The sequence below is a fragment of the Thermohahella caldifontis genome, assembly GCF_041153465.1.
In the GTDB taxonomy this organism is placed as follows: Bacteria; Pseudomonadota; Gammaproteobacteria; order Pseudomonadales; family Oleiphilaceae; genus Thermohahella; species Thermohahella caldifontis.
In genome coordinates, this window is the sequence record NZ_CP154858.1 from 58,958 (window position 1) to 173,108 (window position 114,151).

The 114,151-nt window shown below is 60.4% G+C and carries 102 protein-coding genes, 3 tRNA genes, 1 pseudogene and 1 riboswitch (2 of these 107 cut by a window edge); of the genes and pseudogenes, 64 read left to right on the forward strand and 42 right to left on the reverse strand.

The genetic code is table 11. The features are described 5' to 3' along the window. The 3 genes in view from lgt to folA are tightly spaced (at most 9 nt apart) and all read left to right on the forward strand, a layout consistent with a single transcriptional unit that may run on beyond the window. Positions 1-30, forward strand: the 3' portion of a protein-coding gene (gene lgt, locus AAIA72_RS00290) for a prolipoprotein diacylglyceryl transferase (protein WP_369601469.1). 774 nt of this gene lie to the left of the window's left edge; the window shows 30 of its 804 coding nt (coding positions 775-804); the start codon falls outside the window, past its left edge; it ends in the stop codon at positions 28-30. Beyond that, a complete protein-coding gene (thyA, locus tag AAIA72_RS00295; RefSeq protein ID WP_369601470.1) occupies positions 27-821 on the forward strand; it encodes a thymidylate synthase in 795 nt (264 codons plus the stop codon). Before lgt ends, thyA begins: the two co-directional genes overlap by 4 nt. A 9-nt stretch (positions 822-830) precedes the next feature. Beyond that, the gene (gene folA, locus AAIA72_RS00300) at positions 831-1,340 is read left to right on the forward strand and encodes a type 3 dihydrofolate reductase (RefSeq protein ID WP_369601471.1); all 510 of its coding nucleotides are present in this window, start codon (positions 831-833) and stop codon (positions 1,338-1,340) included. Positions 1,341-1,358: 18 nt separating this feature from the next. Here folA and AAIA72_RS00305 read toward each other — a convergent pair whose 3' ends face one another. Together AAIA72_RS00305 and ilvD are read right to left on the reverse strand one after the other, a co-directional pair. Continuing rightward, positions 1,359-2,123: a PEP-CTERM sorting domain-containing protein gene (locus tag AAIA72_RS00305; protein WP_369601472.1), complete on the reverse strand. Its 765-nt coding sequence runs from the start codon at positions 2,121-2,123 to the stop codon at positions 1,359-1,361. A 260-nt stretch (positions 2,124-2,383) separates the two neighbouring features. Further along, positions 2,384-4,231, reverse strand: coding sequence for a dihydroxy-acid dehydratase (gene ilvD / locus AAIA72_RS00310; RefSeq protein ID WP_369601473.1), 1,848 nt, complete (start codon positions 4,229-4,231; stop codon positions 2,384-2,386). Between the two features lie 112 nt (positions 4,232-4,343). After that, a riboswitch (cobalamin riboswitch) is annotated at positions 4,344-4,546 on the forward strand. Between the two features lie 108 nt (positions 4,547-4,654). Here ilvD and AAIA72_RS00315 point away from each other — a divergent pair. From AAIA72_RS00315 to AAIA72_RS00340, 6 genes are read left to right on the forward strand one after another with little or no spacing between them, the layout of a single operon-like run. Then, positions 4,655-6,472, forward strand: coding sequence for a TonB-dependent receptor (locus tag AAIA72_RS00315; protein ID WP_369601474.1), 1,818 nt, complete (start codon positions 4,655-4,657; stop codon positions 6,470-6,472). 8 nt (positions 6,473-6,480) lie between these two features. Next, on the forward strand, positions 6,481-7,014 hold the full coding sequence (cobU, locus tag AAIA72_RS00320) for a bifunctional adenosylcobinamide kinase/adenosylcobinamide-phosphate guanylyltransferase (protein ID WP_369601475.1): 534 nt from the start codon (positions 6,481-6,483) through the stop codon (positions 7,012-7,014). Then, positions 7,011-8,060, forward strand: a complete 1,050-nt coding sequence (gene cobT / locus AAIA72_RS00325; RefSeq protein WP_369601476.1) for a nicotinate-nucleotide--dimethylbenzimidazole phosphoribosyltransferase — start codon at positions 7,011-7,013, stop codon at positions 8,058-8,060. Before cobU ends, cobT begins: the two co-directional genes overlap by 4 nt. Beyond that, positions 8,057-8,821 carry an adenosylcobinamide-GDP ribazoletransferase gene (locus AAIA72_RS00330; RefSeq protein ID WP_369601477.1) on the forward strand — a complete coding sequence of 255 codons (765 nt, stop codon included), beginning with the start codon at positions 8,057-8,059 and terminating at the stop codon, positions 8,819-8,821. Before cobT ends, AAIA72_RS00330 begins: the two co-directional genes overlap by 4 nt. Beyond that, positions 8,806-9,354: a histidine phosphatase family protein gene (locus tag AAIA72_RS00335; RefSeq protein ID WP_369601478.1), complete on the forward strand. Its 549-nt coding sequence runs from the start codon at positions 8,806-8,808 to the stop codon at positions 9,352-9,354. Before AAIA72_RS00330 ends, AAIA72_RS00335 begins: the two co-directional genes overlap by 16 nt. A 36-nt stretch (positions 9,355-9,390) precedes the next feature. Then, positions 9,391-10,269 (forward strand): HD domain-containing phosphohydrolase, encoded by an 879-nt coding sequence (locus AAIA72_RS00340; protein ID WP_369601479.1) that lies wholly within the window; start codon positions 9,391-9,393, stop codon positions 10,267-10,269. Between the two features lie 5 nt (positions 10,270-10,274). Here the strand turns inward: AAIA72_RS00340 and AAIA72_RS00345 are convergent, their stop codons facing one another. Both AAIA72_RS00345 and AAIA72_RS00350 read right to left on the reverse strand, forming a co-directional pair. Further along, on the reverse strand, positions 10,275-11,645 hold the full coding sequence (locus AAIA72_RS00345; RefSeq protein ID WP_369601480.1) for a TrpB-like pyridoxal phosphate-dependent enzyme: 1,371 nt from the start codon (positions 11,643-11,645) through the stop codon (positions 10,275-10,277). 102 nt (positions 11,646-11,747) lie between these two features. Next, entirely contained in the window at positions 11,748-12,908 is a 1,161-nt protein-coding gene (locus AAIA72_RS00350) for a hypothetical protein (protein WP_369601481.1), read from the reverse strand. Between the two features lie 243 nt (positions 12,909-13,151). Here AAIA72_RS00350 and AAIA72_RS00355 point away from each other — a divergent pair, with 243 nt between their 5' ends. After that, the gene (locus AAIA72_RS00355) at positions 13,152-13,757 is read left to right on the forward strand and encodes a DUF2238 domain-containing protein (RefSeq protein ID WP_369601482.1); all 606 of its coding nucleotides are present in this window, start codon (positions 13,152-13,154) and stop codon (positions 13,755-13,757) included. 54 nt (positions 13,758-13,811) lie between these two features. Then, entirely contained in the window at positions 13,812-14,624 is an 813-nt protein-coding gene (locus tag AAIA72_RS00360) for a crotonase/enoyl-CoA hydratase family protein (RefSeq protein WP_369601483.1), read from the forward strand. Between the two features lie 88 nt (positions 14,625-14,712). On the opposite strand, the gene AAIA72_RS00365 is transcribed toward AAIA72_RS00360, so the two are convergent. Both AAIA72_RS00365 and AAIA72_RS00370 read right to left on the reverse strand, forming a co-directional pair. Then, positions 14,713-15,417, reverse strand: a complete 705-nt coding sequence (locus AAIA72_RS00365) for an alanyl-tRNA editing protein (protein ID WP_369601484.1) — start codon at positions 15,415-15,417, stop codon at positions 14,713-14,715. 33 nt (positions 15,418-15,450) lie between these two features. Continuing rightward, positions 15,451-15,636, reverse strand: a complete 186-nt coding sequence (locus AAIA72_RS00370; RefSeq protein WP_369601485.1) for a hypothetical protein — start codon at positions 15,634-15,636, stop codon at positions 15,451-15,453. 142 nt (positions 15,637-15,778) lie between these two features. Between AAIA72_RS00370 and AAIA72_RS00375 the strand changes: the two genes are divergently transcribed. After that, complete coding sequence (locus tag AAIA72_RS00375) at positions 15,779-16,465, forward strand: class I SAM-dependent methyltransferase (RefSeq protein ID WP_369601486.1); 687 nt, start codon at positions 15,779-15,781, stop codon at positions 16,463-16,465. Between the two features lie 34 nt (positions 16,466-16,499). Here AAIA72_RS00375 and AAIA72_RS00380 read toward each other — a convergent pair whose 3' ends face one another. From AAIA72_RS00380 to AAIA72_RS00390, 3 genes are all read right to left on the reverse strand, one after another. Beyond that, complete coding sequence (locus AAIA72_RS00380; protein ID WP_369601487.1) at positions 16,500-16,988, reverse strand: DUF4112 domain-containing protein; 489 nt, start codon at positions 16,986-16,988, stop codon at positions 16,500-16,502. A 225-nt stretch (positions 16,989-17,213) separates the two neighbouring features. Next, a tRNA-Leu gene (locus AAIA72_RS00385) sits at positions 17,214-17,300 on the reverse strand. A gap of 45 nt (positions 17,301-17,345) precedes the next feature. Next, a tRNA-Leu gene (locus AAIA72_RS00390) sits at positions 17,346-17,432 on the reverse strand. A 220-nt stretch (positions 17,433-17,652) separates the two neighbouring features. Here AAIA72_RS00390 and AAIA72_RS00395 point away from each other — a divergent pair. Next, on the forward strand, positions 17,653-18,822 hold the full coding sequence (locus AAIA72_RS00395) for an ISNCY family transposase (protein ID WP_369600308.1): 1,170 nt from the start codon (positions 17,653-17,655) through the stop codon (positions 18,820-18,822). A 104-nt stretch (positions 18,823-18,926) separates the two neighbouring features. Here AAIA72_RS00395 and ychF read toward each other — a convergent pair whose 3' ends face one another. The 8 genes from ychF to AAIA72_RS00435 all read right to left on the reverse strand — a co-directional run bounded on the left by ychF (position 18,927) and on the right by AAIA72_RS00435 (position 25,609). After that, on the reverse strand, positions 18,927-20,021 hold the full coding sequence (gene ychF / locus AAIA72_RS00400) for a redox-regulated ATPase YchF (RefSeq protein ID WP_369601488.1): 1,095 nt from the start codon (positions 20,019-20,021) through the stop codon (positions 18,927-18,929). A 17-nt stretch (positions 20,022-20,038) separates the two neighbouring features. Continuing rightward, complete coding sequence (gene pth / locus AAIA72_RS00405; RefSeq protein WP_369601489.1) at positions 20,039-20,623, reverse strand: aminoacyl-tRNA hydrolase; 585 nt, start codon at positions 20,621-20,623, stop codon at positions 20,039-20,041. A gap of 3 nt (positions 20,624-20,626) precedes the next feature. Beyond that, positions 20,627-21,253, reverse strand: a complete 627-nt coding sequence (locus AAIA72_RS00410) for a 50S ribosomal protein L25/general stress protein Ctc (protein ID WP_369601490.1) — start codon at positions 21,251-21,253, stop codon at positions 20,627-20,629. 78 nt (positions 21,254-21,331) lie between these two features. Continuing rightward, complete coding sequence (locus AAIA72_RS00415) at positions 21,332-22,276, reverse strand: ribose-phosphate pyrophosphokinase (protein ID WP_369601491.1); 945 nt, start codon at positions 22,274-22,276, stop codon at positions 21,332-21,334. Between the two features lie 61 nt (positions 22,277-22,337). Beyond that, a tRNA-Gln gene (locus AAIA72_RS00420) sits at positions 22,338-22,412 on the reverse strand. 4 nt (positions 22,413-22,416) lie between these two features. Next, entirely contained in the window at positions 22,417-23,295 is an 879-nt protein-coding gene (gene ispE / locus AAIA72_RS00425) for a 4-(cytidine 5'-diphospho)-2-C-methyl-D-erythritol kinase (protein WP_369601492.1), read from the reverse strand. Next, entirely contained in the window at positions 23,280-23,861 is a 582-nt protein-coding gene (gene lolB / locus AAIA72_RS00430; protein ID WP_369601493.1) for a lipoprotein insertase outer membrane protein LolB, read from the reverse strand. Before lolB ends, ispE begins: the two co-directional genes overlap by 16 nt. Continuing rightward, the gene (locus tag AAIA72_RS00435; RefSeq protein WP_369601494.1) at positions 23,861-25,609 is read right to left on the reverse strand and encodes a tetratricopeptide repeat protein; all 1,749 of its coding nucleotides are present in this window, start codon (positions 25,607-25,609) and stop codon (positions 23,861-23,863) included. The genes lolB and AAIA72_RS00435 overlap by 1 nt, the downstream gene beginning before the upstream one ends. A 184-nt stretch (positions 25,610-25,793) precedes the next feature. Between AAIA72_RS00435 and AAIA72_RS00440 the strand changes: the two genes are divergently transcribed. From AAIA72_RS00440 to AAIA72_RS00460, 5 genes are read left to right on the forward strand one after another with little or no spacing between them, the layout of a single operon-like run. Further along, positions 25,794-26,339 carry a hypothetical protein gene (locus tag AAIA72_RS00440; protein ID WP_369601495.1) on the forward strand — a complete coding sequence of 182 codons (546 nt, stop codon included), beginning with the start codon at positions 25,794-25,796 and terminating at the stop codon, positions 26,337-26,339. Beyond that, entirely contained in the window at positions 26,231-27,112 is an 882-nt protein-coding gene (gene hemA, locus AAIA72_RS00445; RefSeq protein ID WP_369601496.1) for a glutamyl-tRNA reductase, read from the forward strand. The genes AAIA72_RS00440 and hemA overlap by 109 nt, the downstream gene beginning before the upstream one ends. Next, positions 27,075-28,160, forward strand: coding sequence for a peptide chain release factor 1 (gene prfA / locus AAIA72_RS00450; protein ID WP_369601497.1), 1,086 nt, complete (start codon positions 27,075-27,077; stop codon positions 28,158-28,160). Before hemA ends, prfA begins: the two co-directional genes overlap by 38 nt. Then, on the forward strand, positions 28,157-29,020 hold the full coding sequence (gene prmC / locus AAIA72_RS00455) for a peptide chain release factor N(5)-glutamine methyltransferase (protein ID WP_369601498.1): 864 nt from the start codon (positions 28,157-28,159) through the stop codon (positions 29,018-29,020). Before prfA ends, prmC begins: the two co-directional genes overlap by 4 nt. Further along, positions 29,007-29,786 carry a ThiF family adenylyltransferase gene (locus AAIA72_RS00460; RefSeq protein WP_369601499.1) on the forward strand — a complete coding sequence of 260 codons (780 nt, stop codon included), beginning with the start codon at positions 29,007-29,009 and terminating at the stop codon, positions 29,784-29,786. The genes prmC and AAIA72_RS00460 overlap by 14 nt, the downstream gene beginning before the upstream one ends. Positions 29,787-29,838: 52 nt before the next feature. Here AAIA72_RS00460 and AAIA72_RS00465 read toward each other — a convergent pair whose 3' ends face one another. The 3 genes from AAIA72_RS00465 to AAIA72_RS00475 form a co-directional block, all read right to left on the reverse strand. After that, a complete protein-coding gene (locus AAIA72_RS00465) occupies positions 29,839-31,257 on the reverse strand; it encodes a PhoH family protein (protein ID WP_369601500.1) in 1,419 nt (472 codons plus the stop codon). An 83-nt stretch (positions 31,258-31,340) separates the two neighbouring features. Beyond that, positions 31,341-32,153 carry a hypothetical protein gene (locus tag AAIA72_RS00470; RefSeq protein WP_369601501.1) on the reverse strand — a complete coding sequence of 271 codons (813 nt, stop codon included), beginning with the start codon at positions 32,151-32,153 and terminating at the stop codon, positions 31,341-31,343. Next, positions 32,114-32,719 carry a hypothetical protein gene (locus AAIA72_RS00475; protein WP_369601502.1) on the reverse strand — a complete coding sequence of 202 codons (606 nt, stop codon included), beginning with the start codon at positions 32,717-32,719 and terminating at the stop codon, positions 32,114-32,116. Before AAIA72_RS00475 ends, AAIA72_RS00470 begins: the two co-directional genes overlap by 40 nt. A 310-nt stretch (positions 32,720-33,029) precedes the next feature. On the opposite strand from AAIA72_RS00475, the gene AAIA72_RS00480 reads away from it, so the two are divergent. Genes AAIA72_RS00480 through AAIA72_RS00505 form a run of 6 tightly spaced genes read left to right on the forward strand, consistent with a single transcriptional unit; the run spans position 33,030 to position 39,748 of the window. Then, the gene (locus tag AAIA72_RS00480) at positions 33,030-33,956 is read left to right on the forward strand and encodes an esterase/lipase family protein (RefSeq protein WP_369601503.1); all 927 of its coding nucleotides are present in this window, start codon (positions 33,030-33,032) and stop codon (positions 33,954-33,956) included. A 2-nt stretch (positions 33,957-33,958) separates the two neighbouring features. Further along, complete coding sequence (locus AAIA72_RS00485) at positions 33,959-35,041, forward strand: lipase secretion chaperone (protein WP_369601504.1); 1,083 nt, start codon at positions 33,959-33,961, stop codon at positions 35,039-35,041. Then, positions 35,041-36,432: a sensor histidine kinase gene (locus AAIA72_RS00490; protein WP_369601505.1), complete on the forward strand. Its 1,392-nt coding sequence runs from the start codon at positions 35,041-35,043 to the stop codon at positions 36,430-36,432. The genes AAIA72_RS00485 and AAIA72_RS00490 overlap by 1 nt, the downstream gene beginning before the upstream one ends. Positions 36,433-36,465: 33 nt before the next feature. After that, on the forward strand, positions 36,466-37,782 hold the full coding sequence (locus tag AAIA72_RS00495) for an HD domain-containing phosphohydrolase (protein ID WP_369601506.1): 1,317 nt from the start codon (positions 36,466-36,468) through the stop codon (positions 37,780-37,782). Continuing rightward, on the forward strand, positions 37,779-38,075 hold the full coding sequence (locus AAIA72_RS00500; protein WP_369601507.1) for an STAS domain-containing protein: 297 nt from the start codon (positions 37,779-37,781) through the stop codon (positions 38,073-38,075). Before AAIA72_RS00495 ends, AAIA72_RS00500 begins: the two co-directional genes overlap by 4 nt. Beyond that, the gene (locus AAIA72_RS00505; protein ID WP_369601508.1) at positions 38,075-39,748 is read left to right on the forward strand and encodes a SpoIIE family protein phosphatase; all 1,674 of its coding nucleotides are present in this window, start codon (positions 38,075-38,077) and stop codon (positions 39,746-39,748) included. Before AAIA72_RS00500 ends, AAIA72_RS00505 begins: the two co-directional genes overlap by 1 nt. On the opposite strand, the gene AAIA72_RS00510 is transcribed toward AAIA72_RS00505, so the two are convergent. From AAIA72_RS00510 to AAIA72_RS00520, 3 genes are all read right to left on the reverse strand, one after another. Further along, complete coding sequence (locus tag AAIA72_RS00510) at positions 39,723-40,400, reverse strand: response regulator (RefSeq protein WP_369601509.1); 678 nt, start codon at positions 40,398-40,400, stop codon at positions 39,723-39,725. The two genes, AAIA72_RS00505 and AAIA72_RS00510, sit on opposite strands and share 26 nt — an antisense overlap. 119 nt (positions 40,401-40,519) lie before the next feature. Continuing rightward, positions 40,520-42,556, reverse strand: coding sequence for a glycerol-3-phosphate 1-O-acyltransferase PlsB (gene plsB, locus AAIA72_RS00515; RefSeq protein WP_369602952.1), 2,037 nt, complete (start codon positions 42,554-42,556; stop codon positions 40,520-40,522). Next, the gene (locus AAIA72_RS00520; RefSeq protein WP_369603029.1) at positions 42,442-42,984 is read right to left on the reverse strand and encodes a hypothetical protein; all 543 of its coding nucleotides are present in this window, start codon (positions 42,982-42,984) and stop codon (positions 42,442-42,444) included. The genes plsB and AAIA72_RS00520 overlap by 115 nt, the downstream gene beginning before the upstream one ends. Positions 42,985-43,127: 143 nt before the next feature. On the opposite strand from AAIA72_RS00520, the gene nudC reads away from it, so the two are divergent. Further along, positions 43,128-43,934: an NAD(+) diphosphatase gene (gene nudC / locus AAIA72_RS00525; protein WP_369601510.1), complete on the forward strand. Its 807-nt coding sequence runs from the start codon at positions 43,128-43,130 to the stop codon at positions 43,932-43,934. After that, complete coding sequence (gene murI, locus AAIA72_RS00530; protein WP_369601511.1) at positions 43,931-44,794, forward strand: glutamate racemase; 864 nt, start codon at positions 43,931-43,933, stop codon at positions 44,792-44,794. Before nudC ends, murI begins: the two co-directional genes overlap by 4 nt. A gap of 7 nt (positions 44,795-44,801) precedes the next feature. Here murI and AAIA72_RS00535 read toward each other — a convergent pair whose 3' ends face one another. Together AAIA72_RS00535 and AAIA72_RS00540 are read right to left on the reverse strand one after the other, a co-directional pair. Next, a complete protein-coding gene (locus AAIA72_RS00535; RefSeq protein ID WP_369601512.1) occupies positions 44,802-45,809 on the reverse strand; it encodes a DUF2156 domain-containing protein in 1,008 nt (335 codons plus the stop codon). Between the two features lie 53 nt (positions 45,810-45,862). Next, a complete protein-coding gene (locus AAIA72_RS00540; protein ID WP_369601513.1) occupies positions 45,863-46,540 on the reverse strand; it encodes a class I SAM-dependent methyltransferase in 678 nt (225 codons plus the stop codon). 483 nt (positions 46,541-47,023) lie between these two features. On the opposite strand from AAIA72_RS00540, the gene AAIA72_RS00545 reads away from it, so the two are divergent. The 6 genes from AAIA72_RS00545 (at position 47,024) to AAIA72_RS00570 (ending at position 54,304) form a co-directional block, all read left to right on the forward strand. Then, entirely contained in the window at positions 47,024-48,184 is a 1,161-nt protein-coding gene (locus tag AAIA72_RS00545) for a hypothetical protein (protein ID WP_369601514.1), read from the forward strand. 91 nt (positions 48,185-48,275) lie between these two features. Further along, a complete protein-coding gene (locus tag AAIA72_RS00550) occupies positions 48,276-49,181 on the forward strand; it encodes an alpha/beta hydrolase (RefSeq protein ID WP_369601515.1) in 906 nt (301 codons plus the stop codon). 148 nt (positions 49,182-49,329) lie between these two features. Continuing rightward, a complete protein-coding gene (locus AAIA72_RS00555) occupies positions 49,330-50,898 on the forward strand; it encodes a fatty acyl-CoA reductase (protein WP_369601516.1) in 1,569 nt (522 codons plus the stop codon). A gap of 122 nt (positions 50,899-51,020) precedes the next feature. Beyond that, positions 51,021-52,961, forward strand: coding sequence for an acetate--CoA ligase (acs, locus tag AAIA72_RS00560; RefSeq protein ID WP_369601517.1), 1,941 nt, complete (start codon positions 51,021-51,023; stop codon positions 52,959-52,961). Between the two features lie 51 nt (positions 52,962-53,012). Beyond that, positions 53,013-53,678, forward strand: coding sequence for a response regulator (locus tag AAIA72_RS00565; protein WP_369602953.1), 666 nt, complete (start codon positions 53,013-53,015; stop codon positions 53,676-53,678). Between the two features lie 191 nt (positions 53,679-53,869). After that, entirely contained in the window at positions 53,870-54,304 is a 435-nt protein-coding gene (locus AAIA72_RS00570) for a hypothetical protein (protein ID WP_369601518.1), read from the forward strand. Positions 54,305-54,367: 63 nt separating this feature from the next. On the opposite strand, the gene AAIA72_RS00575 is transcribed toward AAIA72_RS00570, so the two are convergent. Then, positions 54,368-57,916 (reverse strand): NahK/ErcS family hybrid sensor histidine kinase/response regulator, encoded by a 3,549-nt coding sequence (locus tag AAIA72_RS00575; protein ID WP_369601519.1) that lies wholly within the window; start codon positions 57,914-57,916, stop codon positions 54,368-54,370. 296 nt (positions 57,917-58,212) lie between these two features. Between AAIA72_RS00575 and AAIA72_RS00580 the strand changes: the two genes are divergently transcribed. Both AAIA72_RS00580 and AAIA72_RS00585 read left to right on the forward strand, forming a co-directional pair. Next, positions 58,213-58,476, forward strand: a complete 264-nt coding sequence (locus AAIA72_RS00580; protein ID WP_369601520.1) for a DUF4212 domain-containing protein — start codon at positions 58,213-58,215, stop codon at positions 58,474-58,476. A gap of 11 nt (positions 58,477-58,487) precedes the next feature. Next, on the forward strand, positions 58,488-60,260 hold the full coding sequence (locus AAIA72_RS00585) for a sodium:solute symporter family protein (protein WP_369601521.1): 1,773 nt from the start codon (positions 58,488-58,490) through the stop codon (positions 60,258-60,260). Positions 60,261-60,362: 102 nt separating this feature from the next. Here AAIA72_RS00585 and AAIA72_RS00590 read toward each other — a convergent pair whose 3' ends face one another. Next, positions 60,363-60,782: a hypothetical protein gene (locus tag AAIA72_RS00590; protein WP_369601522.1), complete on the reverse strand. Its 420-nt coding sequence runs from the start codon at positions 60,780-60,782 to the stop codon at positions 60,363-60,365. Between the two features lie 150 nt (positions 60,783-60,932). Here AAIA72_RS00590 and AAIA72_RS00595 point away from each other — a divergent pair, with 150 nt between their 5' ends. Both AAIA72_RS00595 and AAIA72_RS00600 read left to right on the forward strand, forming a co-directional pair. After that, the gene (locus AAIA72_RS00595) at positions 60,933-62,699 is read left to right on the forward strand and encodes a thiamine pyrophosphate-binding protein (protein ID WP_369601523.1); all 1,767 of its coding nucleotides are present in this window, start codon (positions 60,933-60,935) and stop codon (positions 62,697-62,699) included. Between the two features lie 275 nt (positions 62,700-62,974). Next, complete coding sequence (locus AAIA72_RS00600) at positions 62,975-63,310, forward strand: hypothetical protein (protein ID WP_369601524.1); 336 nt, start codon at positions 62,975-62,977, stop codon at positions 63,308-63,310. On the opposite strand, the gene AAIA72_RS00605 is transcribed toward AAIA72_RS00600, so the two are convergent. Beyond that, entirely contained in the window at positions 63,302-63,532 is a 231-nt protein-coding gene (locus tag AAIA72_RS00605) for a hypothetical protein (RefSeq protein ID WP_369601525.1), read from the reverse strand. The genes AAIA72_RS00600 and AAIA72_RS00605 overlap by 9 nt on opposite strands. 211 nt (positions 63,533-63,743) lie before the next feature. Next, complete coding sequence (locus AAIA72_RS00610) at positions 63,744-64,328, reverse strand: 2-hydroxychromene-2-carboxylate isomerase (protein ID WP_369601526.1); 585 nt, start codon at positions 64,326-64,328, stop codon at positions 63,744-63,746. Between the two features lie 111 nt (positions 64,329-64,439). On the opposite strand from AAIA72_RS00610, the gene AAIA72_RS00615 reads away from it, so the two are divergent. From AAIA72_RS00615 to AAIA72_RS00635, 5 genes are all read left to right on the forward strand, one after another. Further along, the gene (locus AAIA72_RS00615; RefSeq protein ID WP_369601527.1) at positions 64,440-65,180 is read left to right on the forward strand and encodes a helix-turn-helix domain-containing protein; all 741 of its coding nucleotides are present in this window, start codon (positions 64,440-64,442) and stop codon (positions 65,178-65,180) included. A 117-nt stretch (positions 65,181-65,297) separates the two neighbouring features. Continuing rightward, entirely contained in the window at positions 65,298-66,197 is a 900-nt protein-coding gene (locus AAIA72_RS00620; protein WP_369601528.1) for an alpha/beta fold hydrolase, read from the forward strand. Next, positions 66,194-66,655, forward strand: coding sequence for a hypothetical protein (locus tag AAIA72_RS00625; protein WP_369601529.1), 462 nt, complete (start codon positions 66,194-66,196; stop codon positions 66,653-66,655). Before AAIA72_RS00620 ends, AAIA72_RS00625 begins: the two co-directional genes overlap by 4 nt. 133 nt (positions 66,656-66,788) lie before the next feature. Next, entirely contained in the window at positions 66,789-67,361 is a 573-nt protein-coding gene (locus AAIA72_RS00630) for a hypothetical protein (protein WP_369601530.1), read from the forward strand. Further along, the gene (locus tag AAIA72_RS00635; protein ID WP_369601531.1) at positions 67,358-68,548 is read left to right on the forward strand and encodes an iron-containing alcohol dehydrogenase; all 1,191 of its coding nucleotides are present in this window, start codon (positions 67,358-67,360) and stop codon (positions 68,546-68,548) included. The genes AAIA72_RS00630 and AAIA72_RS00635 overlap by 4 nt, the downstream gene beginning before the upstream one ends. 8 nt (positions 68,549-68,556) lie before the next feature. Here AAIA72_RS00635 and AAIA72_RS00640 read toward each other — a convergent pair whose 3' ends face one another. The 3 genes from AAIA72_RS00640 to AAIA72_RS00650 form a co-directional block, all read right to left on the reverse strand. Further along, positions 68,557-69,249 carry a PolC-type DNA polymerase III gene (locus AAIA72_RS00640; RefSeq protein WP_369601532.1) on the reverse strand — a complete coding sequence of 231 codons (693 nt, stop codon included), beginning with the start codon at positions 69,247-69,249 and terminating at the stop codon, positions 68,557-68,559. Beyond that, the gene (locus tag AAIA72_RS00645) at positions 69,246-71,147 is read right to left on the reverse strand and encodes a DUF294 nucleotidyltransferase-like domain-containing protein (protein ID WP_369601533.1); all 1,902 of its coding nucleotides are present in this window, start codon (positions 71,145-71,147) and stop codon (positions 69,246-69,248) included. Before AAIA72_RS00645 ends, AAIA72_RS00640 begins: the two co-directional genes overlap by 4 nt. 452 nt (positions 71,148-71,599) lie before the next feature. After that, positions 71,600-71,881 (reverse strand): PilZ domain-containing protein, encoded by a 282-nt coding sequence (locus tag AAIA72_RS00650; RefSeq protein WP_369601534.1) that lies wholly within the window; start codon positions 71,879-71,881, stop codon positions 71,600-71,602. A gap of 182 nt (positions 71,882-72,063) precedes the next feature. Between AAIA72_RS00650 and AAIA72_RS00655 the strand changes: the two genes are divergently transcribed. The 10 genes from AAIA72_RS00655 (at position 72,064) to AAIA72_RS00700 (ending at position 85,841) form a co-directional block, all read left to right on the forward strand. After that, positions 72,064-73,035, forward strand: a complete 972-nt coding sequence (locus tag AAIA72_RS00655) for a hypothetical protein (protein ID WP_369601535.1) — start codon at positions 72,064-72,066, stop codon at positions 73,033-73,035. Between the two features lie 75 nt (positions 73,036-73,110). Then, entirely contained in the window at positions 73,111-73,467 is a 357-nt protein-coding gene (locus AAIA72_RS00660) for an Hpt domain-containing protein (RefSeq protein WP_369601536.1), read from the forward strand. Positions 73,468-73,522: 55 nt separating this feature from the next. Further along, positions 73,523-75,076, forward strand: coding sequence for a response regulator (locus AAIA72_RS00665; RefSeq protein WP_369601537.1), 1,554 nt, complete (start codon positions 73,523-73,525; stop codon positions 75,074-75,076). 14 nt (positions 75,077-75,090) lie between these two features. Further along, positions 75,091-75,957 (forward strand): EAL domain-containing protein, encoded by an 867-nt coding sequence (locus tag AAIA72_RS00670; protein WP_369601538.1) that lies wholly within the window; start codon positions 75,091-75,093, stop codon positions 75,955-75,957. A 36-nt stretch (positions 75,958-75,993) separates the two neighbouring features. Then, positions 75,994-77,013, forward strand: coding sequence for a medium chain dehydrogenase/reductase family protein (locus AAIA72_RS00675; RefSeq protein WP_369601539.1), 1,020 nt, complete (start codon positions 75,994-75,996; stop codon positions 77,011-77,013). A 110-nt stretch (positions 77,014-77,123) separates the two neighbouring features. Beyond that, positions 77,124-79,349, forward strand: coding sequence for a selenide, water dikinase SelD (gene selD / locus AAIA72_RS00680; protein ID WP_369601540.1), 2,226 nt, complete (start codon positions 77,124-77,126; stop codon positions 79,347-79,349). 63 nt (positions 79,350-79,412) lie between these two features. Beyond that, the gene (gene smrA / locus AAIA72_RS00685; RefSeq protein ID WP_369601541.1) at positions 79,413-79,997 is read left to right on the forward strand and encodes a DNA endonuclease SmrA; all 585 of its coding nucleotides are present in this window, start codon (positions 79,413-79,415) and stop codon (positions 79,995-79,997) included. A gap of 21 nt (positions 79,998-80,018) precedes the next feature. Continuing rightward, a complete protein-coding gene (gene mtnA / locus AAIA72_RS00690) occupies positions 80,019-81,062 on the forward strand; it encodes an S-methyl-5-thioribose-1-phosphate isomerase (protein ID WP_369601542.1) in 1,044 nt (347 codons plus the stop codon). 251 nt (positions 81,063-81,313) lie between these two features. Beyond that, positions 81,314-84,994, forward strand: a complete 3,681-nt coding sequence (locus AAIA72_RS00695) for a DUF1631 family protein (RefSeq protein WP_369601543.1) — start codon at positions 81,314-81,316, stop codon at positions 84,992-84,994. A 7-nt stretch (positions 84,995-85,001) separates the two neighbouring features. After that, entirely contained in the window at positions 85,002-85,841 is an 840-nt protein-coding gene (locus tag AAIA72_RS00700) for a hypothetical protein (RefSeq protein ID WP_369601544.1), read from the forward strand. On the opposite strand, the gene AAIA72_RS00705 is transcribed toward AAIA72_RS00700, so the two are convergent. From AAIA72_RS00705 to AAIA72_RS00715, 3 genes are read right to left on the reverse strand one after another with little or no spacing between them, the layout of a single operon-like run. After that, complete coding sequence (locus AAIA72_RS00705) at positions 85,809-88,379, reverse strand: CHASE2 domain-containing protein (RefSeq protein WP_369601545.1); 2,571 nt, start codon at positions 88,377-88,379, stop codon at positions 85,809-85,811. The genes AAIA72_RS00700 and AAIA72_RS00705 overlap by 33 nt on opposite strands. 7 nt (positions 88,380-88,386) lie before the next feature. Next, positions 88,387-89,967 (reverse strand): FecR domain-containing protein, encoded by a 1,581-nt coding sequence (locus AAIA72_RS00710; protein WP_369601546.1) that lies wholly within the window; start codon positions 89,965-89,967, stop codon positions 88,387-88,389. Continuing rightward, a complete protein-coding gene (locus tag AAIA72_RS00715; RefSeq protein ID WP_369601547.1) occupies positions 89,957-90,649 on the reverse strand; it encodes a response regulator transcription factor in 693 nt (230 codons plus the stop codon). Before AAIA72_RS00715 ends, AAIA72_RS00710 begins: the two co-directional genes overlap by 11 nt. Before the next feature lie 456 nt (positions 90,650-91,105). On the opposite strand from AAIA72_RS00715, the gene AAIA72_RS00720 reads away from it, so the two are divergent. From AAIA72_RS00720 to AAIA72_RS00730, 3 genes and pseudogenes are all read left to right on the forward strand, one after another. Next, complete coding sequence (locus tag AAIA72_RS00720; RefSeq protein WP_369601548.1) at positions 91,106-92,257, forward strand: hypothetical protein; 1,152 nt, start codon at positions 91,106-91,108, stop codon at positions 92,255-92,257. Between the two features lie 116 nt (positions 92,258-92,373). Beyond that, positions 92,374-92,565 (forward strand): annotated as a pseudogene (locus AAIA72_RS00725) (BolA family protein); the annotation flags it as partial. A 130-nt stretch (positions 92,566-92,695) separates the two neighbouring features. Then, positions 92,696-93,319 carry an L-threonylcarbamoyladenylate synthase gene (locus AAIA72_RS00730; RefSeq protein WP_369601549.1) on the forward strand — a complete coding sequence of 208 codons (624 nt, stop codon included), beginning with the start codon at positions 92,696-92,698 and terminating at the stop codon, positions 93,317-93,319. 15 nt (positions 93,320-93,334) lie between these two features. On the opposite strand, the gene AAIA72_RS00735 is transcribed toward AAIA72_RS00730, so the two are convergent. Beyond that, complete coding sequence (locus AAIA72_RS00735; protein WP_369601550.1) at positions 93,335-93,931, reverse strand: hypothetical protein; 597 nt, start codon at positions 93,929-93,931, stop codon at positions 93,335-93,337. A 205-nt stretch (positions 93,932-94,136) separates the two neighbouring features. Between AAIA72_RS00735 and sbcB the strand changes: the two genes are divergently transcribed. Continuing rightward, positions 94,137-95,582, forward strand: a complete 1,446-nt coding sequence (sbcB, locus tag AAIA72_RS00740) for an exodeoxyribonuclease I (RefSeq protein WP_369601551.1) — start codon at positions 94,137-94,139, stop codon at positions 95,580-95,582. A gap of 28 nt (positions 95,583-95,610) precedes the next feature. Here sbcB and AAIA72_RS00745 read toward each other — a convergent pair whose 3' ends face one another. Then, the gene (locus AAIA72_RS00745; RefSeq protein WP_369601552.1) at positions 95,611-98,379 is read right to left on the reverse strand and encodes an insulinase family protein; all 2,769 of its coding nucleotides are present in this window, start codon (positions 98,377-98,379) and stop codon (positions 95,611-95,613) included. A gap of 151 nt (positions 98,380-98,530) precedes the next feature. Further along, a complete protein-coding gene (locus AAIA72_RS00750) occupies positions 98,531-98,806 on the reverse strand; it encodes a hypothetical protein (RefSeq protein WP_369601553.1) in 276 nt (91 codons plus the stop codon). Positions 98,807-99,021: 215 nt separating this feature from the next. Between AAIA72_RS00750 and phbB the strand changes: the two genes are divergently transcribed. From phbB to AAIA72_RS00770, 4 genes are all read left to right on the forward strand, one after another. After that, the gene (gene phbB, locus AAIA72_RS00755; protein WP_369601554.1) at positions 99,022-99,777 is read left to right on the forward strand and encodes an acetoacetyl-CoA reductase; all 756 of its coding nucleotides are present in this window, start codon (positions 99,022-99,024) and stop codon (positions 99,775-99,777) included. Positions 99,778-100,034: 257 nt separating this feature from the next. Further along, the gene (locus tag AAIA72_RS00760; protein ID WP_369601555.1) at positions 100,035-100,160 is read left to right on the forward strand and encodes an NAD-dependent epimerase/dehydratase family protein; all 126 of its coding nucleotides are present in this window, start codon (positions 100,035-100,037) and stop codon (positions 100,158-100,160) included. Next, complete coding sequence (locus AAIA72_RS00765; RefSeq protein ID WP_369601556.1) at positions 100,118-102,025, forward strand: SDR family oxidoreductase; 1,908 nt, start codon at positions 100,118-100,120, stop codon at positions 102,023-102,025. The genes AAIA72_RS00760 and AAIA72_RS00765 overlap by 43 nt, the downstream gene beginning before the upstream one ends. Positions 102,026-102,200: 175 nt before the next feature. Next, the gene (locus tag AAIA72_RS00770) at positions 102,201-102,803 is read left to right on the forward strand and encodes a peroxiredoxin (RefSeq protein ID WP_369601557.1); all 603 of its coding nucleotides are present in this window, start codon (positions 102,201-102,203) and stop codon (positions 102,801-102,803) included. A gap of 127 nt (positions 102,804-102,930) precedes the next feature. Here the strand turns inward: AAIA72_RS00770 and rnt are convergent, their stop codons facing one another. Next, positions 102,931-103,608, reverse strand: coding sequence for a ribonuclease T (rnt, locus tag AAIA72_RS00775; RefSeq protein WP_369601558.1), 678 nt, complete (start codon positions 103,606-103,608; stop codon positions 102,931-102,933). Next, positions 103,605-104,636 (reverse strand): dihydroorotase, encoded by a 1,032-nt coding sequence (pyrC, locus tag AAIA72_RS00780; RefSeq protein WP_369601559.1) that lies wholly within the window; start codon positions 104,634-104,636, stop codon positions 103,605-103,607. The genes rnt and pyrC overlap by 4 nt, the downstream gene beginning before the upstream one ends. 134 nt (positions 104,637-104,770) lie before the next feature. On the opposite strand from pyrC, the gene AAIA72_RS00785 reads away from it, so the two are divergent. Next, positions 104,771-105,691, forward strand: coding sequence for an OmpA family protein (locus AAIA72_RS00785; protein ID WP_369601560.1), 921 nt, complete (start codon positions 104,771-104,773; stop codon positions 105,689-105,691). A gap of 61 nt (positions 105,692-105,752) precedes the next feature. After that, the gene (locus AAIA72_RS00790; RefSeq protein WP_369601561.1) at positions 105,753-106,970 is read left to right on the forward strand and encodes an argininosuccinate synthase; all 1,218 of its coding nucleotides are present in this window, start codon (positions 105,753-105,755) and stop codon (positions 106,968-106,970) included. A gap of 151 nt (positions 106,971-107,121) precedes the next feature. Here AAIA72_RS00790 and AAIA72_RS00795 read toward each other — a convergent pair whose 3' ends face one another. Both AAIA72_RS00795 and AAIA72_RS00800 read right to left on the reverse strand, forming a co-directional pair. Beyond that, positions 107,122-110,229 carry a hypothetical protein gene (locus AAIA72_RS00795; RefSeq protein WP_369601562.1) on the reverse strand — a complete coding sequence of 1,036 codons (3,108 nt, stop codon included), beginning with the start codon at positions 110,227-110,229 and terminating at the stop codon, positions 107,122-107,124. 145 nt (positions 110,230-110,374) lie between these two features. After that, entirely contained in the window at positions 110,375-111,148 is a 774-nt protein-coding gene (locus AAIA72_RS00800; protein WP_369601563.1) for an enoyl-CoA hydratase-related protein, read from the reverse strand. 138 nt (positions 111,149-111,286) lie between these two features. Here AAIA72_RS00800 and AAIA72_RS00805 point away from each other — a divergent pair, with 138 nt between their 5' ends. The 3 genes from AAIA72_RS00805 to AAIA72_RS00815 all read left to right on the forward strand — a co-directional run. Next, positions 111,287-112,819 (forward strand): fumarate hydratase, encoded by a 1,533-nt coding sequence (locus AAIA72_RS00805; RefSeq protein WP_369601564.1) that lies wholly within the window; start codon positions 111,287-111,289, stop codon positions 112,817-112,819. Positions 112,820-112,907: 88 nt separating this feature from the next. After that, on the forward strand, positions 112,908-113,762 hold the full coding sequence (gene purU, locus AAIA72_RS00810; RefSeq protein ID WP_369601565.1) for a formyltetrahydrofolate deformylase: 855 nt from the start codon (positions 112,908-112,910) through the stop codon (positions 113,760-113,762). Positions 113,763-113,826: 64 nt separating this feature from the next. Then, positions 113,827-114,151: the 5' portion of a CBS domain-containing protein gene (locus AAIA72_RS00815; protein WP_369601566.1), read on the forward strand. 122 nt of this gene lie beyond the right edge of the window; the window shows 325 of its 447 coding nt (coding positions 1-325); its start codon is at positions 113,827-113,829; the stop codon falls past the right edge of the window.

Here is a 114,151-nt window from a genome sequence, read left to right on the forward strand (position 1 = left end):
GCCGGGACAGAACAGGTGAGCAAGGCATGAAACAGTATCTGGACATGATGCGCCATGTGCGCGACAACGGTTTCCGCAAGTCGGACCGCACCGGAACCGGAACACTCAGCGTATTCGGGTATCAGATGCGCTTTGATCTGCAGGCCGGTTTCCCACTGGTGACGACCAAGAAACTCCATCTGCGCTCCATCATTCATGAGTTGCTCTGGTTTCTCAGCGGGGACACGAACATCCGTTATCTGCATGAAAATGGCGTGACCATCTGGGATGAGTGGGCGGACGAGAACGGGGATCTGGGACCGGTATACGGGTATCAGTGGCGCAGCTGGCCCGCCCCGGATGGACGGCATATTGACCAGATCAGCCAGGTACTGGACCAGCTTCGCAACAATCCGGATTCCCGTCGCCATATCGTGGTGGCCTGGAACCCGGCCTGCGTGGACGACATGGCGCTGCCGCCCTGCCACGCACTGTTTCAGTTCTATGTGGCGGATGGTCGTCTGTCCTGCCAGCTCTATCAGCGCAGTGCGGACATCTTTCTCGGGGTGCCCTTCAACATTGCCAGTTACGCCCTGCTGACCCATATGGTGGCACAGCAATGTGATCTGGAAGCAGGGGAGTTTATCTGGACCGGAGGTGACGTGCACCTGTATCTCAATCATCTGGATCAGGCGGACGAACAGCTGTCCCGGGAGCCCCGACCGTTACCCCGTCTGAAGATCCTGAGAAAGCCGGAATCATTGTTTGATTACCGGTTCGAGGATTTCAGGATTGAGGGTTACGACCCGCATCCCCACATCAAGGCACCGGTTGCAGTCTAGGAGGCAGGTATGCGTGTCGCGATGATTGCCGCCATGGCCAAAAACCGGGTCATCGGCCGCAACAACAAACTGCCCTGGTATCTGCCCGAGGATTTGCGCTACTTCAAGCGCATTACGCTGGGCAAGCCCATGATCATGGGGCGCAAGACCTTTGAGTCCATTGGCAAGCCGCTGCCGGGCCGGGCCACCATTGTGGTGACACGCAACCCCGAGTGGCGGGCGGAAGGTGTGACCGTGGTCCCGGATCTGGAGACAGCGCTGCGCAAGGCCAGGGCCTGGGCCATGACGGCTGCGGTGGATGAGGTGATCGTGGCCGGCGGTGGGCAGATTTATACGGAGGCGCTGGCCCGTGCAGACCGGATGTACCTGACCCTGGTGCATGCCGAGGTGGAGGGTGATGCCCGGTTCCCGGAATGGAATCCGGCTGAATGGCGGGAGGTGTCCAGGGAAGATTTTGATGCCATCCCCCCCAATACGTACCCGTACAGTTTCGTGGTGCTGGATCGTCTGCCCGGCTGAACCGGGCAGATACGGGGTTCAGACCGGGCGGCGGCGACGCAGTCCGGCGAGCAGGAGACCCAGGCCGGCCAGTGTCAGACTTGCCGGTTCACTGACTGGAACTGGTCCCTTGCCCTCGATGACATCATTCCCACCTGTCATGGCCCAGTGAAACGCAATTTCAGGGCCGTCCAGCAGGGCTGTACCGCTCAGATCCATGTCAAACTGAATGTATCCGCCTGCCGCATTCACCTGAAAGGTTCCGGTCTTGCCTGTGTTGAGGGCATAGCTGGATTGTGTGTCAACGGCTACGGCCTGGCCGTTGCGGAATGTCCACCCCGAGGACATGAAATCATCGCTTTCCAGGAGTGTAAATCGGTTGGGGCCAGCAAGTTTGTACAGGGTCACTGAGCCGGAGGTGTTCCACCGGTCGTCCAGGGCCAGACCGTAGATCCAGTGGGTACCGTTCTGCGCATTGTCCGCAGCGAATCCATTGGATGCCAGGCCATAAGGTGACCATTGATCGGACAAGAGCAGATCACCCAGGCCGATTCCGCGTTTCAGCCCTTCACTGTCAGCATCGGGAAAGACGCCGATGTGATTGACAAAATTCGTATAGATGCGCGTGCGGAGTGTGGTGCCCGAGAGGCTGTAGGTGAGGCGGCTGATGTCAAACTTCGATGTGGCGCCGATAACATCGCCATATCCGTGGTCATCGCTGCCGACGTAGGCATCCGTGATGGTATACGCTTGCGCGCTGAGGGCGGCACAGGTCAGTGTGATGGCGGTGCAGAGCTTTTTCATGTGTATCTGGTGTCCTTGTCCCTGAATGCAATTATTTTTTACAGGTGCCTGATCAGCACTGGCAAGATATGAGCACAAAATGGGCCAATATGAATTTTTTGTTTCAGGGCAGAAAGATAGCTGACACCTTTGTATTCGCTTGATTGCGGTGGGTGTTAATAATCTGGACGTATCTGTTTGCGGATGAGAAGTGCGTCAAAATTGTGGTGTAAAAATAATGGGCGGTGCGCCGGGCGGGCCGGCACACCCCTGACAGGGCGTCAGTCTTCCAGCAGGGCCTTGTTGCGGACGGCGCCCTTGTCCGCCGAGGTGGCAAGCAGTGCGTAGGCCTTGAGCGCGGTGCTCACCCGACGCGGCCGCGGCTTTGCCGGCTTCCAGGCTTGGGGTCCCCTGGCCTCCATCGCGGCGCGTCGACGCGCCAGTTCTTCATCCGGGACATCCACATTGATGCTGCGGCGCGGAATGTCGATCAGGATGCGATCACCTTCCTCAACCAGGCCGATGGCGCCACCGGCAGCGGCTTCCGGAGAAACATGACCAATGGACAGCCCTGATGTGCCGCCGGAGAACCGGCCGTCCGTGACCAGGGCGCAGACCTTGCCCAGCCCCTTGGACTTGAGATAGCTGGTGGGGTAGAGCATTTCCTGCATGCCCGGCCCGCCTTTCGGCCCCTCGTAGCGAATGATCACCACATCTGCCGGCTTGATCTCACCGCCGAGAATCTTCTCGACAGCTTCCTCCTGACTCTCGCAGATCCGGGCACGGCCTTCGAAGACCAGAATGCTTTCATCCACACCGGCTGTCTTGACGATGCAGCCGTCTTCAGCAATGTTGCCGTAGAGCACGGCCAGGCCGCCTTCGGTGCTGTAGGCGTGCTCGATGTTGCGGATGCAGCCGTTTTCCCGGTCAAGATCAAGGGAGGGCCAGCGGGTGCTCTGGCTGAAGGCTTCCTGTGTCGGAATGCCTGCCGGCCCGGCCTTGTAGAAGGTGTGTACTGCTTCATCCTGCGTGCGCATCACGTCCCACTTGTCCAGGGCTTCGGCCAGGGTCGTGCTGTGCACCGTGGGCAGGGAGGTGTTCAGGATGCCGGCCCGGTCCAGTTCTCCCAGAATGCCGTAGATGCCACCGGCGCGGTGCACATCCTCAATGTGATATTTCTGCGTGTTGGGCGCCACCTTGCAGAACTGCGGCACCTTGCGGGACAGCCGGTCGATGTCCTGCAGCGTGAAGTCCACTTCGCCTTCCTGGGCGATGGCCAGGAGGTGAAGGATGGTGTTGGTGGATCCGCCCATGGCAATGTCCAGCGCCATGGCATTCTCAAAGGCAGCCTTGCTGGCTATGCTGCGCGGCAGTACCGATTCGTCATCCTGTTCGTAGTAACGGCGGGTGTTTTCCACGATCTGGCGGGCGGCACGCAGGAACAGATCGCGCCGGTCGGCGTGTGTGGCCAGCATGGTACCGTTGCCGGGCAATGCGAGGCCGATGGCTTCCGCCAGGCAGTTCATGGAGTTGGCGGTGAACATGCCGGAGCAGGAACCGCAGGTCGGACAGGCGGAGCGTTCGTATTCGGCCACGGTTTCATCAGACGCCGAGTCATCGGCTGCAATGACCATGGCGTCCACCAGATCCAGGGCGTGTGTCGCCAGCTTGGTCTTGCCCGCTTCCATGGGGCCGCCGGATACGAATATGGCCGGAATGTTCAGGCGCATGGCGGCCATGAGCATCCCCGGGGTGATCTTGTCGCAGTTGGAGATGCAGATCATGGCATCGGCGCAGTGGGCGTTGACCATGTATTCCACCGAGTCCGCAATGATCTCGCGGGACGGCAGGCTGTAGAGCATGCCGTCATGCCCCATGGCAATCCCGTCATCCACCGCAATGGTGTTGAACTCCTTGGCCACCCCCCCTGCGGCTTCAATTTCGCGGGCCACCATCTGTCCCATGTCTTTCAGGTGGACATGACCGGGCACAAACTGGGTAAAGGAGTTGACCACGGCAATGATCGGCTTTCTGAAATCATCGTCCTTCATGCCCGTGGCACGCCACAGGGCCCGTGCACCGGCCATGTGGCGACCGGCTGTTGTGGTTCGAGAGCGATAGGTTGGCATAGTGTTTTGATCCCGTTGTCTATCGTGTTCGGAGCGTAGGTGGCACAAGGATACCAGACTCGCCCGCACTTGGGCAGACACCCGGCTTGACAGGGGTGTCATCCCTCAGTATCGTGCGCCGCAACTGTCAGGTGTCTTCCGCAAGGAAGATGAAACGGGAAGCCGGTGCGCCGCAAGGCAAGTCCGGCACTGCCCCCGCAACGGTAGGTGAGTCAGACTGCGCTTCACGCCACTGTGTCAGAACATGGGAAGGCGCGCAGCCGGCCAGTTGGCCCCTCACGAGTCCGGAGACCGGCCTGACAACACTGCCTGGTGGCGCGGAGGGCGCCGGCCAAGCGCATTTCGTATTTCTCCGTCATGCGCAGCCCTGCCTCCTCCCGCCCCGGCGATTCACGCGGGTGTGCGAAACGGAGGAAGAGTTCAATGCGCAAGTCCTGTCTGGCCCTGAGTGTGGCCATCCTGTCCCTGCCTGTTCAGGCTGAAGTTGATCAAACCCTGGTTGTCACGGCCAATCGTGTGGCCCTGACGCTGGATGACACCCTGGCATCCGTCACGGTGATCAAGCGGGAAGACATCGAGCGCCAGCAGGCGCGTACGCTGCCGGAGCTTCTCCGCGGCATGGCCGGACTGACGGTTACGCAGAGTGGTGGCGTTGGCGCAACCTCTTCCGTGTTTGTCAGGGGAACCAATTCCAGTCACGTGCTTGTGCTTGTGGATGGCGTCAAGGTGGGCAGCGCCACCCTGGGCACGGTAGCCTGGGAATCACTGCCGCTGGAAACGGTGGAGCGGATCGAAATTGTGCGGGGGCCGCGGGCCAGTCTGTACGGGTCCGAGGCCATTGGCGGCGTCATTCAGATCTTTACCCGCAAGGGGAAGGGGGCGCCTGCACCTTCGTTCAGTGTCACGGCCGGCAGTGATCATTTCTGGTCAGCGGATACTTCGGTATCCGGTACGCAGGGAGACTGGGATTATGCGTTGGGCGTTTCCGCCAAGGGGACGGAAGGTTTCAATGCCTGCAATCCGGATTCGGGCACCCTGTTTGTGGCCTGTTATGACAATGAACCCGACGATGACGGATATCGCGAGCAGGCGTGGCGCCTGAATGCCGGCAAGGCACTGGCCAATGGTGGCGAGATCCGGCTCAGTGGTTTTCAGTCTCAGGGCGAGGTGGATTATGACGGGGCCTATCAGAACAGTTCCGAGCCGGTTCAGAAAGTGCTGGGTCTGACGACGCGCCTGCCGGTTTCAGACGACCGAATGGTGGAGCTCCGCTACGGATACAACAACGACCTGGTGGACTCATTCAACGACGGTGTGTTCGTTTCCCGCTTCGAGACCCGGCGCAACACGGTGGGCGCACAGGTGCTGCAGTCCCTGGACAGCGGTACGCTCATTGTAGGGGCGGAATACCAGCGTGACGAAGTGCTGGGTACGACGAGCTATGCGAAAACCAGCCGGGACAACAAGGCGCTGTTTGGTCAGTGGCTGACAGAGCAAGGTGCCGACCGTTACGAGGCGAGCGTCCGCCATGACCGCAACGAGCAGTTTGGCGAGAAGACAACAGGATCGCTGGCTTGGGGGCACCAGTTGTTCCCGGGAGTGAAGTCCTTTGTCAGCTATGGCAGTGCGTTCAAGGCCCCGACTTTCAATGATCTGTACTTTCCCGGCTATGGATCCCCGACGTTGACCCCCGAGACCAGCTGGAGTCTGGAAGCGGGCCTGAAGGGCAGTGATGCGCGCATCGACTGGAGTGCAACCCTTTACCACACTCGCATTCGTGACCTCATTGCAGCGGACCCGTCCAATGGCTGGCTGGCGGCCAATCTGGGGCAGGCACGCATTTCGGGGGTCGAACTGACCGCATCGGGTACGGTTTCACCCGGATTCTGGTGGCGTGGCACCATCACACTGCAGGATCCCGAGAGCCAGGATGCTGCCACGAAGGGGAACACCTTGCCCAATCGTGAGCGCACCAAGCTGACGGTCTCCCTGGACCGGCAGATTGAGCATCTGACTCTCGGTGCCGACTGGATGGCGGTTGGTCGGCGCTACGGTGATCTTTACAACACACAGGAGCTGGACGGATATGGGCGTCTGGACCTGCGGGCCCGGTACAACCTGTCTCATGGCTTCAGCGTTGCGGCAAAGATCGAGAACGTCACCGATCAGACCTATGAAACCGTCTATTATTACAATCAGCCCGGTCGCAGTTTCTACCTGACCCTGAACTGGCAGCCCTGACACGCCCCATGGCCATTCTGGTACTGGGCGGCGTCAAGAGTGGCAAGAGCCGGTACGCTGCGTGGCGTGCCGGCCAGATGGCTGCCACGGGCCGGGAGGTGGTGCTGGTGGCCACGGCCGAAGCACATGATGATGACATGGCGGAGCGGATCGCCCGGCACAAGGCCGAACGCCCGGCAGACTGGCGTACGGTGGAGTGCGGGGCAGGCCTGACGGATGTGCTGCCGGCACTGGATTCGGAACGGGCGGTTGTCATCGTGGACTGCCTGACCCTGTGGCTGACCGCGTTGCTGACCGCCGGACGGGATGACGCGTTCATTCGCAACGCCTGTGACAGACTGGTGAGACAGGTCGGCGCTTTCAGGGCGCCGCTGGTGCTGGTTTCCAACGAGACCAATCTGGGCGTGATCCCCCCGGACAGACTGAGCCGCCGGTTCTGTGATCTGGCGGGTGTGCTGCACCAGAAGCTGGGCAATGTGTGTGATGAGGTCGTGCTCGTGGCGGCCGGTCTGCCTCTTCACCTGAAAGGAGCCATGCCATGAACATGCCGTGGAAAATGCCGGACATCACCCCTGTTGATGGCGCGCTGGATCAGGCACTGCGAGACGCCATTGACCGCAAGACCAAGCCGCCGGGTGCACTGGGGGTTCTGGAGTCGCTTGCCTTTCAGGTCGGCCGGGTTCAGGGTACGCTCAGGCCGTTGCTGAGCCACCCGCACTTGTGGGTCTTTGCCGCGGATCATGGCGTGGCGAAACAGGGCGTCAGTGCCTACCCTCAGGACGTGACTTGGCAGATGGTACTCAATTTTCTTTCCGGAGGTGCGGCCATCAATGTGTTTGCCCGTCATCACGGTATTCGCCTTCAGGTGGTGGACGTGGGCGTGGCGCAAGAGCCGGAAGCCCGCCCCGACCTGATCCGGGCCAGCATCCGGCCCGGGACAAGAGATTTTACCGAGGCGCCCGCGATGACTGCCGGGGAGTGTGATGCGGCGCTGGCCGTGGGCGCAGCGCAGATCCGCCGGGCACGTCAGGACGGGGCCAATGCCTTTCTTTTCGGCGAGATGGGGATTGGCAACACGACACCGGCCACTGCACTGTGCTGCCGTTTGCTCGGGCTCCCTGTCAACGCCCTGACCGGCCGCGGTACGGGGGTGAATGACGAACAGCTTGTACGCAAGCGGGAGGTCATCGGGCTGGGCCTGAGGCTGCACAACGAGGCAGAGACCACGCTGCAGGTACTGGCAGCGCTTGGCGGGCTCGAGATAGCGGCCATGACCGGCGCCATGCTTGAGGCAGCACATGAGCGCTGTATCTTTGTTGTCGATGGCTTCATTGCCACCGCTGCTTACGTGGTCGCCTGGTGTCTGGCCCCGGACATTGCCGACTATGCCATCTTTGCCCATTGCTCCGGTGAGCAGGGGCATCGCCTGGTACTGGATGCGCTCGGAGCGCGACCGCTGCTGGATCTGGGCCTCCGGCTTGGTGAAGGCACGGGTGCCGCACTGGCCTGGCCACTCATCACCTCGGCCGTGGCCTTTCTTAATGAGATGGCCAGTTTCGAGCAGGCGGGCGTGAGCGACCGGCTGTGAATCCTGCCCGGGAATGGCACCTGTTCCGGGTGGCCCTGCAATTCTATACCCGGCTGCCGGTCAGGATAGAGGACTGGCAGGCCCGGGATCTCGGTGAAGCCAGCAAGTATGCGCCACTGGCAGGTGGCTGCGTTGCACTGTTGTCGGGGCTGCCCTGGTCGCTGGGCTGGCTGGCCGGACAACCCCTGTTGGGTGCACTGCTGGCTGTGGTCACCGGCATTCTGGTCACGGGAGCCTTTCACGAAGATGGCCTGGCGGACGCACTGGATGGTCTGGGGGGCGGGCAGAATCCGGATCAGATACTCACCATCATGAAGGACAGTCGTGTCGGAACCTATGGCGTGCTGGCGCTGATCGCTTCCGTCAGCCTGCGGGCGGCGGCACTTTCCGTGATGCCGCTGGCAGCAGGCTGGGCCATGCTGTTGACACAGCACATGGCCGGACGGGCCCTGGCCGTGAGCCTGATCGGTGCCTTGCCCTATGTCCAGGCAGATCAGCTCAGCAAGGTCAAACCGGTTGCCCAGGATCTGGATCCTTCGTCACGGGTCTGCGTAGTCGCCCTGGCGGCACCGACCCTCCTCTGGTGGCCGCCCGCCCTCAGTCTCGTGCTCCTGGGGATGCTCCTTGGCTTGCGAACGCTCTGTGTGCGCGGGTTCAGGCGCCGTCTCGGCGGCTATACCGGGGATCTGCTGGGCGCAGCCGAGCAGTTGACTGAAATTCTCCTCGTGGTCATGATCGCCGTGTTATGGCCCTTTTTCTGATACGGCATACCCCGGTTGATGCGGCACCCGGTGCCATTTACGGGCAGCGGGAGGTGGCGCTGGCCGCGGACTGGCCCGATCGCTTTCGCGCCCTGGCCGAGGCGCTGCCGGACGGTGTCGGGCGGATCTGTACCAGTCCTTTGTCTCGGTGCCGGAAGCTTGCCTACTGGCTTCAGGCCGCCCGTTGGCCGCAGGCAACACTGCAGGTGATTTCCGATCTGGTCGAAATGTCCTTCGGGCGCTGGGAAGGGCAGAGCTGGTCAACCATTCCCCGTGCCGAGCTGGATGTCTGGGCATCGGACTGGGTGAATCATCCGCCGCCGGGAGGCGAAAGCTTTCTGCAGGTGCGCGAACGTTGGCGCAGGGTACTGGCCGGGCTTGATGATGCGGCGGGCCATGTGTTGCTGGTCACCCATGCCGGAATGATCCGGGTTGCACTGACCGACTACCTCGGCCTGCCGCCCGGGGCCGCATTTGCGCTGAAGGTGGGATTTGGTGAAGTGTATCGTCTGCGCTATCCGGCGAACTTTTGAGCGCGGAAACGGTCTGATCTGCCAAGGAGGCCCAAGATGAACGCACGATCCTGGAGTTTTGATCCGCCGGCAGCGCTGCTGCAGAGTCTGTTGACCATGACCATCATGGTGGAAGCCCGCGACCCCTATACCGGGGGGCACATGTGGCGCGTTTCCCGCTACTGCCAATTGCTGGCCGAAGCCGCTGGCCTCAGTGAAGCCCAGGTGGCACGGGTGACGGTGGGCGGTTTTCTGCATGATCTGGGCAAGGTGGGGGTACCGGATGCCATCCTCCGGAAACCTAACCGGCTCACTGATGCGGAATATGCCACCATTCAGACACACCCGGATATCGGCGCGCGCCTTTTGGCGACCCATCCGTTGCGTGCGCTGGTGATGGATGCGGTGCACAGTCACCATGAAATGCCCAATGGCAAGGGCTATCCGAGAGGGCTCGCCGGGCAGGACATCCCCCTTGCTGCAAGAATTACCGGAATCTGTGATGCCTTTGATGCCATGACCAGTCACCGGCCCTATCGGCCCGGCATGCCGGTCGATGTGGCACTGGACATCATTGAACGCCATCTGGGCAGCCAGTTTGATGTGGCGTTGGGGGAACGTTTCATTGAGTTGGGCCGGCAGGGTTGCTTTGAGGGGATTGTGCAGCACAGTGACGAGGGCATGCCGCTGCATGACTGTCCACAGTGCGGACCCACGCTGGTGGTTCAGAGGGATCATGAAGAGGGCCACAAATTGTTCTGCCCCAACTGTGGCGGGGGCGCGGTGGTCCACCGTCAGGATGGTCGCCTGGCTGTCACACCGGTGGACGAGAAAGCCTCACCCCGGGACCTGGTTCCCGAGGTGGATTACGGTCTCATTGACCGGCTGGTGGGGACTGTGCGCCCGGCACTGCTACCGGACACGCAGGCCGTCTGAACCGGTCAGGAAACCGGTTCTTCAGCCACCTTGGGCAGGCGGGAAAGAGCGTCCTCAATGGCCGAGGCCGGATACTCGAAGTCTTCCAGTTCACCACTGAAATACTTGTCATAGGCCGCCATGTCGAAATGACCGTGGCCGGACAGGTTGAAGAACAGCGTCTTGCTGACCCCCTCTTCCCGGCAGCGCAGCGCCTCGTCGATCACGGCCCGGATACCGTGACAGGATTCGGGGGCGGGAATGATGCCCTCGGCACGGGCAAACTGAACGCCCGCCTCGAATGTGGCCAGTTGCGGTACCGCAACCGCCTCGATGAGCTTGTCATGGTACATCTGGGAAACAATGGCCGAGGCGCCGTGGTAGCGCAGACCTCCGGCGTGGATGCCGGGCGGCATGAAATCGTGACCCAGGGTGTACATGCGTGTCAGCGGCGTCAGGCCCACACTGTCTCCGAAGTCCCAGGCAAAGTGACCGCGGGTCAGGGAAGGGCAGGAGGTGGGCTCCACGGCCACCATGCGGACTTCGCGCCCACCTGCGGCCATATCCGCAAAGAAGGGGAAGGCTGCGCCGGCAAAGTTGGAGCCACCACCACAGGGCGCGAAGATCATGTCCGGATAATCGCCGATCTTCTCGAACTGCTTTTTGGCTTCCAGGCCAATCACGGTCTGGTGCAGCAACACATGATTGAGCACCGAGCCCAGGGAGTACTTGACGTCCGGATTCTGTGCGGCCATTTCCACTGCTTCCGAGATGGCGATGCCCAGCGAGCCCTGGCTGTCCGGGTGCTCGGCCAGAATCCTGCGGCCGGTTTCCGTTTCCATTGACGGGCTGGCCGTCACCTTCGCGCCCCAGGTCTGCATCATGGAACGCCGGAACGGCTTCTGTTCATAGCTCACCCTGACCATGAAAATGCGCACATCAATACCGAACATCTGTCCGGCCAGTGCCAGAGACGAGCCCCACTGGCCCGCACCGGTTTCGGTGGTGAGCTGGCGGATGCCGGCCTGCCGGTTGTAAAAGGCCTGGGCAATGGCGGAGTTCAGCTTGTGGGAACCGGCCGGACTGGCACCCTCGTACTTGTAGTAGATACGTGCCGGTGTATTCAGGGCCTCTTCCAGACGGCGGGCACGGAAAAGCGGCGTCGGACGCCATTGGGCATAGATCTGGCGGACCGGTTCCGGTATGGGAATCCAGCGCTCCGTGGCCATCTCCTGTTCAATGATCGGAGCGGCAAAGATGGCGGAGAGTGCCTCGGGGGTCACCGGCTGGCCATCGGGCCCGAGCGGAGGCGGCGGTGGATTGTCCAGATCCGCCATGACGTTGTACCAATGGGTCGGGATGTCCTGTTCATCCAGTGTGATCTTGATGGGTTGCATGGCAATTCCTTGTTGTTCTTGTGGACAAATTCTGTGAGGATCACTCTTACCACGAATCAGGAGAGGATGAAAGTCCCATGGACACTGGCGTCTCCCCATTTTTTACCCCGGCCCCGTGGCGAGAGAACCATTTCGGGCAAACAAGTCATCAATCAGACTTCGTGTTTTTCGTTTGCGCCAAAGTGGCCAGAACAGCACCCGTGCACCTCTGAACAGGTTCTGCCATCCCTTGAGCAGGCTGTAGAACGGGAACTTAAGCGCCTTGTCCGGCTTTTGCCGGCGTGAACTTCTGATCAGACAGCTATCCCGGTCCTGCCAGACGGCAAGCAGTCCCCAGGCCAGACTCGCCAGCGCAACCAGATTCTGAAGTGTGGTGAAGCGCCGTGCCGGTACAGACTCCAGCGCAAAGCCCTGCTTGGTAAAGCGGTAGCCTTCCTCGCAGGCCCAGCGGTCCATGTAGGCATGTATCATGCGCTCTCCCTGTCGCCTTCCGCGCACCGGACGCGTGGTAACCAGCACCAGAGGCTCCGGGCGGTCATGGCGGACGACAATCATCCACAAGGGGCTGTCCGGATGCTCTCGCAGCATCACCCGGGTGATACCAAACCTGACGCGGGGGCCTCCCCGTCTGAGCTGCCCCTGATGCTTCAGCGGCAGTTCACGGGCAATCTGCTGCGCTGTTTTATGGCGGTCCCGCCAGCACCAGTAGCGCTGATTGGCCGCTCTGACCAGCACCTGGCGCTCACACCGGATCCAGGCATCCCACAGGATGCCCCGGTCGCCTCCCCGGTCTATCACCCAGAGCAGATCCTTCCGGATATGCCGGCTCACTTCATCCATCACCGAGAGAATGTCATGGTTCTCGCTTCTGAATGCCGTGCGCCGCGGGGTATTCAGGCGGGTCAGCAACGGCAGCGTCTTCCCGCGCCGGACATCCCGTGCCACCACGGTCATCAGCGGATATCCGCCGACAATTTCTCCGGTATCGCCGTCCCTGACGCGGCCCCGCCATTCACTTTTCGGTGCGCCGTCACGGTTCAGATCGCCCGGATCAATGGCCAGGATCATGTCCTGCGTGACGTGCCGGCTGACGTGCGCAAGCTGCACCTGCTCTGCGGCCCAGGCCACTTCACTGTGTCCGGCCAGCATGCGGGAGATGCGCTTCTGGGTATGGTGCAGTCTGCATGGCTCATTGAGTGTGCGGGCAATCTCTGCCTGCGTGAGGGAACCGGAAGTGAGGATGCCGAAAGTGACCTCTGCCATGAGTTTTCTCACAGGCCGTGTGATCTGTTCAGGTGCCTGGTCAATCAGGCTGCAGAGGCGGGCTTTCCATTTTGTCCGATCTGTGGCATGGTAAGGCATCGGGGTTTTCCTTTGGGTTCAGTGACTTATAGGCAATCACATTGTACCTGGAGGGAAACCCCGATTCCGTTACCACATCACGTTTTTCCCCTTAAAGTCAAAAGGTTGAATGGCACCTTCTGAAAAAATGGGGAGACGTCAGCCATGGACAAAACGCTGTGGCATGGTCTGTTCTGGGGTGTACTGCTCTGGAGCGGCTGGCACCCCAAGGATCAGTTGACCTGGTTTCTGGAGGTGTTTCCGGCGCTGGCGGGTTACGGTGTCATGGTCATGACGGCCGGGCGTTTCCCGCTGACACCGCTGGTCCGCTGGCTGGTGCTGGTGCACATGATCATTCTCATGGTGGGCGGGCATTACACCTACGCGGAAGTGCCATTGGGTGACTGGGTCCGGGACCTGCTGGGCCAGACGCGCAACAACTATGACAAGCTGGGCCATTTTGCCCAGGGATTCGTTCCGGCGCTGATCGCCCGGGAGATCGTCACAAGACTGAAGGTGTTCCGGCGTGAACGCTGGATTCCGTTCTTCGTGATTTGTGTCTGTCTGGCCATTTCCGCCTTTTACGAGCTGATCGAATGGTGGGTGGCCCTGGCATCCGGTGAAGCGGCAGAAGCCTTCCTGGGGATGCAGGGCTATGTGTGGGATACGCAGAGTGACATGTTCCTGGCACTGGTGGGCGCCATCTCGGCGCTGGTACTGCTTTCCCGGGTTCATGATCGCCAGCTGGAGGCGCTGCAAAAGCCGGCGTGACTTGGCATCAGTGTTGACAGTGATTACACTGGCACAAAACCAGAGGAGATACACATGACTGACTTTCAGACCCTGACCGTGAACCAGGACGGCCCTGTTGCCATCGTGAGCCTGAACCGCCCCGAAAAGGCCAACGCCATGAATATGAAAATGTGGGAAGAAATCGGCGAGGCGTTTCGCTGGGCTGATACGGAGCCGACCGTCCGCGTGGTGATTCTCCGGGGTGAAGGCAAGCACTTCTGTGCCGGGATTGACCTGATGGACTTCAGTCAGGTGATGATGTCCCGGGAGAAGTGCGAAGGCCGCAAGCGCGAGCAGTTGCGCCAGGTCATCCTGAAACTTCAGGGCTGCCTGACGGCAATCGAGGACTGTCGCAAGCCGGTTCTGGCTGCGCTGCACGGGGGCGTGATTGGTGGCGGCGTGGACATGGTGACCTGCTGCGATATGCGTTACGCCTCGGCTGATGCCTATTTCGAAATCAAGGAAATCGACATCGGCATGGTGGCGGACGTCGGGACCCTGCAGCGCCTGCCGAAGATCATCCCTGATGGCATCATGCGCGAGCTGGCCTATACCGGACGCAGGGCCGGCGCGGAAGAGGCGGAGCGCATCGGGCTGGTGAACCGGGTGTTCGAAAGCCGGGAGGCTCTTGAGGCGGGCGTACGCGAGATTGCCGACACCATCGCGGCCAAGTCGCCGCTGGCCATCCGCGGCACCAAGGAGATGATCAAGTTCACCCGGGATCACAGTGTGGCGGAAGGCCTGAACTATGTGGCTACCTGGAATGCAGCCATGCTGATCAGTGCCGACATTCAGGAGGCCATGGCTGCCCGCATGCAGAAACGCGAGCCGAAATTTGCCGATTGAATCGGTGTGGGAAAACGTTGAGATGTCAAGGAGCGGCCCGGGGGCCGCTCCGGTTTCGGCAGACAGTTCCTGACGAATTCCGGGCGCTTCAGGCCAGTTTCACGATCACCCGCTTGTTCTGCTTGCCCCGGTTTTCAATCCTGGTGACCGCCACGGCGCCGATTTCTCCGGTACGGCCCACATGGGTACCCCCGCACGGCTGCAGATCCGTGCCTTCGATTTCCACCAGGCGCACCCGCCCCTTGCCCCGGGGAGGCTTGACCGACATGGTCCGCACCAGCTCCGGCTGGGCATCCATCTCCTCGTCGGAAATCCAGGTATAGGTGACCGGTGCATCCAGCCCGATCAGTCGGTTGAGTGCGGCGGTCAGCGCTTCGGGGTCGGGTTTGTCGTCCAGTGCAAAATCCAGCCTGGCCTTGTTTTCATCAATATTGCCGCCGGTGACCGGGGCGTCCACCACACTGCACAGCAGGTGCAGGGTCGTATGGAGTTTCATGAGCGCATAGCGGCGATCCCAGTCGATTTCCAGCGCCAGCGTTTCTCCGATGCTCAGATCGGAGGGGACGTGTTCGAGGTGATGAAGGATCGCGCCACTGTCCTTGCTGTAGGTGGTATCGGTGACGGCAAGGCGCTCACCATTGATGCGGACGATCCAGCCCGTATCGCCGGGCTGTCCGCCGCCCAGGGGGTAGAAAATGGTCTGATCCAGAATCAGGGCACCGTTCTCGATGCCCGAAAGCGTTGCCGTGGTGGTTTTGAGATAGCTGTCATCCCGGAAGAGTTCCCGTGTCATGTGCGGTCCCTGTTATTGTTTTCGATGCCTGTTTTATAACGGATCTTCGCCGGGCGGGGAAGGGGGAGCGTCTTCTTTCTCGCGACGCTGGCGCCGGGCTTCGGCCTGATTGGCCAGGATGGCATAACGGCGCTGGGCCCGGCTGTTGAGGCCGGCATAGCCGGGAGTGCTTGTTTTTCGCGCAGGTTTGCGGGAAACGGGGCGGGGTGTACTGCACATGACCGGGCTCCTGATCGGACAAGAAAAGCAATGGTATTCAGGGTTTCAGACTCTGTGTTGTCCCGGAAGTTCCCGGACAGAGTTTGGGAACATGCCGGGGGTCACGTAGAATGCCCCGGACAGGTTAACCGGGAATGCGGACATGACGGATTGTCTGATGTGTGGTGCGGCGGGCGCGCCCTTTGAGACGCCGGATGGGAAGACCTATCTGCGCTGCGGGCATTGTGCCTTCATATGGCTGGAACCGGGGTTGCGACTGGCTCGTGCCGCGGAGCGGGCCTTCTATCTGACCCATGAAAACCGCGTGGATGATCCCGGGTACCGGGCATTCCTGTCGCGTCTGGCGGATCCCTTGCTGAAGAAGCTCACCCCGGGCATGCGGGGGCTGGACTTTGGCTGCGGGCCGGGGCCTGCGCTGGCCAACATGCTGCTTGACGCGGGTATGGATATGGCTGTTTACGACCCGGCGTTCTGGCCCGATGAACGCTGGCTGGCACAATCCTATGACTTCATTACCTGTACGGAGGTTGCCGAGCATCTGCATGCCCCCAGGGCAGTGCTGGAGCGGCTGTGGGCATGTCTTGAACCGGGTGGATGGCTGGGGATCATGACCGGGCTGCTGGACGATGCGCCGGCCTTCGGGACCTGGCATTACCGGCGCGATCCGACACATGTGTGTTTTTTCAGCCGCCGGACATTTGCGGTCTGGGCTGAGTCCGCAGGCGGTCTGTGTGAATATCCGGGCAGAAATGTGGTGCTGATACAAAAAAGGCGTGTACTGGACACGCCGGAAGACGAAGAAAGCTCTGATAAGCGCGATAAAGCATAACCGGCGAGCCTTAAGGGCAGGTTAAGAGCAAACATCAGGGCCGCAGCTGACCGCTGAAGCCTTTCCAGGCAAAAATGCCGCCCACGCCGAGCAGAATGGCCACCACCAGGACCTTGACCAGAGAGTGCTCCTGCTCTGTACGGGGTTCGATCTGGCTGTTGAGCCAGTCTTCAAGCAGGCGGACGTTGCGCTGATTTGAGCGCCAGAGCACATCGTAAATATCCCCCACGACGGGCACGCTGCCCCCGAACAGGTCCGCGAGGGTATTGGCTGCCATGCGCAGCAACAGTTTCCGGGGTGCCCCGGCCTTGTAGGCCTGGCTGATGATGTAGCCACCCAAAAGCGCCGTCAGGACGTCACCGGCCACCGGAATGACGCCGACGATGCTGTCCCATCCGAAACGGATGCGGGTGCCGGGAATGCGAAACCGGCTGTCCAGCACAGTCGCCAGTTTGTTCAGGCGCTCGCGCAGGCGGACAAGCGTTTCGGGGTCGGGTGTTTTCGGATCTGAGTCTTTGATCATGTGCTGATAATGCAGGGCGTGGGGCCGGAAATCAAGAGGCGGCCGGTCTCGGGAGTGCTCCGGATGGGGGAGGCTGAAAGATGTGAGCGGAGCAGGGCCGTTGACCTGATGTTGCGTGTGGCGCTGCGCACTTGAAAAAAGCTGACGAAAGTCCGACGCTGATGTCCGGAAGATCTGAAAATGGTCTGAGGATGTTTTGATTACGAGCGGAGGGTGACGAGAAGATGGTGCCGAGGAGAGGACTTGAACCTCCACGGGGTTGCCCCCACTAGCACCTGAAGCTAGCGTGTCTACCAATTTCACCACCTCGGCACGTGGTGTGTCATCATGTCAAAAGAGCGTCAAACAGGGATCGGATGGTGCCGAGGAGAGGACTTGAACCTCCACGGGGTTGCCCCCACTAGCACCTGAAGCTAGCGTGTCTACCAATTTCACCACCTCGGCATCTTGTGGTGTGATCACCTGTTTTAAAGAGCGCACTGATTTGGGAATCAGTGTATGGGCGCGTAATTTAATAATCTTTCAGGGGGCTGTCAACACCTGATTGCATTTTTGTTGGGAGCAAATAAACTGTCCGGACTTGTAGCACGTGATTTGTCCGGTTTCATGATCACCAAGGAGGTGAGCCATGAGACGGACAGAACTGCTACAGGAGATCCGGAAAATGCGATTCGAAGAAGCCTATACGGGATGGACCGAGAAACGGCTGACCCAGGAAGAGGCGGCGCGGCTGCTGGGGGTCTGTGAGCGGACCTTCCGGCGCTATATCGACCGCTACGAGGAGGAGGGCCTCGACGGCCTGATCGACAAGCGCCTGAGTCAGGTTTCCCACCGCAAGGCCCCGGTGGATGAGGTTCTACGCCTCGAGGCGCTCTACAAGGAGCGCTACGACGGCTGGAACATCAAACACTTCTACAGCTTCTACCGCGACCGTCACGGCGGCACACGCAGCTATACCTGGGTACGGAACACCTTGCAGAAGGCAGGCCTGGTCAAGAAGGCACCGGCTCGGGGTAAGCATCGTCGACGCCGCGAGCGGGCGCCCATGGTCGGCATGATGCTCCACCAGGATGGCTCCACCCACGAATGGGTTCCCGGCCACCACTGGGATCTGATCATCACCTTCGATGACGCCACCTCTGAGCACTACTCCATGTTCTTCGTCGAGGAGGAAGGCACGGCTTCGAGCTTCCAGGCCATGCGAGAGGTCATCACCGATCACGGCCTTCCCTCGAGCCTCTATACCGACCGGGGCAGTCACTACTGGCACACCCCCAAGGCCGGCGGCAAGGTCGACAAGTCCAACCTCACCCAGTTCGGCAGGGCCATGGCCCAGCTCGGGGTCGAGATGATCCCCGCCTATTCCCCCGAGGCCCGGGGCCGCTGTGAGCGCCAGTTCGCCACCCATCAGGGACGCCTGCCCAAGGAACTTGCAGCCCAGGGCATTACCACCATGGCGGCGGCCAACCGCTACCTTCGGGAGCACTACCTGCCGGCCTTCAACCGGGAGTTCTGCGTCAAACCCGCCGTCGAGGGCAGCGCCTTCGTGCCTTTCATCGGCCCTGGACTGGACGACATCCTGTGTGAGCAGTACGAACGCACCGTGAACAAGGACAACTGCGTCTCGTTCGAGGGACTCAAGCTGCAGATCCCTGCCGACCGCTATCGGCGCCATTACGTCAAGGCCAAGGTTCGGGTACACCGTTATCCTGATCGCTCCCTGGCGATCTTCCACGGCCCCAGAAGACTGGCCAGTTACACCCCAGAAGGCCTGCCCTTCGACCCCCTCGAACCTATTGATCAGGCACCGGCCAACGTCCGCTGCCAAGTCTGATCATCAGTGGACCCAAAGCGGACAGTTTATGTGCTACAAAACCGGACAGTTCTATTTGTTGCTAACACACCTGATTGCATTTTTTGGCCCCCTTCCGATCGGGCTTAGACGTTGAACCGGAAATGGATGACGTCGCCGTCCTGGACAACGTAGTCCTTGCCTTCCAGACGCCACTTGCCGGCATCCTTGGCGCCCTGTTCGCCGTTGTAGCGAACGAAATCTTCGTAGGCAATAACCTCTGCGCGAATGAAACCCCGCTCGAAGTCGGTATGGATGACGCCGGCCGCCTGAGGTGCCGTGGCGCCGACCGGAATGGTCCATGCCCGCACTTCCTTCACGCCTGCCGTGAAGTAGGTCTGGAGACCCAGCAGAGCATATCCGGCGCGGATCACACGGTCCAGTCCGGGCTCTTCCATGCCGAGATCGGCCAGAAACTCGGCCCGCTCCTCATCTTCCAGTTCGGCGATTTCTGCTTCCAGCTTGTTGCAGATGGCCACCACTTCGGCACCCTCGCTGGCGGCGATCTTGCGGACGGTATCCAGGTAGGGGTTGTTGTCGAAGCCGTTTTCGTCCACGTTGGCGATATACATGGTGGGCTTGACCGTCAGCAGGCACAGTTCCCGGATTGCTTTCTGTTCTTCTTCGCTGAGCGCGATGGTGCGGACCGGTTGTGCCTCATTCAGCACCGGAAGCAGCTTGTCTTCCATGATGCTCAGGAGAAATTTTGCATCCTTGTCGCCACCCTTTGCAATGCGGCCTACGCGCTTGATGGCCTTCTCCACGGTCTCAAGGTCGGCCAGCGCCAGTTCGGTATTGATGACTTCAATGTCTGCTGCCGGATCGACTTTGGCGGCGACATGCACAACATTGCTGTCCTCAAAACATCTTACGACATGTGCAATGGCATCTGTCTGACGGATGTTGGCCAGGAACTGGTTTCCGAGGCCTTCGCCCTTGGAAGCCCCTTCCACCAGGCCCGCAATGTCCACGAACTCCATGGTCGTGGGCAGTACACGCTGGGGTTTGACAATCCGGGCCAGCTCATCCAGACGCGGATCCGGCATGGGGACAACGCCGGTGTTCGGTTCAATGGTACAGAACGGAAAATTGGCTGCCTCAATACCTGCCTTGGTCAGCGCATTGAACAGGGTGGACTTGCCAACATTGGGTAGTCCGACAATGCCACATTTGAATCCCATGGAATGATCCTCGTATTTCAGGGACGCAGACTGTGCAGGATGTTCATGGGTTTCGACCAGTCTCCCCGGACAATATCCGGGAGCAGTGGGTCAATGCTATCGAAAACCTGATCCAGTTGCGTTCGTTCAGTTTTACCAAAGGGGTGCAGAACATAGTCGGCAACCCGGTTCTTGTCACCGGGGTGACCGATCCCCAATCGTAGTCGGCCAAATTCACGTTTGTCGCCCAGTGCCTTGATAATATCCCTCAGGCCGTTGTGTCCCCCATGACCGCCGCCGGCTTTCAAACGCACTTCGCCCGGCTGAATATCCAGTTCGTCATGGGCAACAAGCAAGGATTCGGGCGGCAACCGGTAGAAGTTGACCAGTGCCTGGACTGCAAGCCCGCTGCGATTCATGTAGGTTTGCGGGAACAGGAGATGAATATCCCGGCCGCCCACCTGGATGCGCCCATAGAGTCCGTGAAACCGGCGCTCCGGGCGGAGAGTGGCAAAGTGACGTTCTGCAAGGTGCTGAACCCACAACGCGCCAGCATTGTGGCGCGTTGTGGCATACTGGGGGCCGGGATTGCCCAGCCCCACAATAGCTTGTACAGCGGGCATGAATTACTCGCCGGCTTCTTCGCCTTCGGCCTCGCCTTCCGCCTCGGCGGCACCCTTGGGCTTGTGGATGGCAACGACCGGCAGGTCATGATCGGGGCCATGACGCAGCGCAACCAGCTCCACGCCTTCCGGCAGCTTGAGGTCGGACAAGTGGAGAATTTCGTCCATCTTGACTTCGGCCAGATCCACTTCAATGAAGTCGGGCAGGTCTTTGGGCAGACACTCGATTTCCACTTCGTTAAGCAGGTGGTTGGCCTTGCCGCCCTGGTTCTTGATGGCGTCGCACTTGTCTTCGTTGATGAAGTGCAGCGGTACCTGAACGGTGATCTTGTGGCCGGCGACAACGCGCATGAAGTCAATGTGCAGCACGGTCGGCTTGTACGGGTGGCGCTGCAGATCCTTCAGGATGGCGCGTTCCTTGTTGCCGTCAATGTTGAGCTCAATCACGTGAGAGTAGAAGGACTCGGTGTCCAGCACTTTCATCAGCTCATTCTCGGGAATGGCGATGTTCAGCGGGGCCTTGTCGCCACCGTACAGAATGCCGGGGACTTTCATTTCGCGACGCAGGCGGCGGCTCGCACCTTTCCCTTGAACGTCACGAACAGAGACGTTGAACTGGATGTCTGACATGGTTTTTCTCCTGTTTAAATATCAAAACCCTGCCAGCCCGCGACCAGACTGACAGGGCGAGTAATCAGTGCTGCGTCCTTATCGGAACATGGCACTGATGGATTCTTCGTTGCACACCCGGCGGATGGACTCTGCCAGCAGGCCGGCCAGTGTGAGCTGCCGGATTTTAGCACATTTTTTGGCGCTGTCACTCAGCGGAATGGTATCTGTGACCACGAGCTCGTCCAGAACCGAGTTTTCGATGTTCTCGATGGCCGGGCCTGACAGCACCGGGTGCGTGATGTAGGCCAGCACCCGGGTGGCGCCCTGCTCCTTGAGGGCATTGGCAGCCTTGCACAGGGTGCCGGCAGTGTCCACGATATCGTCGATGAGGATGCAGGTCTTGCCTTCCACGTCACCGATGATGTGCATCACCTGCGCGACGTTGGCCTGGGGCCGGCGCTTGTCGATGATGGCCAGATCGGCGTCATTGAGGCGCTTGGCAAAGGCACGGGCACGAACCACGCCGCCCACGTCGGGGGAGACCACCACAAAGTCATCAAGTTGCTTGCGTTCGATGTCATCCAGCATGACCGGTGTGGCATAGGCGTTGTCCACGGGAATGTGGAAGAAGCCCTGAATCTGGTCGGCATGCAGGTCTACGGTCAGAACGCGGTTGATGCCCACGCCGGTGAGAATGTCGGCAACGACCTTGGCGCTGATGGGTACCCGTGAAGAGCGGGGGCGACGATCCTGTCTGGCATAGCCGTAGTAAGGGATGACGGCTGTAATGCGGCCGGCAGAGGCGCGGCGCAGGGCATCAGCCATGACGACCAGTTCCATCAGGTTGTCGTTGGTGGGCTGACAGGTCGGCTGAATGATGAAAACGTCGCGTCCGCGGACGTTCTCGTTGATTTCAACCATGACTTCGCCATCGCTGAACTTGCCGACAGTGGCATCTCCCAGTGGGATGTTCAGGGTATCGGCGACTTTGCGTGCAAGGTCAACGTTGGCGTTACCGGTAAATACCATCAACTTGGACACAGTAGGTACCTTCTCGCGTCTGGAACGGTTCGGCTTGGGCATGAGGATTCAGTCTGAGGATTGGCTGGGGTGGCAGGATTCGAACCTGCGCATGACGGGATCAAAACCCGTTGCCTTACCGCTTGGCGACACCCCAGTATTCATGTTGGCAGCGCTCTGTTTGTCGCTTTCCAGTTGTCCAGCATCTGATGTGCCGGAGACCGATTGACGCCTTGTGCGATGAAGCCGCTCAGATGTTTCGGCAGTTCCATCAGGACGCGTTGTGCATCCTCGGCGTTTTCGTATCGGGCAAAGACGCAGGCCCCGGTTCCGGTGAGTCTCGCGTTGCCCCGCTCAGAGAGCCACTCGTACGCCTTTCTGACTTCAGGGTAGAGTGAGAATACCACGTTTTCGCAATCGTTGCGCCCCGCGGTGTGTCCCTCGAAAGCGGGCGCTATTTTCATCTTTGGGGTGTCCCTTGTCAACAGGGGATGCGAAAAAATTTTCGCGGTGCTGACATGAACGGGTGGCTTGATCACCACATACCACCATTGCGGCAGGATGACGGGAGTCAGGCGCTCGCCCACGCCTTCCGCCCATGCGCTGCGGCCCAGCACAAAGACCGGTACGTCTGCCCCCAGTTGCCGTCCGAGCCTTGCCAGGCTGTTCGGGGGCAGATCGAGCTGCCACAGCGCGTCCAGCGCAAGAAGTGTGCTTGCCGCATCGGAGCTGCCCCCGCCGACGCCACCGCCGCTCGGGAGTCGCTTCTCCAGCCGGATGGCGGCACCGAGCCTGCAGCCGGCATGATGCTGCAGGAGACGGGCCGCGCGGACGATCAGGTTGTCTTCCGGGGGAACCTCGTGCCAGTCGCTCTCGAGAATGATGTCCTGCGTGTCCAGCCGGCGGACATGAAGGGTGTCGCCATGATCCAGAAGCTGGAACAGCGTCTGAAGCTCATGGTAGCCGTCGGGGCGGCGGCCGTTGATATGCAGCAGGAGATTGAGTTTGGCCGGTGCCGGCAGGCTCAGTTCAGTTGCCATGTGGTGATGACCAGTCGGATGCGCAGGTTGTCACGGGACAGGTCCACGCGGGTCGGCAGCGTGATACCGTTGACGGGCGTGAAGCGCGAGGCAACGACTTCCCATCCCAGTTGATTGAATTGCCGGGTCCCGGGGGCTGATTCCGGGGCCTGTGTCCATGGTTGTCCGGGCAGTGGGAGGCCTCTTGCCCACCAGGGGAGTGCAGAGACGGGCAGAGGCAGCTTCAGGGCTTCCCGGACGAGTTTGTCCGGTGCGTCGGAGAGATAGACGTCATCTCCCTGGATAATCCGGATGTGTCCGGGGGTGCCGGTCAGCCGTGCCGCTCCAAGGCCGAACAGTGTTGAGGACAGCCGGATATCAAAATGGTCGCCCGACTGGACCCAGCTGTTAATGGCAGCAAAATGGCGTGTCTTGCCCTGCGTGACACCGATCTTGCCCGTGACCTGCCACCGGGACAGTGCCGCCGCGGCAGCCTGATCCGGTGGTACGGGCGGCGCAGGCGGCGTAGTGGCGCAACCGGCCAGGAAGACGACAAGAAGTACTGGCAGGATTGACCGCAACCGCATCAGAGTGATCCTGCGCCCAGTCGTTCCATGGTTTCCCGGATGATCGGGTGGTCGGGGGCTTTTTCAAGGCCTTCCTTCCAGATGGCTGCGGCCTTGTCCCGCTCTCCCTTCAGCCAGAGCAGTTCGCCCAGGTGCGCCGCAACCTCGGGGTCTTTCATCTTGTCCCAGGCCTTGTGTACCCAGGTCAGTGCCGTTTCGGGATCACCCAGCCGATAGAGTACCCAGCCCATGCTGTCCATGATGGCGGGGTTGTCCGGGTCGAGTTCCAGCGCACGAGCGATGAGGTCCCGGGCTTCGGCAAGTCTGACGTTGCGATTGGCCCAGGAATAGCCCAGCGCATTCATGGCCGTGGCATTGTCGGGTTCCAGTTCGAGGATGTAACGGAGATCCTCCTCCATGGCTTCTGCATTGCCAAGGCGGTCATTGAGCATGGCGCGGGCGTAGCGCAACTGAATGTCGTCCGGGTATTCCGAGATGGCCTGGTCTGCAAGCCTGAGCGCCTCTTCTTCGTGCTTGGCCTGCATCCAGACATTGATCTGGATATCCCACAGTTGCGCGGCCTGATCCGGATACTGGTTGCGCGCGTCGTCAAAGGCGGCCTGCGCTTCGGCATTGCGTCCTTCAGAGAGCAGCAGGTATGCCGCCCTGCCCAGTGCATCGAAGTAGCGTCCACCCTGCCTGACGGCCAGATAATGCTGAATGGCCTCATCAGTCCGGTTTTGGAGGTCTGCCAGACGGCCGAGGAAAAACTGCGCCTCATTCTGGTGCTTGTTGTCCCGGACGAGCGCTTCCAGTTCTGACCTGGCGATATCGTATTTTCTGGCTTCCAGCGCAACGAGGGCATGGGACAGTCTGAGGTGACTGGCTTCCGGCTGCAGTGCCATGAGTCGTTCATATTCACTCATGGCATCCTCCAGTTTTTCGGCCTTGATCAGCATCCGGGCATGCAGGGTGCCCAGTATCAGGCTTTCGGGTTGTTCCCGGGTGGCCTGCTGAAGGAAGGCCAGTCCTTGCTCAAGGTCCTTGTTGGCCAGCATGCGGGCGTGCAAGGCGAGGATGTTTTCATCGTCGCTGTGGCGGATGAGATCGGTGGTGATGGCCAGCGCTGCATCAAGCTGACCATCCATTTCCAGCAGCAGGGCGTAACCATAGGCGATTTCATCCTCATCCGGGTGCCGCGTCATGAGCTGGCGATAGAGTTCGGTGAGCTGATGCCGCTCTTCCTCGTTCAGGTTCTGGGCGTGCAGGGCCAGGCGGTCAAATCGTGAGGCGCCACCGAGTCCCATGACGGCTTCCATCTGGGCAATGGCTTCCTGGTAGCGTTTGGCCTTGATGAGCTGGAATGCGGCAAGTTGATGCGCTTCCACATTGGCCGGTTCGTTCTTTGCCCAGAGCAGCGCCAGTTCGGTCAGGGCTTCCTCGTCCTTGACGAACTGTGCGATGCGTACCGCCCTTTCGATCACGCCCGGATCCTGAGTGTCCACCGCCACTTCCCGATAATTTCGCAGCAAGGTGGCATAGTCCTCCTGCTGCGCGGCAAATTCGGCAACGAGCAGCCTGGCCAGCACGTCCCGCCTGAAGGCGGTCGGGTGGGGGGACTGCTCCTCGGGTGGCGGTGCCATCTCCTCGGGTGTGAGCAGGCTTTTCATGACCGGTGTGGCCTGCGTGGCACTGTATGGCTGCAGTGTGCTGCACCCCGCGAGCAGCAGTGCGAGGGCGGCTTGAGCTAATGCGAGTCGTGTTTTCATGGGCTTGTTGTTTACCTTCCTGGTCATGGCACAAGCATATACGGAACCCGGCCAAATATCATTAATTGCGCTTCATCAAGCAAAGGTGTGGCGGTTCGGTGTAAGGTTGTGCGGCTGCCGGGTTTGGTATGAACGGGCCGCCCGGTTACAATGTGCGTTTCCTGATGAGACTGATGATCCACACATGACGCTTTTGGCTTTGGGGATAAATCACAAAACGGCTCCGGTCGCCATCCGCGAACGGGTGGCCTTTGCGCCGGACCGGATCGAGTCGGCCTTGCGCGAGGTGGTAGATCAGTCACTGGCCGACGAAGTGGCCATTTTGTCCACCTGTAACCGGACCGAGCTTTACTGTTCGGTGCGGAGTGGCGAGGATGCACCCCGCCTGGTGGACTGGATCAGCCGGTATCACGGTGTGGATCGTGAAGCGCTGGTGTCCTGCGTTTACCTGCACCGGGAGCGGGATGCGGTAATGCACATGATGCGCGTGGCATCGGGGCTGGACTCTCTGGTGCTGGGTGAACCCCAGATTCTCGGACAGGTCAAGGATGCGTATGCGTTTGCGCAGGCTGCCGGTACACTGGGGGGGCGCTGGAGCGGCTGTTTCAGCATACCTTTGGCATGGCCAAACGGGTGCGGACCGAAACAGCCATCGGCGCCAATCCGGTTTCTGTCGCCTATGCCGCGGTATCCATGGCCGGACACATCTTCTCCGATTTCGGGAGCCTGACGGCGCTCCTGATCGGTGCAGGCGAGACCATTGAACTGGTGGCGCGGCACCTGCAACGCGCGGGTGTGAGACGCATGATCATTGCCAACCGGACGCTGGTGAAAGCTCAGGCCCTGGCGACCGAATTTCAGGGTGAGGCCATTGCCCTGCCTGACATCCCCGAACACCTCCACCGGGCAGACCTGATCGTGGCGTCTACCGCCAGTCCGCTGCCCATTCTCGGGAAAGGTGCCATGGAGCAGGCAGTCCGAAAGCGCCGTCACAAGCCGGTGTTCATTGCGGATATTGCCGTGCCGAGGGATGTGGAAGCGGAAGTGGGTGAACTTCCGGACGTTTATCTCTACACGGTGGATGATCTGCAACAGGTGATACAGGACAACATGCGCTCGCGGAAAGAGGCAGCGCGTGAGGCCATGTGTCTGATTGAACAGGGGGCAGATGCCTTCATGTCCGATCTGCGGGTGCGGGCATCGGCGGACGTACTGAAGGCCTTCCGGCATCAGGCCATGCAGATACAGGCAGCGGAGATTGATCGAGCGCTGCGCCGTCTCGCCCAGGGGAATGATCCGGCCGATGTTGTCCGTGCACTGGCCAACAGTCTGACCAACAAATTGCTTCATGCGCCGACCGTCGCCGTTCGCAAGGCGGCTGCCGAGGGGCGTGGTGAAGTGGCCCGGTGGCTGGCCGTCTTGCACGGTCTGCCGCTGGAGAGTGAATCCCGATCTCAGGACACCGATGAAACCATCCATACAGACCAAACTGGAACAGCTTGAATCCCGTTTCGAAGAGCTACAGGCGCTGATGTCATCACCCGAGGTGATTGATGACAACAGTCGTTTCAGAGCATGCTCACAGGAATATGCCGAACTGGAGCCGGTGGTGGAGGCCTGGCGGGCCTACCAGCGCGTGCAGGCCGATCTGGCCGAGGCGGAGGCGCTTCTGGATGATCCGGACCCGGACATGCGCGAAATGGGTCAGGAAGAAGTGCGGCACGCCCGGGCGCGGCTGGAGGAAATGGAGGCAAACCTGAATTTCCTGCTGCTGCCGAAGGATCCCAATGACTCGGCCAATGTGTATCTGGAAATCCGGGCGGGCACGGGTGGCGACGAGGCCGCGCTCTTTGCGGGCGATCTCTACCGCATGTATGTGCGTTATGGTGAACAGAAGGGCTGGCGGTTTGAAGTGATGAGTGAAAACCCGGGTGAGCATGGGGGCTACAAGGAAATCATCGTGCGGGTGGAAGGCCAGAACGTTTACCGTCAGCTGAAATTCGAGTCCGGCGCTCACCGGGTGCAGCGCGTACCGGAGACGGAGTCCCAGGGCCGTATTCACACCTCTGCCTGTACGGTGGCGGTTCTGCCGGAGGTGGAGGAGGTGGATGCCATCGAGATCAACCCTGCGGATCTGCGCATTGATACCTACCGGGCGTCCGGTGCCGGGGGTCAGCATGTGAACAAGACGGATTCGGCCATCCGGATCACGCACCTGCCCACGGGGACGGTGGTGGAGTGTCAGGATGAGCGCTCACAGCACAAGAACAGGGCGCGTGCCATGTCGTTGCTGCAGGCGAAGCTGCTGTCTCAGGTTCAGGAGGCGCAACGCAAGGAGCAGGCACAGACCCGCAAGTCACTGGTGGGCAGTGGTGATCGCTCGGAACGGATCCGGACCTACAACTTCCCGCAAGGGCGGGTGACGGATCACCGCATCAACCTGACACTCTACAAGCTGGACGAGATCCTCCAGGGTGACCTGGATCCGGTCATCGAGCCCCTGTTGCAGGAATATCAGGCCGAGCAGCTTGCCCAGCTGCAGGACGCATGATCGTTCGCGATGCACTGTTGCGGGCTGCGCAACACCTTGAAAGGGCAGGGCTGGATACCCACGAGGCCCGAAGGGAAGCCCGATTGTTGCTGGCCAGAGCCGCCGGCCGCGATCTGAGCTGGGTGCTTGCCTTTGATGACCAGCACCTTGCCGGGGCGGTTCTGGATCGGTTTCAGCACTGGGTGCGCCGTCGTACCGACGGGGAGCCGGTGGCGTATATTCTCGGAGAGCGCGAGTTCTGGGGGTTAACCCTGTCGGTAACTCCCGATACACTTATTCCGCGTCCGGAGACGGAACACCTGGTGGAATGGGCGCTGGAGGCCGGGCCTTCCGGCCCCGCGCGCGTTCTGGATCTGGGGACGGGAACGGGGGCCATTGCCTGTGCACTGGCCAGTGAGCGGCCGATGTGGCAGGTGACGGCCGTGGATGTGTCGCCTGCAGCGCTGGATGTGGCGCGGCAGAATGTGGCGCGTCTGGGGCTGGCCAACGTGCAGTGTCTGCTGTCGGACTGGTTTTCCGGTCTGCAGCCGGAGCAGCGCTGGGATCTGATCGTCAGCAATCCGCCCTATATCGAGGCGGGCGATCGCCATCTTGAACAGGGGGATGTGCGTTTTGAGCCGGCCGGGGCACTGGCTTCCGGAGCGGACGGACTGGATGCCATCCGCCACCTGATTCAGCAAGCACCCGGCTTTCTGGTCCCGGGAGGCCATCTCCTCGTCGAGCACGGCTGGAACCAGGGCGAGGCGGTTCGCCGTCTTTTCGGCGGGGAGTGGACGGATGTGGAAACCCGGCGCGATCTGGCCGGACATGAGCGGCTGACCGGCGCACGCTTGAGAGGAGCTGAAGATGCTGGAACGTGAGGACATGAACGACGCGCAGCTGATGCGCTACCATCGCCAGATCATGCTGCCCGAGTTTGATGTGGCAGGGCAGGAGCGATTGCGTCGCAGTCAGGTTCTGGTGGTTGGCCTGGGCGGTCTGGGATGCCCGGTTGCCCTCTATCTGGCCGCGGCCGGCGTGGGCGAGTTGATTCTGGTGGATCCGGACCGGGTTGAGGTCAGCAACATTCAGCGCCAGATTGCCCATACGGAGCAGAATGTCGGGCAGTTGAAGGTGGAGTCGGCAGCCGAAAGCGTCCGGGCGATCAACCCGGAGGTGAAGGTCACGGTGGTGCCCGAGGCGCTGGACGAGCGCAGTGCAGCAAAGTGGGTTTCCGTGGCGGATGCCGTCGTGGATTGCACCGATAATTTTGCAACCCGCGAGCTGATCAATGCGGAAGTGGTAAAACAGGGCAGGATAGTGGTATCCGGTGCCGCCATACGTTTCGAGGGGCAGCTCAGCGTGTTCGACATGCGCCGGGACGACAGCCCCTGTTATCACTGTTTATATGGTGCCATGGGCGATACAGGGCTGACCTGCAGCGAAGCGGGGGTGATGAGCCCCGTGGTGGGGATCATCGGTGCCGCCCAGGCACTGGAAACCATCAAGGTGCTGACCGGTACCGGCGAGCCGCTGGTCGGGCAATTGCAGGTCTTTGACGGCCTGAGTCACCAGTGGCGCCGGTTCCGCCTGAAGCGGGATCCTGCGTGTCCGGTCTGTGCAGGCCGCCGGCTCCCTGACGCCTGACCGGGAAACCTGCCCCGACACGCGGTGGTCGGGGGGCGGACGGGATGTCCGGCTACAAATGGGCTTCGGCGTATTCCGCGAGAATGGATCGCGGCACACCCTGGAGATGAATCCGCCCGCCGTAGGGAAAGCCCCGGAAACGCTCCGCCAGGTAGGTGAGTCCGCTGCTGGTGGCGTTGAGGTAGGGCGTATCAATCTGTGCCAGATTACCCAGACAGACGACCTTGGAGCCATTGCCCGCGCGGGTGATGATGGTCTTGACCTGGTGCGGGGTCAGGTTCTGGCATTCGTCAATGATGATCAGGCTGTGCTGGAAGCTGCGGCCACGAATGTAGTTCAGTGACTTGAACTGGATGGGCACCTTCTGCAGGATGTAATCCACGCTGGCGTGGCTGTTCTCGTCATCTTCATGCAGGGCTTCCAGGTTGTCGGTGATGGCGCCCAGCCAGGGCTCCATCTTCTCGGATTCGGTGCCGGGCAGAAATCCGATGTCCTCGTCCAGCCCCTTGGTGCTCCGGGTGGCAATGATGCGCTTGTAGCGCTTGCTGGCCACGGTCATTTCGATGGCTGCGGCCAGGGCCAGGATGGTCTTGCCGGAGCCGGCCGCACCGCTGAGCTGCACCAGGTGGACATCCGGGTCCATGAGCAGGTGGAGTGCCAGGGCCTGATAGATGTCTCGTGGGAAGAGGCCCCAGGCCTCCTGATCCATCAGACGGTCGCGGCTCAGGTCCCGGACCCGAAGTTGTGTTTCGCTCACGCCGGTGACCCGGCCCACGAAACCCTGCTTGTCGAGAATGAAGTCGTTGAGGGTGAGCTCATCCAGCGGTGCACTGCGGGGCAGAACATGATAGGCCCGTCCCGCCTCCGTCACCGTTTCCACCTTGGTGATGGTATCCCAGAAGGAGCCTTCAAATTCCAGATACCCCTTGGGCAGCTTTTCAATGTCGTCAATCAGCTGATCCGTCTGGTAGTCCTGGGCTTCGATCCCGCAGGCCCGCGCCTTCAGGCGCATGTTGATGTCCTTGCTGACCAGAATGATCTTGCTGTTGGGACGATATCGCTGCAGAGCCACGGCCAGATTGATGATCTTGTTGTCGTTGAGGTTCTCCGGCAGCTGGATGTCGTGCCCGGTGGCTTCCAGATCCATCAGGATGGAGATCTTCCCCAGAGGCTTGTCACCCTCGTTGCGCACGATCGGGACGCCTTTCTCGATCTGCCGGGGCGTGGCGCTGCCCAGCAGGCGGTCAATCTGGCGGATGGCCTGGCGGCAGTCCGCAGCAATGGCTGACAGGCCGGACTTGAGCTTGTCCAGCTCTTCCAGCACTGTCATGGGGATGATGACATTGTGCTCCTCGAAGTTGAGCACGGCATTGGGGTCGTGGATCAGAACATTGGTATCCAGAACATAATTGATGGGGCGGGCATGGCTGCGGGTTCGGGTGCGCCGGGCACCCGTCTCATTCTGCGTCATCGACTCCTGACCTGTTGTTGAGGTTCCTTCCGCCATTAAAGAGGAAGTTCGCCACCCGGTCAATCGGGTGGCGGCGTTCGGACTCAGAGGAGGGCGTTGAGGAATGCGTAGAAGGGATTGAACGGCTTGTTGTAGTCGGCTGCCTGATCCTGTTCCCAGGACGAGCGCAGCGGGCGATCCGGATTGGTCAGCCGTTCCACGAAATCCTGCAAGCCGGGCTGAACGACGTCTTCCTGTACGTCGCTGTTTTCGAATTCCACAATGGTTGCACAGTGGCTGTCATTCAGGTTGCGGTAGTTGGGAATGTAGTAGGCCCAGTTGGACAGTTCCGGATCGTCCAGCAGTGCCTTGAGACGGGCATTGTCCGCATGCCAGCGCGCCAGGATGCGGGCCTTGCGGGTGGCTTCGTCCGGGGCATTCAGGATGTCATCAAAGAAACGCTCGTAGGAGTAGGCCGAGTAGATGGCATCCTGCTGGAACTGGACGACACCGAGCCGGTCACCCGGCCAGGCCCGGGACAGGGCCCGGTAAATGCTGCCCAGGTTGTCCGGGTCCAGGCCGGGCACTTCGCTACGGAATGTTGCCAGCATGGGGTCCAGACCCCAGACCTGGCGGATGGTCTGGTGCAGCCTCCATGAAGGATCCTGATCGCCCGAGGCTTCGAATACGGGGCCCGAGTCGGAGAGCAGATAACCCCAGTGTGGTGCCAGACGGCTGCGGAAAAAATGATGGTTGACCAGCGCGCCGGTGCCGCCTGCGGAACAGCCGGTGTCGAGCATCTGTCTGGGTTGCGGGAGATTCTGCCGGAGCCATGCGATCACGGCCCGGACATTGTTCAGTCCGTTGTGGTGCCAGGTCAGGGGAGGATTCTGACCGGTCGGGTCTTCATAGACCACGGTCCGGTTGCCCGCATGAATGTCGCCTGTGCAGTAAGGGATGAAGACGGTATTCCAGCGTTGCTGTTCGATATGGTTGACCCAGTGAATGGGGTGATGAAAGGGGTCAACAGGGCAATGTCGAGCTTGTTGATATAGTTGTCGGGGATACCGTTCGGGTTGCGTGCACCGCGAATGCCGGCCTGTCCCGAGCAACTGGCGTAGTCCCAGCAGGCACCGCCGGGCTCGAGATTGATATTGACGTTCAGGTTGTCGGCCGCTCTGCGGATGTAGAACTTGAATGGGGTGCCATTGCCACAGAGTGCCCCCGTTTCCGGAGCCAGCCGGACTTCCTGCCAGATGCCATAGAGGCCGGGCCTGAAACCGTCATCAAAGCCGGGCGGATTGGTCAGCAGCGGGTAGTCGCCCTGCTGTTCGGCAGCGGATACCGGGCGGTTTGCCGCCGGCGGCCGGAAGAGGTTGATGAAGGTTTCCCAGCTGTTGTACCAGCCTTTTGAATTGAGCGCCTGGGTTGAGGGGCTGAGGGTGAGGCACAGAAGTGCCGCAAGGACAACGTGTCGGGGCATGTCGGATCTCCCTGGGGCGGTTGCAGTCAGTCTGCGAACGGCCGCAGGGGAATGCAGAGGGCTGGCCTCTCACCCGCGTCGCAGTGTTATTGTTGTTATCGCGCGATCCTTTCGACTATACGGGGTGGTCAAAAAAACGCCAATACACAAATGTAATATGCTGTCATGTTTTTATAAGTCCCCCATACAGGTGATGGTGAACGCTGTGTCATGTTGTGATAATCGGATTGCGAGGTAAGGCGGACTGTCCATTCCGGACGGTCTGAAGCAGTACCCCTCCAATGACAAGAACAACAACGGAGACATCACAATGAAAATGCGTTCATTCCGGCTGGCCGGCGTGCTGGCACTGCTTTGCTCATCCCTGGCGTTTGGCAGCGGATATACCCAGACCAAGTATCCCATTGTGCTGGTTCATGGCGTCATGGGGTTTGACTCCATTGGCGGCCTGATCGGCTACTTCCATACCATCCCCTACAACCTCAGACGCAGCGGCGCAACGGTCGAAGTGGCCAGCGTATCGTTCGTCAACAGCAGCTGGGAGCGTGGCAAGCAGCTCCGCTCCTGGATCAACGGCCTGCCCTATTCGAAGGTCAACATCATGGCCCATTCCCAGGGGGCACCCACGGCACGGGTAGCCGCTGCGCTGACGCCGTCACGGGTGGCTTCGGTGACTTCCATCAATGGTGTCAACAAGGGCTCAAAGGTGGCGGATGTGGTGCGTGGAATCCTGCCACCGGGTTCCTATGTGGAAGGCGGGGCAAACGCCATTGCCAACGCGCTGGGCGGGCTGGTGAATTTGTTGTCCGGTGGTAATGGCAGCCAGGATGGCGTGGCTGCGCTGGAGACGCTGACCACCCGCGGCACAACCGAGCTGAATGATGCGCTGGGCTGGAAGGGGGTCAACCGCAGCAGCTGTTCCGGCACTTCCGAAGATCAGTGGATCAGCGGCTACAAGATCAAGTTCTTCTCATGGTCCGGTACCAGTGTGTTCACCAATGTGCTGGACGTGTCTGATCCGTTTCTGGGTGTGACTTCCCTGGCATTCAAGAAGGGGGAGGCCAATGACGGTCTGGTGGACAAGTGTTCCATGATGCTGGGCAAGGTGATCAGTTCTTCCTACAGCATGAACCATGTGGATGCCATCAATCACCTGTTTGGTCTGCGCTCGCTCTGGACCAATCCGGTGTCCATCTACCGCAGCCATGCCAATCGCCTGAAGAACAAGGGCCTGTAAGCATGCGTGGCAAGGTGGCCGGACTCGCCCTCGGGGCGGGTCTGATACTGGTGGCGGCCGTATACAGTTTCACACCGGGTCGGGTGTTGAGTACGGAGGGTGCCCTTTCGGACAGTGCTGCGGTATCTGATGCCACAGGGTACAGTGAACAGGCGGAACGGCTGGAGGCGGACCGTGATGCAGCGGATTCGCGTCAGGTGCGCTATAGCACGCCGCCCAGGCCGGACCGGGTATTTGCCCCGTCACTGGAAGGCACCGACGTGGATGGCCGGCTGGCAGCGGATGCATCCGGCCACCTGATCATCGACCGGCATGTCCGCGACTTCTTCGACTATTTCCTCAATACCGCAGGGGAGCGGCCTCCGGAAGAGGTGCTGGCTGAAATCCTGCGTTATGCGCGGACCTATCTGCCGGCCACGGCTGCGGAAGAGGCACGGCAGTTGCTGGACGCCTATCTCGGCTACAAGCAGGCCGCACTGGCCATGATGGCCCGCCCCCTGGATCCGGCGGCAACCGGGTCGCCGGAGGCGCTCAGGTCAACGCTTGAAGACAGTTTTGATGCACTGAAGGCGCTCCGGCGTCAGCATATGCCTGCAGAGGCGGTCGAGGCGTTCTTTGCGGACGAAGAAGCCTATGCATCCTATACCCTAGAACGCATGCGCATCCAGATGGATAGTTCGTTGTCCGAGTCGGAGCGTCTGGCGCAGATGGCTGCCCTGCGCGAGCGGCTGCCGCCCGAAATCAGGGAAACCGAGATACAGGTGACGGAAACTGCGGCCCGGCATGCGGAGATCCAGCGTTTGCGCGAACAGGCAGATTCGGAAGCCGGGTTGCGTCAGGCATTGGCCAGCCGGAGATTGCCCGTGGCACAGATCGAGCAGATCGTGGCAGACTACCGCGCGGATCAGGCATTCGAGGCGGCCTACCAGCGCTACCGGGTGGCTCGGGATCGCGTGGTCGGTCAGGTGGCGGATATGGCCGAAAGATCGTCCCGATTGAAACAGCTGAGAGCGAACTTCTTCACGGAACCGGATCAGATGACTCTGGCACAATTGAGAGATATCGAAGAACTGGAAGCCTATTGATGACCGGACCGGCCGAGCGGGATGAAACCCGGCTGAAGGCACAGATTGCCGAGGGGTTTCACCGGCTGCGTTTTGAGCCCCGTCTGGAGCTGGCCTATCAGCAGTATTACCATGACCTCCTGCGTGACCGGGTTCCCTGGGTTGCGCTGTCGGCGATCGTCTTCTTCATGATCTACGCCGTCATGGACTGGGCGGCCCTGCCGGGAGAGATATCCCGGTACACCATTCCCATTCGCCTGCTGATCGTCTGCCCGGCGGTTGTGCTGACCCTCTACGCCTACTCGCGGAACTGGGCGCGCGAGCATTTCATGGCCCTCTACGCATCAACCTATCTCATTGGCGGGTTGTCTGTCGTGGCCATCCTCTGGATTGCGCATGCCCATGCGTTTGCCATGCCCTATGAGGGGTTGTTCATCGTCGTCATGTTCGGCTTCTTTCTGATGGGCCTGAGTTTCCGTTTGGGCACCCTGCTGTCAATGATCATTGTTTCGGCCTATCTGGCGGTCGAGCTGGGTCTGGGGCGCTCGCCCGAGAAGCTGGCAGCCGAAGGCTTCTTCCTGCTGACCGGTCTCGGGGTTGGCAGCGTGGGTGCCTGGCTTCAGGAGTATGCCCAGCGCAAGGCCTTCCTCCATGAGTCGTTGCTGGAGTGCGCCCGCATCCGGACGGAACGTGACAGCCAGGCCAAATCCCGGTTCATTGCGGCGGCAGGTCATGATCTGCGTCAGCCACTGCACAGTCTGGCGCTGCTGACGTCAGCGCTGAAAGGCTGCGATACGGAAGAGGCACGGGAGGCGCTGGCGGAGCGCATGGATGCTTCGGTCCAGCACCTGAACCGGCTGATCAGCAACCTTCTGGATGTTTCGAGGCTGAGTCTGGGAGTGAGCCAGCCGGACTGGACGGAAGCGGATGCCGTACCGCTGATCCGGCGCGTGCTGAATGAGCTGAAACCCCTGGCGCTGGTTCGCGGTGTGACGCTGGAAGACCGGCTGCCGGAGCAGCTGAACGTGCGGATGGACGCACTCTGGGTGGAACGTATCGTCATGAATCTGGTGGTCAACGCCATCAGTCATGCGCACTGTACGGTGGTCCGGGTCAGCGCGCTGGCGCGCGGTCCGCGCTGGCGTATCGAAGTGCTGGACAATGGCAGGGGGATTCCCACCGCTGTCCAGGGGCAGATCTTCCGTGAATTCTACCGCGGCGAGCGGCAGGAAGGGGAGTTGGCGGGCATGGGGCTGGGGCTGGCCATTGTCCGGCGCATGCTCACGGCCATGAACGCCCCCATGGGTGTGGTTTCGGAAGAGGGCAAGGGCAGCTGCTTCTGGTTTGAGCTGGATCAGGTCTCTGCGAGGTCTCCCGTCATAAATGAGGCAAAGAGCGCCAGCACGGTCTAAACTTGGGTCAGATGGTTGGCCAGAGTACAGGACGTGAGCGAAACGGAGATTGATCCCAGACAACCCGATGCCTACACCGAGAGTCTGATTCGGTTGGGGCAGGCAGAAAACTGCATCGCGCAGGAAGACATCTATAACGAATTTGGTGTGTTGCTGATCAGGAAGGGCGCTGTCATTCATGACAAGGCGGCAGACCAGCTCATGGCACACCGCCTCGACAAGCCCATTGATGACCTGATTGGCCTGCAGAAGCGCCTCAACGGACGGAATCTGTTTGCGGTGTACCAGCGGCTCATGACGCACCAGCCGGATCTGGGCTTTCTGCTATCCGATGAAAATACGGCTGTGCTTGTCCGTCACCTGTGCATGCACCGTGAACTGCATGGTGGCATGGCGCAAAAACTGACCGTGATGATGCGCACCCGGCATGCGCTGTTCGAGCGAACGCTGGCGGGTGCCGCGCTGGCCGTGCTGATCGGTCGGGAGGCCGGGCTGTCACCAGGCGTTCTGACCACACTCTTTGAAGCCGCCATGCTGCGCGATATCGCATTGCTGCATGTCTCCGTGAAAGAGGGCGCCCCCGAATGGCTTCAGCACCAGCAGATCCCTTCCCATGCCCTGAACAGTGCCCGGCTGGTGGGTGACAGTCCGTATTACCCCGAAGATGTCGTGGATTTGATCCGATACCACCATGAAAGACCCGACGGTCTCGGTGAACCTGCAGGTGTGGTGACGGCGGGACGGACGCATCTGATTGCACTGGAACTGGCGGATCGTGCCTGGTCGCATCTGCGGCAGTGGTTTCCCACGGGGCCGGTTCCGCTGATCTCTTTGGTGCCGTGGCTCCGCGCTCAGGTGCGCGGGGCAGGTGCGGATGTGGCACAGGCTTTCATCAGGATATTGACCCGTGAGCCGTTGCCCCAGCCGATGCCGGACATGGGTGACCCTGAAAAACTGCGTGTGCGGCTGCTGCAACGGGCCTTGCTGGTATCGCAGGTGTTTTCCCTGCTGACACTGCTGCATGATGGTCTGGTCAAGGCCCGTTCTCCGATGGCCGAGACGGCGCAGACGCTGATGGGATATGTGACCGAGTCCGGTTTTGGCAACCTGGAATCCATAGAACTGATTACGGAAAAAGGGGACATGGGTATGCCGGCAGAAGAGATGCTGGAGGTGGAGATGGCACAGGCTGTGTATCTGGAGCGCGCATGGCGGCTTGCCCATCGTGTCCGTACTCAGGCCGGCATGCCCGAAGACGTCCTTGAAGTGGTCACGGAACTGACAGGATTGCTGGATGATGCGGATCGTCGTGCATGGTGGTCAGTTGCCGCAACAGAGGAGACGGTATGAGCATCGAGACCCGCCAGGATGGAAATCGCTTTGTCATCGCGCTGTCCGGCACTTTCGATTTCAAGTCGGTCCATGCCTTTCGCGATGCGTACGCCAACCTGCCGGAAGCAGAACACTATGAGGTGGATCTGTCTGCCGTGGAGCATATGGACAGCTCGGCGCTGGGCATGCTGCTGAACTTCCGGCGCAGCGTTGGCGATGACAAGCCCGTGATCTTGCGGGGCGCCAAGCCGGCTGTCCGCAAGATCCTGGAAATCAGTCGCTTTGACAAGATGTTCGGGCTGGAAGACTGATGACCCTGCGTGTGCTGGTGGTAGATGATCAGGTTCACATCCGGGAGGTGATGAAGCTGTTCGTCGAAGACGCCGGCATGACCTGCCTGCTTGCCGCCAGCGGCGAGGAGGCTCTGCAGCGGGTCGCGGAAGACGATCCGGATGTGGTGCTCATGGACGTGGTCATGCCCGGCATGGATGGTCTGGAAACGACCCGTCGGATCAAGGCCATGTCTCCGATTCACCGCCCCGTGATCTTCATGACCGGGTTGTCCGAAGACAAGGCACTCACCGAGTGCCTGGCCTGCGGGGGAGATGACTTTGTCACCAAGGATGTGGATCCGGTCACCCTGACTGCACGCATCCGGGCTCACGGGCGTACGCGGGCGCTGGCCCTGGAGGCGCATGCACAGAAGGAAGAGCTGGCGGATCTGAACCGAGCCATGGAATCCGAAATGGCACTGGCCGGCCACGTGATCGAGCGTGTTTCGGCGCCCAGTGCGACCGATATTCCCGGTGTGACATGCTTTACGCGCTCCATGACCGGGTTCAACGGTGATCTGGTACTGTCCGCGAAGCGACCGCTGGGAGGCTGGTATGTGTTTGTGGGCGATTTTACCGGACATGGATTGCCTGCCTCCGTGGGCGCACTGCCCGCCTCTCAGGTTTTCTTCGCCATGACGGCCAAACAGTTTCCGGCCAGCGATATTGCCCGGGAAATGAACCGGGCGCTTGTGCATGCACTGCCGGACTTCATGTTCTGCGCGGCCGCCGTTGCCGAAATGCTGGAAGACGGGCGCACGATACGGCTCTGGCACGGGGGGCTCCCGGATATTGTGTGGCGCAGGCAGGATGGCAGCCGGACGCTTGTCGAATCCCGTCACATGCCGCTGGGCATCCTGTCGGTGGAACAGTTTGATGCCAGCACGCAGGATCTGGTTCTCGGGATGGGAGATCAGTTGTTGCTCATGACGGACGGATTGATCGAAACATCCGATGCCTCAGGCGAGATGTACGGCATGGAACGGCTGTGTGCCGCCTTGCCGGCGGACAGCTGGACGCTGGACGATGTGCTGGGGCCCTGGCAGGCGTTCGTGGGATCCGAACGCAGACAGGACGACGTCTCCCTTGCCATTGTGACGGCCATGCCCCAGGCACCGGTCATTCCGGAGGCATTGCCCCGGCAGGCTCAGGCCCCCTGGGACATGCAGTATCACTGGACGGCAGACGCATTACGTGAGCATCCGGATCCGGTGACCGCCATGGTGGATCTGATTCCGCTGCCCTGGTGCTTCAGTCAGCACAAGGGCAACATCAAGGTGATTCTGACAGAGCTGTTTTCCAATGCGCTGGAACATGGCCTCTTGGGTCTGGACTCCGCTCTGAAAGCCTCGGAAGAGGGCATGGTTCAGTACTATGAAGCACGGGAAAGGCGGCTGGCCGAACTCCGGCACGGCAAAATCACGGTGCGGCTCACGCTCGCTGAAGACAATGGGCGTCCGGTGCTGATGATCCGTCAGAGCGATACGGGTAGGGGATTTGACACGAACGGGCTGAAGCTCGACGATGCCGCGGCGCGCCTCGATCGTGGAGACGCTTTTGGCCGGGGATTGTTGCTGGTGGCTGCGCTGTGCAGTCAACTGGCCTTTGCCGATGGCGGACGGACGGTCAAGGCGATCTATCCATTGATGTGAGCGGATCAATCAACCCCAGCTGAACCGCCACGGCGACACACTCCGTGCGATTGTGCACGTCCAGCGTCTGAAACAGGGCCTTCAGGTGTGTCTTGACCGTATCTTCCGTGAGGCCCAGTATCTGACAGATTTTCTTGTTGGGATAGCCGCGAGCCAGCAACGCCAGCACATCACGCTGACGGGGCGTGATGGCGGGCAGCCCGCTTTCTGCATTGGCGGCCTCATCAAAGCCGGGAGGTAATGGCCTGCCACCGGCCAGCGCTTCATCGATTTGTCGAAGAACGCGACTGCTGTCCGTGCCTTTGGAAATGAATCCCCTGGCCCCCGATTCCAGTGCGGATTGAATATCGAAAAGGGAATCCGCCGCCGAGAGGACGACCACATTCAGTTCGGGGAACGCACCGGTCAGTGTCCGGACCGCGCGCGGTCCCCGGACATCCGGCAATCCGAGATCCAGCAGGACCAGATCCGGAAACGGGGACGTGTTCAGCCAGCTGAGGGCGGCTTCAAGCGTCCGGACGTGAGACAGCCTGGCATCCGGCCGGCGCTGCTGGAGGGCCAGACGAAGGCCGTCCACGACCAGCGGATGATCATCGACAATCAGAATCTGGCGCACCTGTTGTGCCAGGTCCAGCGGGGCAGTTGTTATCATTGTTGTGTGCCTAAAAACTGTACAAGTGTCTCGTATGGTAAACACTCACACTGTAACAGTCTGTGACACAGGCCAAAAATACAAGCCGGCACCCATCTCCGGGTGCCGGCCAAGCTGGCTCAATCTGTCTCTGCCTGCGTGGTGATGGTCAGAATGCTCTGACGGATGGCCGGATCCAGGACGAAGCGGGCAGCGTCCGCCACTTCCTCGATTTCTTCACTGTATGCCAGCAGCCCCTCCTCGTTCACGCTCAGCAGTCCGCGCGCCTTGAGCAGCGAAATGAAGTTGCGGAACAGGGTCTTGTCGAAGAACTCCGGAGCATTCAGCCCGTAGAGAATGGACATGCGCTCGGCCATCAGCGTACTCAGCTCTTCCAGCCGGCCTGCGGTCAGCGTGCCCGATCCGTGCTTGCGCAGAATGGCGATGGCGATGTAGTACCGCTCCAGAGTGGGAATGATGACCTGTGCCAGCATGCTCAGCAGTACCGCCTCACGGGATCCCACCAGCGGCCTGTAAAGCTGATCGCCCTCGCTGGAGAGCAGGCCATGCTGAATCAGGACATCGATCCACTGTTCGATGGCGGCATCCACTTCCGTATCCGACCAGCGCATGAACAGCTCGGAGCGCACGTAAGGGTAGGTGGCACTCACCAGCCAGACGGCACGCTCCCGGTTCACGGTCGCGTTGTTTTCGAACAGGCACGCCACCATGGCAGGCAACGCCATCAGGTGAAGGACATTATTGCGGTAGTACGTGGTCAGAATGGCATTGAGGTCATCCATGAGGATGATGTCACCCAGTTTCTGCTTTTGCCGGTAGACAATGCCCATGCCTTCGCAGTACTCCACCCAGGTTTCGGGGTCCGAATCCGGGAAAGTCATGTCCTGGCTGTACGGCAGCGACTGCAGCAGATTGGTGAGTGTTTTCAGCTGATCCTTGAGAATGCGTTCGTCCATGGCCTGGTTCGGTGTGGCATGCAGTGCAGTGGCCAGCATGTTGACCGGATTCAGAGCCGCCGCATTGTTGATGCGGGTGGCGATTTCCGTGGCAAGACGATCCACTGCGTGCGGCAGCCATTCCGGGCGGCTGTCGGGTTCCCAGGTTTCCTTTTTCCAGTCGGGGTGGACGTCATCCAGAATGGTGGCAAGCTGGAAGGGTTCTCCGAAATTGAGGCTCACCTGGCCGAAGTTGTTGCGCAGATTCCGGATGGAACGGATCAGCGTCAGAATATTTTCCTTCTCCTTTTTCTTGCCTTTCAGCTCGCCCAGATAGGTGCGGGCTTCCATGACCTTCTCGTAGCCGATGTAAACCGGTACAAAAGTGATGGGCTTGCGGTGGTCGCGCAGATAGCTGCGAACGGTCATGAGCAGCATGCCGGCCCGGGGTGGCAGCGTACGGCCCGTGCGGGAGCGCCCGCCCTCCACGAAGTATTCCATGGGATAGCCACGGGTAAAGATGCTGTGCATGTATTCGTTGAACACCGCTGCGTAGAGTTTGTTGTTCTTGAAACTGCGGCGCATGAAGAAGGCGCCGCCGCGGCGGAGGATACCACCGACAATCGGCATGTTCAGGTTGATGCCGGCGGCGATGTGCGGCACGCTCAGTCCGTTTTCGTAGAGAACGTAGGACAGGAGCAGATAGTCGATATGGCTCCGGTGGCAGGGCACATAGACCACGGCACCCTGTTCGGCAGCGGATTTGACCCGCGCCAGCCCGTTGACCTTTACGCCATTGTAGATCTTGTTCCAGACCCAGGTGAGCAGGATCTCCAGAAAACGTATGGTGGCGATGGAGATGTTCGAGGCTATTTCGTCCGCATATTTGAGTGCGCGGGCTTCCGCCTTGGCCACGGGAATCTTTTCCTTGCTGGCCGTTTCCTGAATGGCCGCCTTGACCGGTGGACTCTTGATCAGCTGGTTGACCAGCGTGCGACGGTGGGAGAGGTCGGGACCGATCACTGCCTGCCGGACGGCCCGGAAGTGAACCCGCAGGATCCGGGCAACCTTGCGCTGGGCCTGCTCGGGGGAGGCGCAGTCTTCGATCAGGCTCTGCAGGGAGACTGGCTTGGAAAACTGCACCAGGGTATTGCGGCCGTGCAGCAGGATGATGAAAAACTTCTTGATGGGCCCGGTGACCGTCCAGGTGTCTGAAAGCAGGAGCTTGAGCAGCGACTTTTCCTTCTCCGGTGCCTGCCCCAGAAGACGGAGACCGGCACGATATCGCAGTCGAAGTCCGGCTCCATGCGCGCCACCCGAACCATGTGCTTGAGATCCTTCGGAATCACCGGTGTCCGCCGCCGTGTGATCCAGCCGCCCAGGCGCTTGAACAGGTAAAAGTAGCTGTGCGGCATGATGAGGCGGCCCTTGTGCATCAGCGGCGCCCAAGAGGAGGGCAGCTGGCTGTCGCGGGTGCTTTGCTCCAGCACCAGCCGTGCCGAGAGCGAGTCATCCTGCAGCACATAGACGACAGGGCGACCTTCGGTGCGCTCCAGGGTGCTCAGGTCCTCGGGCAGAATCCGGGTCCGGACCCAGAGGAAGAGGAGCTTGCGCAGCAGATTCAGTACCAGCAATGCCAGTGATCTCATGAAAGTCTCCGGTTGTTCAGGCCCGGCTAGTTTAGCGGGTCGGGGCCGGGCAGGCAAAGCGGGAAACCGATACATCATGCCGACGTTTGTCGTAGAGGCGCGGAGCCATTAGAGTAGGCATACCGTCAATGCGGAGCACAGTCATGGAATTGGTGTATGCACCCGGCTTTACCGTACCTCCCCACCGGGAAGGGCATCGCTACCTGACCCTGTGTGATGACAAGGTTGTCGTGCGTGAGGACGATCCCTGGGCCATCTGGTATCCCCGACCATTGGCAGAGCCGGACCGGGCATTCTGGGCAGGTACGCTGCCCATGGGGGAGCTGGTGGTTCATCTTGTGGCGCATCCCCCTGCCGGCACCCATCTCATTCCCGGACGTGAAATTCTGATGACAGCACCCACTGCGGCGCAGGCCCCCTTGTCTGCGGCGCTGGGCCTGGCCAACTGGTTCCGCAATGAACGGTTCTGCAGTCGCTGCAGTGCGCCGCTGACGGATTCCCTGAAGGACCGGGCACTGTTTTGCACAGGATGCGACTACCGGGCCTACCCCCGCGTATCCCCCTGCGTCATTGCACTGGTGCATCGTGGTGACGAAGTATTGCTGGGTCGCTCCCGTCGCCACAAGCGCCCCATGTACAGTCTTCTGGCTGGATTTGTCGAAAGCGGCGAGTCACTGGAGTCGGCCGTGGCAAGGGAAGTCTCCGAGGAGTCGGGCGTGCAGGTGGGCAAAGTGTGTTATCGCGGCAGTCAGCCCTGGCCGTTTCCCCACCAGCTCATGGCAGGTTTCTGGGCGGAGTGGGAGGCCGGTGAACTGAAGATGGATGAGGAGGAACTGGTGGATCTGCGCTGGTTTTCCGTTCACGAATTGCCGATAATTCCACCGCCTGCCACCATTGCCTGGCAGCTCATCCATGATTACTGCAAGACACGTGGAGTTCAGATCGCGTGACCGGAACCCGACCGCCTCATGTTGCCGTGCTTGACAGTGGTGCAGGCGGATTGACCATTGTCCGCAGTATTCGCCAGCGTTTGCCTGATGTGATGCTGACTTATGTGGCCGATGCCGCAGGGTGCCCATATGGAGAGCGGGACGCGGACGACGTGATTCGTCGGGTATCGCGGCTGGCCCGGTTGGTGGACCGTGCCCGACAGCCCGATATCCTGGTGATCGCCTGCAATACGGCCAGCACTGTGGTGCTTCCCCTGTTGCGTGCGCGCCTGAAAATCCCCGTGGTGGGCGTCGTGCCGGCCATCAAGACGGCTGCCCGGCTGACGCGCAATCAGTGCATCGGATTGCTCGCGACACCTGCGACCATTGCGCGGCCGTATGTGGATGCACTGCATCAGGAATTCGCGCCGGATTGCCGGCTTGTCCGTGTCGGCTCAAGCGAGCTGGTGGGCATGGCCGAACGCTGGCTCTGGCAGCGTGAATGTCCGGCGACGGACAGGCTGGAGCGTATCCTTGCGCTCTTTGTCGAATCCGGAGTGGACACCGTGGTGTTGGGTTGCACCCACTTCCCTCTGCTGGCCCCGGTCATCGGTGCGGTGCTGGGGGAATCGGTGACACTGGTGGACTCCGGAGACGCGGTGGCCCGCCGTGTGGAAAGCCTGCTGGGGCACATACGCCGTGCCGATTCGCAGGCACCGCATCAATCCGAAGCCTGGGTCACCCAGAGTCAACCCCTGCCGGTCAGCGAGGCACTGTGTCTCGGTTTTGCCCGTGAAGGCTTTCCCGTGACCCGCAGCCTTCTTTTTGGTCCTCAAACGGAAACGACCCGCAATGCGAGCCGTTTTCTGCCTCAGGCCTGACAGGATCTCAGATCAGACGGGTCAGCTTGAACATGGCCAGAAACTCCACCAGAGGCACGGCCTTGCGGTGTGCACAGTAGGTGGGCTGCAGCTCACCCCGGAAGCGGGTCTTGGTAAAGGCCAGTCCCTTGAAATTATAGAGGAAATTGCACTTTTCGTAGATCAGTCGCTCGGTACGCTTGAGCAGCGGTGCCTCGAAGGGCTCGTCATCCGTGATGAAATGGAGCGGGATCAGACCCAGGTCCAGATAGGGCACACCCTCCGCCTTGAAGACTTCCATGGCATGCAGCATGAGCGTATAGAACAGGCCTTGCTTGAAGCTGGCGCAGGCACGTGAAATGTTGGGCACATAGCTGATGATCTCGTTCTTGTAATAGATCGGATCAAAGTAGATGAAGCCCACGGCCTTGCCGTTTTCATAGGCGTAAAAGTGACGTTCGTTTTCCCGGTAGTCCATTTCCATGGGCCGGATCAGAAAGCGGATTTCATTGCTCTTGCACTTGCGCGTGCGGATCCACGCCTGTGAAATTTCCCGGGTGTGATCGTCGCTGAAACGCTCCTTGATCACGATGCCCCGCTTTTCGGCCTGATTGAGCGCGGTACGCAGAACCTGCTTTTTCTTGCCTTTCAGTGACCAGGTCCGCAGGTCAATTCGCGATTCGGAGCCGAACTGAGTCCCGTAGAAACCGAATTCGCGGTGCAGAATTTCGACAACCGGCCGCGAGACCTGAATGAAGTTGGCGTTCGGGTGGGCCTGAACGAACGCTTTCAGGAGGGTTTCAAAATGCTCGGGCGCACAGACCGGGTCAGACAGGACAAAGGTCTTGCCCCAGTGCTTCATGTAGGCGATGTAACCCACACCCTCCAGGTCGAAATAACGCATGTCCGGCTGCAGGGTGGAGAAGGCCTGGGAATGAACGCCCCATTCCTTGAGGTAACGCACGCGCTCCGAAAAATCGAACTGACCGGGGCGTACGTCTCGTATCGCGTCAAGTACCAGTGTCTGCTGAGTCATGATGAACCCTCACACGTTCCGCTTTGTTATTGTTGTGCTGTCCGGCTGAATGACTACTTCCTGGGTTTCTCGCCCAGAATGGACCAGTAGCAATTGATGCCCAGCAGGCTGAAGCGCTTCTTGTCGCGAATGGTCAGCCCCAGATTCTTCATGTGTTCCGGATAGTTGTAGATCTGGTGGAAGGCATTGTTGGCAAACAGCCAGAAAATGCCGACCGCCACATACCAGTAGGCCTTCTTGAAGGCGCGGGCCAGAATGTTGCCGCTCGGCAGCTCGAAGTCACCCACCACAATTTTGGCGCCCGGCTTGCCGAGGCGGATCAGGTGTTCGAGAACCTTCTGCATGTTGTCTTCATCAAACACGTTGAGGAAGAAGTTGGCCACGACCATGTCGTACTGTTCGAATTCCTCAACCTTCAGGATATCGCTGTGCACCTTGCGGATGGAGGCCTTGTTGCCCTTCTTGTCCAGGCCTTCCTGGAACTTGCGCAGCATGGTTTCGGAAAGATCCACCACGGTCACGTCCGCGCCCAGCTCGGCGGCATGCAGTGCATCCTTGCCGTGACCGACGCCGGCAAAGAGAATCTTGTCGCCCGGCTTGATGTTTTCGGGCGTGAGCATGGCGATCTTGCACTCATGGATGGACTTGCCGGCATAGATGGCGCTGAGAAAATCATAGGCCGGCCCGATGATTCTGTACTTGTCCTTGATCTCGACTGCTTCACTGGTCATGGTGTGTGCCTTTATTGTTATCCGTCAGAATGTGATGGCTTGATTCCAAGCATGGCCCTGATGGTATAGGTCGGGGATGATGAAAACTGTGCGCCACCTAACAAAAAAACCTTGCATAAGTTAACGAAAACACACAAAAAACCGGAAATTTGCAAAACCGAAATGCAGATCGTCAGACAATCTGCAAGCCGATTGAGAGCCCTGTCACAAGGGGCGTGCGAGATGTCCGGGGCTGACCCGGGCTGGCGTCTCCCCATTTTTTCAGAAGGCGCCATTCAACCTTTTGACTTTAAAGGGAAAAACGTGATGTGGTAACGGAATCGGGGTTTCCCTCCAGGTACAATGTGATTGCCTATAAGTCACTGAACCCAAAGGAAAACCCCGATGCCTTACCATGCCACAGATCGGACAAAATGGAAAGCCCGCCTCTGCAGCCTGATTGACCAGGCACCTGAACAGATCACACGGCCTGTGAGAAAACTCATGGCAGAGGTCACTTTCGGCATCCTCACTTCCGGTTCCCTCACGCAGGCAGAGATTGCCCGCACACTCAATGAGCCATGCAGACTGCACCATACCCAGAAGCGCATCTCCCGCATGCTGGCCGGACACAGTGAAGTGGCCTGGGCCGCAGAGCAGGTGCAGCTTGCGCACGTCAGCCGGCACGTCACGCAGGACATGATCCTGGCCATTGATCCGGGCGATCTGAACCGTGACGGCGCACCGAAAAGTGAATGGCGGGGCCGCGTCAGGGACGGCGATACCGGAGAAATTGTCGGCGGATATCCGCTGATGACCGTGGTGGCACGGGATGTCCGGCGCGGGAAGACGCTGCCGTTGCTGACCCGCCTGAATACCCCGCGGCGCACGGCATTCAGAAGCGAGAACCATGACATTCTCTCGGTGATGGATGAAGTGAGCCGGCATATCCGGAAGGATCTGCTCTGGGTGATAGACCGGGGAGGCGACCGGGGCATCCTGTGGGATGCCTGGATCCGGTGTGAGCGACAGGTGCTGGTCAGAGCGGCCAATCAGCGCTACTGGTGCTGGCGGGACCGTCATAAAACAGCGCAGCAGATTGCCCGTGAACTGCCGCTGAAGCACCAAGGGCAGCTCAGACGGGGAGGCCCCCGCGTCAGGTTCGGTATCACCCGGGTGATGCTGCGAGAGCATCCGGACAGCCCCTTGTGGATGATTGTCGTCCGCCATGACCGGCCGGAACCTCTGGTGCTGGTTACCACGCGTCCGGTGCGCGGAAGGCGACAGGGAGAACGCATGATCCATGCCTACATGGACCGCTGGGCCTGCGAGGAAGGCTACCGCTTTACCAAGCAGGGCTTTGCGCTGGAGTCTGTGCCGGCACGGCGCTTCACCACACTTCAGAATCTGGTTGCGCTGGCGAGTCTGGCCTGGGGACTGCTTGCCGTCTGGCAGGACCGGGATAGCTGTCTGATCAGAAGTTCACGCCGTCAAAAGCCAGACAAGGCGCTTAAGTTCCCGTTCTACAGCCTGCTCAAGGGATGGCAGAACCTGTTCAGAGGTGCACGGGTGCTGTTCTGGCCACTTTGGCGCAAACGAAAACCACGAAGTCTGATTGATGACTTGTTTGCCCGAAATGGTTCTCTCGCCACGGGGCCGGGGTAAAAAATGGGGAGACGCCAGTGACCCGGGGGGTTGCGCGCAGACCGGGAAAGCGTAGACTGGAAGTATCTCACACGCAGGGAAGGAATCGGACATGCCCGGACAACCTGAAGTCATTGCATTGACCTCCGGCGGGGACCGGCTGGTGGCACACTGGTATGTGCCCGACGGTGATACCCCGGCGACAGGCTGGCCGGCGGTACTGGTTGTCCATGGGGCCATCGATTACAAGGAACATTTCGCGGATCTGGCCCACGCCCTGACCCGGCAAGGGCTGGCCGTGCTGGTGCCGGACATGCGCGGTCACGGGGAAAGTGGCGGGCGGCGCTATCATGTCCGGATCCGGGAGTGGGTCGAAGATGTGGCGGCGGCGCTGGACTGGCTGTCGGCCCGGCCTGACATCAATGCCGACCGGATCGGCGCCTTCGGCTTTTCCTCGGGCGGCACGGCCGTGCTGGAAGCGGCCGCCGCCGGACTGCCACTGCGGACGCTGGTGACCCTGGATGCCACCGTGCGCAGCGTACTGAACTGGCTGGAAACGCCGGCGTTTGCAATCGGAGCCTGGTTTGGTCGCCTCAAGGAGCGCCTGACGGGGAAGCCCTTCCATGTCTCGCTGGAATGGGCGCTGGAATCGGTGCCGGCTGCCGTGGACGAACAGGTGCGCCGCCAGATTGCCGATGATCCCTATGTACGCGCCGGCTACCGGCGGTTTCCCGTCCCCGGTGCGCTCGAAGCGCTGAAGGTGGATACGCTCAGGCGCGTTCACCTTGTGCGCTGCCCCGTCCTGATTCTCCATGGTGAACAGGATCAGGTGGACCCTCCCGCCAGCGCCAGGGCACTGCATGATGCCCTGACCTGCGAACGCGAGCTGGTGCTTATCCCCGGCAGCGGGCACGTCGGACATCTGGATCAGGCCCGTGACCAGATCCGGCAGCTGACCTGCCAGTGGTTCCGGAATCGTTTGTCGGACAATCAGGTACCGGTTGCCAATCAGGTATGAAAGCGGATGTGGCTCAGGTCACGCCGGCGCGGATTGGCCGGCATGGCGGACTGAAGACTGTGCGCTGTGTCACGCCGCTGACCGTAACGGAATGTAACCATCCCGAAACCATCGCCGCATAGCATCTTGACAAGACCAACAATAAATCATGGAGACACTTGTGGACACGTCATCCAGCACTGTGATTCCCGCCCTCACCGGCAAACGCATCCTGCTCACCGGCACCACGGGCTTTGTGGGCAAGGCGGTACTCGAGAAACTGTTGCGCGCCATCCCCGATGTGGGCCGCATCGTCCTGCTGGTTCGCGGCAACCGGAAATACCCGGATGCCCGCGAGCGGTTTGTCAATGAAATTGCCTCGTCATCCATTTTCGACACGCTCCGGGAGCAGCTCGGAGACGGGTTTGATGCCTTCCTGGCAGACAAGGTGGAAGTGGTGGCAGGTGAGCTGACCGCGCCTGCCCTGGGGCTGGACGCCGTCGCATTCGACCGGTTGGGTCAGTCGCTGGACGTGATCATCAACTGTGCTGCCAGCGTCAACTTCAGGGAGGAACTGGATCAGGCCCTGGCAATCAATACCCTGTGCCTCAGATCGCTGCTGGACCTGGCCGAGCGGGGAACCCGAACCGCTTTTGTTCAGATTTCCACCTGTTACGTGCACGGCTATCATCAGGGCCGGATCGAGGAGGTCAATCATCCTCCGGCGAAGGGGGGCATCCCGTTGCATGCGGACGGCTATTATGATGTCGAGCCGGTGATCGAACAATTTCAGGCCGATATCGGCAAGGTGCTGGCACGGCATCCGGGTGACGAAGCCCGCTCACGGGCGCTGATTGACCTGGGGATCCGCCACGCCCATCGGTATGGCTGGAACGATACCTATACCCTGACCAAATGGATGGGCGAACAGTTGCTGTTCAAGTACCGCCAGGGCAAGTCCCTGACGATTGTACGGCCGGCCATCGTGGAGAGCACCTGGCAGGAACCCGTGCCAGGCTGGGTGGAAGGGGTGAAAGTGGCGGATGCCGTCATTCTGGCCTATGCCCGCGAGAAGGTTTTCCTGTTCCCGGGGCGACGCAGGGGTGTCATCGACGTCATTCCCGTGGATCTGGTGGCCAACAGCATTGTGCTCGCGGCTGCAGAAACCCAGGTGGAACACTCCACGGAACATCGCATTTATCAGTGCTGTTCCGGCGATACCAATCCCATCACGCTGGGAGAGTTCATCGACCATCTTCAGGAAGAGGCCGAGGCGCACTACGACAAGTATGACAAACTGTTCTATCGCAGGCCCCGGCAGAAATTCCACACCATACCCCGATGGCTGTTCAGTCTGCTCATGCGCAGTGGTTATGCCCTCATGAAAGGCGCCTCGGTGGTCAAGGAGAAACTGGGCGGAGAAGTCAACTCCCGGGCCATGGACGTAATCCGGACCACGCTCCATCTGGCACTGGTCTTTGCCTTCTATACGGTTCCCCGGTATCGCTTCAGCAACCTGAAGCTCCGGGATCTGTCAGCACGCATGGGGGAGACGGATACCCGGCTGTTTCCGGTGGATGCGGCTGTCTTCGACTGGTGGACCTATCTGCGCGACATTCACATGGCCGGCCTCAACCGCTACGCCCTCAAACCGAGGAAGGCGGCCAAGCCTTCCCCAAAGGCGCGCAGGAAGGCGGAAAGGAAGGCCGCGCGCAAACGGGAACATGAAGTCGTGTGACGTTCCGGATTGTCGACAAAACGACAAAGGTCTAATACAAAAAAGGGGATAAACGGGAGTATAAGGGTCTTGTAATCTGCTTTGTGTCTACAAAAACAAGAAGCAATGAGGAGTGCAAGACCATGTCCGCGACCGTTTACCCCGTGCCTGAATCCTTCCGCAATCATGCCCGCATGAATGCGGAAGGCTATGAAGCTGCCTGGCGTCAGTCCGTTGAAGATCCTGATGGATTCTGGGGCGAGCAGGCGGCACGTCTGGATTGGTTCAAACCCTTTACCCGCGTCAAGCACACCACCTTCGAAGGGGAAGTGTCCATCCGGTGGTTTGAAGATGGTGAGCTGAACGTGGCCTGGAACTGCCTGGATCGCCACCTGGAAAGCCGTGGAGATCAGGATGCCATCATCTGGGTGGGTGACGAGCCGGGCGAAGAGCGCCGTTACACCTACCGCCAGTTGCATGAGCAGGTCTGTCGACTGGCCAACGGACTGGCGTCTCTCGGGGTCCGGAAGGGGGACGTGGTCACGCTCTATATGCCCATGATTCCCGAAACCGCCATCGCCATGCTGGCCTGTGCGCGCATTGGCGCCGTCCACTCGGTCGTGTTTGCCGGCTTTTCTCCCGAGGCGCTGGCCAGCCGCATTGACAACGGCCGTTCACGAGTGGTCATTACCGCAGACGAGGGGCGCCGGGGCGGACGACGGGTGCCGCTGAAGAAGAATGTGGACGAGGCGATCGCACACCTGCGGGTGGCTGAGGTCGACAAGGTGCTGGTCGTGCGTCATACCGGCGCGGACTGCCCGGTGACCGGGCGAGACGTGGACTGGCAGACCCTGCTGGACAGTCAGCCGGCAGCGCACCAGGCCCCGGCGCTGAATGCGGAAGATCCGCTCTTTATCCTGTACACATCCGGCTCGACCGGCGCGCCCAAAGGGGTGGTGCATACGCAGGCCGGTTATCTGCTCTATACCTCACTGAGTCATGAACTGGTCTTTGATTACCGGGACGGGGACATTTACTGGTGTACCGCAGACTTTGGCTGGATCACGGGGCACAGCTACGTGCTCTATGGCCCGCTGGCCAACGGCGCGACCACGCTGGTGTATGAAGGTCTGCCCAATTACCCGGATTTCAGCCGCTGGTGGCAGATCGTCGAGCAGTACGGGGTCAATCAGATCTACACTGCACCCACAGCCATCCGTTCCCTGATGGCAGCCGGGGACGAACATGTCCGAAAACATGACCGCAGCAGCCTCAGAATTCTGGCAACGGCAGGTGAGCCCATCAACCCTGAAGCCTGGGAGTGGTTCTACCGGGTTGTCGGAGAGTCCCGCTGCCCCATCATGGACACCTGGTGGCAGACGGAGACGGGCGGCATGATGATCACGCCATTGCCCGGTGCCACAGATCTCAAGCCGGGATCGGCAACGCGTCCCTTTTTCGGAGTCCGGCCGGCCCTGGTGGACAGTCAGGGGCAGCTCATCGAGGGGCCGGGCGAGGGTGCGCTGGTCATCCTCGACAGCTGGCCTGCTCAGGCCCGCACGGTTTACGGTGATCATGAGCGTTTCAGACAGACCTATTTTTCCACCTTTCCGGGCAAATATTTCACGGGGGATGGTGCAAGACGGGACGAGGACGGATACTATTGGATTACCGGCCGGGTGGACGACGTGATCAACGTGTCGGGCCACCGGATGGGGACTGCCGAGGTGGAAAGCGCGCTGGTGGCTCATCCCAAAGTGGCCGAGGCGGCGGTGGTGGGGTATCCGCACGCCATCAAGGGGCAGGGCATTTATGTCTATGTCACCCTCAATCTGGGTGAAGTGCCCACCGATGAACTGAAAGAAGAACTCCGGCAATGGGTTCGGCGTGAGATCGGGCCGGTGGCCACTCCGGATATCATCCAGTGGGCACCGGGACTACCGAAAACCCGCTCGGGCAAGATCATGCGGCGTATTCTCAGAAAAATCGCAGCCGATGATCTTGAGACACTCGGAGATGTCTCGACACTGGCTGATCCGTCCGTTGTGGACGAACTGATCACCAACCGGGCCAATCTCGCCTGAGCAAGCGCCATGCTGACACTGTCGAGCCTGCGGCCGGAGCACAGGGGGTTTATGTCCATGACGCAGCATATCATCATTGCTGACGATCATCCTTTGTTCCGTGCCGCGCTCAGACAGGCGGTGTCACAGGCTGTGCCTCAGGCACAGGTTACCGAGGTGGACAGCATCGCCACGCTGCAGTCTGCCGTTGAGCAGCATCCCGATGCAGACCTGGTGCTGCTGGATCTCAACATGCCGGGGGCACATGGCTTTTCCGGGCTGGTCTTTCTCCGGGGCCAGTACCCGGGACTGCCGGTGGTGATTGTCTCCGGCAGCGAGGAGTTGCCGGTGGTGCGCAAGGCCATTGACTACGGGGCTTCCGGCTTCATTCCGAAATCCGCTCCGCTGGAGCAGATTTCCGAAGCCATTCAGGCGGTGCTGGAAGGTGAAGTCTGGCTGGCACCCGGTGTGGAGGAGCGTATCGCCGGACTGCAGGGGGAGGAGTCCGAATTCTCGCGCCGGTTGGCGACGCTGACACCACAGCAGTTCAGAGTGCTCGGCATGCTGACGGAGGGCATGCTGAACAAGCAGATCGCCTATGAACTGGACGTGTCCGAGGCCACGGTCAAGGCTCACATCACGGCACTGTTCCGCAAGCTGGGTGTGCGTAACCGGACGCAGGCGGTGATCGCAGTTCAGCAGATGGAAGTGGATCAGCAGAAAGATCCGCTGGCGTAACGGCCTGGTGAAGGGAGTGCTGGTTTAACGCTTCGGATTGGTAATAACATGGTGATTGAGTGGCAAAAGGGTGTTCGCCATGAAAAACAAAGGCATGGAATAGACCGAATGGCAGATTGAGTGACCCTTGTGTGTTCCGTATAGTGCGCCCCGGCTTATCCAGGACGCACAACACACAAGGAGACGTTGTAATGAAAAAAGCCATCGCCCTTTCCGCCCTGATCGCAACCGGTGCACTGACAGGTTGCAGCTCCCTGAACGTCAGCAGCAACTCCCTGCCCATTCAGGGTGCGGTGTCCACTGACGTGAAGGCTGACATTGAAGTTGGCCAGAAGATCAGTGGCACAGCCAAGGCAACCAAGATCTTCCTCTTCACCCTGATGGATGACAAGGAATTCGCTGATGGCGTGAGCTACGGCGGCGCTTCTGCCTCGTCTTTTAGTCTGGGTGGTCTGGGCCCGGTTGAGGCCGTCAAGTCTGCAGCAGCCTACAATGCCATCCAGGCATCCGGCGCAGACGTGATTGTTGCACCGCGCTACACCATCAAGAAGGAAGACTTCGGCGTGTACGGCACCATCGAAGTCACGGTTGAAGGCTACAAAGGCACAATCAAGAGCGTCAAGTAACTCTGTTGCCTTGCGCGAAAGATCGGAAAACCCGGGCATGTCCCGGGTTTTCTGCATCTGGTTTCAGGCCGGATCACCGTTTCGGGTTGCTTTGCGACGCTGGGTCAGCAGCCGGTTGAGCATGGCGCGCAGGGGGGCCGGCTTGACCGGTTTGTGCAGGATGGGATAGCCGCGGCGTGCCGCTTCTTCGCGCACTTCGTCCGTGTTGAGGGCGGTGACGAGCAGTCCGGGGATCTCCTCGCCCCAGAGAACCCGGAGTTCATCCATGGTATCAAGCCCGTCTTCACCGTCGTCCAGCTGATAATCCACGATCATCAGGTCGGGCGGGCTGTCCTTGTACTGGCGCAGCACATCTTCAATGCCTGTCGCTTTCAGCACCTCGCAGCCCCATCCCCCCAGCACGGCAGCCATACCCTCAAGGATGTGGGGCTCATTGTCGATACAGAGTACGCAGATCCCCTCCAGAGAGCGTCTGGGGGAACGGGACACCATGGGAGACGCCTGTTCGGTGCGGGTCAGGGTATCCGGCTGTGCGACAGGTACCGTCACCGAGAACATGGATCCCTTGCCGAGGACCGAGCATACCTGCACGGGTGTCCCCAGCAACTTGCTGACGCGATCGACAATGGCCAGACCGAGGCCGAGGCCGGTTTTTTCCTTGCCCGTATTGAGGCGCCTGAATTCCTCGAAGATGCTGTGCAACTGATCTTCGGGAATGCCGGGGCCGGTATCCCAGACCTGAATTTCCACCTGCTGACCGCGGCGCCGGCAGCCGATCAGGATCCGACCCTTTTCCGTATAGCGCACGGCATTGGAGAGCAGATTCTGGATGAGGCGACGCAGCAGCTTGCTGTCGGAATGGACCCAGACTCCGGATGGTACGGTGTGCAGTGTCAACCCCTTGTCTGCCGCAATCACCTGAAACTCTGCCGCCAGGTTGGTCAGCAGATCCCTGAGGCAGAAGGTACTGAAATGAGGTTCGAGTGCCCCCGCATCCAGCTTTGAAATGTCCAGCAGCGTCGAGAGGATTTCCTCGGCCGATTGCAGTGAATGATCAATATGATCCACCAGCGCCTTGAGCTGGGGTTGTGCCGGTTGAATCTGCTGCTGGAGTGCGGAAGTGAACAAACGTGCGGCATTCAGGGGTTGCAGAAGGTCATGGCTGGCGGCCGCCAGAAAGCGTGTCTTGCCCTGGTTGGCCTGTTCGGCGGCGGATTTGGCGCGCACGAGCTGCGCGTTCAGCGCCGAGAGCTCCTCCGTCCGCTCACGGACACGCTGCTCCAGATACAGATTGGTTTCGCGCAGGGCTTCCTCGGCCTTGCGCATGGCAGTAATGTCCGAAAAGGTGGTGACAAACCCGCCACCCGGCATGGGGCTGCCCTGGATGTGAATGACGGTACCATCCGGGCGCGTGCGCTCGTACTCGACGGGTTGGCCGTCACGCATGTGACGAAGCTGATTGTCGACGATCTTCTGGGCCTTGCGTGCGGGGACATGGGCCATGAGCAGGTTGTAGCGGATCAGCTCCTCAACCGGCCGGCCGACACGGACAAAGCCCTTGGGATACCTGAACATTTCCACATAACGGCTGTTCCAGGCCACCAGTCTGAGATCCTTGTCCACCACACTGACACCCTGTGTCATGTTCTCGATGGCGGCCTGGAGCAGCTCCCGGTTGAACTGGATGACCTGGGACGCTTCATCCACGATGCTGACCAGCTCTTCCAGTCCCATGCCCTGGTTGCGGATGGCGGAGTTCAGGACAGCCCGTGCCGTGGAAGAACCGATGACGCTGGCCAGCTGGCGCTCGATGTACTTGACGAGCTCTGCGCTGGCCGCCTTGCCGGGCGCAAGCCGGACGCGGTGACGGCGCTCGAACGTTTCCAGTGCCTTGTGTGTGCGTTCCGGGCCGATGAAGCGCTCGGCCAGCGCGGTGAGATCTTCCACCGTGGCGGTGCTGAGCCAGTCAAGATTGTTGCTGCCGGGAGCCCCCGCCACATCAAGGAAGGAGGCAACCTGAATCCGTTCGCTGACCCGCTGGGTGGTCATCAGGGAGACGAGGACGTAGGCGAGGGTGTTCAATCCCAGGCTCCACAAGGCGCCGTGTGTCAGCGGGTCGGGCAGGGCGATGTTGAAGAGGGCTTCCGGGCGCAGCCAGTCCTGTCCGAGCGGTCCGTAGGTGAGCAGGTAGTCGGGCAGGGTGCCCGCCTTGACCAGTGTGGGGACCACCAGGGTATAGATCCACAGGACAAACCCCAGAATGATGCCTGCCAGCGCCCCCTGCCGGTTTCCCCGTCGCCACAACAGGCCGCCGACCAGGGCCGGGGCGAACTGGGCGGCTGCCACAAAGCTCATGAGGCCGATGGAGGAAAGAGAGAAGAGCTCGCCGATGATGCGGTGATAGCCGTAGGCGGCCACGAGCAGGGCGATGATGGTTGTGCGCCGGATGCCCAGCAGCCAGGCTTCGAAGTTGCGTTGCCCGGTGAGGTTGAGCGGGCGGACACGAAACAGCAGCGGCACAATGATCTCGTTGCTGACCATGGTGCTGAGGGTCACCGTGGACACGATCACCATGCCCGTGGCGGCACTGGCCCCTCCGATGAACGCCAGCATGCCGAGCCAGCTCTGGCCGCTGGCCAGGGGAATGCCTAGCACGAACGTATCGCCATCCAGGGTGCCGCTTGAATACATCAGCAGTCCCGCGGCCGCGATGGGAATGACGAAAAACGTCAGCACGACGAGATAGAGCGGCAGGGCCCAGCGCGCGGTGCGCATGTCATTGGGCTGATAGTTTTCCACCACCATGGTGTGAAACTGCCGGGGCAGGCAGAAAATGGCCAGGGCCGCCAGCAGTGTATGGGTAAAGAAACTCCAGGGTTCGACGGCGCTGAATGAAAAGGTGGTCTGCAGATTGGCCTCGTGCAGGCGGGTCACCACATCGCCCACGCCGTCAAACAGCCACCAGGTCACATAGCTGCCCACCGCGACGAAGGCCACCAGTTTGACCACGGATTCGAAGGCAATGGCCTGCATCATGCCCTGATGATGCTCGGTGGCATCAATGTCCCGGGTACCGAACAGGATGGTAAAGGCGGCCATGGAAAGGGCCACGTAAAGGGCCGTGTCCTGGTGAATGGGAATGTTGCTGAAGTCTCCGGGGGGTGAGCCCTCCGTCAGCACGGCGTAGCCCATGGATACGGCTTTCAGCTGCAATGCGATGTACGGCAGGATGCCGACAATGGCCAGCAGGGAAATCACCACGGCCAGGGTGGTTGACTTGCCGTAACGGGTGGCGATGAAATCCGCGATGGATGTGGAGTTGTTGCGCTTGGCAATCAGGATCATGCGATGCAGGAAGGGGCTGAAAAAGACCATCACCAGCACCGGCCCCAGGTAAATGGGCAGGAACTGCATGCCTGACCGGGCGGCTGTACCCACTGCGCCGTAGAATGTCCACGACGTGCAGTAAACGGCGAGCGAGAGGGCATACACCAGTGTGCGCGTGGCATCGCGACGATACAGATTGGAGCGCTTGTCCCCCATGTAGGCAATGGTGAACAACAGCCCGATATAGAATGCGGAAATGGTAAGGATGAGCCAGCCGCTGATCATGGTCTCTGCATGGTTTTCGTGTCTCCGGAAAGAAGGAGTGTGGCCCGGGCAGGCCCGGAAGGCAAGAACTGACGTCCTGTCTGCCCGGCAATACAGTCATACCTTGGTCTGATTGACTCTGCTCCTGTCGCGCGAAAAGTTAATGCGCTTTTGTAATGCATTGAATATAAAGGATAAAACAGTTTCTACCAAAGTCTTAGTTTCGCCGCTGACTTCCTCTGTTAAGGTGAAAGCATCCGGTCATCCCGATCCGGTGTCCCATAAACCGTTATAAGAATAACAACGGAGGAGTTGGTATGAGTGATCATAATGGGTCACGGGCGGCCTACTGGCAGGCCAACCTGAGACTTTTGACCACCTTGCTTGTCATCTGGTTTGCCGTGTCCTACGGGGCAGGCATTCTCTTCGTCGATGTGCTCGACACCATTCACATCGGAGGCTTCCCTCTCGGCTTCTGGTTCGCCCAACAAGGTTCCATCTATACGTTTGTCGTTCTCATATTTGTCTATGTGTGGAAGATGAACCGGCTGGATCGCGAGTTTGACGTACACGAAGACTGACGGAGGCTTAGATGGAAACCCAAACCCTGATCTACCTGGTGGTCGGTGCCACCTTTGCACTCTACATTGGTATTGCGATCTGGTCGCGCGCCGGATCCACCAGTGAGTACTACGTGGCCAGCAAGGGGGTTCACCCCGTGGCCAACGGTATGGCTACTGCTGCAGACTGGATGTCTGCCGCCTCCTTCATCTCCATGGCCGGTATCATTTCCTTCATCGGCCGCGACGGTGCGGTGTACCTGATGGGCTGGACAGGCGGTTACGTGCTGCTGGCCATGTGTCTGGCACCCTACCTCCGCAAGTTCGGCAAGTTCACCGTGCCCGAGTTCGTGGGGGAGCGCTACTACTCCCAGACGGCCCGGATGGTGGCTGTCATCTGCGTCATCTTCATCTCGTTCACCTATGTGGCGGGACAGATGCGTGGTGTGGGCATTGTCTTCTCCCGTTATCTGGAAGTGGACATCAACGCCGGCGTGCTGATTGGTATGGCCATCGTGTTTGTCTATGCGGTACTGGGTGGCATGAAGGGCATTACCTACACCCAGGTGGCACAGTACTGTGTCATGATCCTGGCCTACATGATCCCGGCCATCTTCATCTCCATGATGATCACGGGCAACCCGATTCCGCAACTGGGCTTCGGCAGCACGATTGAAGGCACGGACACCTACCTGCTGGACAAGCTCAACCAGCTGCATACGGATCTGGGATTCAATGCCTATACCTCGGGTACCAAATCCACCATCGACACCTTTGCCATTACGGTTGCGCTCATGGTGGGTACTGCGGGTCTGCCTCATGTGATCGTGCGGTTCTTCACCGTCCCCAAGGTCAGTGATGCGCGCCTGTCTGCTGGCTGGGCACTGCTGTTCATTGCCATTCTTTACACCACCGCACCGGCTGTGGCGTCCTTCGCCCGTGTCAACCTGATTCAGACCGTTTCCAATGCTGAGTATCAGCAATTGCCCGAATGGTTCCAGAAGTGGGAGACAGCCGGTCTGCTGGCCTGGAAAGACAAGAATGGCGACGGCAAGATTCAGTATGTGGCCGGTGCGCCGTTCAAGGGCAAGCCCAAGTTTGCGGATCAGACCGGCCCGAACGGCGAGCGTGTCGTGGCCAATGAGCCGACGAGCAATGCCAACGAGCTCTACGTGGACCGTGACATCATGGTGTTGGCCAACCCGGAAATTGCACAGCTGCCCGGTTGGGTAGTGGCGCTGATTGCCGCAGGTGGTCTGGCCGCTGCACTGTCCACCGCTGCAGGATTGCTGCTGGTCATCTCAACCTCCATCTCCCATGACCTGCTGAAGAGCAATCTGATGCCCAACATCAGTGAAAAGCAGGAGCTGCTGGCTGCACGTCTGGCGGCTGCGGCAGCCATTGCGGTGGCGGGCTACTTCGGTATCAACCCGCCCGGATTCGTGGCTCAGGTGGTGGCCTTTGCTTTCGGTCTTGCGGCAGCGTCCTTCTTCCCGGCCATCATCATGGGCATTTTCAGCAAGCGCATGAACAAGGAAGGGGCCATTGCAGGCATGCTCACCGGCCTGATCTTCACCTTCGGGTACATCGTGTACTTCAAATTCGTCAACCCGGGGGCGAACAACGCAGAGCACTGGCTGTTCGCCATCTCTCCGGAAGGTATCGGAACCATCGGCATGGTGCTCAACTTCATCGTATCCAGCGTGGTTTCCCGCCTGACGGCAGAGCCTCCGGAGCACATCCAGCATCTGGTGGAAGAGATCCGCGTTCCCCGTGGGGCGGTGGCTCCGGTAGCCGGACACTGAACCAGACCGCCGGGGCGTGCCCCGGCACCCAGATGAAGAAGCCCCGGCTCAGTCCGGGGCTTCTTCATTTCAGGGAATGGAGACTTTCGTTCGGTTGTGCGATTACGGGATCTGAATTTTGCCGCTGCCCGGCATGCCGCCGAGACCACCGGCACCTCCCAGTCCGCCGGCACCACCGAGCCCGCCTTCCTGACCGGGCACCACGATGGATGAGGCTGCCTGACGACGCAGTTCCTTGAGCTCTTCCAGCGTGCGTTCCATGGCTTCTTTTGCTGCCGCACCAAACTGCTCGGCCGCTTCCTTCAGCGAGCTGGCCTTGAGCTCGAAGGTCAGGGGCAGGGCACCGGCAGGCGTCAGCATTTGTGCCTGACCAATGTAGACCACCTCACGGGAAGGATCGCGCTGCCCTTCTCCGTCCACCGGCGTCATGCGGCGAATGGTGCCGACCTTGTTGTCCGTGAAGACTTCCTCCAGGTAGAGGTCGTCCACATTCATCTTGATTTCGGGCATTGAATTTGTCATGGCATTTCCGTTGGGTTTCGTCTTGAAGATGAACACAGTATTCTATCGCAAATAAAGACGACAAACTGTAGCTTTTACCTGAGTCAATTTTCAGGCTACGGGTATACCGTACAATGCGGTCACATTGACATAAAAACAAGGAGACAGCTCATGCATGGGGGTGACAAGGTTGCTGAGGTGCTGGTCAGGCAGGGTGTGACGGCACTCTTCACGCTATGCGGAGGGCATATTTCGCCCATACTCTCGGGTGCCAGGTCCCGGGGCATTGAAGTGGTGGACACCCGCCATGAAGCCAATGCGGTCTTTGCAGCCGACGCCTGGGCCCGCCTCAGTGGCCGGCCCGGAGTCGCGGCCGTTACCGCGGGGCCGGGCGTCACCAACGCCGTCACGGCTCTGAAGAATGCGCAACTGGCGCAAAGTCCGCTGGTTCTGCTCGGGGGTGCCAGTGCCACCGTTCTGCGTGGACGGGGATCCCTGCAGGATATTGATCAGCTCAGCCTGATGCGCCCCACCACCAAGTGGGCCGTTTCCGTTGAGCGGGTTGCGGATATCGTCCCTGTACTGAACGAGGCCTTTGCCGTGGCGCAGGAGGGCGTACCCGGCCCGGTTTTCGTCGAGTTGCCCATTGATATCCTGTACCCGGAAAGAATCGTTCGCGAATGGTATGGTGCAAAGGGCGGCGAGCAGGCCCAGGGCGTCATGGGGCGCGCCGTGCAGTGGTATCTCGATCACCATACCCGCCAACTGTTTGAGGCGGAGAATGGGACGACGACCAGGGCGCGTGCCCGGCAGGCCGTTCGGCAGGTTCGCGGTGCACTGGAAACTGGCCTGGACCAGTTCCAGCTGGAAACGCTCGGTCGTCTGGTTGCGGGCGCCCTGCGCAAGGCACGCAGACCGGTCATGGTTCTTGGCAGTCAGGTCGCGCTCAGTCCGGGTCGGATTCCCGCCCTGGTGGGTGCGCTGGAAACGCTGGGGGTACCGGTTTACCTCTCCGGCATGGCGCGAGGCTTGCTCGGTGCCCATCATGCCCTTCAGTATCGTCACCAGCGCCGTCAGGCCCTGCGTGAGGCTGACTTGGTGCTGCTTGCGGGGGTACCGTGTGATTTCCGGCTCGATTACGGCGCACATATCCGGCGCAGTGCCACCCTGGTTTCCGTCAACCGAAGTCTGCATGACCTGAAGCTCAACCGGATTCCGGACATCCCCGTCTGGGCAGATCCGGCAGGCTTTCTGGTACAGCTTGCCGGACTGACCGGACCGCTGGAAACGGACCGGGCATGGCGGGCCACGCTGGATGAGCGGGAACTGGCCCGGGAGCGGTGGATAGACGACAAGGCGGCGGCTCCGGGGGAGCAGGTCAATCCCGTACGCCTGTTCCGTGAGCTGGACAAGCTCCTGGATGACCGGGCGGTACTGGTGGCCGACGGTGGTGACTTCGTGGCCACAGCGGCCTATACCCTGCGCCCTCGCTCGCCTCTGTCCTGGCTGGATCCGGGGGTCTTTGGCACGCTGGGCGTAGGCGGCGGCTTTGCGCTGGGCGCGCGCGCCGTGCGGCCCGACAGCGAGATCTGGATCATCTATGGGGATGGCTCCAGTGCCTACAGTCTCGCGGAAATGGATACCTTCCGGCGCAAGGGCTGGCCCGTGATTGCACTGATTGGTAATGATGCCTGCTGGAACCAGATCTACCGTGATCAGGTCGTGGTGCTTGAGGACGACGTGGCCGTCACGCTGCGGCAAAGTGACTATCACAAGGTCGGGGAAGGCTATGGTGCCAGGGGGCTCGTGATCCGCAATAACGATGAGATTGTTTCGAAGCTCGGGCGGGCACGTACGCTGGCCCGTCAGGGACATCCGGTGGTGGTGAACGTCCTGCTTGAACGCTCGGACTTCCGGGAGGGCTCCATTTCAGTGTGAATCCGGATTCATTTGTATCACTCTGTAAAATGGTGACCGGGTTGTCATTTAAACTGGCGACCCGGCGCAGCAACCCGCTTCAAATCGCGTTATGATGTGCCTGAACATAGGAGGTGAAGCATGTCGGAATGTGTTCCTGCCAGACTGGTCAAAGGGGTGAAGCTGGCAGATGTGCCGGTCAGAGAGTATGCGGAACTGCCCCCCCGCAGGAGCGCAAGCGCAGTGCCGGACTGCTGGCGGCCCTGCTCAGGCGCGGGAAGAGTCCGGAGCCGGAGATGCCGCCCCAGCCGAAGCGCCTGAGCAAGACCCAGATCACCTTCAACAGTGCCGCCTGGCTCAAGTTTCTGCGGCGTCCGGATCAGCCCGTGTCGCTTTATCTGGTTTTCAGGGACGACAGCGGTGAATACGGTGTGCTGGTGGATGAAACCCGCGTTTCCGAGACTTTCAACGCCATGCTCTCAGGTACGGTGACCTTTACGGTGCGGGGCCATCTGCACTACGTGAGCGCGGTTGCCGCCGGCGTCCGGGATGCCTCCGAATTCCACGCCGAAGAAGTGTACGTGCAGCGCAAGCGCAAGGTCATTCAGCACATCACGGCACAATCAGCCTGATTGCCTCGCCCTGAAGGCCACCACCTCCACGGCACTCCCCTTTGCGCCCGGCGTGAAGGGGAGTGTCCCGTTTCGGGTCGCTGTATGCTGATCCGCAGCGTTTTTGTTGACCAGCGATTCCGGCAGACTGTCCCACTCCAGCCCCGTCAGCCGCATGAGGGCTTCCAGTGCCCGTTCAGGATCCACATCCCGAAGGTAGATGACATTCTGCCTGGTGTTCATTGTCTTGGCTCCTACCGCTGCCAGATGGGTTGCTGATCTATAAGCGATAGCCATGCCAGATTGAAAAAATTCAATCAATACAATGCGATAACTTTTTCTGAAGCCTTGGGCAAGGTGACGGAGGTGACGAAATCTGTCACTTTTTGTCACGTTTGTGAGGCTGGACGTAGCGGCGGTGTGGAACAGGCATCACGATGCACGGAAGCCGGAGTCAGCTCAGTGCAGCCTCAACCCAATCCAGCCGGTCCTGACCAAAGAACATCTCGTTCCCTACAAAAAAAGTGGGCGCACCAAAGACACCCCGGGAGATGGCTTCTTCGGTGATTTGCCGGAGCGTGTCCTTGACCTCGGGCTGATTGCTCCGCTGGAGGACTTCGGCCGGGTTGAATCCCGCATCAGTCAGTACCTGTGACACCACGTCGGGGTCATTGAGGTTTTTCCGGTCTGCCCAGAGCGCGTTGAAGATTGCAGTGAGGTAGTCAAGGAACCGGGGCGTGCCCAGATGAGCCGTGGCGCCTCGCATCAGGTGCAGGGTATTGATGGGGAAGTGGGGGTTGAGCTCAAAGGGAACGCCATATTTTCGGGCAAAACGGGAGAGATCCAGGAAAGTGTAACGCCCCTTGGCAGGTATGGTGACAGGCGAATGGTTGCCCGTGGCCTTGAACACGCCTCCGAGCAACATGGGCTTCCAGTGGATTTCGGCGTTGTGGCATTCCGCCAGAGCAGGCAGCTGTGTCCAGGCCAGATAGCTGGCAGGGCTGCCCACGTCAAAGTAAAACTCGATTTTCTTGTTCATGCTTTTTCCTTGTGTGAATCAGGTCATTGCTGCCGGGGCAGTTCATCCGGTAGTCTGGCTGCCGTTGTGGCCGTCAGCGCCACCCCCGGTATCAATGCACATCATCTTATCATGGCCGAAGACTGGACTGGTGACATCGTTTTTTCGGACAGCGTGGCCATCTACCGCGGCCAGGTGGGGGACAACCGGCCGCACGCGCATTGGGCCGTCCAGGTCACCATTGCGCTGGAAGGCGAGCTGGAGTTTGAAACCGAAGCGGGGATATTCCGGTCTGCCGCCGTGTGTTTCGCATCCCGGACCCTTCACCGGCTGGCCCCGGCGCGGGTGTGTTCCGTTTATTTTGATCCGTTGAACCGCACCATCCGCCAAATCCTGCCGGCCGATATGCGCAACGGTTGGCTCGGGCTGGCGTCCGACGAGCTTCCTGCCGAACTGGCGTCAATCAATGAAAAAACCGATCTGAGGGCCTTGCTGAATTCCCCTCTGATCAGCCCCGCTGTCATGGCGTGTGAACAGGATGAACGGTTTGAGGCGGTGATCCGCGAAATCCGGGCCAGACTGGCGCAGGGCGAGGATGTGGATCGCAAGGCGCTGGCGGCCATGGCCCACCTGTCCCCCACGCGCTTCTCGCACTGGTTTGTCGAGCGCGCGGGGATCCCTGTCCGCAGTTACAAAAAATGGCTCAAGCTGAGGATGGCCATGGATGCCCTGCTGGCCGGTGCGCCACCGGACGAGGCGGCCATGAATGCCGGATTCAGTGATCTGGCGCACCTGTGCCGGGCATTCTCGGAATCCTTTGGGCTGACATATCTTGATGCACGTCGCATTCTGGCCAGGTCCAATCTGCTGTAGCTCTTTCGTTCAATACGCGCCGGTGCGCGCGTGCTAGCCTGTAGATCACCTGAGTAGGGCCCCTCCGGACGCCGGGCGGGGGTGATTGCAGTATATGTTGCATGAGGGGACAGGATCATGAATGTGAAGGAAGGGTTTGTCGAAGCCGAAGGCCATCGTCTGGCCTTCCTGGCCGTCAACGCACATCTGGATGACGGCACGGGGCCAGCCATCGTGTTCATTCATGGCGTACTGGCATCGGTCAACTTCTGGCGGGATTGCGTCCCGCCCGACTTCCGGGAAAACCGGGCCTGGTATGCGCTGAGCCTGCCGGCGCATCATCCCTCCGGGGTCCCCGGGGACTTTGCGCCCGGACAGGTGGATGCGCAGTGGTTTTTTCGGGTGATGAACGGCGCATTGCAGGGCTTGCTGGGCCAGCGGAAGGCCATCATCGTGGGGCACTCCACGGGGGGGTTCTGCGGACTGAATCTGGCGGCACACCAGGCGCCGAACGTGGCGGGAGTGGTCAGTATCGGTGGCTTTTACCGTGGCCGATGGGGAGGGGTGGAAGGCTTGCTGCTGAGGATGGCCGGCTGGGGCCCCTGGGCCAGGGTTCTGTTTGTGTCCAGTATTGGCGTGGCCAGGAAGAGCCGTTGGGTTCGGCGTGTCTTTGCCAGTCTGCTGGCAGCGGACCGGAAGGCCTGGCTCGCCAGCCCGCTGAGCGAACGGATGCTGAACAATCTGGAGGCGGATTCGACCCGGCAGGATGCTCAGGCGCTGTACACGTTGTTCCGGGGGATCGGGGGCATCGACATCGCGGACACCCTGCGCCGGATCCGTGTGCCCTGCCATATCCTGGCCGGCACCGATGATCCGGTCATCACCGCGGCCCAGTCTCTGGTACTGGCTGCGGAAATACCGACGGCCAGGCTGACGGTGTTCAGAAACGTGGGGCACATGCCCTTCATGGAGTGTACGGCAACCTTTTTTGATGTTCTGGAAGGCGTATTGGCGGAACTGGAGAGGACAGACCCATGATTTATCCGGAGTACAAGGCGGATCTTCAGCATATTCACGAGTCGGAAGTCTATGGCCTTGCGGTGTTCGAGGCGGCGGCCCGGGTGTCCCGGAACCCGGAGCGCCGGGAAAAGTGGCAGGTGCTCCGGGCGCTGGAAGAACAGACCCTGCGCCGCTATCTGGAATACATGGCGCGGACCGGACAACCGGTTCGGGAACCCCGGATCTGGGCTCTGAAAGGCCGGGTCGAAGGCGTTGCCCTGGGTCTGATGCCCTGGCGCCTGGCCATGAGGATGGTGAGGAATGCCACCCAACCGTTCCAGAAAAGATTCCTCAGGCTGAAATCGCACGCAAGTGGCCCTGACAGGGAATTTTTCGATTACGTCTATGTCCATGAAAAGGCGCTGGAAGCCTTTGCCTCCGCGGAACTGGCGGGCCGTGAGGACAGTCTGAAGGCTGTCAGGGCGCTGCTTGAATAAGGTGATGCGCTTGATCTGCGTCACGGCCATCCCCACCTTGCAGGAGGATACTGGAAGTGTGTCGCTTGACTCGCTAGAGTAATTGCTCTAAGTTTTGCGGTCGGAGCCGTTGCTCTGTTTCAGGAGATTGAACATGATCAAAAAACAACAACTCGCGCTTCAGTATTCGGCCAAGCGGGCCTACGTGGCGACGATGATGGAGGTCGTGGGCAGGGCGCTGGCTGCCCTGACTGCCGAGGACGAGCAAACGCGTGAAACACTGGCCGTGCTGCCGGAAGGCTTCCGCTTCGCCATGAAGGTGATGCCGGATGGGCCGGGACTGATGTTGCGCAAGAATGCAAAGGGCGTCTTTGTCTATGAGGGCGCGCCCCGGCCCGGTCAGCGTGCCGATCTGACCATTCTGATCAAGCATATCGAGCATGCCTTCCGCATGCTGACCTTTCAGGAAAGCACGGCCCAGGCCTTTGCCAACGACAGAATGCTGGTGGATGGTGAAATCGGTTATGCCGTGCGCATGGTGCGTGCGCTGAACCGGCTTGAAACCATCATTCTGCCCAGGCTCATCGCCGAGCGGGCGGTGAAGGAAGTGGAAGATCTGCCGCTGCCTGAAAAGCTGCAGTCTGCAGCACGAGTCTACAGCGGTGTGGTGAAGGATTGGATTCAGACAGGCATCAAAGAACTGAGCAGACAGGTGAGGGTGGCATGAGCAAGGGATTCTACGAGTTTTTCTGTCCGGTCAAGGTCGTGGCCGGTGAAGCGGCACTGGAACACATTCCCTATGAACTGACCAATCTGGGGGCCTCAAGGCCGCTGCTGGTGACGGACAAGGGCGTACGTGGCGCCGGGCTGGTCGATCATGTGGTGGCTGCCTGTGAAGCCGGCGGTATCAAGGTGGACATCGTGTTTGAGGACGTTCCGCCCGATTCGGCCGTGGAAGTGGTACGGGAGATCGCGCAGCTCTATAACCGCGAGGGTTGTGATGCCCTGATTGGGGTGGGCGGGGGTTCCGTGATCGACACTTGCAAGGGCGTGAACATTCTGGTCTCCGAAGGTGGGCTGGATCTGTCCCGTTACGCGGGGGCCGGTGTGCTGAAGCGGCCCCTCAAGCCGTTTGTGGTGGTGCCGACAACGGCCGGCACGGGATCCGAGGTCACATCGGTGGCCGTGATTGCAGACCGGGTCAAGGGCGTCAAGCTGCCGTTCAGTTCGGGCTATCTGCTGCCCAATGCGGCGATACTGGATCCCCGCATGACCCTGACGCTGCCGCCTCACATCACCGCGGCAACCGCCATGGATGCCATGACCCATGCGGTGGAGGCATACACCTGTCTGGCGCGCAATCCGCTGTCCAGCGCCTACGCTTCGGCTGCGGTGAAGAAAATCAGCGAGAACCTGCCCAGGGTGCTGGAAAACGGGGCCGACGTTCAGGCGCGGCTGGAGCTGGCCCAGGCGTCCACCATGGCCGGTATCGCGTTCTCCAACTCCATGGTGGGGCTGGTTCATGCACTGGGACATGCCCTGGGTGCCGTGTGTCACATCCCGCACGGGGTATGCATGAACCTGTTCCTGCCCTATGTGCTGGAGTTCAACCTGGCCAAGGGGACGATCCGCGAGCCGCTGGGCGAGCTGCTGTTGCCGCTGGCCGGCGCCGAAGTCTATGCCCGGACACCTGCCGACCAGCGGGCGGACAAGGCTCTGGAAGTGATCCGCGAAATGCGCGATACGCTCTGGAAGGCGTGCAAGCTGCCACGTACCCTGCGTGAAACCGGCAAGGTGGAGCGTGAGCAGCTGAACCGGATTGCCGAGGTGGCGCTGGATGACGGTTCCATCATGTTCAACCCGGCGGAAGCCTCGCTGAATGAAGTGAAGGCGCTTCTGGACAAAGCCTGGTAAGTGGCCTGTCAGGCGTGCGTGGCCTGCTGCCTGCGCCGCGCCCGCCTGACTTCCGCCATCAGCGCCCCCCAGGTGTCCAGTCCTTCCCGGCGCGCCCGCGCCAGACACATCTGCAGAAGCTGAGCCGTGGCCATGGCATCCTCCAGGGCATTGTGACGCTGTTCCACCGGCACGTTCAGTGCCTGAATCCAGTCATCCAGCCCCATGCGTCGTGACTGGGCATGTTCGGGGAACAGGGCCGGGAGCCACTCTGCAAGATCCCAGGCGCTCAGCCTGCAGCGCTGTCCAAGATGTGCGTGGATGGCCTTTTCCAGCATTTTCTGGTCAAAGGCCGCGTGAAACGCAACCAGTGGTGCCCGCCGAAGAAAGGTCAGGAAGTCTTCCATCACCTGTTCCGGTGGTTCGCCATCAGAAATATCCGTGGGTGTGATCCCGTGGATCAGCACATTTTCCTTGTGAAGGCGGGCGTCCACCTTCAGCGTCCGGTTGAAGGATTCCGAGAGCTTCAGACGGCCTTTCTCCACCGCTACGGCACCGATGGACAGGATCTGATCCCGGCGCAGGTTCAGGCCGGTGGTTTCCACGTCCACAACCACCAGTCTCAGGGCATCCAGGGACTCACCCTCATCCGGCACATGGTTGTAACCTGCACCGGCACCACACAGTGCCAGAAGCCGGTTGAACCATGCTGGTGTACTCATAGCTGATACCTCCTCTCCAGTTTGGCCTGCAGCCGCTGCGCCTGACGACAGGCTTCCTTGAGAATCCTCTGGTCCAGGGGATTGAGCAGATCCGGCTGGATGAAGTTGTTGACCGGCTCGCCACGCTCCTGGCACTGGAGCTGATGCCTCAGGCGGAGCATCTGGATGATGGACCAGGCCTCTTCGAAGGCATCCGCGTCGGGCTGATCCAGTTTGCCGGCCTGCGCCAGCTTGCGAAAGCGATGCAGGGTGCTGACGGCGTCTATGTTGTGGCTCAGTGCGAGGACACGTGCGCCATCGGTGAAGGGCGTCAGGCACTGAACCTTGAGGTCGATGCCCGGCGGGGCATCCTTGCGCTTTTGCAGTGCGAAGGTGCGGAAAACGGTCAGAGGCGGTCGGGTGTTCAGGCTGTTGGCTGCAAGCAGTTTCTGAAAGATGCTGTGCTGGGCAATGTGCTTGCGCACCGATGCGAACATCCGGTTGGCCGCGTCCTCTTCACCCCAGATGGGGCGAAAGTCCAGAAAGATGCTGGAGTTGAGCAGGTTCTGTGGCGTGGCATGGTCCACAAAACGGCGGAACCAGTCCTCCCACTGACGCCGGCTTCGGCAGAGATCGGGATTGCTGGCCATGATGTTGCCCTTGCACAGGGTAAAACCGCAACGGGCGAGGGCCTCATTGATGTGTCGTGCCAGCGGCATCAGGGCCTCCCGTTTCGCTCTGGCTTCCTCCTCTGTCTCCGCCTCGAACAGGATGCCGTTGTCCTGATCCGTGAACAGTGTCTGTTCGCGACGAGCCTCGCTGCCAAAGGACAGCCAGGTGAAGCTGAATCCCGGATCGCCGTGCTGGCGGATCATCAGCCGGATAGTCTGGCGAACCGTGTAGTCGTTCAGCAGCGTGATGATATGAAGGATCTGTTCGGCACTGGCCCCATGCGCAATCATGGTGGTACAGAGCCGGCTGACATCCTGACGCAGGGTGATCAGGGTGTTCATGTCCGGGGCGTTGGCAATGGTTCGGGCCAGATGAACCAGATCCACCCGCTGCAGGGAGAACAGATCCCGTTCGGAGACAATACCGGCCAGCCGGCCGTCATCATCGACCACCACGATGTGGGCAAAGTGATGCTTGGCCATGCGCAGTGCAGCCTCGAAGGCCGTGTGCTCGGGTCGCAAGGTGACGGGATCGGGGGTCATGGTCTCGGCAATGGGCAAGGACAGTCGCCGGGGGTCGTCGGCCACCAGGCGCCTGAGATCATGCAGGGTGAAGATGCCCACCGGGTGCTGATCCGCATCCGTCACGATCATGGATCCCACGCCGGCATCATGCATGTGCCGGACCGCCTCACGGGTCTCCGTATCCGGCAGGCAGTGGACGGGGGTACGGCCAATGAGGGTGGCCAGTTCCACATCCATGGAGATCTGCCCGCCCATGCTGGACTGGGCCTGCGACTGAATCTGCTGGTTGACCTGATCCAGCAGGCTGCTGACACCGCGCAGGCAAAAATCCCTGAAGGACGCACTCTGGGCAAACACTTTGGCAAAATGCGGGTAATCCACGACCAGGCAGAAGCAGTCACTGGCAGCCCGGTGGAGCGTGCGGGTGGGGCGTTCGCCGATCAGTGCCGCCACCGGAAAACATTCTCCGGGGCCGATTTCGAAACAGGTTCTGGGGCCGTCCCCGGCATCCCGCTCGCCACGAACGAGACCCTGCTTGACGATGTACAGTTGGCGTGCCACCCCGTTTTCGGGACCGATGATGGCCTCGCCTTCGCAGAAGAAATCCAGCGTCGCTTTCTCGACCAAAAGGGCGAGAGACGCATCGTCCATTTGCTTGAAGGGGGCGTACTGACGCAGAAACGTCATCAGCGAACGCACATTTTCAGTAGTGGTTGCGGGCATTGTTATTGTCATCTCCCATGGTGAATCAGGCGTGCGCCTGTTCCGGGTTCAGCATGCACAAATGCCACGCCCTGGCCAATAGGGCTTTGGTCTAAGCAATTCCGGGGCTTGCGCGGATAAGACCAAGGTCGCACTGACATTTGTCGTCAGTCTGCTAGAGTAAATCCCGTTCCGGCCGGATCGTTCGACAGCCAGCCGGAACCCCTGTTCCGAAGTGGCTTGCAACATGCGACGTCCTCTTCTCTCTGCCTTGGAATCATGTTGCAGGCTTTTTGGAACGGGGCCAGGCAGCGACCGGAGCTCTGCGGCGACAACCCGCAGCCTCCAGGTGCCGGAAACGGCACGGACCGGCAGGATGCCGGTCAGCCTTTGATGGTGTGTTGAACGCTGAGTGATGAGGACTTTCACCGAGTCCCTTGATGCCCGGGTCTTTTGATCCGGGTTTTTTTGACTCATGAATCCACGAACTTCAGGGCAATGCCTTCATCTTCGATACGGATGACCTCGCTTTCCACAGGCTCTCCGGCGCCCATGGGCAGCCCGATGACACGGATCCGGATGCGCATGTGCAACGTGGGTGAGATGGACTCGTTCAGGATGACAAAGGCTCCGCCTTCGGAAATGTCCCGTGTTCGCGATACCAGCACGCCCAGCTCCGGGTGGCTCAGTTCCACCTTGAAGGTTGCCTTGATCCGCGGAGAGCGCCGGGATTCCTGATCTTTCGATAACGTCATGATTACATCTGTCCGATATCACTCTGTTGAGGCTAGCACTTCACGGGCGCGATTGCGTAGTGATTCGTAGGAAAATCGTTACCACATGGTGAACCGGGTCATGTATTGAAACCGGATTCATATTACAATCTGCGACCGATGCCTGCCGAGGCAGGCCGGATGAACGGAGTGACGAGGTGATCATGACGGTGCGTCGGACATGGATATGGGGCGGCTTGTTCTGTGCCGGGTTTGCTTGGGCAGCCGAGGGCAAGGGACCTGAAAGCGTGAAGCTGGTTTTTGCACCGCAAGCCGGTACGGCCTGCACGATCCGGCAGACAGACGAGCGCATGAGTTACGTGGGTGGCAATGAGGCGCCCGTTTCCTCGGAACGCATGGAGCGTGATCTCACCTGCCATCTCGATCAGGACGGCGACGGATGGCGCATGCAGCTCAAAGCGGGTGAATACAGTCTCATCCGTAATGGTGAGGAAGATGACAATCCGCTGATGGAAGCCATGAAGGCTGCGCCTCTGGTGTTCCGCATTGATGCCTCGGGCCATGTGCGGGCGGTCGAGGGCTATGAAGTCATTGCCGATCAGCTCGCCAGGAGCGGTGTCAGCCTTGAGGGCATCTTCTCCCGCGAAGCCTTTCCGCGCCGGCTGATGAGCGAATGGGAAACCCGGCTGGGTCAGTTCATGGGGCAAACCCTGCCGATGGGGGCCACCGCCGTCCAGAATGTGCCGGGGACCACCGGGTACAGTACCCGTGTGGCCTACGAGTGGGTCAGCGAATGCGGCCGGGCGGGCTGTGTGCGGGTGACCCAGACTTTCAGTGCGGATCTGGGAAGCGTGGTGGATGCCATGAAGCCGGCATTGCAGGCGCTTGTGCAGGACGCCAGCCGTGGCCAGATTGACAGCATGTCCGGGCGTGATGCCGTCATGCAGGGGACCGCGGAGCGTCTGATCGATGCCCGGACAGGATTATTGATGGAAGAGCGCATCGAACGTGAAACCCGGCTGGTGGTGGAAGCGGAAGGCAAGGCACCCACCCCGGTACGGATGGTCGAGATCCAGTCACGGGATTACGATTACACCTATCCTCCCGTTATGCCCGGGGCCACGGCAGGTCATGGCGCCAGCACGGTCCCGGCCGATTCTGCCATGGCAGAATGATGGCTCACTGAAACTGGCATTTTTTCTGGTTTGGTCTATGCTGGGAACAGGACGAAAACCCGGTACGGATCCGTTATGGCCACGTCACTTGAAGAAAAGCTTGCCGCACTGAGTCGGGATTATCTGCGCAATCTGAGCGGACGACTCGATGATCTAAACGAGCACTGGCAGTGCCTGACTCAGGCACGACGTCAGGATGCCTTGCGGGACGCCATGATTGTGGCCCACTCCATTGCCGGCAGTGCACAGACATTCGGCTTTCCCGACGTCTCGGTGGCTGCCCGGGAACTGGAACTGGCATTCCGGGCCATTGAGGAGCAGGGGCTGATTCTGCCCCTGCCTTCCCATCAGGCGGGACAGCTCGAAGCGCTGATCTCCAGATTGGAAGTCACGATCCGTACGGCTCAGAACCCGGAGTCCGCAGGCCGCTGACGGTGTGCCGGTGCCGGGAGATGTTCCATGAAGAAGTACCCAGCAAGGATCCATCATGACAGATGCCTCCCCGGCGTTTGAAAAACTCAAAGTCGATTTCATGAGCCGGTTGCCCCGGCGGCTGGAGCGCATTGATGCGCTCTGGAAAAAACTCATTTACCTGCGCTGGGATGGAGCCCGCCTGGATGTCCTGATCAATGAGGTGCACAAGCTTTCCGGGACTGCCGGCACCTACGGCCTGGTCGGGCTTGGCCTGCGGGCCCGCGCACTGGAAGCCGTACTGGAAAGCGTCAGAGGCACACCGGGGGCACCGACCACGGAGCAGCGGGATCTCATCAGCCGGTTTGTCGCCGAGCTCAGGCACTGGGAAGAGACCCTGGGGCCGGAGGATGATCCGGTGGCCAGCCTGATTCAGGTGCGCGGCAAGGCACCTCATGTTGCATTGATCGAGGATGACGAGCAGCTGGCTCAGATTCTCTGCCTGTGGCTGGAGGATATGGGCATCCGGCCCCACCTTTATGCCAACCCGGAAGCGTTCGATGCGGATGACAGTGTTTATCGCTTCCAGGCCATTCTGCTGGATCTCGCGTTTCCGGATGCGCAGGATGGCGGGCTGAAGTGGCTGGAGACCCGGGGCAGACGCTGGACTGCGAGGTCTCCGGTGATTGTCATGACTTCGCGTACGGATATTGTGTCACGCATCCGTGCCCTGCGATTGGGCGCAACTGGCTACCTCATCAAGCCGGTCAGTCGTGATGCGCTGGAAATGCGTCTGGGGGCTGCGCTCAAGCTCGGCCACCGTGCCCGGGACCGCGTGCTGGTGATTGACGATGATCAGGATATCCTCAGGTATTACAAGCGCCTGCTTGAAGAGTCCGGATTCGAGGTGCACTGTCTGGCCCAGCCACTGGAAACGCTGGAAGTCCTGGAAGCCTGCCAGCCGGACGTCATTCTGATGGACTACCACATGCCGGGCTGCACGGGGCTGGAACTGGCACAACTGCTCAAGCAGGACGAGCGTTATTTCCAGATTCCCATCCTGTTTGTGTCGGGGTCACCGGAAGCACTGGATCAGCGCGAACTGCTTTCGATCGTCGGGAATGATTTTCTCTGCAAGCCGGTGGAGGACGTGGTGCTGATCATGCACCTGCGGCGTCTCGTGGCCCAGGCGCGCCGGCGACTGCAGACCATTGGTTCGGTCAGTCGGCGGCCGCAGCCGAGGGGCCTGATGAACCGGGCGCTGTTTTATCAGGAACTGGAGCAGCACGTTGCCCAGGTCAGGTCGGGCAAGTTGCCCAAGGACGTGGTCGCACTGGTGCTCATCCAGGTGCGTGATGCCGGCGTGTTGCGTGAACAACTGGGTCTGCGGGGCACGGCCGAGCTGGGCATGAAGCTGGAGCGCCTGGTTGCGGAGTGGCGGGATGTCAACGGCATGGGCACCGCAGCCGGCGATACGGCCTGCCTTTGTCTCTTTTCCGTCTCGGATCCGGCGGTGCTCAAGCGTACGCTCAATGATGCCCTGGAAAAGCTCGAGGGACAGCTTTCCGAAAGTACGGGCGCCCAGATATCCCTCGTTGCGGGTGCGGTGTTGCTCGGGGGCAGCATCTGAATGCCGAGTCTGCCGTGGAGGATGTGGAATCTGCCGTGGATGAAGCGCTTTCCGTGGGTGACGCCCGGGTGATGGTCCGGCGGGCTGAAGGCACCGCCTCCGTGGAGACGGAAGCCGGTGAGGATGACATGCAGCAGGCGCTTCTGGCACAACGATACAGGCTGGAGTTTCAGCCGGTTGTGGCCGTGGATGCCGGCGAAGTGCTTCACGAGGCGCTGGTCAGGCTGGAATCCCGTCAGGGGGAACTGTACACGCCGGGACAGTTTCTTGAACGGGCGCGACAACTGGGACTTCAGGATGTACTGGATCGCTGGGTGATCGAGCATGCCATTCGGCAGGTCTGGGCGCGTGCAGAAGACGATGTGGATATTCACCTGATTGTCAAACTGATGCCCCAGGAGCGTCACATCCGCCAGATGGTGGATTATCTGGTGGAAGCCCGGGAAGCCAAAACCTGGCAAAAGCCGGTACGGCTCTATGTCTCTCTTCCGGAGCCCTGGATCGCTACTCACATGGATCGCATGCAGGCGTTGCTGGAAAGCCTCAGTGCCAGCAATATCGGTTGCGTGATGGAGCAGGCGGGCAGCACATCCCAGACGGAACGCATTGTGGATCGTCTGCCGGTGGATTTCATCAAGCTGTCCCACGAGATGACCCAGAAGGCCTTATCTGACCCGAAAGAACAGGCGCGTGTCAGGCGCCTGCTCGAAAAAATGGCGGGCCGTGGTGGCGTAATCGCATCCGGTGTGGAAGATGCCCGCGCGTTCTCGGCGTTGTGGGGGCTGGGTGTCCGGCTGTTCCAGGGCTACTTCATTGAAGCACCCGGGGAAGGTCTGGACCGGGACACCAGTGTCCATGTTGACATGGATTCATCAATGTGACAGCGTGTTACGTTCCGGGAAAATGGAGCGTAACCCATGAAAGCACTTCGTATCTCACGGGTCGGTGACCCTGACGTTCTGCAACTGGACAGCTTGCCGGAACCCGAACCGGGGGCGGGGCAGGTCAGGGTACGGGTGGCATACGCCGGGATCAATTTTGCCGACATCATGGCCAGAAAGGGCATGTATCCCGATGCGCCGCCTCTGCCGGCCTGCATGGGATACGAATTCAGCGGGCACGTGGATGCCGTCGGGGAAGGGGTGGAGGCGTTCCGGCCGGGACAACCCGTGTTCGGGCTGTCACGCTTCAATGCCCAGGCCGAAAAGGTTGTGGTCAATGCCAATCAGCTCTTTCATGTGCCCGATGGTCTGGCACTCCCTGAAGCTGCCGCCATACCGGTGAACTACCTTACCGCTTGGGTGTTGCTGAGGGTGATGGGAAGCCTGGCACCGGAAGATACGGTGCTCATTCATAACGCCGGTGGTGGTGTCGGACTGGCGGTCATTGATATTGCCCGACAGGTGGGTGCCCGCATGATCGGTACTGCCAGCGGCCGCAAGCACGAATTCCTTCGGGAGCGGGGCTGTCACGAGCTGGTCGACTACACCCGGGATGACTGGTTCGACCGGGTCATGGCGCTGACGGACCATCGTGGTGTGGAACTGGTTCTGGACCCCATCGGCGGCGCACACCTGAAAAAGAGTTACCGGGCCCTTCGGGCGACCGGTCGCCTCGGCATGTTCGGTATCTCGACTGCATCGGAAGGCGGAGCTGGCCGCTGGCTGGGCATGGCACGCATGGCCATCGGCATGCCATTCTTTCACCCGGTGGGCCTGATGAACGGCAACCGCGCTGTATTTGGTGTCAACATGGGACATCTGTGGCACGAGCCGGAGAAGGTGCGACGCTGGATGGCGGATCTGCTGACGGGCGTGAAGGAGGGCTGGGTTCGGCCGCATGTGGACAAGGTCTTCACTGCCGAAGAAGGAGCCGAGGCGCATCGATATATCGAGTCGCGGATGAACCGTGGCAAGGTTCTCCTGGATTTCAGCTGATGATTTGATGCAGGTCAGTCCTCTGCACGCAGCATCCTGTTACGCTGGTCACCACACCACACCACACCACACCACACCACACCACACCACATCACATGGGATCACTGATCATGCGTTATGCAACCCCGGTTCCACAGAAGCGGGATCTCGTTCTGGCTGGCGGTGGCTATGGTCATCTGGAGGTCATCCGGCAGCTGGGCCTGTATCCGCTGGCAGACGTGCGGGTCACCTGCATCAGCCTGGAGTCCGTTGTGCCCTTTGGCGGAAGACTCGCCCGGGCGATTCGCGACAACTTGCCGGAAGAGCAGTGGACACTGGATATTCGCAAGGCCTGTGCCTGGGCCGGCGTTCGCTTCGTCAACCGGCGGGTGGTCGGAGTGGATACGGAAGGGCGCCGGGTTCTGCTGGAAGACCACCCGCCCATTCGCTTTGATGTGCTGTCCCTGAATACCGGTGGCGTTCTGCATTGCCCCCCCGGACTCGAACCCGCCGACTGGATCTGGCCGGTCCGGCCTTTCCGGAAGCTGATTGCCCGGTTGCATGGTGACATGGAAAGGCTCTCCCGGGAGACCGGGAAAGCCGTGATCAGCGTGGTGGGCGGCGGTGCCGCGGCCTGCGAGCTCACGCTTGCAATACGGGATGCGCTGGATCGCTGCGGTCGGAACGGGATCCGGATGCGTGTGATCGCCCACGCCTTGCTGCCCGACTTTCATCCGAAGGCAGCCAGACTGATGGCAGACCATTTCCACTCCCGTGGTATCGAACTCATCTCCGGACACCGTGTTGTCAAGGGGGCGGATCACAGGCTGATGCTGGACAATGGTCAATGGCTGGATACGAATGCCGCCATTCTGGCAACGGGTGTCCGGGCACCGGAATGGGTGTCGCAAACCGGGCTGGCTTGCACGCAGGAAGGCTTCCTTAGCGTCAATACCCACCTGCAAACCAGTGATCCGGCCATTTTTGCCCTGGGGGATGTGGCTCAGACGCCTGTACCGGTCCCCCACAATCGCATCACGGCTGTCGAAGAAGGCCGCCTGCTTGCAGATAACCTGCATCGCCATCTGGCCATGCGGCCACTCAAGTCTTTCCATGAGCACGTCTCCGGGCGGGCCATCATCGATCTGGGACAAGGCCGGGCATTGATGATCGGGCGGAGGCTGGTGACAGAAGGCCGTGTTCCGGCCCTGATCAAGGCACAACGTGACGATCTGTATTTTGAACAACTGACACACCTGCCCGAGTTGCCGGAAGATGAAGACCGGAACCGGCCTCGTGTCATCGTGCCGGATGATCTGCCCCTCGAAAGTCTGGCCATGGATCCCCAGGGCGCAGCCTCGAAGATGGGCCGCTCTCAGGTCAATCGCGTCCTCAAGCGACTGGGTGTTGAAACCGTGGCAGGCATTGCTTCCGGTGTGGCGGAGGCAGACGATGCCGCTGTGGTCCGGGTGCCGGCGGGCAAGGATTGGGTGCAGGCCGTCAGCATGCTGCGCTGGGTCTTGTCAGACCCCTGGATGTTTGGTCGCATTGCCACCCTGCACGGCCTGGCCAGCATTTATGCCATGGGGGGCGAAGCGCATTCGGTCATGGCCACGGCGGTGGTACCCTTTGCTGCCGACCCGCTCATGGAAGAAGACCTGTTCCAGCTCATGTCCGGCTGTCTTCATGAACTGAATCGCCATCAGGCTGCCCTGATCGGCGGACACAGTGCGGAAGGCATGGAGATGATGTTCGGCATCACGGTCAACGGAACCGTCGCCGAAGGGTGCTGGCTTCCGAAACGACTGCAGCAAGCGGGGCTGGGGCTGGTTCTGGTCAAGGCCCTGGGAACCGGCTTTGTTCTCACGGCACACCGGCATGCCCGGGCACGTTCGGCCTGGGTGGAAGAAACCCTTGGCAGCATGCTTCAGCCGGTCAGGGAGGCCGTGGACATTGCTCGTCAGTTTGGCGTCCGCCACTGTACCGATGTCACGGGATACGGTTTGGGCGGCAATCTGGCGGAAATGGTGCGTGATACCGCGCTCGACATTCATCTCAGGCTCACGGCACTGCCGTTATTGGCGGGTGTGGATGAGGTACTGCAGCGGAACGTGAAGCCCCCTCTGTATCATCACAACCTTCATGCACGACACCTCATGGATGTGGATGAGGCGCTGACCCGTGAAACAGCCTGGCATGCGCTCTTTGACCCCCAAACCTCCGGTGGCTTGGTCTTTGCCGTGCCGCTGGCGTCCGCGACGGCCCTGGCGGCTGCCCTGTCCGCAGCGGGCTACCGTGCAGCGGTTGTGGGAGAGGTGGTGGAAGGCCGGGGCCGCATCCGGGTGACGGCCGGCTGACAATCCTTCTTTCCCCGCGGCGGATTCGGTACACTATCCGGTTCGGGGAGAGGAGTGGCAATCATGTCCGGTTCAGAAGATGATCACAATCCGTTTCTGCAAGAAATGGCGGACGTGCGGCCGTTGCCCGATGCCAACGTCGCGGATGTCAGAAAACCCCGCCAAGTCACGCCGGGTCAGATTGTGCGTCGTTCACTGGCGGCGACCGATTTCAGGCCGGTACGGAATTTTCTCACCACCGGTTACGTGGAGATGCTCCGCAGCGAGGACGTGCTCAGTTATCGCCGCCCCGGTGTCCAGCATGGCGTGTTCCGCAAGCTCCGGCTCGGCCAGTATGAAATGGAAGCACGTCTGGACCTGCACAAGGTGACGGTGGAAGAGGCGCGCAAGGCCGTGTTCGGATTCATCCGCGACTGTGTCCGTTACGAGTTGCGGACCGTCATGATCCTGCACGGCAAGGGGGACCGCAACCCGGACCGCATTGCGGTGATCAAGAGCCACGTGAACCACTGGCTGCAGGAATTCGAGGATGTCATGGCATTTCACAGTGCCCAACCCCGCCATGGGGGCACGGGTGCCGTCTATGTCATGCTCAGGAAAGGTGAAAAGGCGCGCCAGGCCAACCGGGAGCGCTTTGGTCAACGATAGACCCGCATTGGAGACGAATCTGTGCAACCGATTTTTCAACCCCTGACCTGGGAGGCAGGGCACTTGCGTCTGATTGATCAGCGTGCATTGCCCCGCGAGGAACGCTGGCTGACCAGTATCCACTGGCAGGATACGGCTGCCGCAATACGTGACATGGTCGTGCGGGGTGCGCCCGCAATCGGGATCGCCGCCGCCTGGGGGATTGTACAGGCGGCTCACGAGGCGGCCCCGGTCAACCGGGAAAGCCTCCGGCCAGCATTCGAAGGACTCGCCGCTTCCCGGCCCACGGCAGTCAATCTCTTCTGGGCGCTTGAGCGCATGGAGGCACGTCTGGCAGGCGTTGAGGGGCAGTCCGACGAGGCGATTCGCCAAGTGCTCGAAGCCGAAGCCAGAGCCATTCATGAGGAAGATCTGGCGGCCAACCTGCGCATGGGGGAATTGGGAGCAGACTGGGTCCGGCCGCTGGGGCGTGGCGCTGTGCTGACCCACTGCAATACCGGCTCCCTGGCCACCGGAGGTTATGGTACGGCCTTGGGCGTGATCCGCAGCGCCTGGCAGGCCGGGCTCGTGGAGTACGTGTTCGTGGACGAAACCCGGCCCTGGCTTCAGGGCGCGCGCCTGACCGCCTGGGAGCTGGTACGCGACGGCATTTCGGCGCGTCTGATTGCTGATGTGGCAGCGGCATCGGTCATGCGTGATCAGGGCGTCAAATGGGTGGTTGTGGGGGCGGACCGGATTACCGCCCGCGGCGATGTGGCCAACAAGATCGGCACCTACGGCCTGGCGGTACTGGCACGCTACCATGGTGTGAAGTTTCTGGTGGCGGCGCCGGTCAGCACGATTGACCCGAATCTGGAGCGCGGTGAGGATATTCCCATCGAGGAGCGGGACCCGGCTGAAGTCCGTCAGGTCGGAGGCGTGCAGCTCGCTCCCGACAATGTGGATGCCTTCAATCCGGTGTTTGACGTGACCCCGGCAGAGCTGGTGGATGCAATCATTACCGAAAAGGGTGTGGTCGAACGACCTGATCGCGAAAAGATCCGCACACTCCTGTCATCATCCTGAACCACGGGCTTTCAGGAAGGCCCCTTTCATGCGCACGGGACCGGCCCGGAAGTGCCTGCGGAACCGGTCCCGTGGTATCCCCGGCTTGACAGCGGTCAGCATCTTGACGAATCTGAGATAAGCGTCCCGTTTGGTTACATATTTTCCACACAGGGCGTGACAGGGATATGACAGAATATGGCCAGGAATGAGGCTCAACAATAAGAAAGGGAGGCCCGGAGTCCGTGCGGTAACGCAGCGACGGGGGCGGCATGAACGACATCACGCATGAAAAGCGCCAGTACCAGCGTTTTGCGACCGACAGGTCAGTGGAGCTTGTGCACGGCGAGCTGCAGTGCAGCGGGCGTCTGGTGAATGTGTGTGCCGGCGGCGCCCTGGTGGTGACGGATCCGGCCGGGGCGGATGCCCGGGCGCTGGCCGCCCGTGAAACCCTGCACATGAAAATTCGTCTGGCCCGGACCGGTATTCATGATGTGCCCTGCCGGGTCGTTCGCGGAGAGCCCGGATTGCTGGCTCTGCGCTTTGAAGCCCCGCAGCCCTTTCTGGTGGAAGCGTTGGCCGCCTCGTCCGTGCCGGCCGAAGCCGCATCCGGTAAGGCGACACTGGAAGAAACCGACGCGCTGAACGGTCTCTACAGTCTGTATCGGGCCCAGCTGAGGCCCCTGGTGGACCGGGCGCTCAACGAAATGCGTCAGGGCGTTGCCCAGTCCCGCATTCCCTTCAGCCTGAAGCGTTATGCGGATGCCCTGATTGCCCATCATGCCGATATTGCGGATCGTCTGGTGGCCCACGTCGCCGGACAATGGGAGAGCTGGCAGGGGCAGGGTGGCACAGGCCTGGCAGCACGCCTGTCCCTGCTGGAAGATGCCGATATCGAAGGCTGGCTGGCCGTCAATGTCTCCACCCGCAAGATTGAACAGCATGTGGCAGCCACCTACGAACAGCTCAAACGATTGCTCCGGCAGTTGGAAAAACGGCAGGCCGACTATGACCTGCATCCCCTCTCGCCCCGACAGCTGGCGGAAGGGCTGCGCAGTGCGTTGCTGGCCAGCGGGCTGAACCTGCACGAACTCGCCCAGGTCCTGCCGTTTCTGGCCGACCCCCTCGGATTCCATCTCAAGCAGTTGTACCGGCGTCTGATCCGTTATGCTCAGGAGCAACGCGCCACTCATGGGGAAAGCACCGGAACCGATACCGCCGATGAGCGTGCCGGTGACCATGGACCGAGTCTGCCCCTTGCCGAACAGCGCCGGATGCTGCACGAATTGTACAGTCTTTATGTGGCCATCTGCGGAGATCACCGCCTGGCACGTCAGCACCTGTATGCACTGACCGGCCTGTCTCCCGGAGCGAGAGAAACCGAGGACATGGCCTCGCGACTTGAAGACGGCCTCCTGCGTACCGCACGTGAGCAGGTCCTGAAGCCCCCCTACCGCGACGCCTTACGTGACTGGGTCGAGTCGATCCTGAACAGGGAAGGGATGCGTTCGGGCGCCCTGCTGCCGCCGGAGCTGGACGAGCGGATCGAACTCTACGGCCGCACGCTTGATGCCCTGGCTGCCCTGTCTGACGCCATACCTTGGTTGCGTGATGAACTGGCCGCTCGTGCCGCATGCTTCCTCGCTGACCTGATCCAGTCGGATGACATTTACAGCGTTCCGGATCATCCGTTACGACTGTGGCTCAACGCACTGGGGCGGCTGGCCAACCTGCCGGCCCCCCCGGCCACCCAGCAGGCACGTCTTCTGGAGAAAATTGCACTGCTCAATGGCCGCTGGCCCCATGACCGGCAGATTGTACTGGAGATGACGCGCCTGTTTGATGACCTGTCGCGGCGCCAGGCCCAGCATTTCAAGCGCATTCGTGAACGCAAGGCGCGCACCGAAGCGGCCCGGCAGCAGCGGCTGGCCAGTCAGATTGCCGTGGGTGAAGACCTGCGGACACTGCTGGTGGGCAACCCGGTGCCCGCAACAGTCATCGAACTGCTCTATGATCAGGGTCTGAGGCAGGCGTTGGTCGTGAGCTGGCTCAAGCATCACGGGGGTGAGCGCTACCGGGCCGGCATCGGCGGACTGAGACAGTTGCTCGAGGCCCTGAGGGCACGTGCCGAAGGGGCGGAAGATATTCCCGCAACCATCTGGTGGCCCGAATTCAGGCGCTTCATACAGGACAGTCTGCCACCGCCGGCGGACAGCCTCATGATCAACCGACTGAGCGCAGAGCTGGAAGGCCGGGCAGAGGTGGCACTGCGCAACCTGGATGCGGCGGCATTTGATGCCCTGGAAGCCTCTGCAACGGATGGCATGGCGCTGGCCGGGCTGGATGACACGCTGAGCGAACCGGATGATCCCTGGCAACGCAAGATCTACCAGCTCAACGTGGGGGACTGGGTCATTGACCGGCGTGATCCGCAGCAGCCCGCCTATATGCGGCTGGCCTGGCGCAGCGGGGACCGTTTGCACTTCACCGTCAGCGGCCTGACCAGCCTGACCGAACAGGAATTTGATCTCCACCAGCTTGCCGGATTGCTGGCCGAAGGGCGTATCGAGCTGGCCCTGCAGGACAAGCATCCGCTGATGGACAAGGTCATACAGCAGATCGTCCAGTCCTTCTATTCGGATATCGCCTCGCAGACCCAGCAGGATCCCCTGACCGGCGCGCTGACGCGCTATGAATTCGAACAGTTGCTGGAACGTTATCATCTGCAGGCCACGGCGGAGCGGGTTGCCCATCACCTCTTGCTGCTGGATGTGGATCATTTCCGCCTGCTGAACACCACGCTCGGACATCCCTGGGGAGACCGGGTGCTCCAGACCGTATCCCAGACCCTGCGGGAAATGCTGGGCAGTCGCGCGCTGGTGGGGCGCATGGGCGGGGACGAATTCGCCGTGCTGCTGCTGCGTTGCAATGCCGCGACAGCCGGTCCGCTGGCGGATGAAATCCACCGGCGCTTGTCGGCGCTCACCTTTGGCGATGACGGTCGCTTCAGGGTCACCTTCAGCATGGGGCTCGCGCAGGTGGATGGCCACGTGGAATCGGCGGAAATTGCCCTGCGTCACGCATCGCTGGCCTGCATGCAGGCCAAGGAGCGCGGAGGAGACAGCCTGCGCGTGTTCAAGCGGCGGCAGATCGAGTGGGAACAGCAGCGCGAGCGGCTGGGGTGGCTGCGCCGCCTGGATGATGGCATGGAAAGCTGGATCCAGCTCCGGGCCCAGCCGATACACGATCTCCACGATCCGGATGCGCTGCCGCATTTCGAAATTCTCATGGCCGTGCGCGACAAGACGGACCGCTACGTTAGCCCCGCAGGCCTGATCGAGGTGGCCGAGCGCTATCACCGCATGCCGGATGTGGATCGCTGGGTGTTCCGCCGGGTGATGGACTGGATGGAGCAGCACCCGGAGACGCTGGCGCACCTGCATGGGTTGTCCATCAATCTGTCCGGCAATACCATCAATGATCCGGCCGCACTGGATGACATCCTCAACGAGCTGACACGTCGTCGTGTGCCGCGTCGGCAGGTGACCTTTGAAATCACGGAAACGGCCGCCGTCAGTGATCTGACGACAGCTGTCCAGTTTATCCGCGAGGTGAGGCAACTGGGGTGCAGCGTTTCCCTGGATGACTTCGGTACCGGCATGTCCTCCTATGCCTATCTGCAGGAGTTGCCGGTGGATTATGTGAAGATTGACGGGATTTTTGTCCGCAATCTCAAGGATAATGTGAAAGATCAGGCGCTGGTGCGTTCCATTGCGGAAATGGCCCAGTTGCTGGGCATGAAGACGATCGCCGAATTTGTGGAAGATCCGGGCACCGAAGAGTTTCTGCGGCTGCTTGGGGTCAGGTACGGGCAGGGCTACCTGTATGGCCGCCCGGTAAGGCTTGAAGAGCTGGCGAACCGATGGGTGAGCCAGGAAATGACAGAGGAATGAAAGAACAATGAACGTGGCATGGGGACTGATACTGGGTGTGCTGTTGACGGGCATGGCCACTGCTGTGGAGCTGGCTCCGGAATATGAGGTGGACCGGCTCATGTTGTCGCTGGAAGAGCATCTTGAAGCAAAAGCCTGGACGGAGGCGGAAGCGGACATTCAGGCGCTCGAGGCGCTCAAGCCTGCCAAGCCTGCGGATTTTTATTTCCTGAAAGCCAGGGTGGAAAAGCAGGCTGGCCGCTACGAGCAGGCCAGGGAGGCCCTGATCCGCTACATTAACGAGGCCGGACGGGATGGCAAGCACTACCGGGATGCACTGCGCGAACTCAATGCACTGGATGCCATGCGTCAGCAAACGGCGGCATCCGCGTCCGGCGCGGCAGAGGGCAGCGCCGGTGCCCCGCCGGCATTGCCTGCACCGGAGCAGGCCGAGACCCAGGCCTGGCTGGCACGTATTCAGTCCCTCTATCTGAAATCGGCACCGATTCCGGCTCTTGTGGAGCACGCCAATGCCCTGCTGGCGGCCGCACCGGTGTTGCCGGGACGTCTTCGCCATCTGAACCGCAATGAAGGTGTGGTTTACAGCGTCAGTGTCTCGGAGCGCAAGGGTGAAATACTGATCCGCAAGAGTGACTATACCCGCAATCCGGCGCGCCACGATGTCGAATCCCTGTCGGTCTATGGCGTGAATCCGTACCTGAATGCAGGCTGTAGCGAAGTGAGCCGGACCTGCTGGATCTGGCATCCGGTGCATGCTGACCAGAAATGGGTTGAAATGGGACCGGGCGGGAATATCCGCGAGCTGCAGCGTACGTTAAGCGAACTGATCCGGCAGCTCCAGTCCTGAGCGCGAGGGGATGCAGGGCAGGATCAGGCGGAAGGTGCTGCCTTCGCCCTCCTTGGAGTCCACCTCAACCCGGCCACCGTGACGCTCCGCCACCACGGCCACAAAACGCAGTCCGAGCCCGGCACCGGCCACCCGCTGGGTTGTACTTTGCCGGGTACGCTGAAAACGCTGAAAAAGGCGCGCCTGATCCGCTTCCGGTATGCCCGGGCCCTGGTCACACACCTCGATGACCACGTGATCCGGGCGGCGCAAGGTGCGGATTTCCACTTCCCCCTGATCCGGTGAAAACTTGACGGCGTTACTGATCAGGTTCACAAGTGCACGTTCCAGCAGATCGGCGCTGCATTCCAGCCACAAGGGTTCATCGTCTGCAATGAGGCGCAGTTCTATTCCGCGCTGCCGGGCCTGCGGACTGAGGGCATCCACGGCATTGTCAAGAATGTCACCCAGCTCGCACGGGAATCTGGCCAGCTCGTCCGCGGCTTCCACCCGGGCAAGCTGAAGGAATTCATCGGCAAGACCGAGGCTGCGTCGGGTCAGCTGCTGCAGATGTTCCAGCTGTGGGCGCTGAGAGGCGTCCACGAGGGAGGCGATGGATTCCAGCAGTGCCAGTTGGGAAGCCAGCGGCGCCCGCAGGTCATGGGAAATGAAGTGAATGGTTTCCAGTCGCGCCTGCTGGGCTGCGTGAATGTGGGTGATGTCCGAAAAGTTGATGACCGCTCCGTCCAGATCCAGCGCTGACAGCCGCATGGGCGACATCTGAATCAGCACGGCGCGGTCCCCCAGGATCACTTCCCGCTCTACCGCTTCGCCCAGGATCAGCGTGCGTTGCAGAAGTGCAGCCCAGGCATGTGGCGTCATGCCCGAGCCTTCCGGCAGCGCATGGGCAACGGATGCGCCTGGTGCCACGTCGTCTCTGAGCCATCGGGCACTCTTGGTGTTCATGTACAAAACGCGCCCCAGCGCATCGGTAACGAGAATGCCGTCGGGCATGCCGGCAATCATGTCGCCGATGAACTGCCGCATCTGCTGCATGGCCGTAATGGCATTCCGTACCGCCGTGATCCGGTCTTCGAGCACCTCTCCGGTATGGGGGCTCGCCGGGCCCTGTACGGGGGACAGCACGCGTTCCAGATGGCGAAGCCGGGCAGGCAGGCTGGCCTCATCGTCTTCCGAGAAGGTCAGTTCGAGCAGATGGTCGGGCTGATCGGGCAGACGGACCCGGATATGGCGTGCGTCAGTGCGGCTGGCGTTGGGGGCCGAGGGATCGGCCGGCAACAGACGCCAGTGTCGGGGAGCCAGCAGTTCAATGACGGCCTGTGCCCAGCTGCCCGGGGCATCCGGCTGACGCAGGTGGGTGAATACCGGCTGATGGCTCAGGCGCCTGATTTCCTGTCCGAGGTAGTCATTCAGGCGCATCAGGCGCCGCCAGCTCCAGAGCGGATAAGCCAGGAGCAGGGTGACCAGCGTATTGGCCGGCGGAAACCAGAAGTGTGCACTGTTGATCAGTCCCACCGAGGTGGCCAGCACCCCGCAGATCAGCAGGATTGTCAGAGGAAGATTCCATGCCGGAGGCGTGCGGGGAAAAAGCAGCACCGTCAGCAGTATCCAGCACACCCCCAGTGCCAGTGTCCAGCCCGGCGACAGCGGGCGGACCAGGCGTTCATGCCGTATGGCTTCGTACACCGTGGCCTGTATCTCCACGCCGGGCATGGGTGAGCCCTCGCTGGACACCGGGGTTGGCAAAACGTCTCCGAGACCGGGGGCCGTGGCACCAATAAAAACGGTCTTGTCCCTGAAATAGCCCTCGGGCAGACGCTTGAACAGCACATCCGCCGCCGATACGGTCGGGATGCTTCCCGGTGGGCCGAGAAACGGTATCAGACGGTAATCCTCGGCCGACGCCATCAGGGTGGAGCCGGGCTCTTCCGGTCCAGGCCGTGCCGGTACCCGCAAGCCGCTCACCTGCGCGGCAGCCAGGGCCAGTGCCGGCCACCAGGGCTCGGGCACGCCCTGGTAGAGGGGCAGCCCCCGCGCAATGCCATCGGTATCCGTCTGGATGTGTGCATGCCCCAGCGCCGCAGCGTGGTCGGCAAACTGGCGGATGGGCAGCCACTCGCGCATGGGGGTTGCGCTGTCGGGCGGGGTAATGTGCAGGGGCAGCACCACATCCCGTTGCTCCGATATGGACTGAGCGAGTGCCGTATCCTCTTCAGGCGAGGAAGGCTCGCTGAAGAGTATGTCCAGTACGATCGTGCGTGCACCGGATTCACGCAGGGCGCGGATGAGCCGGGCATGGACCGACCGGGGCCAGGGCCAGCGCCCCACTTCCTCAAGGCTGGCATCGTCCACGGCGACAATGACACTGTCCGAAGCCGGCTGCACATGGATGGCCGGATGAATGACATCCCAGACCAGACCGTTGAGCCGCTGAGTGAGACCTGACCAATGAAGGGCCACAAGTATGGTCAGCAGCAGTCCCAGCAGGACGTATCGCTCTGAAACGGGCAGTTGAGTGGTGGCACCCCGTGACCGCATGGTGGCCTCAGCTGGCTGTCGGTGGCACGCTCAGGACGACCGGGTCACTCACGGCAGGCTGTGTGAACGTGCTGCCTTCGGCCCTGACCCGCGCATAGAAGCGTTCATTGCGTGGCAGACGAATGCTGGCCCAGGGTTGTTTCAGGGTGTCAGCGCGCACGACATGGCGAAAGAGTTCATCCCTCGCCAGTTCCAGAACGTAATGGGTTGCCCCGTCAATGCGCCGCCAGAACAGTTTGACCGTATCATCAAAGTAATTGACGGCAATGATCCGTGGCTGTGGCAAGGCCCGGACAACCTCCAGGTCACGGACTTCGGAGAGGGCCACCTCATCTTCGCCGGCCAGTGTCACCACTCGCCAGTAATAGTGGCCGGCCGGCAGATCCGGCAATTCGGCTTCGTTGTCGAGGGAGAAAGGCGTGGTGGCGACGACTTCCCGGAAATCCGGATCCCGGGCCACTTCCACGGAAGCGAGCAACCCGCTTTCGGGCACCTGCCAGATGAACCGGGGCACACTATCCATCACCCGGCTGCTGGTCTGAGGGGCAACCAGATTGGCCGGCGCGGCCTTGCGCCGGACCTCGAAGACCAAACGCAGGGGCAGGCCTTCAATGTCGCGGGCATCCAGCGCCCGGATCTCGGCGATGTAGCGCCCGTTGGGCAAATCATCGATCCGGGCCTCGGTGACGCGCACCCGGGCGCTGAAGTGAAGGGTGCCCATGTCATCATCTGCCAGCACAATGACCCGGTAGGCGCGGGCACCGGAAACCGCCGCCCATTTGAGGGTGATGGGCAGGCTGTCAAAGACATCCGGTACCTGCCCGGCGGGGGCAGGCAGCAAGGTAAAGGTTGAAGCTTCGCCCTGAGCCACGGACATGCCGTGTCCTGCAGGGACCTGATGCCGTACGCCGCTGGCGGAAAGCTCCACCGTACCCTCTTCCACGGCAAGCCGGGTGGCGTTGCCAGTATAAGCAAGCCGGAAGTCGGTACCGCGTACCGCCGCAATGGCATTGGGGGTGCTGATTTCGTAGCGTCCGCCGGGGAAATGCAAGGGATTGACCTGATTGCGGGTGTGGCCCTTGTTCAGTCGCAGCCGGGTATCCACCATCCCGGTGTTGGCGTAGCGGGTCAGGGCATTGAAAATGACCACGCTGTTGGGGTCCAGTGTCAGCCTGGAGCCGTCCGCAAAGCGAATCTCCGCCCGGCCGGCCCCGACACGCACTTCATCACCCACACCGAGCGCCTGGCCAGGTGCGAGTTTCAGTAGCCGGGCCTGACCATTGGGCCGGATCCAGACCTCACCGGATACCTTGTCTGCATGAGCCGGCGCCGGTTGACGCTGGAGCCAGTCAAGGGGAATGTTCAGCTTCTGGCCCGCCTTCAGCGGCACATTCCGCTGCAGGTTGTTGTAGAGGGCGAGCTTGTGCCAGGGGACGGTGGGTGCGAGAAAGCGTTCCGCCACCTCCGGCAGTGTCTCGCCGGGGCGCGCCACGTATACCCAATCCCTCGGTTGAGCCAGCGACGGGATGGCCCACAGCAGCATCAGGCACAGCAGCCATGTGACCAGATGCCGGTTGTCAGGCCTCATGCACATCCTCCAGGCGATAGCCGTGCTGGTAAATGGTCTTGATCCGGAAGCCGTTCTCCGGCTTGATCCCGAGCTTGCGACGCAGGCGGCTCATGTGTGTATCCACGGTACGGGTGTTGATATTGCTGGTGACCCCCCAGATGCGCTCCAGCAGATACTTGCGAGACAATAACCGGCCCTTGTTCTCGAAGAGGAACAGGGTCAGATCGAAGTCCTTGTCCGTCAGTGTGAGCGATTCGCCATGGAGCAGAATCCGACGCTGTTTGCGGTAAATGGTGAATGGCCCGAAGGTCAGGACTTCCTCGCCTTCATCACCGGATTTGAGGCGACGCGTCAGCGCCCGGATCCGGGCCTTGAGCTCGGCTGCCCGGGGTGGCTTGACCATGTAATCATCCGCACCGGCATCCAGCGCCGTCACGATATCCGCCTCGCTTTCGCGCTGGGTGAGAAAAAGCACCGGGACCGGCCACTCCAGCCGGTGCCGGAGCTCCCTGAGCACACTGACACCATCCTCATCCGGCAGCTGCCAGTCCATGATGAGCAGATCATAGCTGTCATGCGTGACGGCACCCAGAAAACTGCCCCCCGTTTCAAAGCAGTCACAGCGGTGGCCATCCGCCTCCAGAATCTGCTGTACGTGGCCGGCCTGAACCGGGTCATCTTCCAGCAATGCAATGTTCATGAGTGGGTGCCTCAACCAGTCAGATGCTTTTTATCCTTCCGATATTCTGGCACAGCCTGTCAATCTTTACTAATTCAGCCTGTTACAAAACGTCACCTGACGTACCTGTGAGAGGCTTTACAGAAACCGGAGGAAAGGCGATTCCGATGCCTGGCTGTCTGGGTGTCGAAATATTTGACAATCTGTTGGGGCTGTACCGCTGAGGCGGTTTGCAGGTTGCGAATAAGCCGCTCGAAACCAAGGGGTTCGTGAGAAAGGGCCCGCGATTTGCCTTGAAGACCGTGAACCAGATGCCGGCGGGTTTGCATCCGGATAACGCAGCAGTGCTGGTGTCTTCTGGGCGTGGAGAGTCAGTCGGAGTGGGAAGTTGCCGGGTAGACAGAAGCATGAAATGGGTTGATCAGATATAGGAGTTTCGCAATGAACCGGACAATACGTAAAGGCCTGGCGTGCGCCATGACATATGCACTGTGCATGTCAGCAGACGCTGCCCCGTTTTTCATGGGGTTGGGGGATCTGCCGGGGGGCATATTTTATAGCCGGGCATTGGCTGTGTCTGCGGATGGCAGCACTGTTGTCGGCGACAGTAATGGGGTGGGCGGAAATCATGCATTCCGCTGGACGCTGGAAGAGGGTATCCAGTATCTGGTTGATCCCGCGGAAAACCCTCATGGGAGTCTCGGACTGGGTATTTCAGGCGATGGGTCGGTCGCAGCAGGCTACGCCTCACCTATGGGTAATGTTTCTGCATTCCGCTGGACGGCTGCGACAGGAAGTCAGTATCTGCCCAGCCTGCCCGCCGAAAGACTACAAAGTGAGGCGTGGGACGTGTCGGATGATGGCCGGGTAATTGTGGGAGAGTGCGGTTCGGATGGAAATCGGGTTGCGTGCCTCTGGGATGAGCATGGAAACGTGCGCGGAATCGGCGATCTGGCAGGAGGTATGCTGAGTGCCGGAGCAACTGCCGTTTCAGCAGATGGTTCGGTCGTCGTGGGGACGGGATATTCTGAATCGGGTCAGGAAGCTTTCCGTTGGACCGAGGCGACGGGAATGGTGGGCCTGGGTGATCTGCCGGGGGATAATTTTAACAGTTGGGCCTGGAGTGTCTCAGCGGACGGGCGTGTTGTAGTGGGCGTGTCCCGGTCGGAAAAAGGGATGGAGGCGTTCAGGTGGACGGAAAGCGGGGGGATGCAAGGGCTGGGCGTCGACGGGTTGACAGGAAACAGCGTGGCATGGGACGTATCCGGTGATGGCAGTCTTGTCGTTGGGGAGTCGGTGCTCGAAACAGGTTGGGGGGCAGTGATCTGGGATGAAGCAGGAGTCATGCGTCCTCTGAAGGAATACCTGGCCACCGACTATGGTCTGGATCTGACCGGGTGGGCGCTCGGAGAGGCGTACGGTATTTCTGACGACGGCAAGGTCATTGTGGGGTGGGGGAGCAGCCCGAACGGCTGGTCAGAGGCCTGGATTGCCAATCTCAGAACTGATGCGACGTCGCCCGTTCCGGTACCGGAGCCCATGTCGCTGACGCTACTTGGAATCGGTCTGGCAAGTCTCTGGCGCGTCGGGAGGAGTGTCCGCCGGTGGTCTGGCCCGCAGCGGGCTTGAATTTTACATGTTGAAGCCCATATCGCCTGTGTGCCGGATCCCGACAGGTGCGCGTTTCAGTCCGGAGCCGGAAAAGGTACAATACGCCAACGGTCTGACGATTGACGGAAAAAAGCATGCAGATACAGAATGCCGTACGCGATGCTCTCACGCGCAACTTCGAGGTGACCCACCTGGAAGTGATCAATGAAAGCGACCGGCACAATGTGCCCCCGGGGTCGGAGAGTCATTTCAAGGTTGTCCTGGTCTCGCCGGACTTTGAAGGGCTGAGGCGCATCCAGCGGCACCAGGCGGTCTATCGTCAGCTGGGCCATCTCCTTGAGAGCGGTATTCATGCACTGGCGCTGCATACCTACACGCCTGACGAGTGGCGTGACCTGGCGCAGGCACCGGCCTCCCCGGAATGCATGGGAGGCGGCAGCAAAAGGGGGACGGCCTGTGAGCCAGTTTTTCCAGATCCATCCGGAGAATCCCCAGCCTCGCCTGATCAGGCAGGCGGCAGAAATCGTCAGACAGGGCGGAGTGATCGTTTATCCCACGGACTCGGGCTACGCGCTCGGCTGTGCCCTTGGGGAGAAGAAGGCGACGGATCGGATCAAGGCCATCCGTCGTCTGGATGACAAGCACAATTTCACGCTCGTGCTGGACAGCTTTGCTGACATCGCCACCTACGCCAAAATGGAGAACCAGCACTTCCGGCTCATCAAGGCGCATACGCCTGGCCCCTACACATTCATCCTCCGGGCCACCTCCGAAGTGCCCAGACGCCTGCTGCATCCGAAGCGCCGGCAAATCGGCATCCGGGTGCCGGACAATGCCATCGCCAAGGCTCTGGTTGAAGAACTGGGGGAGCCCATCATGAGCACGACGCTGATCCTTCCGGGAGAAGAGTTGCCCATGACCGATCCCTGGGAGATCCGCCAGATGCTTGAACATCAGGTGGATCTCATCATTGACGGCGGTTTCTGTGGCATGGAGCCCACCAGTGTCATCAGTCTGGTGGAAGATGTACCGGTTGTTCTGCGCAAGGGTGCCGGAGACACCTCCGCGTTCGAGGAGTGAACCGGCTACCCGGGATCAGGCTGCCTGACCGCTCAGCTCACGCTGCAGGCGCTGGAACCGGGTTGCCAGATCGGTCAAACCATTGAACTCCTGATGCTGGGACAGCACGGAGGAATAGATCCGGTTCTCCGTCCCGTAGGCCTGCTGCAACCGTACCACGTTCTGCATGATGTCCAGTGCCGGCTTGCTCTGCCAGACAGTCTGCAGGGTGGCCCGGAACTGGGGCATGTTGTTCAGATCCGCCTCGATCATCTTTCTGACCGGCTCCGGCACGGCTGCATCCACAATAATCTGCCCGCCCTCCGGCCGCACGTTGAGATCTGTCCCTTCCGGCAGCTGATATTCGGCAACCTTTTGCCTGAGCACGGTCTGCAGGGATGCAATGGCTTGCCCGATTTCCCGTTGCCAGGTGCGAATGGCCTGCTCCGGTTTCGGGCGGGGTGATGCAGCGGGACCCGCGTTGAAATGTGACAGACTGACCGGGGTATCCGCATCGCCGGATTCCATGGGGCCGGCCGGGTCCGGCGCGGCGGGCTGAACCGGCGACTGCTGTTCACGCAACTGCTGATAAGCGTGATATCCCTTGTTGATCAGGGTCTGAATCAGACTCATGACACACCTCTGTCCATTACGTTGTGATTTTTCAAGCAAAAGGCGTGCCCGCCGGAGGCGACAAGAAACCGACACCGGGCGGGGCATGCGGAGACGACGATGACAGGCTTCGCTGGTGTCTCCCCGGAGCACCTGCCGGCATGTCGCGGGATGAAAGGCGGGCGCGGTTGCGGTAGACTGCCAGCGATCGAACAGGAGAGCTTTTGTGCAGACTATCCTCTGGCATGATTACGAGACCTTTGGCCAGGATCCCCGCCGGGACCGGCCGGCCCAGTTTGCCGCCTTGCGGACCGACCTGGATCTGAATCCGGTAGAGGACCCGCTGGTGCTGTATTGCAAACCGGCGGACGATGTGTTGCCCGCACCCGTCGCCTGCCTGATCACGGGGATCACACCCCAGGAGGCTCAGAGCAAGGGGCTGGTGGAAGATCAGTTCATTGCGCGGATAGACGAAGCCTTCCGGGTGCCGGAGACCTGTGGTGCCGGCTACAACAACATTCGCTTTGATGATGAAGTCACGCGCCACACACTCTATCGCAATCTCTATGATCCCTATGCGCGAGAGTGGCAGAACGGCAACAGCCGCTGGGATTTGCTCGATGTCCTGCGTCTGGCGTGGGCGCTGCGCCCGGAAGGGATCGTCTGGCCCAAGGGGGAGGATGGAAAGCCCAGTTTCAGGCTGGAGTTGCTGACTGCCGCCAACGGCATTGATCATGCCTCAGCCCATGATGCCATGTCCGATGTGGAAGCAACGCTGGCCATGGCCCGTTTGCTGAAGGCGCGTCAGCCGCGCCTTTATCAGTGGGCTTTCGACCACCGCTCCAAGCATGCGCTCAGATCCCTGGTTGACCTGCAGAGCCGCAAGCCGCTGCTCCACGTGTCCGGCATGTATGGCACGGAAAAGGGCTGCTGTGCCCTGGTTGCGCCGCTGATGTGGCATCCGGTCAACGAAAACGGACTCATTGTCTGGGACTTGCGTGAAAGCCCGGCTGAGCTGGTGGACATGGATGCAGAAACGCTCCGATACCGCCTGTTTTCAGATCGCGCCACACTGGAAGAGGACGGCAACACCCGTCTGCCCATCAAGGTCGTGCACCTCAACAAGAGTCCCATACTGGCGCCGTCCGGTGTCGTGAAGGGGACGGATCCTGCGCGTCTGGCCGGGTTTGGTCTGGACGGTGCAACACTGAGAACCCATCTGGCTCAGGTCAGGGAAGTGGCGGACAAGGTACAGGATGTGCTGAAAGCTGTTTTTGAATCGCCGCCGGAGAGCACGGATGATGACGCAGATGTTGCGCTTTATCAGGGATTCTGGCCGGACAGCGACCGGAAGCTTATGCAGGAAGTGCATCGACAGCCGCCGGAACTGCTGGGTGAACTTGATGTGAAGTTTTCGGACGATCGGCTGAAGACGCTGTTTTTCCGGTTCAGAGCACGCAATTATCCCGAGACCCTGAACTCGGAGGAACGCGAGCGCTGGGAACGCTATCGCTATACCAAGCTGACGGATCCGGATTCCCGCTACCTGACCTTTGAACGCTATTTTGCGGAAATCCAGCGTCTCATGGCCCGCCCCGATTGCAGCGCCCGGGATCGGGAAATCCTGGAAAACCTCATCATATACGGCCAGTCCATCCTGCCCGCCCTCTGATCATTGGCGCGGGCAGGACAGACCTCTCTCAGGGCGTGAACCAATCCTGCTGTTGTTGCCACTCCCCCTTGTCGGGCAGTGGCCGTGCATCGGCCGGTCGCCAGGGCGAGTCGTCTTCATGGCGTGAGGTCAGCAACATTGCGGCTGGTTGATCCGCAACCCGCTTGCGGAAGGTCTCGATCACATCGGCCCGGGATAACCCTTCAATTGCCTGAATGAGTTGCTGGCGCGAGTCGAACTGTTCGTGCTGTTGGTCGATCTCCGTCCAGTAACGGTCGGCCCGTTGCTCCAGGGTCTTGTCGCGTTCACTGAGTCGCGTGATCAGCGCCTGCTTGTGCAGTGCGAAGTCCTGTTCGGAGAGTTCATTCAGTCGCCCGGCAAAGGCCTTCAGCGCCTCCTGTGTCTCCTGATGGAGTTCGGCACCGCTTGCTCGGGGTGACTGGACAATGAAGGCCAGACCGGGCACTTCAAGCACAGGGTAGGGCGAGGCAAAGACGATATAGCCCAGTTGCTTTTCCGTGCGCAGGCGCTCGTAGTACCAGGGGCCGATGATCTGGCCGATCAATGCGTAGCGGGCGCGGTCAGTCCAGGACTTGTCCTGCCCCTGAACATAGTAGAGATAGCCGGTGTCGGGATGTGTCACCACCTTCTGGGTGGCAAACACGGCAGCCGGAAGCCTGACGACCCGGGAGCGGGGAACCTCTGCGGTCGCTTCGGCCGTCTTCACGAACCGGGTACGCACCACATCGTTCAGTGCGCGGGCGGTGGCTTCATCCATGTTGCCGAGACCCAGGGTGACGAGATCCACTTTTGCGAAAACCGCCTGAGCGTAGTCGGCCATGTACGCCGGTGTGATGGTTTCCAGCGCAGCAAGCTGCTCCCGGTTGTTCCAGTACGGCTTCATCATCCAGTTGCGGCTGTGGGCCACGAGCTGCTCGAAGGGTTTGTTCAGCTCCTGATTGCGCAGTTGACGGGCCAGGTCCTCCTTGAACTGTGCCAGCCGCTCCGGGCGGATGACCGGGTGCCGCAATGTTGCCGTCACCTTGTCGAGCAATACCGGTTGTTTTTCGCTGTAACCGTCGATACGCAGTGTCATGCCGCGCATGTGCCGGTAGAGACGGAACTCCAGACCGGCAAGATAGGCGGGGTACACGTACTCGTTGAGCTGGTCGCGAACCAGATCCACCAGCAGTTGTGCCGCCACAAAGTGTGCCGGAGAGTCGTTCACCACCGGCGAACGAATGCTCACATAAAAGCTGGCCTTGGGGGTTTTGAAGCTCAGATCATGCGCCCACCAGGCTTCCAGTCCCGGCTCACTGACCAGTTTGACGGGATGAGGCTGATCTTCTCCGGGTGCCCAGTCCACCGAATCGGGAATGAAGGCGTTGGGTGCCGGCAGGTGAAGATCAGCATACTGCGCTGAATCCGTCATTTCGGGCAGGGCACGGATACTGTGCGGCACCTGATACCAAGGCTCCGTCCTGTCCGTTTCCGCATCCGGTGCCACCAGTACCGCCAGCATGTTGTCCGGGCGCAGGGCCTGCGTGTACGCATGCAGCAACTGCTCGTCGTACTGATCCATCATGTAGGGGGCGGCCAGAACATGGGGCAGGGGAAACAGATTCATGCGGCCCGCCACGCTGCTGGCAAAGTGGATGGGCTGGGATCGCTCCTGGAAGCGGAAGGCGATATCCAGCATCTTGCGCTGTTCTTCAAAACGCCAGCGCTCGATACCCTGTTGCCGGATCATGTCCAGCAGGTGTTCCGTGGCCTGGATCACCTCCTGATAGCGGGCCCGGCCCTCCCGGGTGAGCTTGATGGAAATGCTCAGCAGACTCTGATGACCATCATCCATGAAGGTGCCGGCGGACAACCCCTCTGCCAGCCCCTGCCGCTTGAGCCAGGAAAGCAGGCTGCCTTCGCCTTCATGGCCGATGAGATTGGTCAGATAGTACAGGGGCTTGTTGCGATAGTAGGGGCGTGAGGACGGAACCGGGAACAGCAGCGTCAGGGACCGGCGGTCCTGCACCGGCTTCAGCTGTACCAGCCTGCCGGTGTCTTCGGCGCGCAGCAACGGGGGCAGCGGATTGCGCTGTGCCAGCGGCTGCACCGGAACCGGTGTAAATTTCTCGCGTACCCACTGCTCCAGTGTGTCGAGAGACTGGTTGCCATAGACCACGAGGCGCATGTTCTCGGGGCTGTAATGGGTCCGGTAGAATGCCAGCAGGTCGTCGCGGACTGGGTGTCCCGGCCTGTCCGCCAGGGTGTCCAGATTGCCGACTGCAAAACGTGCCACCGGATGTGCCGGATTCAGGGCCTGCTTCAGTACCGCGTACAGGCGGCGTCCGTCATCTTTCAGCTTGCTGGTGTACTCCGAATGGACCGCGTTCTTTTCCCGTTCCACATATTCCGGATTGAACAAGGGCGCCACGAACTGTTGAGCAAAACGATCCAGCGCCGGTTCCAGATAATCGGCATCCACATCAAAGAAATAGTTGGTGTGGTTCGCCGCAGTGAAGGCATTGTGGCTGCCACCGTGCTGGTTGATGAACGCCTGATATTCGCCGGCCTCCGGATACTTTTGCGTTCCCAGAAACAGCATGTGCTCAAGAAAATGTGCCAGCCCCTCGCGCCCCGGCGGATCATCCTGACTGCCCACCGCCACATCCATGGCTGCAGAGGCCTTTTCAGCCTGCGGGTCGGAAACCAGCAGTACCTGAAGGCCGTTGTCCAGCGTCAGCGGACGGTAGGCACGCTCATCGTTGGGGCTTGTAATGATCTGACCATCAGTGGACATAGGGCTCCTGTTGTTGAGCATGGTGCATGACGCAGTCATCATGATCAGAACAAGGCTGATCACCCAGCGCATCCGGTTCATGTCAGGCTCCTGATTGAAGTGTAGTCGCTCCGGACGCAGTGTGCGCTGCCGCATGCAGGCGCGCCAAAGGCTAGTGTGCGGCCTGTCCGCCGCCGAGTTTCTGCAGTGCTTCCTGAGCCAGTGCACGTGCCTGGGCTGCATCCGTGGTGTGCGCAATAGTATTCAGGGTTTGGGTCAGTTCCGCGATTAACTGTTGGTAATCCTTGAACTGGGCCGAGAAGGCATCATCAATGGCACGGTAGGCCGACTCGATGGCTGCAGTCCGGTCCGATTCACCCCGTACGGTGGCATTCAGGGCCCTGAGGCACGCCCTGACAATCTCGATGTAACGTTCGTCGTTATTCATGTGCTCCCTGAGCTCCCGGCGTCCGAGCCGCCGATTGTAACACAGACCCTGCTCCACGCCATTATGCCAAGGTGTACTGTCTGAAAAGTGTTCAAATTGGTACGCTTTGACCCGAATCGTGGAGGGGTTGATGTCGAAAGCATGTCACGATTCAGTCATGCCGCGCATCGACACTGTATGCGTCTCAATATCAAGGCTTCAGGGAGAAAGCCCACATGGAAACATCTCGCAACATTGCACTGGTTACCGGTGGCACCGGTGGTATCGGAACGTCAATCTGTCAGCGTCTGGATGAGGATGGTTATCACGTCATTGCCACTTACAGCTCGCCTGAACGGGAAGCCATCGCCCGTCAGTGGCAGGCCGAGCAGCAGGAGCTGGGGCACAACATCGATATCGTCCAGATGGATGTGGCAAGTTGGGACGACTGCGTTCGCGCCGGTCGCCTCATTCTGGAAACCTTCGGACCGGTCACGGTTCTGGTCAACAACGCCGGTATCACCCGTGACGCAGTCATGAAGAAAATGACGCCACAGCAATGGCACGCAGTCATTCGCACCAATCTGGACAGCCTGTTCAATGTGACTCAGCAATTCCTGCCGGTCATGCTGGACAAGGGATTCGGGCGAATCATCAACATTTCTTCCATCAATGGCGAGAAGGGGCAGTTCGGGCAAGTCAACTATTCTGCGGCCAAGGCCGGGGTGCATGGCTTTACCATGGCACTGGCCCAGGAAACGGCACGCAAGGGCATTACCGTCAACACCATTTCACCGGGGTATATTGCGACGCAGATGGTCATGGCCGTACCCGAAAAGGTGCGGGAAGCCATCATTGCTCAAATCCCCATGGGACGCCTTGGCAAGCCGGAGGAAATTGCGCATGCGGTGTCCTTTGTGGCCTCGCCGCTGGCTGGCTTCATGACCGGCGCAAACCTTTCCGTCAATGGCGGGCAGCACATGCACGCCTGACTTCTCCTGCACATCTCGATGCGGAGCCGCGCCGGAACCGGCGCGGCGACATAAAAGATAATAAATGGCGTTAGTCGCTCTGTCCGGCTCCGAGCCTTTGCTCTAATAAAGTTCATGCGTTTTGTACGTGTTCTGTGTAAACTTTTGTATCGTTCAAATAATGGACGATCACAACAATAGTCAAAGGTAGGTTTGCCATAGCGCTGACTTTGACCTAGAAATAAGTGAATATCATCAACACCAGGAACGGAGCCAACATGAATTATTTTGTCACCGGTGGAACAGGCTTTATCGGTCGCTTTCTTGTCCCCAAGCTGCTTGCCCGGGGGGTACTGTCCATGTGCTGGTCCGCGAAGCCAGCCTCCCCAAGCTCGAGCAGCTGAAAAAGGAACGCTGGAATGCCAGCGACGATCAGGTCAAGGCCGTGATCGGGGATCTGGAACAACCCCTCATGGGGGTTTCCGAAGCGGATCGTGAAGCCCTGCGCGGTAATGTGGATCACTTCTTCCATCTTGCTGCCGTTTACGACCTGTCCGCCGATGCCGAAACTCAGGAAAAGGCCAATGTGGAAGGTACGCGTCAGGCGGTCAGGCTGGCGGAAGACATCCAGGCCAAGCATTTTCAGCACGTCAGCTCCATCGCGGCCGCCGGCCTCTACCGGGGCATTTTCCGCGAGGACATGTTCGAGGAAGCGGAAAAGCTGGACCATCCCTACCTGCGCACCAAGCACGAATCCGAGAAAGTCGTGCGCGAGGAGTGCAGCATTCCCTGGCGCGTCTATCGTCCCGGCATGGTCATCGGTCACTCCAAGACCGGTGAAATGGACAAGATTGACGGGCCGTACTACTTCTTCAAGCTGATCCAGAAGATCCGCAATGCACTGCCCCAGTGGATGCCCACCATCGGTATCGAAGGCGGCCGCCTGAACATCGTGCCCGTGGATTACGTGGTGGATGCCATGGACCATATCGCCCACGTGGAAGGCGAGGATGGCAAGGCATTCCACCTGACAGACCCGGATCCCTACAAGGTGGGCGAAGTCCTGAACATCTTCTGCGAGGCCGGCCATGCACCCAAGATGGCCATGCGTCTTGATTCGCGCATGTTCGGTTTCATTCCACCCATGATTCGCCAGACCCTCACCCGCATGCCGCCGGTGCAGCGTCTCAAGCATGCCGTGCTGACGGATCTGGGCATTCCCGAGTCAGTGTTGTCGTTCATCAACTACCCCACGCGCTTTGATGCACGTGAAACCGAACGCCTGCTCAAGGGGACGGGCATCGAATGCCCGCGCCTGCCTGACTATGCGGGTTTCATCTGGGATTACTGGGAGCGTCACCTCGACCCGGATCTGTTCAAGGATCGTACCCTGCGTGGTGCCGTAGAAGGCAAGGTCTGCGTGGTGACCGGGGCCACGTCGGGCATTGGTCTGGCCACGGCACGCAAGCTGGCCGAGGCCGGTGCCAAAGTGGTGATTGGTGCGCGCACACCCGAAAAGCTCGAAGCCACCAAGAAGGAGCTGGAAGAGCTGGGTGGAGAAGTGTATGCCTATCCGGTGGATCTCTCCAACCTGGAAGATGCGGATCGCTTCGTGCAGGCCGTGCTCAAGGACCATGGCCATGTGGATTACCTGATCAATAACGCCGGCAAGAGCATCCGCCGCTCACTGGTGCTGACCTTTGACCGCTTCCACGATTTCGAGCGCACCATGCAGCTCAACTACTTCGGCTCCGTTCGGCTGATCATGGGCTTTGCGCCGACCATGCTGGCGCGCCGCAAGGGGCATATCGTCAACATTTCATCCATTGGTGTGCTGACCAACGCACCGAGGTTCTCCGCCTACGTGGCGTCCAAGGCAGCGCTGGATGCGTTCTCCCGCTGTGCGGCGGCCGAGTGGTCTGACCGGCATGTGACCTTTACCACCATCAACATGCCGCTCGTTCGTACGCCGATGATCAGTCCCACAAAGATCTATGACTATGTGCCGACGCTGACCCCCGAGGAAGCCGCGGATCTCGTGGCGCAGGCCATCATCAGCAAACCCAAGCGGATTGCCACGCGGCTGGGTATCACCGCGGCCGTGATCCATGCCCTGGCGCCCAAGGTCGGTGAGATCATCATGAACACGGGGTACAAAATGTTCCCGGATTCACCGGCAGCGAAAGGTGCCAAGGACGGAGAACAGAAACCGCAGATGAGTGCAGAGCAGGTGGCATTTGCAGCGCTCATGCGCGGGATACACTGGTAATCGCTTGGTCCCGGAAGGGCCGGCGGACAAATGGGGTGCGGTGCATAGCCGCGCCCTATTTTTTTGATTGAAAATATAAATGGAATGGGGATGGCTGATTGATTCGGATGGCAGTACACTGAATGTCGAGCTGTCTTTTCAACCTCAACTCAGATCAACAAGGAGATCTCGAAGCATGAGCGTTCTGGTAGGAAAAAAAGCACCTGATTTCACCGTTCCGGCTGTACTGGCAGACGGTACGATCGTTGACGCGTTCAACCTTTCTGAAGCCATCAAGGGCAAGTATGCCATTATCTTCTTCTACCCGCTGGACTTCACCTTCGTGTGTCCGTCCGAGCTGATCGCCCTGGATCACCGTATCCCCGAATTCCAGGCGCGCAACGTGGAAGTCATCGGCGTTTCCATCGACTCTCACTTCACCCACAACGCATGGCGCAACACGCCGGTGGACAAGGGCGGCATCGGTCCGGTCAAGTACACGCTGGCGGCTGACATGAAGCATGAAATCGCCCAGGCTTACGACGTCGAATCCGAAGGCGGCGTGGCATTCCGGGGAGCCTTCCTGATCGACAAGGATGGCGTGGTGCGCTCCCAGATCGTCAACGATCTGCCGCTGGGCCGCAACATGGACGAGCTGCTGCGTCTGGTCGATGCCCTGCAGTTCCATGAGGAGCATGGCGAAGTGTGTCCGGCCAACTGGAAGAAAGGTCAGCCCGGCATGCAGGCCTCTCCGGAAGGTGTGGCCAAGTATCTGGCAGAAAACGCCGACAAGCTCTGATTTTATCAGGCTGCTTTGTCACGCAAAACGCCCCGGCTTGCCGGGGCGTTTTGCGTTGTGCGTGACGGCATGACAGGGGACCCGGCGCCGGGGTTTTCAGGCTGCCACGCCGGATCAGCGCCTGAAATCAGTCCGCCTTGCGCATCGTTTCGTCTTCCAGTGACACCAGATGCTTCCAGCGGTTGACGATCCTGCAGAACAGCTCTGCCGTCTTTTCCGCGTCGTACAGCGCCGAGTGTGCTTCCTTGTTGTCAAAATCGATTCCGGCACGCTTGCAGGCCTGTGACAGCACGGTATGTTCGTAGGCTAGGGCGGCCAAGGTAGCCGTATCAAAGGTGGAAAACGGATGAAACGGGTTGCGCTTGATGCCGGCCCGCTCCGCTGCGGCAAAGAGGAAGCTGTGGTCAAAGAAGGCATTGTGCCCGACCAGAACCGCACGGTTGCATCCATAGGCTTTCACCGCCTTGCGGATGGGCTGAAACAGCTGACGCAGGGCATCCCCTTCATCCAGCGCGCCCCTGAGCGGGTTGTGAGGATCAATTCCGGTGAAGTCCAGCGCCGCCTGCTCCAGATTGGCCCCCTCGAAGGGTGCCACGTTGAACGCTTGGCTGTGCTCGGGAAAGACCTCTCCCGCCTCATTCATGCCGATGATCACCGCGGCCACCTCAAGCAGTGCGTCCGTGCGGGGGTTGAAACCCGCCGTCTCCACGTCCACCACCACAGGCAGAAACCCCCGGAAACGGCGCGCCAGGGGTGACTTTTCCACGACTTCAGTGCTGTCGGTTTCCAGCGGCATATCCGTCATGCCAGACTCCAGGGCAGGGTTTCGCCTGCGGCAAAAGGCGTGATGCGGGTTTCACCGAGTGGCAGGCTGTCGGGAACGGTCATGGGGCGTCTGACAAGCGTGATCGTATCGGTATTGCGCGGCAAACCGTAAAAGTCCGGCCCGTGGAAAGCCGCGAAGGCTTCCAGCCTGTCCAGTGCACCGGCCTGCTCGAAGGCCTGCGCGTACAGGGGCAGGGCAGCGGGGGCCGTATAGCATCCGGCACAGCCGCAGGCGGACTCCTTCTTGCTGGTGGGGTGCGGTGCGGAATCTGTTCCGAGGAAGAAACGCGGGCTGCCCGAAGTGGCCGCTTCCAGCAGCGCCTCCTGATGGGTGCGGCGCTTGAGGATCGGCAGACAATAGAAGTGCGGCCGGATACCGCCCACCAGCATGCTGTTGCGGTTGTGGAGCAAATGATGTGCGGTGAGTGTCGCTGCCAGCCGGTCTTCACCCTGCCGGACGAACTCGACTGCCTCACGGGTGGTGATGTGTTCCAGCACCACGCGGAGCCGGGTATGACGTTCCAGCAGTGGCGCGAGTACCCGCTCGATGAATATCCGTTCCCGGTCAAAGATATCCACATCCGGATCGACCACCTCGCCATGTATCAGCAAGGGCATGCCTTCGTCGGCCATGGCTTCCAGTACCGGGTCGAGGCGACGAATGTCCGTGACGCCCGCATCCGAGTTGGTCGTGGCACCGGCAGGGTAGAGCTTGCACGCGTAAACCTGACCGCTGGCCCTGGCCTTGCGGATCTCGTCCGGAGTAGTCTGATTGGTCAGGTAGAGCGTCATCAGGGGCTGAAAGTCCGCACCCTCCGGAATGGCGCGCTCAATCCGGTCCCGGTAGGCCAGTGCCTGCGCCGTGGAGGTGACAGGTGGCACCAGATTGGGCATGATGATGGCGCGGTGAAACCAGAGCGCGGCGCTGGCAACGGTATCCCTGAGCTGGGCGCCGTCGCGCAGATGCAGGTGCCAGTCGTCAGGGCGTGTAAGGGTCAGAGTATCCATGTCAGCCTGTCATGTCTTGCTTTCGGGCCGGCCAGTATACCAAAACTTACAATTCCATCGGTAAAGAATCGGGTCGCATGGCCGATACTGACAGGGAACCAACGGGGAGGCAGTACGGTCACATGAGGCAGTCCGTGAGAATCTTTCTGGCATTGCTGGTCGTCACGTTCGGTGCCCGGGCCGAGGTGCTCTATCATGCACCCATTACCCAGAGCCAGTGGAACCTGTCCGCCTCCATCTTCGGCTGCAAGCTGACACACACGATTCCCGGATTCGGCCAGGCCGTGTTTTTCCGTGAAGCCGGCGAACCCCTGAAATTCTACCTCACGACCCAGCGCAACCCGTTGCAGGCCGGCAAGGCCGCGCTGGTGATTGAAGCGCCGCCCTGGCGACCGGGGCAGAGCGTGGATGACTTGGGGCTCGTGCCGGTCCGCGACACCAATCAGCCCGTGACGGTGGGGCCTGATGCCGCAGAGCGCATGCTGGACAGCCTGTTGCGTGGCATGCAGCCCACGGTGACCCGGCAGGGCAAGTTTGTGCGCGGGGCGGTGCGTGTGGCCGTCAATGCGGTGAATTTCAGCAATTTCTACAATGATTATCTGGATTGTGTCGCCACCCTGCTGCCGGTGAACTTCCGGCAGGTGGAACGGACCAAGGTATTCTTCGATGTGGATTCGTCCGAGCTGACCGATGAAGCCAAAAAACAGCTGGACAAGGTGGTGCTTTACGTCAAGGCCGATCCGACCGTGACCCAGATCTTCGTGGATGGTCACACGGATGCCAGCGGCCGGAGAATTTACAACCTCAGACTCTCCCGTGAACGGGCCGAGAATGTTACCCAGTATCTGGTGAGCCAGGGGCTGGACCAGGACATGATCGTCACCCGATACCACGGCGACCGCTATCCGGTGGTCCCCGATACCACGCCTGCCAACAAGGCACAGAACCGTCGCGCCACCATCCGCCTGGACCGCACGCCCAAGACGGAGCGTCCCCAGGGCGTCAATGCAGCCGATGCCAGCGCCGCATTGGACAGCCTGCCTTCGTCTCAGTAGCCGAGCCACACCTTTACGGGTAGAATAACGGCCTTCTGGGAATTGCAACGGGAGTGCCTCCATGTCCAAAATCAACAAGGTCGTCCTGGCGTATTCGGGCGGTCTCGACACCTCCGTCATCGTCAAGTGGCTGCAGGAAGAGTATCAGTGTGAAGTCGTGACCTTCACGGCCGACATCGGTCAGGGTGAAGAAGTGGAACCGGCGCGTGCCAAGGCACAGGCGCTGGGCGTCAAGGAAATCTATATCGAAGACCTGCGCGAAGAATTCGTGCGCGATTACGTGTATCCCATGTTCCGCGCCAACACCATCTATGAGGGTGAGTATCTGCTGGGTACCTCCATTGCCCGCCCGTTGATTGCGCGCCGCCTGGTGGAAATCGCCAATGAAACCGGCGCGGATGCCATTTCCCACGGTGCCACCGGCAAGGGTAACGATCAGGTGCGCTTCGAACTCGGCGCCTACGCCCTCAAGCCCGGCATCAAGGTGATTGCGCCCTGGCGCGAGTGGGATCTCACCAGCCGTGAAAAGCTCATGGCGTACTGTGAAAAGCACAACATTCCCGTGGAGAAGAAAAAGGGCAAGTCCCCGTACTCCATGGATGCCAACCTGCTGCACATTTCCTATGAAGGCGGCATTCTCGAGGATCCCTGGGCGGAGCCGGAAGAGGACATGTGGCGCTGGACCGTCTCGCCCGAAGCAGCACCGGATCAGCCCACCTACCTTGAGCTGACCTACGAGAAAGGTGACATCGTCGCCATTGACGGCGAGCGCCTCAAGCCTCACGAAGTGCTGGAACGCCTGAACAAGGTGGCCGGTGCCAATGGTGTGGGCCGCCTGGATATTGTCGAGAACCGCTATGTGGGCATGAAGTCCCGCGGCTGCTACGAAACCCCTGGCGGTACTGTCATGCTGCGTGCCCACCGGGCGATTGAATCGCTGACGCTGGACAAGGAAGTGGCTCACCTCAAGGATGCCCTGATGCCCAAGTATGCCGAGATGATCTACAACGGCTACTGGTGGTCACCGGAGCGACTGGCCCTGCAGAAGCTGATCGACGAGACCCAGGCACACGTGAACGGTGTGGTGCGCGTCAAGCTCTACAAGGGTAACGTCACGGTTGTGGGCCGCAAGTCCGAAACGGACAGCCTGTTCGACGACCGCATCGCCACCTTCGAGGACGACGGTGGTGTGTACAATCAGCGCGATGCCGAGGGCTTCATCAAGCTCAACGCATTGCGCCTGCGCATTGCGGCGGACAGGGGCCGCAAGTTTGACTGACAAGCGCTAGCACCTCCTGCCTTCACGGGCAGGGTGCCTGGCCATCGGTCGGAGAAGCCGGAAGCGGGAGACTGCTTCCGGTTTTTTTTGGGGGGAATCGGGTGAACCATAAAAAAGCCCGCACGGGGCGGGCTTTCAGTCTGCTCGTGATTTAGTTGAGCTGTTTCAGATCATCCATGGGTTTGTCGATAATGATGGGCTGCAGCGATGAGGAGAGTGATCCCGTACGCCCGTTGGTCGCATCGACGGGGCCATTCAACTCACCGTTGTAGAGGAAGAACTCAACCATCTGAAGCATGGTCTCTCCGAATGCTGTGCTTTGCCGTGCAAGCTCATCCGCTGCAGCCGTCGGGTCAGGCAGCACGAAGGTGCCGTGCGCGCCATAGCCCAGATTCAGCGCCAGGATATCCGGTGTACCATCGACAGCGACAGTGCTATCCGTCACCAGCTTGGCGCCCAGCTGTTTGGAGAAGGGCAGTGCGCCGGCCAGGTAGTCTCTTGCGGTCGGCGCGTTCGGATTCAGCAGCGTCTTGGCAGCCTCGATCACGTTGGTCTGGTCAGACTTGTACAGTGTGTTTCCGTTGCCATCTTCAGTGCCGACAATGTTGACGGTCATGACGCCTTTGCCACCGGCCTTCAGGTTGTCAGCCCAGTTGATGGGATCCGCGGCGTCGATCGTCGCCTGGATCACACGGAAAAAGGTCTCCAGATTCTCGTCGCCTTGAGTCAGGCCGGCTGCAGCCTGGAGTCCTCCCAGTATGGTCGGAGAGAAGCCCGGTGAGTTTTCCAGCATTTTCGTAATGCCGGAAGCGGGGGCCAGGAGGACTGCCGCATTGATGTCCTGAACAGGGGTGCTGTTGGCAACGGCAACGGCGGCTGAACCCACCACGGTGCCCAGTGAGTGGCCGGCGAAGTAGACCTTGCTTTCATCCACATCATCCTGCCCGTCCCCGTTCACATCCAGTGTCTTGAGTGACTGGAACAGATTGAGCAGATCCAGCTGGGCCTGACGCAGCTTGTCACGCGAGTTGGTGAAGCCCTTCAGGTTGATGAACAGGCTGCCCGAGCTGCCCACTCCGTTGGTGTAATCCATGGGTACCGGATTGAGTGAGGCGTCCGCCGTAAAGTCGAAGTGACGCTCATAGCTGGTGGGTGCTAGACCGGGAATGATGCTGGTGTTGTTCTTCACCGCATTTTCTGCGCCAATGGCAAAGCCCAACCATTGGGATGCTCCGGGTACTGTGCCGTCGCAGGCACCACTCAAAATGGTGTTGACGTCTGACGTGCCGCAAGGTGTCGCCAGCTGGGAGAGAACACCTGTCACATAGGTGCCATCAACTAATGCCTGAATATTGTCCGCTGTGGTGCTGGTGCCAGCAGGGTTGCCGGCAGCACTGTCAAATCCGGCCAGCAATCCCGTGGCCAGGGTCGTCTTGTCCGTGCCTGACGCATCGACACCATGGAGGGGCATGTCAATGGCCACAACAATGAAGCCTTTGCTGGCCAGAACCGAGCCGACGGACAGTGCCGCAGAACGGTCAGTGGTAATGCCATGCTGGAAGACCACGACCGGCAGGTCATCCGTGCCGTTCCAGGTACCGCCCAGGCTGGTCGGCTTGGGATACATGACCAGCATCGGGACCTTCAGGTCGTCGACCTGGGACGTGGAGGGATCCGCATCGGTCTGTTTCGGGAACGGGAAGATATAGTTGACCACCTTGGTCTTGCTGGCATCAGCCTGCGGAATGCTCAGCCCCAGACTGCTGAAGGCGGTATTCATGGCAGTGGCCAGCGTATCATCCGCGACCCAGCTTGAGCTGTTGATGGAGCTTCCGTCCGTTCCGCTGGGAATGCCGAGATAGTAGGGGAGTTCGATGCTGCCCTGAACCACCATGGCGTCAGCGCTGCCCGTAATGCTTCCCACCAGGGCTGAGACCAGCGCAGCAGGTGTTGTCGTGGATGCATCAAGGCTCACACTGGCCGAGCGATCCTTGGGTGTGGGCAACAGGTCGGCAAAGCCGCCCGAGGTGCTGGGTACGGTAGCCAGGACTCCTGCCAGGCAATTGATGGCAGTGCTGCCCGTGTAACCGTTACAAGGCGCTCCGGCACCAAAAATGGTGGGCAGTGCCGCTTGTGTATCGCTGTCTGGAAATGCGCTGACTGCTGCGTCAGCCGTCAGCTTGACGTCGGTATAGTCGACGTCACCATCCGCATCCGCATCAACCTGACCATCTACAACCGCTTTGGCTGCCTTCACCCGCACAAAATTGGTGAGGGAGTCCGCAAACCAGGCTGTGGGGTTGGCAATGTACTCGAGCACCTTCTCGTCGCCGGAGGTGGTGAAGCTGAATGCCAGTGCCACGTTGTCCTTGCTCAGTGCTGTCATGCTGTTCTGTGCGCGGACGCTGTTGTTGATCTGGAAGTAGTTGTTGGCCAGCTCCAGCCACAGTTTGGTCACCAGATCACGCACCGGAGACAGTGATGCGGAGGGCAGGGCCAGCGAAGTGTCGATCAGGTTGGTGAGCATCGGATCCCGGACAATCGGCTGTCCGTTTGCGTCCTTCACCTCGTTTGTTACCACAACAACGTAACGCTTTTTCGGATCCAGGGGCTTGAGCGGATGAATCCGGATAACACTGTGACCGGACTGTTCGACAACGGAAACCTTGTATGACGGATCATTGGCTTCGGCAATGATCGTTCCTGCTGCGGCGGCATCGTTGCTGGTGTCACTGTCAACCAGTGCAGCATAGGCAGCGGCCAGCGGGATGGTCGGCGGTTCGGCGATGGACAGCCCCTGAACCGGGTCGCCGCTGGCATAATCCAGCTCAAGCAGGAAAACATTCTGATTGGGGTTGGCAACGGGGACGCCGCTGTTGGTCACCAAATTGCCGTTGGAATCTTTCAGGAATTGCTCGCCATCTACTGTGCTGGCATCAATGGTACCATTCAGTGCCACGTCAATGGGGGCGACGGTGGATGCACCGCTGATCTCCCTCAGCGCCGTGGTCACGGGCGGCGAAGTATCGTTGACATGGAAAGTCCCGTCCTTGGCAATCTGGTCAAAGATCAGGTCGTTCGGCAGCGGCAGCTTGCCGGTCACGGGATTGAAGAGCGGATACACCCGGCCTTCTGTCGCTTCCACAATGGGGTTGGTGATGTTGGTGGTGGCGCCCGCGTTGTCAGGGTTGCTGCCACCGCATCCTGAGAGCACAACGGCTGAGGCAACGGCCATGCTGAGTAAGGTTTTCTTGAACATAATTGAACCTTCTTTCCTGTTTATTATGGTTAAAGGCTGATGAGTCCGGATTTCCACTCACATAACAATGGAATATAAGCAAGCATAGGTCAAAGTTTTATCGCCCGAAAGTATGAAACACTGTTTTCCGGGCGTTTTCATCATTCTAGTCGAATTTTGAGAAATCGGGAGGCCGCTTCTCGGCGAAGGCGGCAAAGGCCTCCTGAGCCTCGGGAGACGTGAGCCGCCGGATGAACAGCCGGCCCTCCCTCAGTACCACATCTTTCAGCCAGTCCTTCTCGTGTTCGCGCAGCAGGCCCTTGGAGGCCCGGACAGCGGCGGCAGGCAGGCGGTTGAACTGTTCGGCCAGTTCCAGTGTCCGGTCGAGTGTTTCTCCGGGCTCGGATACCGCGTTGATCAGCCCCAGTTTCAGGGCCTCCTCGGCACCAAAGGCTTCGCCCAGAACCAGATAGCGCATGGACTGCAGGTGTCCGGCCAGGCGCGGAAACAGTACCGTGGAGCCCGCCTCGGGGCAGAGTCCAAGGGCGGCGAACGGCATCTGGAAGCGGGCATTGGTGCCGGCCACGGCGCCATCACAGTGCAGCAGCAGGGTGGTGCCGATGCCGATGGCCAGGCCGTTGATGGCGGCCAGCAAGGGCTTGGGGAAATCGATCATGGCGGCGATGAAGCGGCCCACCGGGATCTCGCCGAAATCGCCTTCGAGACCTTTCATGAAATCCTGAAGGTCGTTGCCCGTGGTAAAGAGTTCCTCGTTGCCGTACAGCACCACGCTTCGTATGGCCGGGTTGGTCGCCGCTTCATTGAGCGCATCCGTGAGCGCCGAATACATGGCGTGGGTGAGGGCGTTTTTCTTTTCCGGACGCCGCATGGTGAGCAGCAGCGTGGCGCCGCGCGTTTCAGACAGAATGTGTTCGCTCATGTGTCCTCCTCTTCAGGCCTTCATTGTGGCGTCTTGACGGCATCCGGTCAAAGAATTGATCCGGACCCTGTCGTGCGCGGGCGCGGTGGAGTAGAATTGAGGCACTTTACATGTCCCGGAATAAGAAGAGAGAGTGTGATGACAACCGTAATCCGTCAGGACGATCTGATCGAAAGCGTTTTTGATGCCCTCCAGTTCATCTCCTACTACCATCCCAAGGACTTCATCGACGCGGTCTATGAGGCCTACCAGAAGGAAGAGTCCAAGGCTGCAAAGGATGCACTGGCACAAATCCTCATCAACAGCCGGATGTCTGCCGAAGGGCATCGCCCCATCTGTCAGGATACCGGTATCGTCACCGTCTTTGTGGATGTCGGTATGGATGTCCGTTTCGAGGGTGACATGAGCCTGGAAGACATGATCAATGAAGGCGTGCGCCGTGCCTACACGTATCCGGAAAACAAACTGCGCGCGTCCATTCTGGAAGATCCGGATGGCGCCAGGAAAAATACCGGAGACAATACGCCTGCGGTCATCCATACCCGGCTGGTTCCGGGCAATACCGTCAAGGTGCACGTGGCCGCCAAGGGCGGTGGTTCCGAGGCCAAGTCCAAGTTTGCGATGCTCAACCCCTCCGATTCGGTGGTGGACTGGGTGCTGGAGCAGGTGCCCAAGATGGGGGCGGGCTGGTGTCCTCCCGGCATGCTGGGGCTGGGCATTGGCGGTACGGCCGAGAAAGCCATGCTGCTGGCCAAGGAAGCCCTGCTGGAGCCGGTGAACATTCATGAGCTTCAGGCGCGCGGACCGAAGAACCGGGCGGAAGAATTGCGGCTGGAGCTGTATGAAAAGGTCAATCAGCTTGGTATCGGTGCCCAGGGGCTTGGCGGCCTGACGACGGTTCTGGATGTCAAGGTGCTGGACTACCCGACTCACGCGGCCAACAAGCCCGTGGCACTGATCCCGAACTGTGCTGCCACCCGCCACACCCACTTTGAACTGGATGGCTCCGGGCCCGCCTTCCAGACGCCGCCCAGGCTGGAAGACTGGCCCAAGGTGACCTGGGAAGTGAGTGAGGGCGTCCGGCGTGTCAATCTGGATACGGTGACCCGTGAAGAGGTTCAGACCTGGCGCGCCGGCGACACCCTGCTGCTCAGCGGAAAACTGCTGACCGGCCGGGATGCGGCGCACAAGAAAATGGTGGACATGCTGGCCAAGGGTGAGCCCTTGCCCGTGGACCTCCGGGATCGCTTCATCTACTACGTCGGCCCCGTGGATCCGGTGCGCGACGAGGTGGTCGGGCCTGCCGGTCCGACGACAGCCACGCGGATGGACAAGTTCACCCGCACCATGCTGGAGCAGACCGGCCTGCTGGGCATGATCGGCAAGGCCGAGCGTGGCCCCGAGGCCATTCAGGCCATCAAGGACAACAAGGCGGTCTATCTCATGGCAGTCGGCGGTGCGGCCTATCTGGTATCCAAGGCCATTCGTTCCGCGAAGGTGCTGGCCTTCCCGGAACTGGGCATGGAGGCCGTGTATGAATTCGAGGTTCAGGACATGCCGGTAACCGTGGCGGTGGACAGCACGGGCGATTCGGTCCATCAGAGTGGTCCGGCATACTGGCGTGAGCGCATTGCCGAGCGGGCGGTACGCATTGTGGAGCCCGACAAGTAACACGCACTTCGGGTGCGGGATCATGCGGGTGTGCTCTGCGGAGTGCACCCGCGCTGTCTGAATACGATCAATACGAGGCAAACAGCGAATGGAGCGGACATATCGTCTGGTCATCTCCTGCCCGGATCGGGTGGGTATTGTGGCAAAGGTGAGCAACTTTCTGGCAACCTACAACGGCTGGATTACGGAGGCCAATCACCATGCGGACCCGGCCAGTGGCTGGTTCTTCATGCGCCACGAAATCAAGGCCAGCTCTCTGCCCTTTGATCTGGACAGCTTTCGCATTGCCTTCGAGCCCATCGCCCGTGAGTTCGACATGAACTGGCGAATCACCGACTCCGCCGTGCAAAAGCGCGTGGTGCTCATGTGCAGCCGGGAGTCCCACTGCCTGGCGGATCTGCTGCACCGCTGGCACAGCAAGGAGCTGGATGCCAACATCGTTGCGGTCATTTCCAACCATGAGGACCTGCGCAGCATGGTCGAGTGGCACGGAATTCCCTACCATCACGTGCCGGTCACGCCGGAAACCCGTCAGGCGGCCTTCGAGGAGATTGCTGTGCTGCTGGATGGCTATCAGACCGATGTGACGGTGCTGGCCCGCTACATGCAGATTCTGCCGGACTGGCTGTGCACGCAGCGGCCCGCCCAGATCATCAACATTCATCATAGCTTCCTGCCGTCCTTTGCCGGGGCGCGACCCTATCATCAGGCCAGTCAGCGGGGCGTGAAACTGATCGGTGCCACCTGTCATTATGTGACGCCGGATCTGGATGAGGGGCCTATCATTGAACAGGACGTGATTCGCGTCACGCATGGTGATACGATTGAGGACATGGTGAGACTGGGCAAGGACGTGGAAAAGACCGTGCTGGCCCGGGGCCTGCGCTTCCATCTGGAAGACCGGGTCATCGTCCATGAAAACAAGACGGTAGTCTTCGCCTGACGACTGTTCAGCGGCCGCCAGGGAAGAGGGGACCATCAAATAAAAGAAACAGGAGAAGAAACTGATGTTTCGCTCGGTAAAAGTACGCGACTACATGACCACCAAGCTGGTCACCTTTCATCCCGATGACGATCTGGTCGAGGCCATTGAGCGCATGCTCAAGCACAATATTTCCGGCGCGCCCGTGGTCAATGACGACGGTGAAGTGGTGGGCATGATTTCGGAGATGGACTGTCTCAAGAGCATTCTGAGCTGCAGCTATTACGATTATGAGTGCCTCGGGGGCAAGGTGGGTGAATACATGACCCGGGAAGTGGAAACCATTTCCCCGGAGGATGACATCCTGACCGTCACCCAGCAGTACATCGACAAGCGCCGCCGCCGCTTTC

Bases quoted from the DNA above. Each gene is read 5' to 3' on its own strand.
- thyA (WP_369601470.1), top strand. From the start codon at position 27: ATGAAACAGTATCTGGACATGATGCGCCATGTGCGCGACAACGGTTTC.
- folA (WP_369601471.1), top strand. From the start codon at position 831: ATGCGTGTCGCGATGATTGCCGCCATGGCCAAAAACCGGGTCATCGGC.
- AAIA72_RS00305 (WP_369601472.1), bottom strand. From the start codon at position 2,123: ATGAAAAAGCTCTGCACCGCCATCACACTGACCTGTGCCGCCCTCAGC.
- ilvD (WP_369601473.1), bottom strand. From the start codon at position 4,231: ATGCCAACCTATCGCTCTCGAACCACAACAGCCGGTCGCCACATGGCC.
- AAIA72_RS00315 (WP_369601474.1), top strand. From the start codon at position 4,655: ATGCGCAAGTCCTGTCTGGCCCTGAGTGTGGCCATCCTGTCCCTGCCT.
- cobU (WP_369601475.1), top strand. From the start codon at position 6,481: ATGGCCATTCTGGTACTGGGCGGCGTCAAGAGTGGCAAGAGCCGGTAC.
- cobT (WP_369601476.1), top strand. From the start codon at position 7,011: ATGAACATGCCGTGGAAAATGCCGGACATCACCCCTGTTGATGGCGCG.
- AAIA72_RS00335 (WP_369601478.1), top strand. From the start codon at position 8,806: ATGGCCCTTTTTCTGATACGGCATACCCCGGTTGATGCGGCACCCGGT.
- AAIA72_RS00340 (WP_369601479.1), top strand. From the start codon at position 9,391: ATGAACGCACGATCCTGGAGTTTTGATCCGCCGGCAGCGCTGCTGCAG.
- AAIA72_RS00345 (WP_369601480.1), bottom strand. From the start codon at position 11,645: ATGCAACCCATCAAGATCACACTGGATGAACAGGACATCCCGACCCAT.
- AAIA72_RS00350 (WP_369601481.1), bottom strand. From the start codon at position 12,908: ATGGCAGAGGTCACTTTCGGCATCCTCACTTCCGGTTCCCTCACGCAG.
- AAIA72_RS00355 (WP_369601482.1), top strand. From the start codon at position 13,152: ATGGACAAAACGCTGTGGCATGGTCTGTTCTGGGGTGTACTGCTCTGG.
- AAIA72_RS00360 (WP_369601483.1), top strand. From the start codon at position 13,812: ATGACTGACTTTCAGACCCTGACCGTGAACCAGGACGGCCCTGTTGCC.
- AAIA72_RS00365 (WP_369601484.1), bottom strand. From the start codon at position 15,417: ATGACACGGGAACTCTTCCGGGATGACAGCTATCTCAAAACCACCACG.
- AAIA72_RS00370 (WP_369601485.1), bottom strand. From the start codon at position 15,636: ATGTGCAGTACACCCCGCCCCGTTTCCCGCAAACCTGCGCGAAAAACA.
- AAIA72_RS00375 (WP_369601486.1), top strand. From the start codon at position 15,779: ATGACGGATTGTCTGATGTGTGGTGCGGCGGGCGCGCCCTTTGAGACG.
- AAIA72_RS00380 (WP_369601487.1), bottom strand. From the start codon at position 16,988: ATGATCAAAGACTCAGATCCGAAAACACCCGACCCCGAAACGCTTGTC.
- AAIA72_RS00395 (WP_369600308.1), top strand. From the start codon at position 17,653: ATGCGATTCGAAGAAGCCTATACGGGATGGACCGAGAAACGGCTGACC.
- ychF (WP_369601488.1), bottom strand. From the start codon at position 20,021: ATGGGATTCAAATGTGGCATTGTCGGACTACCCAATGTTGGCAAGTCC.
- pth (WP_369601489.1), bottom strand. From the start codon at position 20,623: ATGCCCGCTGTACAAGCTATTGTGGGGCTGGGCAATCCCGGCCCCCAG.
- AAIA72_RS00410 (WP_369601490.1), bottom strand. From the start codon at position 21,253: ATGTCAGACATCCAGTTCAACGTCTCTGTTCGTGACGTTCAAGGGAAA.
- ispE (WP_369601492.1), bottom strand. From the start codon at position 23,295: ATGGCAACTGAACTGAGCCTGCCGGCACCGGCCAAACTCAATCTCCTG.
- lolB (WP_369601493.1), bottom strand. From the start codon at position 23,861: ATGCGGTTGCGGTCAATCCTGCCAGTACTTCTTGTCGTCTTCCTGGCC.
- AAIA72_RS00435 (WP_369601494.1), bottom strand. From the start codon at position 25,609: ATGAAAACACGACTCGCATTAGCTCAAGCCGCCCTCGCACTGCTGCTC.
- AAIA72_RS00440 (WP_369601495.1), top strand. From the start codon at position 25,794: ATGACGCTTTTGGCTTTGGGGATAAATCACAAAACGGCTCCGGTCGCC.
- hemA (WP_369601496.1), top strand. From the start codon at position 26,231: ATGGCCAAACGGGTGCGGACCGAAACAGCCATCGGCGCCAATCCGGTT.
- prfA (WP_369601497.1), top strand. From the start codon at position 27,075: ATGAAACCATCCATACAGACCAAACTGGAACAGCTTGAATCCCGTTTC.
- prmC (WP_369601498.1), top strand. From the start codon at position 28,157: ATGATCGTTCGCGATGCACTGTTGCGGGCTGCGCAACACCTTGAAAGG.
- AAIA72_RS00460 (WP_369601499.1), top strand. From the start codon at position 29,007: ATGCTGGAACGTGAGGACATGAACGACGCGCAGCTGATGCGCTACCAT.
- AAIA72_RS00465 (WP_369601500.1), bottom strand. From the start codon at position 31,257: ATGACGCAGAATGAGACGGGTGCCCGGCGCACCCGAACCCGCAGCCAT.
- AAIA72_RS00475 (WP_369601502.1), bottom strand. From the start codon at position 32,719: ATGCCCCGACACGTTGTCCTTGCGGCACTTCTGTGCCTCACCCTCAGC.
- AAIA72_RS00480 (WP_369601503.1), top strand. From the start codon at position 33,030: ATGAAAATGCGTTCATTCCGGCTGGCCGGCGTGCTGGCACTGCTTTGC.
- AAIA72_RS00485 (WP_369601504.1), top strand. From the start codon at position 33,959: ATGCGTGGCAAGGTGGCCGGACTCGCCCTCGGGGCGGGTCTGATACTG.
- AAIA72_RS00490 (WP_369601505.1), top strand. From the start codon at position 35,041: ATGACCGGACCGGCCGAGCGGGATGAAACCCGGCTGAAGGCACAGATT.
- AAIA72_RS00500 (WP_369601507.1), top strand. From the start codon at position 37,779: ATGAGCATCGAGACCCGCCAGGATGGAAATCGCTTTGTCATCGCGCTG.
- AAIA72_RS00505 (WP_369601508.1), top strand. From the start codon at position 38,075: ATGACCCTGCGTGTGCTGGTGGTAGATGATCAGGTTCACATCCGGGAG.
- AAIA72_RS00510 (WP_369601509.1), bottom strand. From the start codon at position 40,400: ATGATAACAACTGCCCCGCTGGACCTGGCACAACAGGTGCGCCAGATT.
- AAIA72_RS00520 (WP_369603029.1), bottom strand. From the start codon at position 42,984: ATGAGATCACTGGCATTGCTGGTACTGAATCTGCTGCGCAAGCTCCTC.
- nudC (WP_369601510.1), top strand. From the start codon at position 43,128: ATGGAATTGGTGTATGCACCCGGCTTTACCGTACCTCCCCACCGGGAA.
- AAIA72_RS00535 (WP_369601512.1), bottom strand. From the start codon at position 45,809: ATGACTCAGCAGACACTGGTACTTGACGCGATACGAGACGTACGCCCC.
- AAIA72_RS00540 (WP_369601513.1), bottom strand. From the start codon at position 46,540: ATGACCAGTGAAGCAGTCGAGATCAAGGACAAGTACAGAATCATCGGG.
- AAIA72_RS00545 (WP_369601514.1), top strand. From the start codon at position 47,024: ATGGCAGAGGTCACTTTCGGCATCCTCACTTCCGGTTCCCTCACGCAG.
- AAIA72_RS00550 (WP_369601515.1), top strand. From the start codon at position 48,276: ATGCCCGGACAACCTGAAGTCATTGCATTGACCTCCGGCGGGGACCGG.
- AAIA72_RS00555 (WP_369601516.1), top strand. From the start codon at position 49,330: ATGGAGACACTTGTGGACACGTCATCCAGCACTGTGATTCCCGCCCTC.
- acs (WP_369601517.1), top strand. From the start codon at position 51,021: ATGTCCGCGACCGTTTACCCCGTGCCTGAATCCTTCCGCAATCATGCC.
- AAIA72_RS00565 (WP_369602953.1), top strand. From the start codon at position 53,013: ATGTCCATGACGCAGCATATCATCATTGCTGACGATCATCCTTTGTTC.
- AAIA72_RS00570 (WP_369601518.1), top strand. From the start codon at position 53,870: ATGAAAAAAGCCATCGCCCTTTCCGCCCTGATCGCAACCGGTGCACTG.
- AAIA72_RS00575 (WP_369601519.1), bottom strand. From the start codon at position 57,916: ATGATCAGCGGCTGGCTCATCCTTACCATTTCCGCATTCTATATCGGG.
- AAIA72_RS00580 (WP_369601520.1), top strand. From the start codon at position 58,213: ATGAGTGATCATAATGGGTCACGGGCGGCCTACTGGCAGGCCAACCTG.
- AAIA72_RS00585 (WP_369601521.1), top strand. From the start codon at position 58,488: ATGGAAACCCAAACCCTGATCTACCTGGTGGTCGGTGCCACCTTTGCA.
- AAIA72_RS00590 (WP_369601522.1), bottom strand. From the start codon at position 60,782: ATGACAAATTCAATGCCCGAAATCAAGATGAATGTGGACGACCTCTAC.
- AAIA72_RS00595 (WP_369601523.1), top strand. From the start codon at position 60,933: ATGCATGGGGGTGACAAGGTTGCTGAGGTGCTGGTCAGGCAGGGTGTG.
- AAIA72_RS00600 (WP_369601524.1), top strand. From the start codon at position 62,975: ATGCCGCCCCAGCCGAAGCGCCTGAGCAAGACCCAGATCACCTTCAAC.
- AAIA72_RS00605 (WP_369601525.1), bottom strand. From the start codon at position 63,532: ATGAACACCAGGCAGAATGTCATCTACCTTCGGGATGTGGATCCTGAA.
- AAIA72_RS00610 (WP_369601526.1), bottom strand. From the start codon at position 64,328: ATGAACAAGAAAATCGAGTTTTACTTTGACGTGGGCAGCCCTGCCAGC.
- AAIA72_RS00615 (WP_369601527.1), top strand. From the start codon at position 64,440: ATGGCCGAAGACTGGACTGGTGACATCGTTTTTTCGGACAGCGTGGCC.
- AAIA72_RS00620 (WP_369601528.1), top strand. From the start codon at position 65,298: ATGAATGTGAAGGAAGGGTTTGTCGAAGCCGAAGGCCATCGTCTGGCC.
- AAIA72_RS00625 (WP_369601529.1), top strand. From the start codon at position 66,194: ATGATTTATCCGGAGTACAAGGCGGATCTTCAGCATATTCACGAGTCG.
- AAIA72_RS00630 (WP_369601530.1), top strand. From the start codon at position 66,789: ATGATCAAAAAACAACAACTCGCGCTTCAGTATTCGGCCAAGCGGGCC.
- AAIA72_RS00635 (WP_369601531.1), top strand. From the start codon at position 67,358: ATGAGCAAGGGATTCTACGAGTTTTTCTGTCCGGTCAAGGTCGTGGCC.
- AAIA72_RS00640 (WP_369601532.1), bottom strand. From the start codon at position 69,249: ATGAGTACACCAGCATGGTTCAACCGGCTTCTGGCACTGTGTGGTGCC.
- AAIA72_RS00645 (WP_369601533.1), bottom strand. From the start codon at position 71,147: ATGCCCGCAACCACTACTGAAAATGTGCGTTCGCTGATGACGTTTCTG.
- AAIA72_RS00650 (WP_369601534.1), bottom strand. From the start codon at position 71,881: ATGACGTTATCGAAAGATCAGGAATCCCGGCGCTCTCCGCGGATCAAG.
- AAIA72_RS00655 (WP_369601535.1), top strand. From the start codon at position 72,064: ATGACGGTGCGTCGGACATGGATATGGGGCGGCTTGTTCTGTGCCGGG.
- AAIA72_RS00660 (WP_369601536.1), top strand. From the start codon at position 73,111: ATGGCCACGTCACTTGAAGAAAAGCTTGCCGCACTGAGTCGGGATTAT.
- AAIA72_RS00665 (WP_369601537.1), top strand. From the start codon at position 73,523: ATGACAGATGCCTCCCCGGCGTTTGAAAAACTCAAAGTCGATTTCATG.
- AAIA72_RS00675 (WP_369601539.1), top strand. From the start codon at position 75,994: ATGAAAGCACTTCGTATCTCACGGGTCGGTGACCCTGACGTTCTGCAA.
- selD (WP_369601540.1), top strand. From the start codon at position 77,124: ATGCGTTATGCAACCCCGGTTCCACAGAAGCGGGATCTCGTTCTGGCT.
- smrA (WP_369601541.1), top strand. From the start codon at position 79,413: ATGTCCGGTTCAGAAGATGATCACAATCCGTTTCTGCAAGAAATGGCG.
- AAIA72_RS00695 (WP_369601543.1), top strand. From the start codon at position 81,314: ATGAACGACATCACGCATGAAAAGCGCCAGTACCAGCGTTTTGCGACC.
- AAIA72_RS00700 (WP_369601544.1), top strand. From the start codon at position 85,002: ATGAACGTGGCATGGGGACTGATACTGGGTGTGCTGTTGACGGGCATG.
- AAIA72_RS00705 (WP_369601545.1), bottom strand. From the start codon at position 88,379: ATGCGGTCACGGGGTGCCACCACTCAACTGCCCGTTTCAGAGCGATAC.
- AAIA72_RS00710 (WP_369601546.1), bottom strand. From the start codon at position 89,967: ATGAGGCCTGACAACCGGCATCTGGTCACATGGCTGCTGTGCCTGATG.
- AAIA72_RS00715 (WP_369601547.1), bottom strand. From the start codon at position 90,649: ATGAACATTGCATTGCTGGAAGATGACCCGGTTCAGGCCGGCCACGTA.
- AAIA72_RS00720 (WP_369601548.1), top strand. From the start codon at position 91,106: ATGACATATGCACTGTGCATGTCAGCAGACGCTGCCCCGTTTTTCATG.
- AAIA72_RS00735 (WP_369601550.1), bottom strand. From the start codon at position 93,931: ATGAGTCTGATTCAGACCCTGATCAACAAGGGATATCACGCTTATCAG.
- AAIA72_RS00745 (WP_369601552.1), bottom strand. From the start codon at position 98,379: ATGTCCACTGATGGTCAGATCATTACAAGCCCCAACGATGAGCGTGCC.
- AAIA72_RS00750 (WP_369601553.1), bottom strand. From the start codon at position 98,806: ATGAATAACGACGAACGTTACATCGAGATTGTCAGGGCGTGCCTCAGG.
- phbB (WP_369601554.1), top strand. From the start codon at position 99,022: ATGGAAACATCTCGCAACATTGCACTGGTTACCGGTGGCACCGGTGGT.
- AAIA72_RS00760 (WP_369601555.1), top strand. From the start codon at position 100,035: ATGAATTATTTTGTCACCGGTGGAACAGGCTTTATCGGTCGCTTTCTT.
- AAIA72_RS00770 (WP_369601557.1), top strand. From the start codon at position 102,201: ATGAGCGTTCTGGTAGGAAAAAAAGCACCTGATTTCACCGTTCCGGCT.
- rnt (WP_369601558.1), bottom strand. From the start codon at position 103,608: ATGACGGATATGCCGCTGGAAACCGACAGCACTGAAGTCGTGGAAAAG.
- pyrC (WP_369601559.1), bottom strand. From the start codon at position 104,636: ATGGATACTCTGACCCTTACACGCCCTGACGACTGGCACCTGCATCTG.
- AAIA72_RS00790 (WP_369601561.1), top strand. From the start codon at position 105,753: ATGTCCAAAATCAACAAGGTCGTCCTGGCGTATTCGGGCGGTCTCGAC.
- AAIA72_RS00795 (WP_369601562.1), bottom strand. From the start codon at position 110,229: ATGTTCAAGAAAACCTTACTCAGCATGGCCGTTGCCTCAGCCGTTGTG.
- AAIA72_RS00800 (WP_369601563.1), bottom strand. From the start codon at position 111,148: ATGAGCGAACACATTCTGTCTGAAACGCGCGGCGCCACGCTGCTGCTC.
- AAIA72_RS00805 (WP_369601564.1), top strand. From the start codon at position 111,287: ATGACAACCGTAATCCGTCAGGACGATCTGATCGAAAGCGTTTTTGAT.
- purU (WP_369601565.1), top strand. From the start codon at position 112,908: ATGGAGCGGACATATCGTCTGGTCATCTCCTGCCCGGATCGGGTGGGT.